This is a genomic window from Bdellovibrio sp. GT3 (assembly GCF_037996765.1).
GTDB lineage: Bacteria > Bdellovibrionota > Bdellovibrionia > Bdellovibrionales > Bdellovibrionaceae > Bdellovibrio.
Map to the genome: position 1 here is coordinate 1 of NZ_JBBNAD010000004.1, position 113,252 is coordinate 113,252.

Annotated in this window: 109 protein-coding genes, 1 tRNA gene and 1 pseudogene (1 of these 111 running past the window's edge); 56 read left to right on the forward strand and 55 right to left on the reverse strand. The window is 46.6% G+C overall.

Translation table 11 applies throughout. The features are described from left to right. Window positions 1-68: 68 nt before the first annotated feature. Window positions 69-656: a hypothetical protein gene (locus tag AAAA73_RS01645; protein ID WP_340596406.1), complete on the reverse strand. Its 588-nt coding sequence runs from the start codon at window positions 654-656 to the stop codon at window positions 69-71. 316 nt (window positions 657-972) lie between these two features. Between AAAA73_RS01645 and AAAA73_RS01650 the strand changes: the two genes are divergently transcribed. From AAAA73_RS01650 to AAAA73_RS01660, 3 genes are all read left to right on the forward strand, one after another. Beyond that, entirely contained in the window at window positions 973-2,118 is a 1,146-nt protein-coding gene (locus AAAA73_RS01650; protein ID WP_340596407.1) for a hypothetical protein, read from the forward strand. Between the two features lie 270 nt (window positions 2,119-2,388). Continuing rightward, window positions 2,389-3,084, forward strand: coding sequence for a FliG C-terminal domain-containing protein (locus AAAA73_RS01655; protein ID WP_340596408.1), 696 nt, complete (start codon window positions 2,389-2,391; stop codon window positions 3,082-3,084). Between the two features lie 151 nt (window positions 3,085-3,235). Then, window positions 3,236-4,963, forward strand: coding sequence for an alpha/beta hydrolase family protein (locus tag AAAA73_RS01660; protein WP_340596409.1), 1,728 nt, complete (start codon window positions 3,236-3,238; stop codon window positions 4,961-4,963). Window positions 4,964-5,020: 57 nt separating this feature from the next. Here the strand turns inward: AAAA73_RS01660 and AAAA73_RS01665 are convergent, their stop codons facing one another. The 4 genes from AAAA73_RS01665 to AAAA73_RS01680 form a co-directional block, all read right to left on the reverse strand. Further along, complete coding sequence (locus AAAA73_RS01665; RefSeq protein ID WP_340596410.1) at window positions 5,021-6,118, reverse strand: OmpA family protein; 1,098 nt, start codon at window positions 6,116-6,118, stop codon at window positions 5,021-5,023. Between the two features lie 139 nt (window positions 6,119-6,257). Then, complete coding sequence (locus AAAA73_RS01670) at window positions 6,258-7,154, reverse strand: hypothetical protein (RefSeq protein WP_340596411.1); 897 nt, start codon at window positions 7,152-7,154, stop codon at window positions 6,258-6,260. Window positions 7,155-7,269: 115 nt separating this feature from the next. Beyond that, window positions 7,270-7,863 (reverse strand): YceI family protein, encoded by a 594-nt coding sequence (locus AAAA73_RS01675; RefSeq protein WP_340596412.1) that lies wholly within the window; start codon window positions 7,861-7,863, stop codon window positions 7,270-7,272. A 181-nt stretch (window positions 7,864-8,044) separates the two neighbouring features. Then, complete coding sequence (locus AAAA73_RS01680) at window positions 8,045-10,102, reverse strand: S9 family peptidase (protein ID WP_340596414.1); 2,058 nt, start codon at window positions 10,100-10,102, stop codon at window positions 8,045-8,047. Between the two features lie 200 nt (window positions 10,103-10,302). Here AAAA73_RS01680 and AAAA73_RS01685 point away from each other — a divergent pair, with 200 nt between their 5' ends. After that, on the forward strand, window positions 10,303-11,136 hold the full coding sequence (locus AAAA73_RS01685; protein ID WP_340596415.1) for a flagellin N-terminal helical domain-containing protein: 834 nt from the start codon (window positions 10,303-10,305) through the stop codon (window positions 11,134-11,136). On the opposite strand, the gene AAAA73_RS01690 is transcribed toward AAAA73_RS01685, so the two are convergent. Beyond that, a complete protein-coding gene (locus AAAA73_RS01690; RefSeq protein ID WP_340596416.1) occupies window positions 11,133-11,567 on the reverse strand; it encodes an MAPEG family protein in 435 nt (144 codons plus the stop codon). The two genes, AAAA73_RS01685 and AAAA73_RS01690, sit on opposite strands and share 4 nt — an antisense overlap. A gap of 127 nt (window positions 11,568-11,694) precedes the next feature. On the opposite strand from AAAA73_RS01690, the gene AAAA73_RS01695 reads away from it, so the two are divergent. Beyond that, window positions 11,695-12,045, forward strand: a complete 351-nt coding sequence (locus AAAA73_RS01695; RefSeq protein WP_340596417.1) for a 4a-hydroxytetrahydrobiopterin dehydratase — start codon at window positions 11,695-11,697, stop codon at window positions 12,043-12,045. Window positions 12,046-12,054: 9 nt separating this feature from the next. Continuing rightward, window positions 12,055-12,612: a flavin reductase family protein gene (locus tag AAAA73_RS01700; RefSeq protein WP_340596418.1), complete on the forward strand. Its 558-nt coding sequence runs from the start codon at window positions 12,055-12,057 to the stop codon at window positions 12,610-12,612. Here the strand turns inward: AAAA73_RS01700 and AAAA73_RS01705 are convergent. The 4 genes from AAAA73_RS01705 to AAAA73_RS01720 form a co-directional block, all read right to left on the reverse strand. After that, window positions 12,607-13,497 (reverse strand): DUF72 domain-containing protein, encoded by an 891-nt coding sequence (locus AAAA73_RS01705; protein WP_340596419.1) that lies wholly within the window; start codon window positions 13,495-13,497, stop codon window positions 12,607-12,609. The two genes, AAAA73_RS01700 and AAAA73_RS01705, sit on opposite strands and share 6 nt — an antisense overlap. Further along, on the reverse strand, window positions 13,463-14,971 hold the full coding sequence (locus AAAA73_RS01710; protein WP_340596420.1) for an FAD-dependent oxidoreductase: 1,509 nt from the start codon (window positions 14,969-14,971) through the stop codon (window positions 13,463-13,465). The genes AAAA73_RS01705 and AAAA73_RS01710 overlap by 35 nt, the downstream gene beginning before the upstream one ends. A 147-nt stretch (window positions 14,972-15,118) precedes the next feature. Further along, window positions 15,119-16,330 (reverse strand): methyl-accepting chemotaxis protein, encoded by a 1,212-nt coding sequence (locus AAAA73_RS01715; protein WP_340596421.1) that lies wholly within the window; start codon window positions 16,328-16,330, stop codon window positions 15,119-15,121. 73 nt (window positions 16,331-16,403) lie between these two features. Then, window positions 16,404-16,985, reverse strand: coding sequence for a hypothetical protein (locus AAAA73_RS01720; protein ID WP_340596422.1), 582 nt, complete (start codon window positions 16,983-16,985; stop codon window positions 16,404-16,406). Window positions 16,986-17,163: 178 nt separating this feature from the next. On the opposite strand from AAAA73_RS01720, the gene AAAA73_RS01725 reads away from it, so the two are divergent. Further along, window positions 17,164-18,054, forward strand: a complete 891-nt coding sequence (locus tag AAAA73_RS01725; RefSeq protein ID WP_340596423.1) for a 2-oxo acid dehydrogenase subunit E2 — start codon at window positions 17,164-17,166, stop codon at window positions 18,052-18,054. On the opposite strand, the gene AAAA73_RS01730 is transcribed toward AAAA73_RS01725, so the two are convergent. Then, entirely contained in the window at window positions 18,051-20,252 is a 2,202-nt protein-coding gene (locus AAAA73_RS01730) for an ATP-binding protein (protein ID WP_340596424.1), read from the reverse strand. The genes AAAA73_RS01725 and AAAA73_RS01730 overlap by 4 nt on opposite strands. Before the next feature lie 111 nt (window positions 20,253-20,363). Here AAAA73_RS01730 and AAAA73_RS01735 point away from each other — a divergent pair, with 111 nt between their 5' ends. The 4 genes from AAAA73_RS01735 (at window position 20,364) to AAAA73_RS01750 (ending at window position 24,300) form a co-directional block, all read left to right on the forward strand. Beyond that, window positions 20,364-21,086 (forward strand): response regulator transcription factor, encoded by a 723-nt coding sequence (locus AAAA73_RS01735; protein WP_340596425.1) that lies wholly within the window; start codon window positions 20,364-20,366, stop codon window positions 21,084-21,086. A gap of 139 nt (window positions 21,087-21,225) precedes the next feature. Next, window positions 21,226-22,419 carry a hypothetical protein gene (locus AAAA73_RS01740; RefSeq protein WP_340596426.1) on the forward strand — a complete coding sequence of 398 codons (1,194 nt, stop codon included), beginning with the start codon at window positions 21,226-21,228 and terminating at the stop codon, window positions 22,417-22,419. Between the two features lie 184 nt (window positions 22,420-22,603). Further along, window positions 22,604-23,080 carry a hypothetical protein gene (locus tag AAAA73_RS01745; protein WP_340596427.1) on the forward strand — a complete coding sequence of 159 codons (477 nt, stop codon included), beginning with the start codon at window positions 22,604-22,606 and terminating at the stop codon, window positions 23,078-23,080. A 149-nt stretch (window positions 23,081-23,229) separates the two neighbouring features. Next, on the forward strand, window positions 23,230-24,300 hold the full coding sequence (locus AAAA73_RS01750) for a linear amide C-N hydrolase (RefSeq protein WP_340596428.1): 1,071 nt from the start codon (window positions 23,230-23,232) through the stop codon (window positions 24,298-24,300). Window positions 24,301-24,341: 41 nt separating this feature from the next. Here AAAA73_RS01750 and AAAA73_RS01755 read toward each other — a convergent pair whose 3' ends face one another. Next, complete coding sequence (locus AAAA73_RS01755) at window positions 24,342-26,054, reverse strand: ABC transporter ATP-binding protein (protein WP_340596429.1); 1,713 nt, start codon at window positions 26,052-26,054, stop codon at window positions 24,342-24,344. Continuing rightward, the gene (locus AAAA73_RS01760; protein WP_340596430.1) at window positions 26,051-26,332 is read right to left on the reverse strand and encodes a hypothetical protein; all 282 of its coding nucleotides are present in this window, start codon (window positions 26,330-26,332) and stop codon (window positions 26,051-26,053) included. Before AAAA73_RS01760 ends, AAAA73_RS01755 begins: the two co-directional genes overlap by 4 nt. Window positions 26,333-26,526: 194 nt before the next feature. Between AAAA73_RS01760 and AAAA73_RS01765 the strand changes: the two genes are divergently transcribed. The 4 genes from AAAA73_RS01765 to ydiK all read left to right on the forward strand — a co-directional run bounded on the left by AAAA73_RS01765 (window position 26,527) and on the right by ydiK (window position 31,834). Beyond that, window positions 26,527-27,384, forward strand: a complete 858-nt coding sequence (locus AAAA73_RS01765; RefSeq protein WP_340596431.1) for a class I SAM-dependent methyltransferase — start codon at window positions 26,527-26,529, stop codon at window positions 27,382-27,384. A 190-nt stretch (window positions 27,385-27,574) separates the two neighbouring features. Next, on the forward strand, window positions 27,575-28,456 hold the full coding sequence (locus AAAA73_RS01770) for a PAS domain-containing protein (RefSeq protein ID WP_340596432.1): 882 nt from the start codon (window positions 27,575-27,577) through the stop codon (window positions 28,454-28,456). Between the two features lie 71 nt (window positions 28,457-28,527). Then, entirely contained in the window at window positions 28,528-30,702 is a 2,175-nt protein-coding gene (locus AAAA73_RS01775) for a patatin-like phospholipase family protein (RefSeq protein WP_340596433.1), read from the forward strand. Between the two features lie 16 nt (window positions 30,703-30,718). Next, the gene (gene ydiK / locus AAAA73_RS01780; protein WP_340596434.1) at window positions 30,719-31,834 is read left to right on the forward strand and encodes an AI-2E family transporter YdiK; all 1,116 of its coding nucleotides are present in this window, start codon (window positions 30,719-30,721) and stop codon (window positions 31,832-31,834) included. Here the strand turns inward: ydiK and AAAA73_RS01785 are convergent. From AAAA73_RS01785 to AAAA73_RS01795, 3 genes are read right to left on the reverse strand one after another with little or no spacing between them, the layout of a single operon-like run. Further along, window positions 31,770-33,188 (reverse strand): efflux transporter outer membrane subunit, encoded by a 1,419-nt coding sequence (locus tag AAAA73_RS01785; RefSeq protein WP_340596435.1) that lies wholly within the window; start codon window positions 33,186-33,188, stop codon window positions 31,770-31,772. The two genes, ydiK and AAAA73_RS01785, sit on opposite strands and share 65 nt — an antisense overlap. Next, on the reverse strand, window positions 33,185-36,346 hold the full coding sequence (locus tag AAAA73_RS01790) for an efflux RND transporter permease subunit (protein WP_340596436.1): 3,162 nt from the start codon (window positions 36,344-36,346) through the stop codon (window positions 33,185-33,187). Before AAAA73_RS01790 ends, AAAA73_RS01785 begins: the two co-directional genes overlap by 4 nt. Window positions 36,347-36,354: 8 nt before the next feature. Beyond that, window positions 36,355-37,488: an efflux RND transporter periplasmic adaptor subunit gene (locus AAAA73_RS01795; protein WP_340596437.1), complete on the reverse strand. Its 1,134-nt coding sequence runs from the start codon at window positions 37,486-37,488 to the stop codon at window positions 36,355-36,357. Between the two features lie 209 nt (window positions 37,489-37,697). On the opposite strand from AAAA73_RS01795, the gene AAAA73_RS01800 reads away from it, so the two are divergent. The 3 genes from AAAA73_RS01800 to AAAA73_RS01810 all read left to right on the forward strand — a co-directional run bounded on the left by AAAA73_RS01800 (window position 37,698) and on the right by AAAA73_RS01810 (window position 40,185). Then, complete coding sequence (locus tag AAAA73_RS01800; RefSeq protein WP_340596438.1) at window positions 37,698-37,964, forward strand: TFIIB-type zinc ribbon-containing protein; 267 nt, start codon at window positions 37,698-37,700, stop codon at window positions 37,962-37,964. 172 nt (window positions 37,965-38,136) lie between these two features. Next, window positions 38,137-38,580, forward strand: a complete 444-nt coding sequence (locus AAAA73_RS01805) for a hypothetical protein (protein WP_340596439.1) — start codon at window positions 38,137-38,139, stop codon at window positions 38,578-38,580. 9 nt (window positions 38,581-38,589) lie between these two features. Further along, window positions 38,590-40,185, forward strand: coding sequence for a S8 family serine peptidase (locus AAAA73_RS01810; RefSeq protein ID WP_340596440.1), 1,596 nt, complete (start codon window positions 38,590-38,592; stop codon window positions 40,183-40,185). 80 nt (window positions 40,186-40,265) lie between these two features. Here the strand turns inward: AAAA73_RS01810 and AAAA73_RS01815 are convergent, their stop codons facing one another. After that, a complete protein-coding gene (locus tag AAAA73_RS01815) occupies window positions 40,266-41,273 on the reverse strand; it encodes a malate dehydrogenase (RefSeq protein ID WP_340596441.1) in 1,008 nt (335 codons plus the stop codon). A 210-nt stretch (window positions 41,274-41,483) separates the two neighbouring features. Between AAAA73_RS01815 and AAAA73_RS01820 the strand changes: the two genes are divergently transcribed. Next, window positions 41,484-42,299, forward strand: a complete 816-nt coding sequence (locus AAAA73_RS01820) for a class II glutamine amidotransferase (RefSeq protein ID WP_340596443.1) — start codon at window positions 41,484-41,486, stop codon at window positions 42,297-42,299. Between the two features lie 11 nt (window positions 42,300-42,310). Here AAAA73_RS01820 and AAAA73_RS01825 read toward each other — a convergent pair whose 3' ends face one another. After that, entirely contained in the window at window positions 42,311-43,174 is an 864-nt protein-coding gene (locus AAAA73_RS01825) for a hypothetical protein (RefSeq protein WP_340596444.1), read from the reverse strand. Between the two features lie 195 nt (window positions 43,175-43,369). Between AAAA73_RS01825 and AAAA73_RS01830 the strand changes: the two genes are divergently transcribed. After that, on the forward strand, window positions 43,370-43,912 hold the full coding sequence (locus AAAA73_RS01830) for a hypothetical protein (RefSeq protein WP_340596445.1): 543 nt from the start codon (window positions 43,370-43,372) through the stop codon (window positions 43,910-43,912). A gap of 107 nt (window positions 43,913-44,019) precedes the next feature. Here AAAA73_RS01830 and AAAA73_RS01835 read toward each other — a convergent pair whose 3' ends face one another. Together AAAA73_RS01835 and AAAA73_RS01840 are read right to left on the reverse strand one after the other, a co-directional pair. After that, window positions 44,020-44,211 (reverse strand): hypothetical protein, encoded by a 192-nt coding sequence (locus tag AAAA73_RS01835; protein ID WP_340596446.1) that lies wholly within the window; start codon window positions 44,209-44,211, stop codon window positions 44,020-44,022. A gap of 8 nt (window positions 44,212-44,219) precedes the next feature. After that, window positions 44,220-44,744, reverse strand: coding sequence for a hypothetical protein (locus AAAA73_RS01840; RefSeq protein ID WP_340596447.1), 525 nt, complete (start codon window positions 44,742-44,744; stop codon window positions 44,220-44,222). A 113-nt stretch (window positions 44,745-44,857) separates the two neighbouring features. On the opposite strand from AAAA73_RS01840, the gene AAAA73_RS01845 reads away from it, so the two are divergent. Next, window positions 44,858-45,505, forward strand: coding sequence for a helix-turn-helix domain-containing protein (locus AAAA73_RS01845; protein ID WP_340596448.1), 648 nt, complete (start codon window positions 44,858-44,860; stop codon window positions 45,503-45,505). A 248-nt stretch (window positions 45,506-45,753) separates the two neighbouring features. On the opposite strand, the pseudogene AAAA73_RS17395 reads toward AAAA73_RS01845, so the two are convergent. From AAAA73_RS17395 to AAAA73_RS01875, 7 genes and pseudogenes are all read right to left on the reverse strand, one after another. After that, a pseudogene (locus AAAA73_RS17395) lies at window positions 45,754-45,936 on the reverse strand (hypothetical protein); the annotation flags it as partial. A gap of 106 nt (window positions 45,937-46,042) precedes the next feature. Further along, a complete protein-coding gene (locus AAAA73_RS01850; RefSeq protein ID WP_340596449.1) occupies window positions 46,043-46,333 on the reverse strand; it encodes a hypothetical protein in 291 nt (96 codons plus the stop codon). A gap of 13 nt (window positions 46,334-46,346) precedes the next feature. After that, a complete protein-coding gene (locus tag AAAA73_RS01855) occupies window positions 46,347-47,612 on the reverse strand; it encodes a TolC family protein (protein WP_340596450.1) in 1,266 nt (421 codons plus the stop codon). Window positions 47,613-47,621: 9 nt separating this feature from the next. Next, a complete protein-coding gene (locus AAAA73_RS01860; protein WP_340596451.1) occupies window positions 47,622-48,074 on the reverse strand; it encodes a hypothetical protein in 453 nt (150 codons plus the stop codon). Then, window positions 48,071-51,205 carry an efflux RND transporter permease subunit gene (locus AAAA73_RS01865; RefSeq protein ID WP_340596452.1) on the reverse strand — a complete coding sequence of 1,045 codons (3,135 nt, stop codon included), beginning with the start codon at window positions 51,203-51,205 and terminating at the stop codon, window positions 48,071-48,073. Before AAAA73_RS01865 ends, AAAA73_RS01860 begins: the two co-directional genes overlap by 4 nt. A 90-nt stretch (window positions 51,206-51,295) precedes the next feature. Then, on the reverse strand, window positions 51,296-51,607 hold the full coding sequence (locus AAAA73_RS01870; RefSeq protein ID WP_340596453.1) for a hypothetical protein: 312 nt from the start codon (window positions 51,605-51,607) through the stop codon (window positions 51,296-51,298). A gap of 134 nt (window positions 51,608-51,741) precedes the next feature. Beyond that, window positions 51,742-52,002 (reverse strand): metal-sensing transcriptional repressor, encoded by a 261-nt coding sequence (locus AAAA73_RS01875; protein ID WP_340596454.1) that lies wholly within the window; start codon window positions 52,000-52,002, stop codon window positions 51,742-51,744. Window positions 52,003-52,031: 29 nt separating this feature from the next. Here AAAA73_RS01875 and AAAA73_RS01880 point away from each other — a divergent pair, with 29 nt between their 5' ends. Next, complete coding sequence (locus AAAA73_RS01880; RefSeq protein WP_340596455.1) at window positions 52,032-53,333, forward strand: ABC transporter substrate-binding protein; 1,302 nt, start codon at window positions 52,032-52,034, stop codon at window positions 53,331-53,333. Continuing rightward, the gene (locus AAAA73_RS01885) at window positions 53,333-53,572 is read left to right on the forward strand and encodes a metal-sensing transcriptional repressor (protein WP_340596456.1); all 240 of its coding nucleotides are present in this window, start codon (window positions 53,333-53,335) and stop codon (window positions 53,570-53,572) included. The genes AAAA73_RS01880 and AAAA73_RS01885 overlap by 1 nt, the downstream gene beginning before the upstream one ends. A gap of 421 nt (window positions 53,573-53,993) precedes the next feature. On the opposite strand, the gene AAAA73_RS01890 is transcribed toward AAAA73_RS01885, so the two are convergent. After that, window positions 53,994-54,070 (reverse strand) — tRNA-Pro (locus tag AAAA73_RS01890). A gap of 82 nt (window positions 54,071-54,152) precedes the next feature. On the opposite strand from AAAA73_RS01890, the gene AAAA73_RS01895 reads away from it, so the two are divergent. Together AAAA73_RS01895 and AAAA73_RS01900 are read left to right on the forward strand one after the other, a co-directional pair. Further along, on the forward strand, window positions 54,153-54,818 hold the full coding sequence (locus AAAA73_RS01895; RefSeq protein ID WP_340596457.1) for a hypothetical protein: 666 nt from the start codon (window positions 54,153-54,155) through the stop codon (window positions 54,816-54,818). Between the two features lie 344 nt (window positions 54,819-55,162). Next, window positions 55,163-55,555, forward strand: coding sequence for a hypothetical protein (locus AAAA73_RS01900; RefSeq protein WP_340596458.1), 393 nt, complete (start codon window positions 55,163-55,165; stop codon window positions 55,553-55,555). A gap of 80 nt (window positions 55,556-55,635) precedes the next feature. Here the strand turns inward: AAAA73_RS01900 and rpsR are convergent, their stop codons facing one another. Then, window positions 55,636-55,905: a 30S ribosomal protein S18 gene (rpsR, locus tag AAAA73_RS01905; protein ID WP_142701242.1), complete on the reverse strand. Its 270-nt coding sequence runs from the start codon at window positions 55,903-55,905 to the stop codon at window positions 55,636-55,638. A gap of 186 nt (window positions 55,906-56,091) precedes the next feature. Here rpsR and rpmB point away from each other — a divergent pair, with 186 nt between their 5' ends. The 8 genes from rpmB to AAAA73_RS01945 all read left to right on the forward strand — a co-directional run bounded on the left by rpmB (window position 56,092) and on the right by AAAA73_RS01945 (window position 61,884). Then, entirely contained in the window at window positions 56,092-56,379 is a 288-nt protein-coding gene (gene rpmB, locus AAAA73_RS01910; protein WP_340596459.1) for a 50S ribosomal protein L28, read from the forward strand. A 13-nt stretch (window positions 56,380-56,392) separates the two neighbouring features. Further along, window positions 56,393-56,650, forward strand: a complete 258-nt coding sequence (locus tag AAAA73_RS01915) for a KOW motif-containing protein (RefSeq protein WP_142701240.1) — start codon at window positions 56,393-56,395, stop codon at window positions 56,648-56,650. 263 nt (window positions 56,651-56,913) lie between these two features. Continuing rightward, window positions 56,914-57,150: a hypothetical protein gene (locus tag AAAA73_RS01920; protein ID WP_340596460.1), complete on the forward strand. Its 237-nt coding sequence runs from the start codon at window positions 56,914-56,916 to the stop codon at window positions 57,148-57,150. Window positions 57,151-57,191: 41 nt separating this feature from the next. Further along, the gene (locus tag AAAA73_RS01925) at window positions 57,192-58,022 is read left to right on the forward strand and encodes a carbon-nitrogen hydrolase family protein (protein WP_340596461.1); all 831 of its coding nucleotides are present in this window, start codon (window positions 57,192-57,194) and stop codon (window positions 58,020-58,022) included. 90 nt (window positions 58,023-58,112) lie between these two features. Next, window positions 58,113-58,361, forward strand: coding sequence for a hypothetical protein (locus AAAA73_RS01930; protein WP_340596462.1), 249 nt, complete (start codon window positions 58,113-58,115; stop codon window positions 58,359-58,361). A 146-nt stretch (window positions 58,362-58,507) separates the two neighbouring features. Beyond that, window positions 58,508-60,241, forward strand: a complete 1,734-nt coding sequence (locus AAAA73_RS01935) for an electron transfer flavoprotein-ubiquinone oxidoreductase (protein WP_340596463.1) — start codon at window positions 58,508-58,510, stop codon at window positions 60,239-60,241. Window positions 60,242-60,326: 85 nt separating this feature from the next. Continuing rightward, window positions 60,327-61,451 (forward strand): THUMP domain-containing class I SAM-dependent RNA methyltransferase, encoded by a 1,125-nt coding sequence (locus AAAA73_RS01940; protein ID WP_340596464.1) that lies wholly within the window; start codon window positions 60,327-60,329, stop codon window positions 61,449-61,451. Window positions 61,452-61,494: 43 nt separating this feature from the next. Next, window positions 61,495-61,884, forward strand: coding sequence for a hypothetical protein (locus AAAA73_RS01945; protein WP_340596465.1), 390 nt, complete (start codon window positions 61,495-61,497; stop codon window positions 61,882-61,884). Between the two features lie 2 nt (window positions 61,885-61,886). Here the strand turns inward: AAAA73_RS01945 and AAAA73_RS01950 are convergent, their stop codons facing one another. Beyond that, the gene (locus AAAA73_RS01950) at window positions 61,887-62,822 is read right to left on the reverse strand and encodes a hypothetical protein (RefSeq protein WP_340596466.1); all 936 of its coding nucleotides are present in this window, start codon (window positions 62,820-62,822) and stop codon (window positions 61,887-61,889) included. 192 nt (window positions 62,823-63,014) lie between these two features. Between AAAA73_RS01950 and AAAA73_RS01955 the strand changes: the two genes are divergently transcribed. Next, a complete protein-coding gene (locus AAAA73_RS01955) occupies window positions 63,015-65,573 on the forward strand; it encodes a PAS domain S-box protein (protein WP_340596468.1) in 2,559 nt (852 codons plus the stop codon). Between the two features lie 56 nt (window positions 65,574-65,629). Here AAAA73_RS01955 and AAAA73_RS01960 read toward each other — a convergent pair whose 3' ends face one another. Both AAAA73_RS01960 and lpxD read right to left on the reverse strand, forming a co-directional pair. Beyond that, complete coding sequence (locus tag AAAA73_RS01960) at window positions 65,630-65,995, reverse strand: hypothetical protein (protein ID WP_340596469.1); 366 nt, start codon at window positions 65,993-65,995, stop codon at window positions 65,630-65,632. Between the two features lie 24 nt (window positions 65,996-66,019). Then, window positions 66,020-67,066 carry a UDP-3-O-(3-hydroxymyristoyl)glucosamine N-acyltransferase gene (lpxD, locus tag AAAA73_RS01965; RefSeq protein ID WP_340596470.1) on the reverse strand — a complete coding sequence of 349 codons (1,047 nt, stop codon included), beginning with the start codon at window positions 67,064-67,066 and terminating at the stop codon, window positions 66,020-66,022. Between the two features lie 126 nt (window positions 67,067-67,192). Here lpxD and AAAA73_RS01970 point away from each other — a divergent pair, with 126 nt between their 5' ends. From AAAA73_RS01970 to AAAA73_RS01990, 5 genes are all read left to right on the forward strand, one after another. Further along, window positions 67,193-67,801 carry a hypothetical protein gene (locus AAAA73_RS01970; protein ID WP_340596471.1) on the forward strand — a complete coding sequence of 203 codons (609 nt, stop codon included), beginning with the start codon at window positions 67,193-67,195 and terminating at the stop codon, window positions 67,799-67,801. A 110-nt stretch (window positions 67,802-67,911) separates the two neighbouring features. Further along, window positions 67,912-68,130, forward strand: coding sequence for a translation initiation factor IF-1 (gene infA / locus AAAA73_RS01975; RefSeq protein ID WP_340596472.1), 219 nt, complete (start codon window positions 67,912-67,914; stop codon window positions 68,128-68,130). Window positions 68,131-68,172: 42 nt separating this feature from the next. Beyond that, entirely contained in the window at window positions 68,173-70,536 is a 2,364-nt protein-coding gene (locus AAAA73_RS01980) for a Tex family protein (RefSeq protein WP_340596473.1), read from the forward strand. 238 nt (window positions 70,537-70,774) lie between these two features. Beyond that, entirely contained in the window at window positions 70,775-71,656 is an 882-nt protein-coding gene (locus AAAA73_RS01985; RefSeq protein WP_340596474.1) for a YihY/virulence factor BrkB family protein, read from the forward strand. Continuing rightward, the gene (locus AAAA73_RS01990; protein WP_340596475.1) at window positions 71,619-72,704 is read left to right on the forward strand and encodes a DUF748 domain-containing protein; all 1,086 of its coding nucleotides are present in this window, start codon (window positions 71,619-71,621) and stop codon (window positions 72,702-72,704) included. Before AAAA73_RS01985 ends, AAAA73_RS01990 begins: the two co-directional genes overlap by 38 nt. On the opposite strand, the gene AAAA73_RS01995 is transcribed toward AAAA73_RS01990, so the two are convergent. The 4 genes from AAAA73_RS01995 to AAAA73_RS02010 all read right to left on the reverse strand — a co-directional run bounded on the left by AAAA73_RS01995 (window position 72,701) and on the right by AAAA73_RS02010 (window position 79,105). Continuing rightward, a complete protein-coding gene (locus AAAA73_RS01995) occupies window positions 72,701-73,306 on the reverse strand; it encodes a type 1 glutamine amidotransferase domain-containing protein (RefSeq protein WP_340596476.1) in 606 nt (201 codons plus the stop codon). The genes AAAA73_RS01990 and AAAA73_RS01995 overlap by 4 nt on opposite strands. A 92-nt stretch (window positions 73,307-73,398) precedes the next feature. Further along, the gene (locus AAAA73_RS02000) at window positions 73,399-74,709 is read right to left on the reverse strand and encodes a hypothetical protein (protein WP_340596477.1); all 1,311 of its coding nucleotides are present in this window, start codon (window positions 74,707-74,709) and stop codon (window positions 73,399-73,401) included. 23 nt (window positions 74,710-74,732) lie between these two features. After that, window positions 74,733-78,167, reverse strand: coding sequence for a zinc-dependent metalloprotease (locus tag AAAA73_RS02005; protein ID WP_340596478.1), 3,435 nt, complete (start codon window positions 78,165-78,167; stop codon window positions 74,733-74,735). 62 nt (window positions 78,168-78,229) lie between these two features. Beyond that, window positions 78,230-79,105, reverse strand: a complete 876-nt coding sequence (locus tag AAAA73_RS02010) for a hypothetical protein (protein ID WP_340596479.1) — start codon at window positions 79,103-79,105, stop codon at window positions 78,230-78,232. A gap of 295 nt (window positions 79,106-79,400) precedes the next feature. Between AAAA73_RS02010 and AAAA73_RS02015 the strand changes: the two genes are divergently transcribed. Together AAAA73_RS02015 and AAAA73_RS02020 are read left to right on the forward strand one after the other, a co-directional pair. Continuing rightward, the gene (locus AAAA73_RS02015) at window positions 79,401-80,789 is read left to right on the forward strand and encodes a TldD/PmbA family protein (RefSeq protein ID WP_340596480.1); all 1,389 of its coding nucleotides are present in this window, start codon (window positions 79,401-79,403) and stop codon (window positions 80,787-80,789) included. Beyond that, on the forward strand, window positions 80,789-82,132 hold the full coding sequence (locus AAAA73_RS02020; RefSeq protein WP_340596481.1) for a TldD/PmbA family protein: 1,344 nt from the start codon (window positions 80,789-80,791) through the stop codon (window positions 82,130-82,132). The genes AAAA73_RS02015 and AAAA73_RS02020 overlap by 1 nt, the downstream gene beginning before the upstream one ends. A gap of 15 nt (window positions 82,133-82,147) precedes the next feature. On the opposite strand, the gene AAAA73_RS02025 is transcribed toward AAAA73_RS02020, so the two are convergent. Next, window positions 82,148-82,507 carry a hypothetical protein gene (locus AAAA73_RS02025; RefSeq protein ID WP_340596482.1) on the reverse strand — a complete coding sequence of 120 codons (360 nt, stop codon included), beginning with the start codon at window positions 82,505-82,507 and terminating at the stop codon, window positions 82,148-82,150. Window positions 82,508-82,635: 128 nt separating this feature from the next. Next, window positions 82,636-83,412, reverse strand: coding sequence for an HAD family hydrolase (locus AAAA73_RS02030; RefSeq protein ID WP_340596483.1), 777 nt, complete (start codon window positions 83,410-83,412; stop codon window positions 82,636-82,638). Between the two features lie 123 nt (window positions 83,413-83,535). On the opposite strand from AAAA73_RS02030, the gene topA reads away from it, so the two are divergent. The 4 genes from topA (at window position 83,536) to AAAA73_RS02050 (ending at window position 90,059) form a co-directional block, all read left to right on the forward strand. Next, window positions 83,536-86,268, forward strand: a complete 2,733-nt coding sequence (gene topA, locus AAAA73_RS02035; RefSeq protein ID WP_340596484.1) for a type I DNA topoisomerase — start codon at window positions 83,536-83,538, stop codon at window positions 86,266-86,268. Between the two features lie 166 nt (window positions 86,269-86,434). Continuing rightward, window positions 86,435-86,866 carry a hypothetical protein gene (locus AAAA73_RS02040; RefSeq protein ID WP_340596485.1) on the forward strand — a complete coding sequence of 144 codons (432 nt, stop codon included), beginning with the start codon at window positions 86,435-86,437 and terminating at the stop codon, window positions 86,864-86,866. Window positions 86,867-87,018: 152 nt separating this feature from the next. Further along, window positions 87,019-87,921: a hypothetical protein gene (locus tag AAAA73_RS02045; RefSeq protein ID WP_340596486.1), complete on the forward strand. Its 903-nt coding sequence runs from the start codon at window positions 87,019-87,021 to the stop codon at window positions 87,919-87,921. Between the two features lie 116 nt (window positions 87,922-88,037). Beyond that, complete coding sequence (locus AAAA73_RS02050) at window positions 88,038-90,059, forward strand: S41 family peptidase (protein WP_340596487.1); 2,022 nt, start codon at window positions 88,038-88,040, stop codon at window positions 90,057-90,059. 59 nt (window positions 90,060-90,118) lie between these two features. On the opposite strand, the gene AAAA73_RS02055 is transcribed toward AAAA73_RS02050, so the two are convergent. Next, the gene (locus tag AAAA73_RS02055) at window positions 90,119-91,294 is read right to left on the reverse strand and encodes a hypothetical protein (RefSeq protein WP_340596488.1); all 1,176 of its coding nucleotides are present in this window, start codon (window positions 91,292-91,294) and stop codon (window positions 90,119-90,121) included. 129 nt (window positions 91,295-91,423) lie between these two features. Further along, complete coding sequence (locus tag AAAA73_RS02060; protein ID WP_340596489.1) at window positions 91,424-91,783, reverse strand: hypothetical protein; 360 nt, start codon at window positions 91,781-91,783, stop codon at window positions 91,424-91,426. Between the two features lie 213 nt (window positions 91,784-91,996). On the opposite strand from AAAA73_RS02060, the gene AAAA73_RS02065 reads away from it, so the two are divergent. After that, the gene (locus AAAA73_RS02065) at window positions 91,997-92,839 is read left to right on the forward strand and encodes a TIGR02147 family protein (RefSeq protein ID WP_340596490.1); all 843 of its coding nucleotides are present in this window, start codon (window positions 91,997-91,999) and stop codon (window positions 92,837-92,839) included. Here AAAA73_RS02065 and AAAA73_RS02070 read toward each other — a convergent pair whose 3' ends face one another. Further along, complete coding sequence (locus AAAA73_RS02070) at window positions 92,840-93,934, reverse strand: vWA domain-containing protein (RefSeq protein ID WP_340596491.1); 1,095 nt, start codon at window positions 93,932-93,934, stop codon at window positions 92,840-92,842. Window positions 93,935-94,132: 198 nt separating this feature from the next. Between AAAA73_RS02070 and AAAA73_RS02075 the strand changes: the two genes are divergently transcribed. Next, window positions 94,133-94,969: a hypothetical protein gene (locus AAAA73_RS02075; protein WP_340596492.1), complete on the forward strand. Its 837-nt coding sequence runs from the start codon at window positions 94,133-94,135 to the stop codon at window positions 94,967-94,969. On the opposite strand, the gene AAAA73_RS02080 is transcribed toward AAAA73_RS02075, so the two are convergent. The 4 genes from AAAA73_RS02080 to AAAA73_RS02095 form a co-directional block, all read right to left on the reverse strand. Further along, window positions 94,930-95,619: a class I SAM-dependent DNA methyltransferase gene (locus AAAA73_RS02080; protein ID WP_340596493.1), complete on the reverse strand. Its 690-nt coding sequence runs from the start codon at window positions 95,617-95,619 to the stop codon at window positions 94,930-94,932. The genes AAAA73_RS02075 and AAAA73_RS02080 overlap by 40 nt on opposite strands. Window positions 95,620-95,623: 4 nt before the next feature. After that, window positions 95,624-96,058 (reverse strand): pseudoazurin, encoded by a 435-nt coding sequence (locus tag AAAA73_RS02085; protein WP_340596494.1) that lies wholly within the window; start codon window positions 96,056-96,058, stop codon window positions 95,624-95,626. A gap of 133 nt (window positions 96,059-96,191) precedes the next feature. Continuing rightward, the gene (locus AAAA73_RS02090; protein ID WP_340596495.1) at window positions 96,192-96,818 is read right to left on the reverse strand and encodes a hypothetical protein; all 627 of its coding nucleotides are present in this window, start codon (window positions 96,816-96,818) and stop codon (window positions 96,192-96,194) included. A 4-nt stretch (window positions 96,819-96,822) separates the two neighbouring features. Continuing rightward, complete coding sequence (locus AAAA73_RS02095) at window positions 96,823-97,035, reverse strand: hypothetical protein (RefSeq protein ID WP_340596496.1); 213 nt, start codon at window positions 97,033-97,035, stop codon at window positions 96,823-96,825. A gap of 162 nt (window positions 97,036-97,197) precedes the next feature. Between AAAA73_RS02095 and AAAA73_RS02100 the strand changes: the two genes are divergently transcribed. From AAAA73_RS02100 to AAAA73_RS02110, 3 genes are read left to right on the forward strand one after another with little or no spacing between them, the layout of a single operon-like run. Beyond that, window positions 97,198-98,319, forward strand: coding sequence for a thiamine pyrophosphate-dependent dehydrogenase E1 component subunit alpha (locus tag AAAA73_RS02100; protein WP_340596497.1), 1,122 nt, complete (start codon window positions 97,198-97,200; stop codon window positions 98,317-98,319). Further along, the gene (locus AAAA73_RS02105) at window positions 98,319-99,374 is read left to right on the forward strand and encodes an alpha-ketoacid dehydrogenase subunit beta (RefSeq protein WP_340596498.1); all 1,056 of its coding nucleotides are present in this window, start codon (window positions 98,319-98,321) and stop codon (window positions 99,372-99,374) included. The genes AAAA73_RS02100 and AAAA73_RS02105 overlap by 1 nt, the downstream gene beginning before the upstream one ends. 2 nt (window positions 99,375-99,376) lie before the next feature. Continuing rightward, window positions 99,377-100,219 carry a class I SAM-dependent methyltransferase gene (locus AAAA73_RS02110; RefSeq protein WP_340596499.1) on the forward strand — a complete coding sequence of 281 codons (843 nt, stop codon included), beginning with the start codon at window positions 99,377-99,379 and terminating at the stop codon, window positions 100,217-100,219. A gap of 39 nt (window positions 100,220-100,258) precedes the next feature. Here the strand turns inward: AAAA73_RS02110 and AAAA73_RS02115 are convergent, their stop codons facing one another. Continuing rightward, window positions 100,259-101,452: a hypothetical protein gene (locus AAAA73_RS02115; RefSeq protein ID WP_340596500.1), complete on the reverse strand. Its 1,194-nt coding sequence runs from the start codon at window positions 101,450-101,452 to the stop codon at window positions 100,259-100,261. A 102-nt stretch (window positions 101,453-101,554) separates the two neighbouring features. Continuing rightward, window positions 101,555-101,968: a hypothetical protein gene (locus tag AAAA73_RS02120; RefSeq protein WP_340596501.1), complete on the reverse strand. Its 414-nt coding sequence runs from the start codon at window positions 101,966-101,968 to the stop codon at window positions 101,555-101,557. Window positions 101,969-102,200: 232 nt separating this feature from the next. Between AAAA73_RS02120 and AAAA73_RS02125 the strand changes: the two genes are divergently transcribed. Next, window positions 102,201-103,046 (forward strand): TIGR02147 family protein, encoded by an 846-nt coding sequence (locus tag AAAA73_RS02125; RefSeq protein WP_340596502.1) that lies wholly within the window; start codon window positions 102,201-102,203, stop codon window positions 103,044-103,046. A 12-nt stretch (window positions 103,047-103,058) separates the two neighbouring features. On the opposite strand, the gene AAAA73_RS02130 is transcribed toward AAAA73_RS02125, so the two are convergent. Then, window positions 103,059-103,556, reverse strand: coding sequence for a hypothetical protein (locus AAAA73_RS02130; protein ID WP_340596503.1), 498 nt, complete (start codon window positions 103,554-103,556; stop codon window positions 103,059-103,061). Between the two features lie 74 nt (window positions 103,557-103,630). Between AAAA73_RS02130 and AAAA73_RS02135 the strand changes: the two genes are divergently transcribed. Continuing rightward, window positions 103,631-104,086, forward strand: coding sequence for a hypothetical protein (locus tag AAAA73_RS02135; RefSeq protein WP_340596504.1), 456 nt, complete (start codon window positions 103,631-103,633; stop codon window positions 104,084-104,086). A gap of 5 nt (window positions 104,087-104,091) precedes the next feature. Here AAAA73_RS02135 and pyrE read toward each other — a convergent pair whose 3' ends face one another. From pyrE to AAAA73_RS02150, 3 genes are read right to left on the reverse strand one after another with little or no spacing between them, the layout of a single operon-like run. Continuing rightward, window positions 104,092-104,610 (reverse strand): orotate phosphoribosyltransferase, encoded by a 519-nt coding sequence (gene pyrE / locus AAAA73_RS02140; protein WP_340596505.1) that lies wholly within the window; start codon window positions 104,608-104,610, stop codon window positions 104,092-104,094. A gap of 41 nt (window positions 104,611-104,651) precedes the next feature. Next, window positions 104,652-104,966 (reverse strand): divalent-cation tolerance protein CutA, encoded by a 315-nt coding sequence (cutA, locus tag AAAA73_RS02145; protein WP_340596506.1) that lies wholly within the window; start codon window positions 104,964-104,966, stop codon window positions 104,652-104,654. 8 nt (window positions 104,967-104,974) lie between these two features. Further along, complete coding sequence (locus AAAA73_RS02150; RefSeq protein ID WP_340596507.1) at window positions 104,975-106,015, reverse strand: hemolysin family protein; 1,041 nt, start codon at window positions 106,013-106,015, stop codon at window positions 104,975-104,977. A gap of 213 nt (window positions 106,016-106,228) precedes the next feature. On the opposite strand from AAAA73_RS02150, the gene AAAA73_RS02155 reads away from it, so the two are divergent. Together AAAA73_RS02155 and AAAA73_RS02160 are read left to right on the forward strand one after the other, a co-directional pair. Further along, complete coding sequence (locus AAAA73_RS02155) at window positions 106,229-107,011, forward strand: dienelactone hydrolase family protein (RefSeq protein WP_340596508.1); 783 nt, start codon at window positions 106,229-106,231, stop codon at window positions 107,009-107,011. Between the two features lie 183 nt (window positions 107,012-107,194). Beyond that, the gene (locus AAAA73_RS02160; protein WP_340596509.1) at window positions 107,195-107,491 is read left to right on the forward strand and encodes a hypothetical protein; all 297 of its coding nucleotides are present in this window, start codon (window positions 107,195-107,197) and stop codon (window positions 107,489-107,491) included. Between the two features lie 53 nt (window positions 107,492-107,544). Here AAAA73_RS02160 and AAAA73_RS02165 read toward each other — a convergent pair whose 3' ends face one another. The 3 genes from AAAA73_RS02165 to AAAA73_RS02175 form a co-directional block, all read right to left on the reverse strand. Further along, window positions 107,545-107,994 carry a hypothetical protein gene (locus tag AAAA73_RS02165; RefSeq protein WP_340596510.1) on the reverse strand — a complete coding sequence of 150 codons (450 nt, stop codon included), beginning with the start codon at window positions 107,992-107,994 and terminating at the stop codon, window positions 107,545-107,547. A gap of 2 nt (window positions 107,995-107,996) precedes the next feature. Next, window positions 107,997-108,224: a DUF883 C-terminal domain-containing protein gene (locus AAAA73_RS02170; protein ID WP_340596511.1), complete on the reverse strand. Its 228-nt coding sequence runs from the start codon at window positions 108,222-108,224 to the stop codon at window positions 107,997-107,999. Window positions 108,225-108,298: 74 nt separating this feature from the next. Then, entirely contained in the window at window positions 108,299-111,583 is a 3,285-nt protein-coding gene (locus tag AAAA73_RS02175; protein WP_340596512.1) for a Kelch repeat-containing protein, read from the reverse strand. Window positions 111,584-111,840: 257 nt separating this feature from the next. Here AAAA73_RS02175 and AAAA73_RS02180 point away from each other — a divergent pair, with 257 nt between their 5' ends. Together AAAA73_RS02180 and AAAA73_RS02185 are read left to right on the forward strand one after the other, a co-directional pair. Then, entirely contained in the window at window positions 111,841-112,134 is a 294-nt protein-coding gene (locus tag AAAA73_RS02180) for a hypothetical protein (RefSeq protein ID WP_340596513.1), read from the forward strand. Between the two features lie 112 nt (window positions 112,135-112,246). Continuing rightward, entirely contained in the window at window positions 112,247-112,798 is a 552-nt protein-coding gene (locus AAAA73_RS02185; protein WP_340596514.1) for a CAP domain-containing protein, read from the forward strand. Here the strand turns inward: AAAA73_RS02185 and AAAA73_RS02190 are convergent. Continuing rightward, window positions 112,795-113,252: the 3' portion of a metal ABC transporter permease gene (locus tag AAAA73_RS02190; RefSeq protein WP_340596515.1), read on the reverse strand. 376 nt of this gene lie beyond the right edge of the window; only the last 458 of its 834 coding nucleotides appear in the window; the start codon falls outside the window, past its right edge; it ends in the stop codon at window positions 112,795-112,797. The two genes, AAAA73_RS02185 and AAAA73_RS02190, sit on opposite strands and share 4 nt — an antisense overlap.

Genomic DNA, 113,252 nt, shown 5'->3' on the forward strand with positions numbered 1-113,252 from the left:
TGAAAACAATAATTAGTTTATTTGGTGATGACTGCAGTTTTTGAGTGAACTGCAGTAGGCATTTGACGCTATTTTTTCTCAGCAGCAGTTGGTGTCGGAGCCGGAGTTTGAGGCTGAGCAGGTACTGTGTTTGCCGTTGGTGATGGCGTCGCTTGGTTTGTTTGCTGTTGCTGCTGCTTTGGGTTTTCTGCTGGAATTGTTTGTCTGTTGAGCGTGCTCATTAAGTACGTTCGACCAATTTCATAGATCTTATTCTTGCTCTTAATTTCCTTCAGGCTCATTTGCAGGATGATTCCGGGATCTTTTTCGTCAGGTAGATCCAGAACTTCGACTTCTAAATAGTAGTTTCCTTCTTTCACTCTTTGAAGAGAGAGTTTTTCGCTGCCTAGTAGGGTGCGCGCAAGATCAGATCTTACCAGGTATTCTATAGTTGCGATGGAGTTCCACTCTTTGGGCAATTGGTTGGTGCGCTTTAGACCGTCAATATCATCATTAATCAACTTTACTAACTGCTGTGCAGGAGTGAGTTGGATGCAGGCCTCTTGGGATTTGGATACTACTTTGATGAAATTTGCACTGGGGTTGTCTTGAACGATTAAAAATGCCAGAACGCCGGCTGCAAGTATCACTAGGGTGCCAATCAGTTTGTAGATCATAATGCTTCCTTCGCCAGGGATTCCTTCGATATTGGGAACTGCCTCTATATTATTGGAAAGAAATTGGATGGGCTCAAAGTCCTTTTGGCAAGGAGCCCAAAATCGCTCCTTCGGGCTAGGCTCCTTCGAGACGCTAAATTGCTGAAATTGCACGTGAAAGGGCGCCCTAATGGGGCTTCTGTCAAAGATATCGACGCTCTGGATGCTTTGAATGGAATCTGGTGAAACCTTAAATAGCGCATAATTTCATATATTTAGTGGTGATGCTCAATTCTGGCACTGAGATTGGATATATCCAGGTGAGAGAGGTGTGCCTATGAAAACACTTACTAAATTAACAGCGCTAGCATTTGTTGCTGGATTCTACGTGGGATGCTCCCCGGTTAAGTTCGGAGTGAGTAGTGCTGTATGTAATGCCGACACGGATTGTGTCGTTCAAAACAATAAATTGGCTTACACCTATCAAGTCACTGCGGGCTCTGGAAAAGTCGACATCCTGATTGTGAACGACAACTCAGCCTCAATGTCTTTCGAGCAAAAGAGACTGGCTCCGCGCTTTGCCAGCTTCATTCAAAATCTGGATTCTGCAAAAGTTGATTATCGTATTGCGATTACCACGACTGATATCAGTGGTGGTGCCCACTCTATGAGTGGTCAGTTGGTTTCGTTTGGTGATGGATCTAAATATGTAACTCCGACCAATGCCAACAGATTGTCTTTGTTCAATGCTGCTATTCAAAGAACTGAAACTAAAAACTGCGAAAACTTTGTAGCGAACTATCTTAGAAACAACGGATTTGGTTCCATCAATACTCAAGCCTATGTGAATGCCTATAACGCTAATTGCCCTTCGGGTGATGAGCGCGGTATTTACGCGGCGAATATGGTGGTTCAGAAAAATCCAAGCAGCTTCATTCGTTCCGATGCTCACTTGTCCATTATCTTTTTGTCTGATGAAGATGAAAGAAGTGGCAAGTACTCTGATGGCACATATCCATTGGCAAGCTTGGATCAACCGGCATCATTGCCGAAATCTGTTCAATCATATTTGGGCGACATCAAGTACAGCTCACTTTCCATTCACGCGATCGTTGTGAAGGATACAAGCTGCCTGGCTCAACAAAATGCGCAGGTATTAGGTGATACTCCAAACCAGGATACAAAAGGCTTATTCCCAGGCTCTATTGGTTCAGCTTATCTTTCATTCACGAATGTCAGCCGTCCATGGGGTGTTGCTGCGGATATTTGCTCTTCTGATTACACAGGTCAGCTGGGTACGATCCAAACGTCCATTCAAGCCAAAATTAAAAATATCCTGCTGAACTGTTCAAACCCTGAAGACTTGACGGCAAAAGTAGGTGGAACAAATGTGGCTCACTCTGTTTCGGGAAATATCCTGACCCTAAGTCAGACTCTTGCTTCGGGCACTTCAGTCAGCTTGTCTTACAAGTGCGGATTGTAGAACGACCCGTAATTCGAAACTAAAATTGGAATAAATTTTAAAGGCAAAGCTCAACAAGCTTTGCCTTTTTCATTTTGAAACGTTTTGTATGGAAAATTGAATTGTCATGAGACGCTCGCGAATAAAAGTTTAATTTAGCGAAAATGTTTTAGACAATAGAGGGGTTGCGGAAGGTGAGGACGCTTTCAAGATCCTGAAAATGTATGACCCTAGACCAAATTACGTGGTCTTAGTCCTTTAGTCTTGAAAGTGGTATCCGATATAACAAATATGGGAATGCTAGATAGATACAAAAAAAAGGGCGGCTTTTATCAATTGCTACAGTTGTTGGAAACATCACCAACAGCTAAAAGAGAGCAATTTCTAACTCTAATTGCAGGTGAGAACCCGGTTTGGGAAGAAGCACTTCGCAAAAGAATTCTGACAATTGCCAGAGTTTATAGTTGGGAAGGCCAGTACTTGGTCGAAATCTTCTCTCGCGTGCAGCCGACTACATTAGCATATGCTCTTCATGGCAATCCGCAGGAGCAAGTTGATACCTTGCTTAGCTGCTTGCCTCCGATCTCTAAAAGAAAGATCACGGATCTGATGGCCGAGGCAGCTCCAACGCCTGCAGAAAAGGGAACTTGTGTCTCTAAAATGCTGACTGAGGTGCGTGGTTTTATTGGCCAGGGGATCATTCGCCTTGAGAAAGTGGATCCGGAACTTCATATTCCAGAAAATATCGAAGAGATACTGAATATAACGTCATTCAATATTGGATCTGCTCCGCTGACTGATGCAGCAAAAAAAGATGCAAAGCCAAATATCGTTGGCGAATCAGATGGTGCACCTTCTGCAGGTGTGAATCAAGAAGCTGAGTTTTTGAAACGCAAGGTGAATCAATTATCTTCAGAGGTAAATGCCTTGAAGCATGAGAACACTGTTTTGAAAGACAAACTCGCGCAGATTAAAAAGATCGCTTAGTTGAACCAAGCCCGACGTTCGTCGGGCTTCAATTTGAGTATTAACTCCACAGGTTTCCTGTTTTCGTCAACCAATTAGACAAACAGGGAACTGCCATTAATCCAGTTGCCTTAAGTCCGATAAGCCATTTGAAGCACGTGAGGTGTACTAAATGGTTTTTCTTAGAACCGCAATTATCGCATTATCTTTCGTCGTGTTGGGCACTGAAGCCCTGGCGCAAGTCTCGATAATCAACGAGGAACAGAATGATTCTGATTTCTTGTTGGAACTGACAAAGGCCCTGGATCCGAATTCGGTTTCGGTCATGGGTGTTTTTGATAAGGTTCCGAAAGCAGAGAACAACAAGGACATTGCGCCTGGTTGTGATCCCAAGTTTTTTGAGGACAAGCTGCTGTCAGCACAACGCAGTCCTCATGAATACGCAAAGTTAGTTAAACAATATATTCAAACCTGTCAGAGTGAGTTGGCTCATAAATCCCCAAAGGGATTGTTGAGTCTGGCCAAAATGGCATTGGATGACTACAAGTTTCTAAAGCATCCACAGGTCAAAACGATCAAAATTCCATTATCGAATGGAGTCATTGTTCCTGCGATCGTGGGACTTAAGCAGGACCCTCGTCCGCGTCCTTTGGTGATAATGAAATGCGGAGTTTTCTGTGGGGCGGATCAAAACGCGTTCATGAAAACCTTCATGATCCAGCTGTTTGATCTCACTCCTTATAATGTGGTGTTGTTGGCGAACCAAACTGGTTTGGACTATTTGAAAATCAATGGGCACTTTTCCCTGGGTGGGTGGAGTGAAGGCTATGAGTCTCTTCTTGCCGGCAAGTGGTTGCGTGAGCAATGGGAGCACAAAGACCGTATCTCCAGCATGCACTTGATGGGGATGAGTCTTGGTGGAAATGCCGCGGTTTATGGGGCTGCATTCAACGATATTTACCCAACATTCAATGGTCATAAGGTATTTAACTCAGCGACAGCGATTTGTCCTGTAGTGTCTTTAAAGCCGACCCTTGAAAATCTATATAATGATAATTTGGTCGGACCGGTATTTAACATGATGTCTCGTGCCCAACTTCGTGCGGCAAGAAAGCATCTGACCGACATCCCGGATATGGTGGCGGAAGAGCGCTTGCCAGGCAGAAAGCACATGCCTTCCTATCTGGGGGAAATGGCAGTCACTTCCATGCAAAGACGTGGCGTCGCGAGCACGTCGCAAACGGAATTCTTTTTCAACAATAACTTTTGGAACATTCCGCATAAGTTGCAAACTCCGCTAATGGTTTTCGGTTCCAAGGATGACAACGTCGTTAGCAATAAATTGAACACCCAGGTGTTTGAATTTGACGAGCATTATGAAAAGGCTGCCAATGTCGGTGTCATTAATGTGAGTTATGGCAATCACTGTGCCTTCTCGGCGGCATATGGTTATCAGTTGGCGGCGATGGTCTTAAGAAGCTTTGTCATGATTCACAGCCCGGAGTTTTCGGATTTCTATAAAAGATCTGAGATGGCCTGGAAGTTTGGATTCAATAAGATTCCCAATGTCTATCAGCATATTGGGCAATCTTGGAAGTTTGAAGCAAACTCCGATCAGGTAGCAGTGACCTTTAAGATGTTCAATTCAGTGGCAAATAAAAGCTGCTATTACAAGAATCCATTCAGTGACTCATCCTCGGGATGTGTGACCTCTCGTAAAATAATGGTTCCAGTTTCAGGTCTGAAAGCATTAGGTGCCCGCATGCCAGTGAACGACGTGGAAGCTCAGGCCTTGACCAGACAGTTTAATTCGAAGGTTGAGTTTGTGAGTGGCGGTAAGCCCTTGAATGGCACGAGTAAATCCAGTTTCAATCTAAGCTGGCGTCCTTTGTTTGAATAAAAAAAGTGCAGCTCCTTTAAGAGCTGCACTGATTTTCAATCTCTATAATCTTAATACTTATTCTACTGAGGAAAGAGCTCTGCGAAGTGCGTCTTCATCTTTTACGCCGATGAAGTGCAATTCTGCGCGACGTTCTTCTCTGTTGCTGCCGCCAACGGAGCCTTCAGAGCCTCTGCCGACTGCTGCGACTTTGGAGGAATCAAGACCATATCTTTCCAATGCGCTTGCCACTGTGTCGGCGCGACGTTGGGAGATACGTTCATTGATGGCTGAAGATCCAGTGGAGTCAGTGTATCCACGAACTTCCACACGTTCGAACAACTCAGAGTTTTCATCAAGAACTTTCGCCAGTCTTTCCACTCTACGTTGATCCGTATTTGTCAGAGCAACTTGCGAAGAGTTGAAGTTGATTGATGAGTTGCCAGCGATAAGGCTGGACAGAGCCACGTCATTCAAGATTTGAGAAGGTTCCGCAGAAGCAACCGGACGTGCCGTTTCGACTGCTACGAACTCATCTTCAACCATAGTGTCTGCAGCTGTGGATCTGACGGACGTTCTGTAGGCGTTTGGATTCCAACCCATTTGCAAGTCCACCAGGTACATCATAACAACGTCACCTTGATTTGATGTTTCGCTCATGGCGCGAAGACCGATACGGCCCAGCCATGACTCTGACATATCAAATTCTTTCAAACCTTGCAGGCCTACGAACTGGGCATCACCTTGAGAGGATGCATAGTTCACACCTTGGTTAAAGAATTGATTTCCGACCACACCCCACTGCCAGCGACCCTCGGTGCGGTAGCGGGCTGCGATTTCCAGAGCACCATCGGTACTAGCAGTATCTCGAGCAGTATCATGTATGAACTGTTGATTGTTCACACCGTAACCCAGGTCAAAGACCCATGGACTTTCAAGGTACCAGGAACCAAGCAATTTGATGGTAGCTGGTGTTCCTTCCACATCTTGAATCTCAGCTGCATCGTAACCCGTGTAACCACCACCCAATCCAATAAAAGGTAATAAACCTCTTGGTGGGGCGGATGTGGCTTCACGTCCGAATTGCAGTGTGCTTGAAGTAGCTGACTGATCCGTTTCTTGGGCTTGCACCCAAGATCCTGTGCAGATTAGTGCTGCGATGATGAGTTTTTTCATAAAGAGTGTCTCCTTGTTTATGGCAGCTTCAGTATGAACGCTAATGCCCTTTCAGCAATTTTTTTTCGTATTCGAGGGGGATCTGTGTGATCAATCAGATGTGTGTTTGCCCATGAACAAACACATACTGGACGTCTCATTACCGGCGGTTCAATGAACTGCACAAAGAGCTGTAGTGACGGACCAGGGTGGCCTCAACCGGGTCTCGCTCTTTTTCATCCACTATATATACTCCAACCGGATCATTGGTGTCTTTGATCGGTACTATCCCGGTCACAATCCCCGGCGCATAGAACCGGGAGTCAGCTTGTCGATAAGTAAGTAAGGCATCGTGGCCAGGGCGGTTCGAATCGTAAACCCAAAACTTCACGTCACCATTGGATTCACGTGTGTACCTTTTTGCAAGGACCACATGTTGGGCCACGCGACTGGCTCTGACGACGACGAGACTGAATTTATTATTCTGCAGGTTTTGCACCAGAAGATTTCTGGATTCGAGATTGTTCTTTTTGCTGCGACTGCCATTGCCAATGATGAGTTTTAAGTTCTTGGCAAACTTGTGAAATCGCTCCGTTTCGTATTTTTCAATTTCGGATTTAAAATCACGGTCGCCGACCCCGCGGATGAGAGTTGACAAAATTCCGAAATCCATTCGGGGGTAGGCTTCCTGGTTTTGCATGACAGGATAAGTGGGATTTCCCCGCAGCATGTTAAGGACTTGAAGCGTTTGGGGGCGTGAGTATTCAGAAGGAGCATTCCATCGCCCCAGGTAAAAGAAAAGACGTTGTGCCCGTGAGAGGGACCAGCACACTCCAAGTTGATAAAGACCACTTTTAACATCATATTCCCAATTCGTAGTGGGAAGGTGGAAGTCCGACGAGAACTGACGGGGAGACATGCGTTTGTAAATTTCATTCATCGTCACCTTGTTGCAGGGGAGATCCGTCACCAATGAGTCAGTGATTGTTTGAACGGCCATTGTGTTTGCGGAAGCAAGGGTTGCGACTATGAGTGAAGAGATAAATAATTTTTTCATCGCCAAACGCTAGCAAAGAATATTTTTCGGTGCGAATGGAGAAGTATTAAGAGTTGGAAAAACAAAAGGGCGTGAATTACACGCCCTTTTGAGTTCATGCTATTTATGAAATGAACTATTTTTTAGCTACTAGTTTCAAAGTCATCTCGAATTCATCGTTGATGATTTTGTCTGCAGTAAGTTCTTTGAAGAAGTTACCGGAACCATATTTCAAGCCCCATTTTGTACGGTCAACTTTTACTGTTGCTTCGCCAGTCATTACGCCTTTGTCGGTAGTGATTTTTGCTGGGAACTCGATTGGGTTTGTTTTGCCAATCATTGTCAGTTCACCTTTAACAGTCACTTCATCTTTTGCTTTTGGAGTGATGCTAACGATTTTGAAAGTTGAAACTGGGAATTTTGTTACGTCAAAGAAGTCTGCATTGGAAAGGTGATCAACCAATTTCTTTTGGTAGTCAGGGCTGCTTTTCAAATCTTCATTGGAGATTGTTGCCATGTCGATGTTGAATTGACCGCCAGTGACAACACCTTTTTTATCCACGGTAACAGAACCGTCTTTTACATTAATGCCACCGTTGTGTGCTGAGCCGGCTTTTTTAGTCGCCTTCCAGGCCACTGTGCTCGCTTTAGTATCAACTTTGTAAACGTCTGCTGCGAATGCAGAAGAGCCAACCAATAGAACAAGAGCTGCGATCATAGATTTCATCATTTTTACTTCTCCTTGATGTAAATGAACGAACCCTTAAACTATTCAGTAATTTGTGTTGAATCGCAATGTTTTGAGCAGAAATTAGTACTTAAATCCGAAGATGAAACGGGAATAAGAAAAAGGAAATTATTTGCACCTCAAAGTACGGACTTACCCCTTGAGGTAAGTCCATACTTTAGGACTATTTTGCTTTAGCTAGACCGAAGGCGTTGAGGATGAATGCATATTCTTCGGCTTGTTCCCAAAGATGATCGAATCTCCCTGAAACTCCGAAGTGACCTGCTCCCATGTTTGTTTTGAATACCAAGGCATTGTCGTTGGTTTTCAGTTCTCTGAGTTTGGCAACCCACTTCGCCGGCTCCCAGTAAGTCACACGCGGATCATTCAGACCACAAGTGACGAAAAGGTGCGGATACGATTGCTTGGAAACGTTGTCATAGGGAGAGTAGCTCTTCATGTAGTTATAGTATTTTTTGTCAGCGGGATTTCCCCACTCTTTATATTCGATCTGTGTCAGGGGAAGATCTTTGTCCAACATGGTGTTGATCACATCAACAAACGGCACGTGGGCGGCGATCGCTGTATACAGTTCAGGACGCATGTTCATACAAGCCCCCATGAGCATTCCCCCGGCGCTTCCTCCGCAGGCAGCAAGCTTGTCCTTGGCGACCCATTTGTTTTTAATCAGGTAGTCTCCGCAGGCGTTGAAATCCAGGAAGGTGTTTTTCTTTTTTAAGAACTTTCCGTTCTCATACCAAGATCGCCCCATTTCCGAGCCACCACGGGGGTGGGCCAGCGCATAGACGAAGCCGCGGTCGATCAAACGGAAGACATCGCGTCGGGCAGGGAAGGCATCGGGGATGATGGCTCCGTAGGAACCGTAGCCATACAAATAACCCGGAGCTTTGCCATTTTGTTTAAAGCCTTTTTTATAAACCAGGGTCAGAGGCACTTTTGCGCCGTCATGGGATTTTACAAAGACTCTTTTGCAAACGTAGTTTGATTTTTTGTGACCTTTAACTTCACGGGTCTTCAGAGTCTTGGATCTTCTGGTGATCATATTGTATTCAATCACTGAATCAGGCGTGATGGGGGATGAATAGCTCAAGCGCACAACATCCGTTTTAAACTCACGATTCCCACCGCCGACACTGACTTCATAAGCAGCATCATCGAAGGAAATCAAATGGTCCTTTTTCTTTTCAATGTTATAGATGCGAATCTGTGGCAGACCATTTTGACGTTCCTCAAGAACCAGAAAGTCAGAAAATAGTGCCGCTGCGGATTTGTAGATCTTATCAGACACGGCTATAACTGTTTTCCAGTTCTTTCTGCCTGGTTTGTCCGCCGATGTTTTCATGATCTGATAGTTTTCAGCTTTATAGTCTGTGTGGATCCAGAACTCTCCGTCGCGATCCATAACTTCATAGCGCATTTTTTCCTTACGAGGCTCCACGCACTGGAACTTGCCGTGAGCATCGGAGGAACGCAGGAACCAGACTTCGTTTGTGACCTTGCCGCCGGTATGAATGTAAATGAAATCGTTGGTGTTGGTTGAGTAAACGTGAACAAAGAACTCGGAGTTCTTTTCCTCATACACAATCACATCTTTTTTTGCATCTTCGCCCAGGATGTGACGACGAACACGGAAGGGACGAAGATTTGCATCCAGCTCCACATAGAACAAGGTTTTATTGTCATTTGCCCAAACGCATTCCCCATGCGTGTTGGTGATGGCATCTGAAAGCGTTTTCCCGCTTTTCAGGTCTTTAAAGTGAATCGTGTATCTTTCCGAACCATCGAAGTCCACAGCATAAGCCAGAAGATTTTCGTTGGGGGCGATTTCAAGGCTGTTCAGCATGAAATACTTTTTGCCTTTGGCAATGACGTTGCCATCAAAATAAACTTCTTCGCGGCCGCCTTTGCGTGGCTTTCTGGCATGAATCGCATACTGCAAACCTTTTTTGTATTTGCTATAATACAGGTAGTTGCCCTCAGGAGCGGGTACGGTGGAATCATTTTCTTTGATCCGGGACTTCATTTCCTTGAAGAGTTTGTTCTTCAAGGTCGTCAAAGGCTTCATATGGGAATCAAAATGTTTATTCTCGGCATGCAAATAAGGCATGGTTTCTGGATGTTCGCGGTCTTTTAACCAAAAGTAGTCATCAATGCGGATGTCGTTATGGTTTTTAAACTTTTGGGGATGCTTCGAGGCTTTGGGTGCCGGGATGGATTTCATGGTTCTTTCCTTATGACGTTAAGCGAGTCTATTAAACTTGGATTCGTAGAGGAAGTCCACGTTTTGGTTCTTAATGAAACGAGATTGTGAATTTGCTTTTTTTCTTTAAGGTCCAGTTTGAAGATTCCGCAAAAACTCATTCTATGGTCTCGTGAAGTAAGTAGGATGTTTCCCGATCAGTTCCCTCGGAGAGAACGACAATGGGAATGAGAATAAACACAAATCTTGCTGCTATTAACGCTCAACGCAATCTGGTGGGAAGCCAAAGGATCATGAATGATTCCATGGCCAAGCTCGCTTCTGGAAGCCGTATCAATAAGGCTGCCGACGATGCCGCGGGCCTTGCGATCTCCGAGAACATGAAGGCGCAGATTCGTTCTGCTGCGCAAGCACAAAGAAATGCCAACGATGGCATCTCCATGATTCAAACGGCCGAGGGCGGTTTGAATGAAATCAGTAACATCATTATCCGTCTGCGTGAGCTGGGTATCCAGGCGGGTTCAGATACAATTGGCGATAAAGAGCGGGGAATGCTTAATAAAGAGGTCCTGCAACTGCGTGAAGAAATGCAGCGTATTGCCAAAACCACGACCTGGGGATCGACCAAGCTCCTGGACGGAAGCGCACCTTCTTTTGATTTTCAGGTGGGGATTGGCAACGATCCCAAATTGGATCGCATTACGTTTGAAGCCGGGCAGGGGGCAGCAACACTGGATGCCTTGGGTCTTGATGGTCTTTCATATGATACCAAAGAGGGCGCTCAAAACGCATTGGCCCGATTGGATGAAGCGCAGGTTTCCATCAACGGCACTCGAGCTTATATGGGTGCTTTGCAAAACAGACTTACTTCGTCGGCGGATAACTTGGGTGTTATGCAGGAAAATCTATCTGCAGCGAATAGTCGTATTCGTGATACTGATGTGGCAGCAGCTTCCAGCGAAATGACCCGCAATAATATTCTATTGCAGGCGGCAACTTCGGTGCTAGGGCAAGCTAACACTGCAAATCAACTTGCCCTTAAACTTATCGGCTAGGTTGTTGTCAGAATGATTGTGGCTTTGATTGCGATCAGAAGCCACATCGCTATCAGCATCAACCAACCAAATACATAAGCACGCATTCTTTTCAGGACATCGTTTTTTCCAAGATGAATGAATGCGTGCAAAGTTCTAGCGATCACATACATCCAAGCGCAAACCACAAAGGGCAATCCTTGGACCGGTAGTATCATTCCCAGCAAACAAGCTATGTAAAACAGAACAGGGGCCTCGAACAGGTTGGCAAAGTGACGTACAGCCTGAACGGACTCTTCCGGTTCTTGCCCTTGGAAGGTTTTAAAGAAGCTAAGTCTGGTGGTGCCCGAGCGGACTGCGCTGTATCGCCCAATCAGTACTTTTAGGAGTACACACACTGTAAGCAGAAACATCGCACACATGGGAAAAACTATTTGAATGTTCAATGACATAGTAACGTTCCTTTCGCTGACAGGTGAAAGCGTTGTTCGAGAAAAAGCTTGTGTCAAGACAAAGAGCGGAGCCATTTCTTTATTTATTACTCGTTCTTAATCTAAAATAGAAGTCAGGAGGTCTGAGATGATCGATTCTGCTGAGCTTCTAAAGAAGAAGAGTAAAAAGGTGAAGAGTGCCCTTTCTGGAACTGAAATTGACGCGTATATCGCAGCTCTTAAGGGGTGGGCGTATGAGGACAATCACATCGTTAAGTCCTACACCTTTCAAGACTACTATCAAACAATTGCGTTTGTGAATGCGGTGGCATTTGTTGCCAATTCAGAGAATCATCATCCGGATTTACTGGTTTCTTTCAATCGTTGTGTTGTCATGTTGAATACTCATTCCGTGGGCGGTGTCTCCGAGAATGACTTCATTTGTGCTGCTAAAATTGATGCAGTGGCAAGTCACAACTTCGTTCCGGTCTCACACTAGATTGATTCCATGAAGAAGTACCGAAAGCATGACTTTCCAGTGGATAAAATCCGTCGCTTTTTGGAGCCGGGTCCTATCGTTTTGGTCAGCTCCTGCTTTAAGGGTGAAACAAATATAATGACGATGGGATGGTATACTGTTCTGGAATTCTCGCCCTCCCTCGTTGGCTGCATGATCACGGCTGGCAATCACAGCTTTGATTTAATCAAGAAAAGCAAAGAATGCGTGATCAATATCCCCACTGTGGATCTTATGGACCAAGCCGTAGGAATCGGAAATTGTACTGGTGGAAAGATCGACAAATTTTCTGAATTCAAATTAACGGCAGTCCCTGCAGAGCGAGTTGCGGCACCCATGATTGCAGAATGCTATGCGAATCTTGAGTGCAAGTTGATAGATTCAAAAATGCTAAACAAGTATAATTTCTTTATCTTCAAAGTGGTCAAAGCACATGCTCCTAAATCACCTCGATATCCCAAGACGTTCCACTATACCGGAGATGGGGTGTTTATGATTTCCGGCTCCCATGTCGACAAACGCCGAAGGTTCAAGCTGGAAATGCTATAGCTGAATATGACTCTCTGATGAACCAGTACCGGAAATTATATTTTGCAGTTTTGCAGCATCAAAGGGTGCTTTGACCTTAAGGTCGTTATCAAAGTAAATGAAAATATCGCGGGGCCTGCGGGGCGGGTTCACGTCTGTCAACTTAAGGGCATCTTGGGGTTCTTTACCAAGGTGCCAGAGCTGAATTCTTGAGGACCACCACTTAAGGGAATCTTCGCCATAACCATTTTTATAAAAGGTCTCGTCACCATGCAGGCGAAGATAGATAAAGTCAGCTGTCACGTCTTCCATGTAGGGCCATTTTCCGGCTGTGTCAGCAAATACCAGTCCGCAATTATACTGCCTTAACAGGGAGATGAACTCCGGATTTTCGAAGCTGTGATGGCGAACTTCAAACGCGTGGTGCAATCCTGTAGTGTCGGTGCGAATCAGGTCCGAATAGTGTTTGCCATACCTTTCTGATTTGTCGGCGAGTGCAGTTGCCTGAGCGCGAGTCTTCGGAAGCAGCCTTAGGAATGATTCAAATTCATCGGGTGCAAATCTAAGAGTTGGCGGCAGCTGCCAAAGAATGGCTCCAAGCTTTTCATTTAAGTTTAAAATTCCAGAGCCGAAGAAGTTGATCAGTGCGCGTTCACAGTTCTTTAAACGCAACACATGCGTGATAAAACGGGATGCTTTGACGGAAAAGCAGAAGTCTTCGGGAGTTTCCGAGTGCCAGCGCAGATACGTGCTGGGCTTTTGATTGGCATAGAATGATCCATTTATTTCAATGGAGGATACTTTGCGACTGGCATAGTAAAGTTCCTTCCTGGCCGGCAAGTCTGCTGGATAGAACACGCCTCGCCAAGGCTCATAAACCCAACCGGATATTCCTATCTTTATCATTTGATTCTCCTGAGGAATCGCCAAGTGGCTGCAAATCATGGGTGGTTGGGGCATGAAGACAGCTTCCGAATCGGTCAAAGCGGGAGCCATGACAGGGACAGTCCCAGGTCTTTTCTGCAGAATTCCACTTTACGATTCCGGCTAAATGGGGGCAAACGGCTGACATTCTAAAGAGTTTACCATCTCTATCTTTGTAGACTGCAACTCGCTTTAATCCGTCATTTACAACACAGCCTTCATCGGGAAGTAGTGATGCGATGTCGTCGTGCGGAAGTATCCAGTCAGCATAATGTTGGATGGTGGTTGTGTTCTGAGTAACATAATCCTTGAGAGCCTTGGGGGTAAACCGGTTCGGATCGTAGATCCCGGAGTATTCATTGTGACTTCCTTCAATCTGATCAGCGATGACTTTTGATGCAATCGCCGAATGGGTAAAGCCATGGCCAGAGTCACCTGTGACTATATAAGTATGATTTCGTCCTGGTGACTTACCAATAAAAGCCATTCCGTCCACTGGTTCAAGAAGTTGACCAGACCACATTGTGGCTACATCGGAAATGTGTGTGCCCAATCTTTCTTGTGTCCACGTTAATAGGTTTTTAAATGCTTTTTCGGGATGCCCTTCGCCAACGCGATGATCTTCGCCACCAACTATAAGAATGTCGGTATTTGAATCTTTTGAAGATTGAGTGACTCGCATGTAGTGGTATGAATCCGATGTGTCCCAAAAGAGCGCATGGGGAATGCTGTCCCGACGTACTTTAAGCGCAATGCAGTAGGTGCGGTAAGCTGCTTGTTTTAGATATATTTTATTTGTTGTTGTAGGACCATTTGTGGCAAGAATGATAGAGTCGCATTCAATTTTAAATCCGCCTTCTGTCTCGACATAAGTTTCAGGGGTTTCGTGAAATGAAATGGCATTGGTGTTTTCGTAGATCAAACCACCTTTTTTGATGATGGCCTTTATCAATCCATTTATAAATTTCAGCGGATGAATTTGTGCTTGATTTTGAAATTGCAGAGCCGGACCCATCTCGAAGAAAGATTCTTTGAAATCCGTGGAAAATTTGACACCTTTCACGCCCGCTTTTGTGGCAGCTTCCAGCTCCTGATCTAAATAGGAGGCCTCTTTGTCAGGCGATGAAAAGAGATATCCATTCACACGCTGGAAATCACATTCTATATTTTCATTTTTGATAATTGATTCAAATAGTTCAATTCCTTCGCGATGGCTGCGGTAGAACAGACGCAGCTTATCCAAACCATGAATATCCAGCAGGTGTGAGAAACCGTCATCCAAAGCATCGGAGAGGTGGGCGGTGGTGTATCCCGTCTCATTTTTGGAGAGAGTGCCTCTTTCCAGTAGAATAACGCGTCTTCCACGCTGTAGCAGTTCATAGGCACACAAAAGGCCCGCGATTCCTCCTCCGACGACACAAATATCCGTTTGAAGTGAATTCTCCAAACGAGGCATCGGTGGAAGGTTGAATTCAGTCTGCCAAAGAGAATGTGTTTTTTGCTGGGGTAGGGGCATTGTCGCAACCTCGCAGGAAATAAAAATCCCCTTTATTTTTCCATTGTGGTGGTAAAGGGGATAGATGTTATTCTGCAGTTTTTTAGGTTACGCGGCTTTTGTTTCCACCGAAGAATCTTTAATGCTGCTTACGAGACCACTTAATGTCTGGGCATCGATAAGTAATTGGTTGGAAGTTGAGTTTAGATTCTGCGCATAGGTCGTGTTTTGGGATGTAAGTTCATCGACCTGGTGGATGGTCTTTGTCACCGCCTCCAGTTCGCGAATTTGCGCGCTGCTGGATGACGAAATCTCCGCATTCAAAGTTTGCACGCGATTGACGGCCGTCAAAATTTCACTCAAGGACTTTCCACTCAGGTCCGCACTGTGCTCGCCATTGCGGATAATCTCGACGTTGCCTTTAACCAGCACGGAGATATCTTTGGCAGAAGTGGCGCATCTTTGCGCCAGTGTTCTAACGGCCTCAGCGACAACCCCAAAACCCCGGCCATGCTCTCCAGCCCGGGCGGCTTCGACGGAGGCATTCAGTGCCAGCAGGTTCGTTTGAAAGGCGATGTCTTCGATGATTGTTACAATATTATTGATCTCATTGGCGCTGGTTGAAATTTTCTTGATGGTATCAATCAGATCAATAATATGTTTTGAGCCATCAGACGCAACCTTCTTGGATGTTGTTGACAGGGATTCGGCCTCGACGGCAGAGCGAGAATTGGTGGTAACTACTCCCAAAAGCTCATTCAGCTTTTGAATGGAGTCCTCAAGTCGGGAGCTGACTTCCATGGTGGAGTCATTGAGCTTTTTCCCGGTGTCTTCGATAACGGTGCAGCCATCGATGTTTTGACTGGAGATTTCAGTTAGCTGCGCGATCGTTGTGTCTTGCATACCGATAAATACGCTGTAGCGTTGTGCGATCAGCAGCAGCGGAATTGTTTCAAGAACGACAAAGGCGGCGTGAAGAGCCACAATGCCAAAGCTCGCATCATAGTTGAAAACACTTTTTGGGAACCACAGATAGAACGCCACGTGATGAATTGCAATGGTGGCGGCTGCCGTGATGATCGGAGTCAGCATACCAAAGCTTAAACAGACTGCCAGTGACACGAATACGTGAAAATGCATTTCAATCATGCCGTTACCAAGATGTATCAACAGTCCTGAAAAGCTCATCAAGGCCATTGCCAGCAAGTTTGGCAGCAGGGCTGAGGAGATTCCCAGCAAGTACACCAGTGTCGGAGCAGAGAGGATGAATAGGCCGACTCCCCAGGCAACCCACTGACTGTGGCCGTTTATATGAGCCAAGTATGAGAAAATCGGGAAGTGAGCAAAGAGGCTTATTAAGAACATTCTGGAGCGTGATCTTGTAAAGCTTTGTCTAAAGTTCATGGGTCACCTGGTTTGAGTATTTCATTGAAAAAGGATCTACTATTTTTTGAAGTTTACGACTGACGGCACAGCCGAAGATCGGGAAGTTTTTTACTGTCCCTTTACCTTGTAAGCTGTTTAGAATTTCCAGATCGCGAATGGGACTTCCATCCTTGATGGATTTTTCCGAGTAACCACCGGCATAAACCGTGTCCCCCTTAGGGGTGGAAATCAGAAGAAATGGCACGCCCAATTTGGATATGTCTTCTTGCAGCTCCTCAGGTTTCATATGTCTGACCGGAAATCCTTTGGCAACCAACGCTTGCGAATCCTTGAGAGATTTTCCTAGCAGTACAACCTCTTCATGGGTGTCAGGATGCGGGCCGCGCTTTAAAAGATTCGCCATGACAGCTTCGGAGCATTTGCAATCTTCACTGAGCACATGAGTGAGAGTCCATGCACCAGGTTGCTTGGACGACAACGAAGTGTTGGAGCTGAAAGACATAAGATGCCAGCCATAGAACTGAGACACCAATCCCAGTGTTCCCAATGCCCAGCATCCGATAATGAAATATAATAAGTACTTCTTCACACGTAACAGATCGGGGACTATTTGACAGATCTTTAACGTGAATACTGTGTTTAAGATAATTTTGGTAATCAATGGGGATAAAAGTCCGGGAGCCAGCTCGACTGTTCAATGGTCGAAAACATGTATCGGTGGACCTTTCGTATTTTACTGTGTGATCGATCAAACTTAGCATGAGGATATGAAAGCAAAACTAACATTATCTAAAGGTGGCTCGGCATTTCGCAAAATCGCGATGGGATCATGGCATAAAGCTGGTGATCCTTCGGTGTATGGCTTGTTGGAAATCGACATGACCAAAGCGCTGGAATATATGAAGTCCTACGAGACAGCCACCGGAACCAAACTTTCCATTTCTCATCTTGTCGGCAAGGCAGCTGCAACAGCAATGAAGGAGCGGCCTGAAATTAACGGCATGATTCGCTTCAATCGAATTTACCTGCGTGATCAGGTCGATGTTTTTTATCAGGTGAATATCCCTGGCAATCCTGAAGATCCAGTGGGCAAAGCAACTTTGACGGGCGTTGTGGTCAGGGCCGCAGAAAACATGACGGCAGGACAGATCGCTCAGGAGTTGGCTAATAAGTCCAAGGCAATCAAGGGCGGAGCTACAAGTGAACTGACTAAATCCCTTGATGCAATGAAGTTCATGCCCTGGGGACTGATGCGCATGATTCTGAATATCACATCATTCTTAAATTACGATTTGGGGATCAATCTTACCTGGGCCGGAATGCCACGAGACGCTTTCGGTTCAATTATGATCACGAATATCGGCGGGATGGGTGCTGACACCGCGTGGGCTCCACTGGTGGCATATTCAAAAGTGCCGATTTTGCTGACGGTGGGGCAGATTAAACAACGTGCCTGGGTCAGTGAAACAGGCGCTGTTGAAGCAAGACCGGTCGCACGTATTGGCGTGACTTTTGATCATCGTTTTATGGACGGGACGCATGCTGCAGCTTTGCAGAAGATATTTGAAAAATGCTTTGCTGAGCCTGAGAAATACTTTGGCCAAGTCGCAGAAAATTCATATCCAAAGCTTTCGGCGTTTCCTTTGAAGATGGCCTAAAGATTTTGTTCTGGGGGATACTGGGCGCGAACATGTTTGCCCAGGTATTCCTGCACCAGAATTAATTCATTTTCCAATGAATCCACGAGCAGAGTCATCTGCTGAATATTGGTCGATGCCAGATCAATCTTTTCAATACGCTCAGCAATTTCTTTCAGGCGGAGCGCTCCCAGTACTGCAGCTGACGACTTCAAGTTGTGTGCAAGTTTTGGCAAAAGTGCGAAATCACCTTTGGACAGGGCTTCGCGCATTTGTGCAATGTGTGCCGGGCTGTCCTGGTTGAAAATGTCCACGACTTCCTTAAGCAAGGTATGACCATTTCTTTTTTCTTCAGTATTAAGAAGGCTCAGGCTCTGAGGATTTGCAGCGTGCTGTCCCTGAATAATCCATTTGTTAATTTTGAACATGAGATCGTTATAAGAAATCGGCTTGCTGATATAGTCATTCATACCGGATTCCAGGCACTGCTCGATGTCGCCTTTGATGGCATTGGCCGTGGTTGCAAGAATGGGAATAGCCCGGTTGTCGTCACCAGCCTGACCTTTGCGTATTCTTCGGGTGGCCTCGTATCCGTCCAGCACCGGCATTTGAGCATCCATCAGAACAAGATCGAATTTTTCAGAAAGTAGAGCGGCTATCGCAGCATTGCCGTTTTCGGCAGTGCGACTGGTGCATCCCATTGTTGCCAGCATTTCGCTGACCACTTTCTGATTTATCAGATTGTCTTCAGCTATAAGGATGTGACCGCGAATCATCGAGGTTGGTTTAAGATTTGCCATTCTGCTGATAGTGGCATCGGTTGAGGGCACTCCCAGATTTACATCAAAGTAAAAGCGCGAACCAATGCCCTTGACGCTGTCTACGTCTATCTTGCCTCTCATCATTTCCACGATTTGTTTGGAAATAGCGAGTCCCAATCCAGTACCGCCGTATTTTCGAGTTGTGGAACTGTCCCCTTGAGTGAAGCTTTTAAATAGTTTTTTACGGGTGTCATCATCAAAGCCGACACCTTGATCAATGACTTCAAAGAGCAAATGCATTGATCCCTCGGCATCAGGGCCTTTGGGTGTGATGCGAACTTTAATGATGCCCTGCTCTGAAAATTTTATGGCGTTGTTTATCAGATTCAGCAAAACCTGGCGCAATCGCAAGGGATCGCCTGTCAGGAACTCGGGCACGGTTGGATCGATTTCGATTTTAATTTCAAGATTTTTCATTCGGGCAGAGTATTCGACAATGGACACGGCACTTCGCACCAAAGAGGATAGTTCGAAGTTGGTTTCTTCCAGTTGGAGTTTTCCCGACTCAATTTTTGATAAATCCAGAATCTCATTGATCAGTGACAGAAGTGCATTCGAGGAGGTTTTAATGGTTTCAAAGTAATCCTGCTGACGTGAATTAAGTGGTGTCTGTTCAAATAACTTCAACATGCCAATGATTCCATTTAACGGAGTGCGAATCTCGTGACTCATGTTTGCGAGGAATACGGACTTCATATTTGATGCTTCCAGAGCTTTGGTTCGAGCCACTTCAAGTTCCGCCTCAATCGATTCGCGCATACGAATCTGGTTGCTTAGCAGGCGGGTTGAGAGGAAGAAAAGTAGAAATGAAACCCCGATTCCCAGGGACACCAGGATACATGTATTGATAAATTGGGATTCCAATTTTCCTGAACGCTGGGTCAACAAAGTTTGCTCGTCGGTTTCAATATCAGAAATAAGGCGATGGATTTCAGAGGTTTCAGCAGAAGTCAGAAGGGATCTGTATTTCTCATCAGTGAGTATCTTGCCGTTGTGTTGAAGCTCGGCTGCGAAACGCTGCCATATTGCGGATTTTGTTGCGATTAAGGATTTTAAGCGCTGAATGCGACCTGCCTGTGTGGGGTTGTCACTTGCGAGTTTTGACAGTGTATCAAGATTTCTTTGCAGTGCCAGTTGCGCATTATTGAATGGTTCCTGGGATATCTTCGGATCAATAAACATCGCGGAAAGAGTGACCTTGCTTTCCTCCAGGTTCGCTTTGGTTTTCTGAACTTCAGTCAGGACTTCGTAGGTGTGTTTGCGCCACAAGGAAGCCAGGTGCAATTGGCGACCGCTATAGAAGATCGTGACGCCGATAATTACCAGAATGCAAAATCCGGCAAAAGCGAGGAAGAACGAGGTTTTTGAATGGTATTCGCGACCGTTTTTCTTTCCCATGCTTCCATTAAACCTCTCTCGAGGAAGGGGGCCAATCTTTCGGTCCTTGAATAATCAAAATACACATTATTAATAGTAGTCATGTGTCGTGTGGCTCTGGAGAATCAAAGAATGGACAAGAATCTGAAGAATGTGCTTCTAATTGAGGATTCCAGGGAGATGCAGGCAATAGTCCGTCATTCGATTTCGGATGTTTGCCTCTTGAAGCACGTGGGAACTGCGGCAGAGGGCCGGAACGAACTGGATCTGGGAATTTATTCGTTACTACTTTTGGATGTCTCTTTACCTGATGCAGATGGATTTGAGTTTTGTGCAAGTCTGCGCAAAGAAAAAAGATACCTGGATTTGCCAGTGATTTTTTTAACGGGAAAGACCGATTTGGCACAAAAGGTTCAAGGGTTTGAAGCGGGCGGTGATGACTACATTACCAAACCCTTTGAGCCCGAAGAACTAAGGGCACGGGTTAAAGGTAAACTTAGTCGGATCAAGGAATTCGGAAGTTCCTTCAGTTTGGCGGGATACCGTGTGGATTTTTCGATGCAAAAGATTTTTGAGATGAATGAGGAAGGTGTTGAACAAGCACTGCCGCTGACGCCGCTCGAGTTCAAAATTTTCAGTCACCTTTTGAAAAATTCCGGAAAAGTTTTCTCTCGCAAGAACCTGTTGGAGCTATTCTGGGCAGACAGTCTGCATATTTCCAATCATACCGTCGACACCCATATTTCCTCACTCAGAAAGAAGATGGGTGAGCGGGGAGGGTTGATTCGATCCGTCTTTAAACAGGGATATACATTTGAACCTCTGAATGAATCTCAAAGGGATGTCTCAGTCTGAGAATGCAAATCCTTAGGGAACTTCCCGGAGCGGGAAACGTCTACAACATTCTATACACAGTTATTAAATTAAACAGTTTAAACCAATAGAACCGACAAGTGAGTGGTCCGCGTATTGCTATTCATGTTAGGGGGATGGGGTGAAAATGCCTAAATATCAACTTTTCGGATTTATCACATTGGCAGCGATTTCAATCGTTTCGTTTCAAAACTGTTCACAGGCAAGCTTCTCTGAGGCGAAAAGTCAGTTGGCTTCCTCCATACCGGACGGTTCCAATACAACGGACTCGGCTTCACCGAATGATCCAAGCACTCCAGACAGTGCTTCGCCAGACACACTGTCTGCGGTGGATATCACGTGGGCAGTGAATAAAAATGTGGTTTTGAATATCACGCATGCGAGCATTATCGCCGCGAACAAGGGCAGCTTATTGAAAGTCGATTCCGTGGGCATGCCCAATTTGGGTTCGTTAACGGCGAAGGGCTCCAGCAGTTACGATTTCGTATCTTCTGTGACCGGCACGGCGACGATGTCCTATACTATTTCCAACAGCTCCAATGTTAAAGCCAGCGCTAAGATCATTATTAAGGTGGTTGAAAGCGACATTGCGACCGCTCCTTTCTATGGCTGTAACCTTGACGGCAAACTTTATAGTTTGGATCCGGCTAGCGGGACATTGTTGCAGGAAGTGAATCTGACCTATAATGGTTCCAAGTTGCCTTGCAGTGACATGGTTATCAGTAATTCCGGAGTGGTGTTTGCGAAGGATGCAGACGGAAGCAACAAGATCTATACGATCGACGTGAGCACAGGCAAGGGCACCCTTTATCAAGGTTCATTGGTGGCTTCCGGTAACCGTTCTGTAGGCTTGACCCTGAGTGCGGATGGCCAAAGCCTGATCACTTCAGAGGAAACAGATCCAGGTAAATCGTCTCAGACAAACAGTCTGATTCAAGTTTCTAAAGCGGGTGTGAAGACGGTTCTTATTCCAGCTTCAGACAAGTTTCAGATGTATGGTGGTGACATCAAGTTGCTTCCGGATAACAAGATGTATTGGACCATCACTAACGCGACGTCGACTTTGTGTCGCAATACCGCGAAGGCAGGCAACCAGGCCGTGCTAAGATACGACCCAGCAACTGGAGAGAAGAAAGAGATCGCATGTTTTGATAAGAAAAATATCTTCGGTCTGGGTTTCGCCTCTAAAGCACTTTACGGCTTCAGTGAGCAAGGAAATCTGGTGCGTGTCGACATCAACACGGGCAATACGACTCTGATCAAGAATACCGGTCTGACGTTCATTGGTGCCGCAGCCAATCCGATCCTTTGGTAGGATTTCACAAAAGTAATATTTCATGTAAAAAGCCCGCGGACAGCGGGCTTTTTCATTCACATGTATGGGTATCTTTTTCATTCCCAGTATAACAATCGTACAAGTTTCCGGGTGCCTATTGTGAATTCCTGAATCCTCGGGCAATTTCGCCTCATTCGTATCAAAAACATAAATGAGGTATTCGATGAAAAAAATCGTTCTTTCTGTTGTGACTCTTTTGTTGGCTCAAACGGCTTCCGCTGAAATCACAGCGAACTCCTCTTGGGAAGAAATCTTCGCAGCCAAGGGTCCATATCAAATCCACGCGCCAGTAGTTTATATGGGACGCGCAATTGACTACACATACGTGTGCCGTGATGGACAAAACCTACGCACAATGGGTCCTGTTGATATCGTGGTTAATGATCACAATGGTGACGGCCCAACGAAATTTGAAGTTGTTGGCAGTGAAGTTCTTTCCACTCCAATTAACTATGTTCAACACGAAGAATTCTGTGATGCTTCTTACAATAAAGTTCTTTGCACTCCTGTTACTTACACAGGTGTTTATCCAATGACTGTTCAAATCAGCGTGGGTCGCAAATTGAACAAAGGTCGTGAAGTTCATTTGTTCACGAAATCATACACAGTTCCGAACTGTGAAACAGTTGAAGTAAAATAGTTGATTAGCATCAAATTCTGAATGCTTTAAAAGGCTCCCAATAGGGGGCCTTTTTTTATTTTAACAATTGAAGATGCAATTTGTGCGGTTTGATTGTCGCTGATCCATCGTGAGCTTTAAAATGGGCCTTTAAACATGGGAGGCACATCATGAGTGTAAGGGCGTGGATATGTATATTATTGTCGGTGCTCATAGTTGAGCCTGGCAACGCTTGCACAAGATTTCTTTGGAAATCCAGCGATGAGAACACTGTGATCGGCAGAAATATGGATTGGGGAGAGGAGATCGGCTCCAATATGTGGTTGCTTCCGCGGGGAATGGAGCGCCAAGGAGGAGTCACTGACAACCCATTGAATTGGACGTCGAAATACGGCAGTGTGATTTTAACGGCGTACGATATTGGCACCGCCGATGGCATCAACGAAAAGGGACTTGTCGTAAATATTCTTTATCTGACCGAAAGTGATTTTGGGATTCGGAACACCCAGCTTCCGGGGATCTCGGTATCTTTGTGGGCTCAATATTTTTTGGATAACTTTGAAACTGTCAAAGAGGCCCTCAGTTCATTTGAAGCAAAGCCTTTTCAAATTCAAACATTTGGCGTTGAAACTTCCATGGGTAGAAAAGAGGGAGCTGTTCATTTGGCTATTTCCGATAAAGAAGGTGATACGGCTGTGATTGAGTATATCGGTGGCAAGGCCAAAATCTATCACGATAAAAGCCATAAGGTGATGACCAATTCTCCGCCCTTTGATCAACAGCTGGCGGCTTTGAAGCAGTATCAGGGTTTTGGCGGCGATAAGAAGCTCCCAGGCACCACGGAGGCCGCCGATCGCTTCGTGAGGGCAGCCTATTACGCTCAACACTTGCCTCCGCCACAGGACTATCGGGAGGCCGTTGCCGGCGTTTTCAGTGTCCTGCGCAATGTCTCCCAGCCATTTGGGGCGCCAGATCCTGCAAGACCGTACATTTCAACAACTCGGTGGAGAACCGTCGCTGATATGAAGCGGGGAATTTATTTTTATGAAAACACCCTAAGCCCCAATGTCGTGTGGGTGCAGTTGAATCGTTTGGATTTTCAAAAGGCAGCTCCGGTGCGAAAACTCTCACTAGTGAAAAACTATGACTTAGTGGGCGATGTTACAGGGGTCTTTAAACCGGAAAAAATGTTCCAGTTTCAAAAGGTGGAAAAAGAAAAGCAGTTGGGCAAGGCTCAGTGACAGGACGAAAAAAAAGGGGACTTGGAAGTCCCCTTTTTAGTTTAAACGATAAGTTCTTTTGGAACACCTTTTGGAATCGCACTCAAAAGTTTTTGAGTGTAATCATGCTGCGGATTTGAATAGATATTCTCCGCTGTGTTCATTTCAACGATTTTACCACCGTACATTACTGCCACGTCGTCAGAGATGTATTTAACCACTGACAAGTCATGGGAGATAAAGATGTAAGTCAGGTTCATTTCGTCCTGAAGATCCAATAGCAAGTTCAGGATCTGAGCCTGAATGGATACGTCAAGAGCGGATACGGACTCGTCACACACGATGAAATCAGGCTTAACCATCAACGCACGAGCAATACTGATACGTTGTCTTTGACCACCAGAGAACTCATGCGGGTAGCGATTCATCACACCCGGAGACAAGCCCACTTTTTTCATCATAACAGCAGCCATCTCTTTGCGTTGGCTGTCGTTGTCACCCAAGTTATGGATTTGCATTGGTTCCATCAGGATCGCACCGATAGTCATACGCGGATTCAGAGAAGCAAATGGATCCTGGAATACGATCTGCATTTTTTTACGTACCGGAAGCATCTGGCGAGCAGATAGCTTCGTGATGTCCTGACCTTCGAAAACGATTTGACCGGCAGTGGAGTCCACAAGGCGCATCAAAGTACGACCCAACGTGGTTTTTCCGCAACCAGACTCTCCCACAAGGCCCAGAGTTCTGCCTTTTTTAACTTGGAAGGAAACGCCATCAACTGCTTTTGTGTAGCCTTGAACGCGTCCTAGCAAGCCGCCAGTGTGTGCAAAATGTGTTTGCAGGTCTTTGACTTCCAGGATCACTGGAGCGTCAGAAGGATGAGAAGCTTTTTTGGCTTGTTGAGTGGATGCATCCGGGCCTGGAAGTTCTTCGCCATTAGGACCCATGAAGTCGCTTAGAACTGGCAAACGAGCCAAGTGGCTGGAAAGAGAAGGGCGGCAAGCCAGCAACCCTTTGGTGTAAGGATGTTGTGGGCTTGTGAAGATTTTATTGGAAACGTTGGTTTCCACAACCTCACCCTTGTTCATTACGATCACCTGGTCAGCGATATCAGCAACAACACCCAGGTCATGCGTGATGAACAGCATGCTCATGTTTGTTTGTTTTTGGATATCAGCCAATAGATCCAGAATTTGTTTTTGGATTGTTACGTCCAACGCAGTTGTCGGCTCGTCGCAGATCAAAACATCCGGATTACAAGCGATCGCCATTGCGATCATGATACGTTGGCGTTGACCACCGGAGAATTTGTGAGGGTAGAAGTAAAGTCTTTCTTCCGGATTTGGAATACCCACTTTTTTCAACAACTCCACACCACGAGACAAAGCTTGTTCTTTGGTCAGGTTTTGGTGAAGCATCAAAGTTTCAGTGATTTGGTCCGCGACAGTCAGAACCGGATTCAAGCTGGTCATTGGTTCTTGGAAAATCATGGAGATTTTAGCACCACGGATTTCGCGCATTTTGTCTTCTGGAAGTTTCAGAAGATCTTTGCCTTCAAACAGAATTTCACCGCTGGTGACTTTGCCCGGGTGACCGATAAGGCGCATGATTGCCAGGGAAGTAATACTTTTGCCGGAGCCGGATTCACCCACAAGGCCGACAGTTTTGCCTTTAGGGATTGAAAAGGAGATGTGCTTAACAGCTTTAACGATGCCGTCATCCGTTTTGAATTCTACAGCAAGGTTTTTTACTTCAATGACATTATTGCTCATTTTTCTCTCTTCCTGGGTAACATCAATACATTATCCGGTACGGTCACTTCCCGGCGAACCGGAGGTGTACTGTCCTTCAGCGCTGGGTGGGCCCCTTCGCCGCCGTCCAAGAGTAGCAGATATGCCGACAATCTGTAAGCAAGATCGTGTGCTGCGTAGTTACTTAACTGGATGCGCATGGGCCCAAAGTTTATCTGAATTAAGTCATTTTTGTCGTCTCGTCCAAAATAAAATTCATCCGTGGTATCGAAAAATGTTCTTTTTTCTGGATTGTCCATGAGAACCCCTCTGCTTAGGGCCTTGCTGTGCGCATTTCGAGGTAAACGGGTCAATAAATTGGCCCTTTTTCGTGATTTGGTTTTCAATGGGTCTTCAATTGGAATTCATTTGGTTGAACAACATTAAAGCGGGGACAAAAGATGCTGAAAAATTCGACTTTTCCCTCTGAAAAACTTCGTTTACTCTAAGCCCTATGGAAAAGAAAAATCCCGCAGTCGCACCCGAACATACCGCTGTCCGCGTGGCTCTTTGGAGAGCCCTTCACGTTCAAGTGGACCCGCTACCCCATGTCTTTGTGGACGATTTGGGGGCGCAGATTGTGGGCGAGGAAAATTGGCGCAGTCGCTCTGATATGGAGATAAATTTTTCAAAAAGCATGCGGGCGTCCATCGTCGTTCGTGCTCGATTTGTTGAGGAACTTGTTGCAGAAGCGATTGATCGCCGCGTTGCGCAATATGTAATCTTGGGTGCCGGCTTGGACACCTTTGCCCAAAGGCACTCTGAGCTTGTGTCAAAAGTGAGAATTTTTGAAGTCGATCAGCCGGGACCCCAGGCCTGGAAGCAGCAACGGCTTCAAGAGTTGGGTTGGGAAGTTCCCAAAAATCTTCATTTTGTGCCGGTGGATTTTGAAGCGGGAGAGTTCTGGTGGCAGAAGTTGCAAGATGCAGGATTTGATCCCGCTCAGCCGGCCATTGTGGTTTCGACTGGAGTATCTATGTATTTGTCCCGGGAGACAAACTTTGCAACTTTTCAGCAAATGTCTAAACTTGCACCGGGTTCGACCTATGCAACAACTTACATGTTGGCCTTGGATCTGCTTGAGGGGCAAGAACGCTCTGTCCTGGAGTTTGTGATGAATAAAGCCAGCCAATCCGGCACACCATTCCTGAGTTTGTTTCGACCGCAGGAAATTTTGGATTTGGCGATGGGGGCAGGTCTTAAAAAAGTGCAATCAATATCGGCGCAGGATTTGTATAAGAAGTACTTGGCGCAACGGACAGATGCCTTGAATGCAGGAACGGCGGAATGCTTTTTAGTCGCAATGACGTGATCAAGTCTCTTGATCGTGGAAAAAAGTAAATTAATTTGCTGACCGTAAGGTTATCAGTTTATAAAAAGGTATTAAACATTTGTGAGGGGTGAATTTGACTCTGGAAGAACAGAAAAGAACTTCGGGACTTTTTCATTTTTGGTTGCTCCAGAACCGGATCACTTTTTACTCCCTCATTGCAATTCTGCTGATGTCTGCGCTTTTTGCAGCCGGAATCATACTCTTTCCTGAATTTAGCACCTCCCAGTTTGTGGCATTCATTGTTCTGATTCCTGCGTTGTCTTGTCTGGCGATTGCAACCTGCCACGCCTCAAATCTGGAATCAGAGAAGGCCCTGAGAGAATATCAGCAACTGCACACACGCTTGTTGGAGGCCGAGGGCTCTCGAATCACCCTGGATCGTTTTTTTTCCATTTCCAGTGATCTGATGGCGGTGGCCGGTAAGGATGGGTTGCTTAAGAAAGTCAGCCGGTCCTTGGTGAAATCCCTGGGGCACAGCGAGAAAACTTTGTTAAGCACGCCATTTGTTGAATTCATTCATCCCGATGACAGGGAAGCAACCCGGAAAAATATTGAAACCCTGAACATGGGAGTTCGCTCGGTGGGCTTTGAGAATCGATATCGTACTGCAGCTGGGGATTACAGAACGCTGAGCTGGAGTGCTGCCGCGGATCTGGAGTTGGGGGTGCGTTTCGCATCAGCCAGAGATGTGACAGATGAGCGCAATTATCAATTGCGCGTGCAACAGATTTTGGATGTTGCACCTTTCTTGTTGGTGGTTTCTGAGGCTGGCGGCGTTGTCACGAATTGTAATGCGGCATTTGCGCGTATGGTTGAGGCTGAGCGCGAACGCATTGTGGGCCAACCTGGCAGTCATTTCAAAATGTCAGGATTATTTGTAACGCCAGAACAAGAGCGCGAAATCAGTGCGTCAGGTAAAGCGATGACTTTTTCTGAAGTACTGATGGTGCAAGGACGTGTTCATCACTATCATTCAACAGTATTCCCGATTCAGGATCAGGCGGGCAAAATTGCCTGGATTGGTAAAGTTTCCTTAAGTTCCGAACCATAAAAGTCATGTTTGTTTGCAGCTGAAATATTTTTTTAAGGCCTGCACAGAATCCAAATGTAAACCTAAGAGACATGCGATGCGTTTCAGTCATTCTTATGGTGATTTTAATTTTGCCATGGATCTCCTTGGCGGCAGAGGCCAAAAGGCCGCGTATTGGTTTGGTTTTGGGAGGCGGCGGAGCCCGTGGCTTGTCTCACGTTGGTGTTTTGGAAGTTCTGGAAAAAAATAGAATTCCAGTTGATTGTATTGTTGGCACCAGTATCGGCTCGCTGGTCGGGGCGGGATACGCCGTGGGTCGAACTCCTCAGGAAATGAAAGAGCATATCCAGGCCGCGGATTGGTCGCGAATGTTTTTGGCGCGACCACCGCGTAAAGCCTATCCATTTCGGCGCAAGCAGGATGATTCATTGTCCATGCTGGGAGTGGAAGTGGGGTTGAGCGACAAGGGACAGATTCTTTTGCCAAGATCAGCAATCAGCACTCAGGAAATTGAATACTTTCTGCGAACGTTAACTTACGGGTCCACTTACCCAAAGTTTGACAATCTGCCTACACCCTATCGGGCCATAGCAACGAATTTGGCTAATGGCGAAATGGTTGTCCTTGGAAATGGCGACCTGGTGACAGCAATGAGAGCCAGTATGGCAGTGCCCGGGGTTTTTCCGGCGGTTCCTTCTGAGGGACGACTTCTTGCTGATGGGGGACTTGTCAGAAATTTGCCGGTGGATATTGCCAGACAACTATGCGCGGATGTTGTCATTGTCGTGGATGTCAGTTCCGCACCTTTGCAGCAGGATGAAATTGGCAGCATATTTTCTGTGATGGATCAATACACCCGGTTGATGATGATTCAAAATGTGCATCCTCAGCTAAAAAGTCTGACTGGCAAAGATGTTTTGATCAGTCCGGTGTTTAAGGACTTAGGGTCCACGGATTTTGGCAAAAGTGAGCCGTTGATCCAAGCGGGGAGCGAGGCCGCATTGAAGGCCTTGCCGGGTCTTCAGCGGTATTCAATTCCTGAGTCAGAATATGCAAAGTGGAAGGTGGATCGGGAGAAGAAAAAATACACGGCAAAGTCACTTGCAAAAGTTTCGGTCGGGGAAAGTGGATGGGTGAATCCACAAACATTGGTGGGAGATTTGAAAGTCAAAACCGGCGAGGTTTTTCCGATTGAATCATTCCATGATCAGCTGATGTCCCTTTATGCGACCGGAGACTACAGTCAGTTGGACTATGAACTTCACGACGGACCTCTTGGGCAGGAATTGCTGGTTCTTCCCATTGAAAAAAGCTGGGGCCCGAATTACCTGAATTTCGGTCTGAGTCTGGGAACTGATTTTGAAAGCTCCTATCCATGGAATTTAACGGCGATGTATCGTCGCACCTGGGTGAACTCGTTGGGTGCTGAATGGAAAACGATTCTTCAGGCCGGGAACTCTTCCAGATTCAATACGGAATTTTATCAGCCGCTGGGCGTGGGTAAGAGCGGGTTTGTTGCTCCACATTTTAAATACTACCGGTTGCCACTTGCGATTTGGCAGGACGGTGAAGAGGTCGCCAAGTACCGATATTCAAAGCTCACCGCGGGCGTGGATATCGGTGCGGGCTCCAGATTCGGAGAGTTGCGTTTCGGTCCATCCTACAATGTCTATCGGGCTTCGCAATCCATCGGGCCCGCGCTTCTTCCGGATTCCAGAACCTATGATTATGGTCTGCGCTTGAACTTGTTCTATGATCAGTTGGATAACTATTTCTTTCCTACAGATGGTCAGTCTTTTGATTTGTATGGCTACTATTCCTTGGGGGCTTCTGAGGATATTAAAAATTACGGAGTCTATGGTTTGCAATTTCGCGATGCCTTCAGAGCAGGTAAAGGCGCAGTTCAAATCACGGTGAAAGGACAAACCTCAACGGGTGACAGCACGGTTCTTGCGGATGTGAGTTGGTTGGGGGGCTTTTTAAATCTTTCCAGCTTTCACTATCAGGAATTAATCGGGGATCAGTTGGCCTATGGTTCCGTGCAGTACTATCACCCGACAGGATTACTCTCAGGAAGCTATTGGGGAGTGGCGGCAGAAACAGGACGTGTCTTCAACTACTTTGATGAAAGACTCGCAGATGACTGGCACTACTCGGGCACCATGTATATTGCCTATGATAGTTTCTTGGGGCCGATGTATTTTGCAACTGCCTACGGTGACAACGAGGTGTGGAGTTTCTATTTCATGCTAGGTAAGCAGTTCTAATTCTGAAAGGAAATCTATGAGTACCGAATGGGGCCTGGCCAGAAGTTTATTTGCATCCATTTTTATTCTGCTGCTGATAGCAGGATGTTTCTGGATTATGACGCCATTTTTGCCTTCACTGATTTGGGCAACGATGATTGTGGTCGCGACGTGGCCTCTATTGGTTAAGGCCGAAAGAAAATTTGGCAGTCGCAAGCTCGCAGTGGTTGCTATGATGCTGGTGATGTCGGTGATTGTGATTTTGCCGTTGATGGTGACCGGTTATGTGCTACTTACCCATATTGATGAAGCTTACAACTGGCTTAAAGGTGTTAAAGACTATACTTTGCCGATGGCCCCCGCGGGCCTCGCTCAACTTCCCTTTGGTGATCGCATTGCCAGTGACTGGAACGCCATCGCAGAAAAAGGACCCGGCGCGCTGGCCGAACTTTTGCGTCCTCACCTGCGTCGGATTTTTGGTTTAATAACTGCGGCTGCTCAAAGCACGGGTCTCCTGTTTGTTCATCTTATCCTGACAACAATTCTAAGTGGAATTTTGTATGCGAAAGGTGAGTTTGCAGCAAAAGGTGTCATCATGTTCTTTAGACGCATTGATGGTGATCGAGGAGAGTCTGCAGTGGTTCTTGCCGGGCAGTCTGTGAAATCAGTGGCAATGGGAATTGTGGTTACCGCCCTTTTACAAACAACGTTGGGAACATTGGGTGTGTGGATTGCAGGTGTACCATATGTCGGCATCCTTGGGGCGACAATGTTGGTTCTGTGTATTGCGCAGATCGGCCCGATCCTTCCGATGCTGGGTGCTGTTGTTTGGCTTTTTCAAAATAATCAAAGTCTGGCCGGATCCATTTTGCTGGCTTGGACATTCGTTGTTGGCTTGATGGACAATGTGATTCGACCTTTGTTGATCAAACGTGGGGCTGATCTGCCGCTGCTATTGATTTTTGCCGGAGTCATCGGCGGACTTTTGGCATTCGGTGTCGTGGGGCTCTTTATCGGGCCAATGACTTTGGCGGTGGCATATCGATTGGTGGAAGCTTGGACCAAGGAAAATCCAAAAGCGAAATTAACTACTTCTTTTCAGGCTGCTCCCAACCACCACCGAGGGATTTATAAAGATCCACCACGGCTATAAGTTGGGATTGTTGTGATCTGACTAAATCCAGTTGCACATCAAACAGCTGGCGCTCGGCATCCAGGACTTCCAAATAAGGTGATTGTCCATTGGTGTAGCGCAGATTTGCCAAGTACAAGTTTCGTTCAACGGCGGTGACTTCCATTTTCTGCGCCACAATCACGTCGCGATAAGATTTGTATCGTTGTAGCGAGTCGCGAACCTCGACAAAGGCATTCTGAATGACCTGGCGGTATCGGGCCACAGCTTCCTTCTGTCTGGCTGTCGCAGCTTCGACCATATGACCGGTTTTGCCTCCGTTAAAAATCGGCATTGAAATTCCGGCACCGTAAGCCCATTTCTGCGAGTCACTGTTAAAAAGGTTTTTTAACTCAGCACTTTCAAATCCGAATGCACCGATCAGCGAAATACTTGGAAAGTAGTAAGCCTTGGCAACGCCAATGTAGGCATTTGCTGAAATAAGATTTTGTTCGGCAGCGGCGATATCAGGTCTTCGTTCAAGCACAGAAGAAGGCAATGACGCCGGCAATTGCGGGGGCACTGCAATTTCATCCAGACGTTGACCACGGACAATTGGTGACTCAATTACCTCACGAGGCTCCCGTCCAATCAGAACGGAAAGAAAGCTTTCAGCTCTGGAAACTTGCTCTTCCAGTTTGTAAACCGAAGTTTGGGCAGAATGCATTTCGGCTTCTGCTTGTCGGGCGTTGAGCTCATTACCCACGCCACCCTTGAAGCGCTTGTAGATTAGATCATAAGAGCCTTTGCGTGATTGAACAGTATTCATAGCGATACTGTGTTGCAGATCCAGCGATCTTAAAGCGAAGTAGGCGCTGACAACCTGACTGACTATCGTCAACTGCACATTCACGCGGTTAAAATCTTCGCGTAGCAGCTGGGCCCGGGCGGCTTCGTTACTGCGACGAACTTTTCCCCAGAAATCAATTTCATAACTAAGAATCAAACCCAGCGAAAAGAAATTTGTTGTGCTCTCTGCACCGGGGGTCAGCAAAGTGGGACCGGTCTCGCTGACCTTTTCACGACCCGCATCTCCGCGCAGGTCCAATGATGGCCAGAATTCCGACTTCGCAATTCCCAGCCTTGCACGGGCTTCATCGACTCGCGCCAAGGCTATTTGTAAATCGAGGTTGTGTTCCAGGGCTGCTTGAACAAGTTGGGAAAGAGTGGGATCACCGAACTGTTTCCACCAATTGGTATCGATTTTAGTAGTGGGTGCAGGGGTGGGTGGCAAGCTTGCAGGGAGTCTTGATTCGGGTCTTTTGTAGTCGGGACCCACTGCACAGGATGCCACGAGGCTGCAGGTGACAATAATCTCAACCAATCTGGATTTCACTTGGTTCCTCCCGCGGTGGCAGGTTTAACCGGCTCTGGATGAGCAGTTTTGGGCTTCTTGGATTTTTTGATTTTGAAAGATGTCAGAACCACAAAGAACATTGGAATAAAGAAGGTTGCCACAAAAGTACTGACCAGCATGCCGCCGATGATCCCTGTTCCGATGGAGTGACGGCTGGCAGAACCGGCACCGCTAGAGATAGCCAATGGCACCGCACCCAGAATGAACGCCAACGATGTCATCACGATCGGGCGGAAGCGCAAGCGAGAAGCCTCGATGGCGGCTTGTGTGGCGTCCAGTCCTTCGTGCATTTTCTCGACCGCGAACTCGACGATCAAAATTGCATTCTTGGCAGACAAACCGATCAGAGTGACGAGGGCAATCTGAAAGTACACATCGTTTTCAAGTCCACGAAGCCAGTTGGCGGCCAGGGCACCCAGGAGGGCATAGGGCACGGATAGCAAAACTGAAAGCGGCAAACCCCATTTTTCATATTGGGCGGCAAGAATCAAAAACACAAAGATCAAACCATATAGAAAAACAGTCGCTGAGGCACCACCGGTGAGTTTTTCTTGATATGCGGTTCCGGTCCACGCGATGCCATAGTCTGCGGAAAGATGTTGTGCCAAAGCCGCTTCAACGGCCTTGATAACCTGACCGGAGCTGTATCCCGGTGCGGGACTTGCGATGATACGACTTGCAGGAAAAATATTAAGGCGCTCAACGATTTCCGGTCCGGTGACTCTTTGAGCAGTCAGAATCGAAGTCAGGGGAACCATGTTGCCATTGTCGGATCGTACATAGATATTGCGGATGTCATCCGGACGGGATCGGTATTCCCCTTCAGACTGCAATTGGACTTTGAACGTTCGTCCGAATTTGTTGAAGTCGTTAACGTAGTAACTGCCGAAGGTGGCGGCCATGGCGTCAAAGACAGTGTTGATTGGAACCTGATAGGCCTTGGCTTTTTCGCGATCCAGATTCAAAAACAGCTGCGGAATATTGGCGCTGAAGTTGGAACTGATTGATCCCACGGCGGGATTTTGGCGAAGTTGATCGATAAACTTATTGGTGGTCATCGCCAGAGTTTTACTATCAGCGCCGCCTCGACTTTGCAGGTAGAATTCAAGACCCCCGGTGGTACTCATGCCGACGATCGCGGGAGGACTAAAGGCGATGATATTGCCATCACGAATAATCTGGTTCAGCCCAAAAAGACTTTTCACGATAGCGCTGGCGGATTGGTCTGGATCCGGACGGTCTTTCCAGTCTTTCAGAGTGATAAAACTGGTGCCGGTGTTGGTGCGGTTGGAACCAGTGATTAAATCAAATCCTGACAGAGAAAAGACGTCCTGAACATTGCTGTTGCCTGTGGTGAAAGTGTCCAGTTGATCGGTGACTTTGACGGTTCGGGATAAGGAGGCGCCGTCTTGCAGATTTGGCACACCAAAAACATAACCTTGATCTTCTTCGGGGACCAATCCGCTGGGTAGAATTTTAAAGAGCATGAAAATTCCAAAACAGCAGGCGACGAAGAGGGCACTGCTGATCATGAAACGTCTGTTGAAGAAAGTCACCCCACTGACATAGCCTGAGGTGATGCGGTCGAAAAACCTGTTAAACCCGCGGAAGAATCTGTTGGGTTCATGAATTTCATCTTTCAGAATCAGTGCACACAATGCGGGTGTCAAAGTCAGGGCGACAAGTCCCGAGATCGCAACGGAAACGGCGATGGTGATTGCAAACTGCTTGTACATTTGTCCTGCCATACCACCCACGAAGGCGACGGGAATGAATACTGCACACAGTACGAACACAATCGCAATGACGGGGCTGGTGACCTCTTCCATGGCTTTGATCGTGGCTTCCTTCGGCTTTAATTTTTCTGTGCGCATGATCCGCTCAACGTTTTCCAGCACGACGATGGCATCATCGACGACTAGCCCGATCGCCAGAACCAGACCGAAAAGAGTCAAAGTGTTAATCGAGAAACCCAGGGCATACATGCCGGCAAAAGTTCCGATGATGGAAACGGGGACGGCCAGGCACGGAATCAAAGTGGCGCGCCAGCTTTGCAGGAAAAGGTAAACCACCAAGAAAACCAGAATCATGGCTTCCATCAAAGTTTTAATAACTTCTGAGATGGATACTTCGATGAACTTTGTTGTGTCGAACGGAATATCGTAGGCCAAACCCGGCGGGAATTTTTGGGAGATGGTGTGCATGGTTTCTTTCACCAGCTCCGCTGTTTTAACCTGATTGGCGCCCGGAGCAAGGTAAACACCGATACCGATCGCAGGTTTGCCGTTCCATTTGGTGGCAACGTCGTAGCTGAGGGCGCCCAGTTCCACACGCGCCACATCTTTCAGACGAAGTTTTGAACCATCAGGGTTGGAACGAACGATGATGTCTTCAAATTGTTTTGGATTATCCAGGCGTCCTTGAGTGGTCACTGTAAATGTAAAGTCCACAGTATTGTTGAGCGGCTCCGCACCGACTTTGCCGGCGGCAAACTGGGCATTTTGTTCTTTGACGGCTTTGATTACATCCGTTGCGGTTACTTTTAATTGCGCCATGCGATCGGGACGCATCCACAAGCGGATGGAATAGTCCTGCGCTCCAAATATCGAGGCATCACCCACGCCCGGAATCCTTTTAATTTCATCCAGCACATTAATCAGGGCGTAGTTGCTGATATAGACAGAGTCATAGCGAAGGTCCGGTGCCCGCAGTCCGATGATTTGCAGAATTGCCGATGATTTTTTCTTAACAGTGACACCTTGACGGCGCACCTCTTCGGGAAGGGAAGGCATGGCAATTTGCACACGATTGTTTACGTTGATGGTGTTTTGATCGGGATCTGTACCAATCGCAAACGTCACAGTCAGAATCATGTCACCGTTACTGGAGTTGGTGGACTGCATGTATAGCATATTATCAACACCGTTGACCTGCTGTTCGATGGGGGCGGCAACAGTGGACGAGATGGTTTCTGCAGAGGCTCCCGGATATTTGGTCGTGACTGAAACCTGCGGGGGTACGATTTCAGGGTATTGCGAAATGGGCAGCGCTTTAATTGCGGCATAGCCAGCAATCATAAAGAGCAGTGAAATTACGGCGGAGAACACGGGTCTGTTAATAAAGAATTTTGAAAACATTTTTTTCCTTATTTCTTGGCGATGGCAGTTCCGCTGACGACTTTTACTTTTTGTCCATTACGAACTTTGGCAGCACCTTCAACAATCAGAAGCTCGCCTCCACGCAGACCCCGGTTGATCAGAATGTCGCTGGCAATTTCCTGCCCCAGCTCCACACCCACTTGACGCGCGACACTTTCCCGATCCACTGTGAAAACGACGGGACCGTTCTGAGTTTGCACGACGGACTTCAGTGGGATTGCGACGGCGTTCTTAATGATGAACCCCTTCATATAGACGCGAACAAATTGACCGGGGCGCAAGGAGGCATCCTCATTGTCGATGCTTGCTCGGGCTTTGACAGTTCCGGTGGAAGTATCCACAATTTGATCATTGAAGTTCACGAATCCCACTTTTGAATAGAACTCGCCATCGCCAAGCTTGATTTGAACTTCCATTTTCTCCACGCTTTCGGGGCGTCCCAATTTTCCTTCAGCTGCCAGACGACGAAGTTCCAACAACTCCGAGTCTGTGTAACTGAAATTCACATAGGCGGGGTTGGTTTGTGAAATGGTGGTGAGCAGTGACTTCTCAGAATTCGCGACAATCAGACTTCCTTCAGCCACAGTTTCTGCGCTGGCATATCCATCTATAGGTGCTGTTACGTCTGTGTAGCTAAGATTCAGCTTGGCTTCATCCAGTTTTGCTTTGGCAGCATCGAATGCAGATTTTGCACCATTGTAAAATGCCACAGCATCATCCCGGTCTTTTTGACTGACAGCATTTTCTTTATATAAAGGAACAATGCGATCCATGGATTGTTTGGCGTTGATCAAACGTGCCCGTTGAATTTCCACTTCACCTTTGGCCTGTGCGACGGCAGCAGCATAGGGAGCGGGATCAATTTTAAAAAGCAAACTGCCAGCTTTTATTTTATCGCCCTCTTTGTAATAGCGTTTCAAGAGAATGCCGCCCACCCGGGCACGAACCTGAATATCGCGAATACCAGAAATCTGACCGACGTATTCTCGAGTCAGAGGAATATCGCGTGGCGCGACCTTCATGGCAGTTACCTCGGGAACAAGCTGAACTGGGGTTTCCACTTTTTTGGAACAAGCCACAGTCAACAATAGCAAACCAGATATCAAGAGCCTTCGGGTCATAAGTACCTCTTTGCAGTTATGCCGGATCAGAATAAAGTCTGCAGAGGCAAAATAATTAATTACAGATTTACAAAAAAGACCTTAAGTCCGGATGTATTTTGAAAGTGTTTTCCAATTCATTCCTTTAAACAAAGATGTTCATCATAATTATCTATTATTTCGATGAACTGTTTCTTTGTTATCTTATGTCGAATGAAAGGTGGGTCGTTATGAAGTGTCCACATTGCAAAGATAAAGATCTGGTTATGAGCGAGCGCAAGGGTGTTGAGATTGATTACTGCCCTGAGTGCCGTGGGATTTGGCTTGATAAGGGTGAGTTGGATAAAATTTTGGATCGCTCACAAAAAGAAGAAGCTCAGGCTTCTGCGCAGAGTGCTCAACGTCCCCAACAGCAGACTCAGTACACGGCGCCTTCTTATGGTGATGGTTATAAGTACAAACGTAAGAAATCATTTTTTGAAGAGCTGTTTGACTAGTTCTCTTTAACCCAAAAGGATGCGATGTAGTCAGTGTGGCGCATCGAGTCGCGCGGGGTGAAGGCGCAGCGAATTGTGGCAGTAGAACGGCAATTCACGCCATTTGCGTGTCAATTCCATGAATTCCTCTGCAATTATTGACAACGTTTCGCCAAACCTTTAGTCCCTGCGCATGGTTAAAATTATTCTAAATCTGTTTATCGTTTCATTGGCTGTTCCTGCGTTTGCGTGTCCTGAGTTGCGAGGCAATTTTGATTGCGTATCTGATTCAGGTCCGGTGAATTCTTTTATCATTAGCAAGGGCGCTGAAAAGGGCCAGGTCACTTATCAGATTAATGGAACCAAGCTTGTCGCGAACGGTATTCCCGAAACTCGTCACAAAGGTGATGGCTTCCCAACGACCTACACGACTTCCTGTGAAGGCGAAAGTCTGCGCGCTCGTATGCAGACTCAAGTATCCTCCGCGATCTGTCCATCACTGCCATTGGAAATTGATTCCATCACGGTTTTCACACGTAAAGGTGATGACATCATCATGGATGACGTAACAATGACGTCCTGCCCGGACCGCGCACCAATGCATATTCGCCACATCTTCATCTGCAAAAGAAAGTAAGGAATTGAAATGAAATATTCTGCACTGATCACATTCGCTTTGTTGTTCGCGATTTCTTCGGCGAACGCAGCTACTTTCTTGATGTCATTTAAAGAACCGGCACGTGCGCAGGAATTCAAAACCACAATTCAAGCACTGCACTTGCCAGGCTTGGAGCTTCAGGATGATCTGGCTGAGATGAAAGTTTTGATTGTTAAAGCGGATAGCAAAGAACAAATTCTGCGTTTCGCTGACAGCGGAGATCTTCTGTTTATTGAAGCTCAAAAAACATTCGCAGCTCCACGCGTGCAGATTCTGCCAACTCCGGTGTCTGGTTTGACCAGAATGACATTGATGAGCAATGAAGCGCCAGTTTCCAAAGGCTTGAAAATGATCAAAGCCCCGGAAGCGTGGGGCATGACTCGTGGTAAAGGTGCGCGTGTGATGGTGATCGATTCAGGTATCGATAGAAATCATCCCGTATTCGCAGGTCGCATAGAACAGGTTCGTAACTTCACTGACGGTGATCCCCAGGACGTTACTGATACTGAAGCCCATGGAACTCACGTTGCAGGTATCATCGCAGGTAAATCTGCAGGCGAAGCTTTGGGCGTGGCTCCAGAGGCAACACTCTTGATTGCCAAAGTCTGTGGTGCCAAGGGTTGTTCATCGGATGCTGTGGCCAAAGCATTGTCATGGGCCTTGCGCGAAGATGTCGACGTGGTGAACATGTCTTTGGGTGGTTCTGGAAGTGTGGTTGAATCATTCATGGTTAAGCAATTGGACGGAAAACAAATTCCAGTCGTAGCAGCCATGGGAAATCACGGCCGCGAAGTGACGCCAATGCCAGCAGGATATCCGGGTGTATCCGGTGTCGGTGCGGTTGATTTTGAAAGTAAGCGTGCGGAGTTTTCAAACTGGAGTGTCGCTTTGGATTTGATGGCCCCGGGTGTGGGAATCCGTTCCTCTGTTCCGTTGGGCACTGGTCGCGTGGCAGTGGCAAGCTTTCAGAACTCCAATGGATCTTTCCAGGTGCTTCCGTCGGTTACATTTAGCGGAGTGCCAGTGGCTGCATTGAATCAGTCGTCTGTGTTTGCGGAATACGGTACCGTTCAGGATTTGGCGAAGGTTTCCGTTGCTGGTAAAATCCTGGTTGTGAAACGCGGTAATTTGCCATTGCTGGATAAAATTAAAAATGCCCAGACAGCAGGTGCCGCGGCTTTGATCATTTGCAATAATGAAGGAGCACTGGTGAGTGGTTCCTTGAGCGAAGATCCAAATGAAATCAAAATTCCAGTGATCATGGTCGAGAAATCTTCGGGTGAAGCTTTGCTTGCAGAGCTGGTGAAAGCTCCGGCTGCGATTGTGCGCCTTGAGATCCAAGGGGCTGATTACGCTGAATTCAGCGGTACATCCATGGCATCACCTTATGTCGCAGGAGTTGTGGCATTGATGAGATCTGTAGCTCCAGGTATTACTTCTTGGAAGACTCGTCAAATCATGGAGGGCACGGCCACTCCGCTTAAAACTGAAATTCCCAATCAGACCGGTAAAGGTCTTGTGAATGCAAAAGCTTCCGTTGATGGTGCCTACGCCGTTCGTAAGAAGTACAACAAGCGAAAATAGATTATTTGAGTTTTTAAAAACAAAAAGGCCGAAGTTAAAAACTTCGGCCTTTTTTATTTAATCGTTCTGACTAAATTGAATTACAGCATTGAAGCGACTGCGTCTTTTTCTTCAGTCAGCTCTTTCAATGTGTTGTTCATTTTCTCGCGAGAGAAAGCGTCGATCTCAAGACCTTTAACGATCTCGTATTCGCCGTTTTTGCAAGTCACTGGGAAACCGTACATGATGCCTTCTGGAATGTCGTAAGAACCGTCAGAAGGGATACCCATAGTAACCCACTCGCCATTAGTGCCCAACCACCAGTCATGGATGTGATCAACAGCTGCGGAAGCCGCAGAAGCTGCAGAAGACAAACCGCGAGCTTCGATGATCGCAGCGCCACGTTTACCAACAACAGGGATGAAAGTATCTTTGTTCCAAGCATCACCTTCAGTCGTGCCAAGTTTTAGCAACTCAGGAACTTTTGCACCGTCAGCTGTTGCAAAGCGAACGTCCGGGTACATAGTTGGACTGTGGTTACCCCAAACTGCAACTTTTTTGAAAGAAGCAACTGGTTTGCCAGTTTTAGTAGCCAACTGAGACAATGCGCGGTTGTGATCCAAACGAAGCATTGCTGTGAAGTTTTTCGCTTTTACGCGACCGTGCTTCATTGCAGATTTCATTGCGATGTAAGCGTTTGTGTTTGCCGGGTTACCAACAACCAAAACTTTTACATTTGGATTCGCGTGTTTACCGATAGCTTCACCTTGAACTGTGAAGATTTGACCGTTTGCAGTCAGAAGATCCTTACGTTCCATGCCTGGGCCGCGAGGACGTGCGCCAACCAGAAGAGCGATGTCAGCATCTTTGAATGCCACAGCTGGATCGCCAGTAGCGATCATGGAATGCAATAGAGGGAACGCGCAGTCATCAAGCTCCATCATCACGCCTTTAAGCGCTTTTTGAGCTTTCTCGTCTGGGATCTCTAGAAGTTGAAGAATAACTGGTTGGTCTGCACCCAACATCGCGCCACTTGCGATGCGGAATAGTAGGGCATAACCGATTTGGCCTGCAGCGCCTGTGACTGCAACACGTACTGGAGCTTTCATGATCTAAATCCTTTCGATTTTAGCTAATTCAAAGAATTTAGACCTCTAAACCCGCGTCGTCACGACTCATGGAGCTTAAATTGACTTTTGACTGGTGGCGAAAACCTGAAGTGCCCCCATAATTAGTCCAGAGAGTCCTGTAAGTGCATGATAATACTTAAAATATCAAAAAATACTTGGCACTATCAATAAGTTATCAGGGAGCATTTGATGTGCCAGTTATTAGGAATGAACTGCAACGTACCCACGGATATCTGCTTTTCGTTTTCGGGTTTTAAAGCTCGCGGCGGGCGCACGGACGTGCACCAGGACGGTTGGGGGATTGCCTTCTTTGAAGGCAAAGGCGTGCGCCAGTTTCTGGATCCTTTGCCGTCGGCTCATTCACCTGTGGCGGAACTGGTTCGCAACTATCCAATAAAATCCACGAACGTCATCGCGCACATTCGAAAAGCCACGCAAGGAGTGGTTTCCTTGGAAAACACCCACCCCTTCATGCGTGAACTGTGGGGGAGTTACTGGGTCTTTGCTCATAATGGAAATATTTTGAACTTCGATCCTGTATTGGATGGAACGTTCCGGCCGGTGGGAAACACCGACAGTGAAAAAGCATTCTGCTGGATCATGCAAGGTCTGCAAAAGAAATTCGGGGATGTGTTTCCGGATCAAGACAAACTATTTTCAACCATTCATGAACTGACTTTGCAAATTGGCCCCCACGGAGAGTTCAATTTTCTTTTGACGAATGGGGACTACCTCATTGCCCATGCTTCGACAAATCTGACGTACATCGTTCGCAAGGCGCCGTTCTTAACCGCGGAACTTAAGGATGAAGACCTGACGGTGGACTTTAATTCGGTGACGACCCCTTTGGATCGCGTCGCAATTATCGCGACAGCACCACTGACCAATAATGAGCAATGGACCAACATGAAGCCCGGCAGCCTATGGATCTTTCGTGATGGGCAGGTGCTGGACAGTCGAGACACTATTCCCGGTCCTGCGGAAAAAATAAAGGCATGTCCTTAGATATTTGTGAATTACTGAAACGGCAGAATACCTTGCTGCAGGGATTCCTTCATTAGAGGACGTAAAGTATCCATAGCCTTGAATCCAGCAAAGACAATCTCGAATTCCAGATCGATTTTACCGTGCCACATTTCCGTGTGAGAAGTGGCATTGTAGGTGTTGATCTCAACTTCTCCTCGCCGATAGGCTTCCAGCAGTTGCTGCCTTGAATACGGGATCATGTAAGGTTGCTGTCTATTGAACTTGAAATAGTTGACGGCAAAATGTGTTCTGGCACCAAAGCTACCAATTCGAAATGGTTGATCTTCGAGCCATTGCTCACGTTCTATTTGATTCATCACGCGGGATAGTTTGATTTGCTCGGGGAGGCTTGAAATGAAAACCTCTCCCTGATCGATGGTTTTCACCGAGTCGTTTTCCAAATAAGATGCCTTGTAGCGTTTCACGACAGGCTCTGCGCTTTTCATATCCTGACGATACTGAAAACTCAGATCAATAAATGCCGCATGTCCATTGGAGCGAATTCTTTCGAATTCAATGTCACCATCGATTTTGCTGCGAAGTTTGACGATAAACAGGCCATAGCCATCGACATAGTCCCCTGGGATCAGCTTAACTTCCTCAACCAAAAAGTCAGTCATACGCAGGCGATTGTAAGCGCGGCCCAATTCGATTTCTTTGGAGTTGGCATGCAGAACGGTTTCCGCCAATTTGGCGATATTGGCTTTGGTCGTATCCGAGGCGGTTGATTGTTCCAGCAAGCTTTTGCTAATGAGGCGTTTATAGAAGCCACGGGGTACAGACGGGATTTCCTCGGCAAAAACATGTTCGCAGCTATGGGCACCATGGGAGTGAATTGGCAATACAGCTGTCAAGAATATGAACAGCCAATAAGCTGTCTTCAGTATTAGGCAAGATAGGTGCGATTTGAATTTCATGCTTTTAGCGATTGCAACTTCAGGGCCTTAAACATGACATACCAATGCCAATATACACAATGGTGGTGATAGGCTTTCAAGGAGAACCTAGGCAGTATTTCATTACAGATTTTAACAACAAAGGAGTACGTAATGAATTTCAAGTCTATGTTCGGTTCTTTGGTTATTGTTGCAGGCTTCACGACAAGTACGGCATTCGCACTGGATACTGAGACGGAGTCTGCTAGCAAGGCGCTCGGTGCGAAAATGGTTTCAGAGGTCTCATTTGAGGAAGGTAAATCCACATTGACTGAAACAGCAAAAACCGACATCCGCAATATGGTGAGCGAAGCAAGCAAGAAGGGCAAAATTGACGAACTGAAAGTGGCTGTATGGGCGGACCGCGAATATCCGACCGAAGGCACGAAGGCCTCCAAGCAGGATGTGAAGTTAGCCAACGACCGTGCTCGTGTGATGAAAGACTTTATCAAAGATGAGTTAAAAGTGAGCTCGGTGGAAACATACAATATGACAGAGCGTCCAAATGCTCTTCAAAAGTTTATTAAAACCGATACTGCAAAAACAAAAACCGCAATGGAAGCCTCAGGGGCAGCTCCGCGCACGACGGATGAAACCGGTTTCATGGGCAGAAAAGCCAAATCATCCAATGCTGTTATTATGGTTTACATGAAGTAAGTGAGTTCCAAATAAAAAAATCCCCGGCGATGAACCGGGGATTTTCAGATTTAGTACTTACGATGCTTCACGTGTGGCATTCGTATCCAACGATGAAGTCTTTATTGCTATTTATTCTGCTTAAAAATCTCATCAATGTTCGCATGAAGCTTCGAAGTCAGACTTTCCATCAAAACCTTCGTGAAGTCCTCCAGCGTATCAACTGATTCAAAAGTTTCTTCAAGCAATTCAGCCTCAGTCGTCAGCTGTTCAGGAATATCAGTCAGAACCTTATTTTTAGGGTCTTGAGAATTAGCCATTGTGCCTCCTACTGAAGCGTTTCTGTTTGTTTTTGTTCTGCACGAGCTCTTGCACTGTTGATGCTGGCAGCGCCGTAGCGTAGGAATTCTTCACGTGTCAGTTTTTTTGCGATGGCCGTGATTTCAGGTGTTAGCCCCGCAACCTCGGTTTTTGCCAAGTCAGGGAATCTCATCACGACTCCTGCATTGAAAGAATGCATGGCCGCCGTCTGCTTGCCACCCAACGCTTCATAAAATTGAATCGCCCAAAAGATCGTCATGTCGTTTAGATCTTGCCGAATGCCAGAGAAGGTTTTTAATGAATCGAAGGAAATATCTGCGATTTCCAAGTTTTGCACCTGTGGCAGGTCTTTATCTGCCGCCAGCTCGCGTACGATTTGTAAGCCGGATTCAGCAACTGTATGGATCGCAATCGGGTGATGACCTTGAAAGAGCATTTCAATGGCGCTTTCAATTTGGATTTTAGCAACTTCCAGGGGGGTAGCACCAATAGCGACAACGTCATCACCGATTTCAAATTTTTTACTGATCATAAGCGCTCACTTTTCTCATTGATTCGACTTAAATAGCTGAGCTGGGCCGTTTTTTGAAGTGAATTTGCAGGGCTATTGGGTGAGGTGAAGCCTTTACAGAGGAACTTTAAAATGTGCTAAAGCAAAATGGAGGAAGCTATTTTGGAAATAAAAAACCCAGTGATTCCACTGGGTTTAAATATAAAGATAATAAATTGTTACTTCTGCGAAGCAGAAGTGTAGACAGCCATTTTTCCCAGCCAAAGGCTGGAGAGAAAAATGGTCGCCCGAACCCACCCTTATGCGAACCTTTCCAACTATTTGATATTGTTAAGATAAACTTCCATACAAAAGAAGATAATTCGAAGGAAATAGCCGTTCTCTATCGAAAAGGGCTGTCACTGCGCGATATAGGCAAAGAGCTAAATATCTCCAAAACAATGGTTAGAAGTAATTTACTTAAAGATGGCGTAGAACTCCGTCCCAAGGACCCAACCCCTGCCCAGGTCAGCCAATGGCGAATTCGAAAAACGAAATCACCGCCGCCCTTTGGATATTGTTACTTCCAAGGGGAGCTAGTTAAGAACCCGATTGAGTACGACGTATTACTTAAGATTCATCGTCAGTGGAAAGAGGGGCGGGATGCCAATGAAATCACTCGCTACCTCAATACGAAGAAGCTCAAGCCTCGGAAGGCCAAAGCTTGGCACAATAAAGCAGTCAAAAAGATCTTGGCGAGATTTGAATCAAAAAAAATTGTTATCAAAGGAGAAAAAATATGAACTTATCAGATTTAATTTTTTGGAGCGCCACAATCATTACCGGACTCACAGGGGCATACAACATTGACGATATTCAAAGAGTCGTTTTGAAAGCTCAGGCAAAGATCTTATATGAATCGAGAACCTCTACGTGGGGAAGTCCCAGAGTATTTTCTGATAAAGATTAGCTTTTTGTTGAGCCTTGAAATTCAAAGATAGAATTGATGTCCGATTTAGAGGGATTTTTTATTCTGAATCGGACATAGAACCTACTTTGCCAACCATTGAGCATAAGCTTGAATGTCGATCATGGGAACAGTTCCGCTAAATTGAAGTTGGTAAATCAATTTAAACAAAAAAGCTGTGGCAGGCTTTCCACCTTCGTGCACAACATACTTTTTATCCGCATCGAGATGAAAGTATCCGTGAGCAGCAACACAACCGATGTCTATGCTTTGGATGAAAAGTGGTCCCTTAATCCGAAACTGAATCTTTGCCTCGGAAAACCCAGTTCGAAACGGAAAAAGAAAGTCGAAAAAAGGTAATATTTAGGATCGGCTATTTCTTTTCGACGGAACAAATTTCTGTAAGCTCAATATGGTCTTCGAACTCAACCTCGTAATGTTGGTTGTCGCGAGTCTTAGTAACAGCCCCTTCTCCGGCCAAGGCACTTTTACAGAGTTTTACTTTCGCTCCAGTGCATGTTTTTTTATAGGCAAGAACGCGATCACCTTCCTTAAGTTGGTGAGAGGTATAGAGAATGAGCGCGCGATGGTTATCAATTTTCGATTCAATGACTCCGGCGAAAGCCGCATGAAATAGAGTGGAAATTAAAATAAAATTTATCATAAAAGCTCCGTTCTTATTTTGAACCAATTAGGTAGTTAAGATCAGCTTCAGCTTCATAAAACAGTCTATAAAGTTCAGTTCTTCTGTTTTTAAATTCGTAGAACTTTGAAAATGCATCTTGTAGATCGGGGCCATTTTTTACGCCGCGACTATATTCAGTTTTAGTCAGCTTTAGAAAATTTGCAGCACGTTCAACATCGTTATCAGCAGCATGAATTAGCTCGTGGATTAGCTTTAGGTCATGTGTCAGGTCATGTTCGGTGGCGTCGGCAAATCTTTTCGCATAAGCCAGCTTCTGGGAGGTTGACTGAATTTCTAACTCTTGCGCTCGTTTCGTAGCATAATCTTCTAAACCTTGACCGATACTCATACTGAGTTGAATTCCACTGACCCACTCATTCTCCTTCGCTAGCGCCCGCGTGTCGCTTTCTAGGAAGGAAGGGCGGCGATATGTTGTATAAATATCCAAAGAGGGTATCCACCATCTTCCGGTTTGGTCTTTTTTAAGAGAGTGAGATTGATGTTCCTGCTCTAAAATTTTGATGTCAGGATTTTGTGTATCCGAATTTGATGTAACAGGTAGTGACTCTGGAGGATGAGCAAATGAATCATTTAGTTCCATGTTTTCATGATCGTCATATGCAATAGCAATGGCTAGACGATTGCTAAGGGCATCTTGTTCTACCCTTAGTTTTTTGATTTGTTGAATAATTAGCGTCTTTTCAAGTTCGAATTGAACGGCATCCGCATTAGTTGCGACGCCGGCACCAGATCGACGTTTCGCCGATTGGATGTTCTGCTCGTTGTCCTTGAGCGCGGTTTCTAGCTCTACAAGGTTGTTTTTATTTGCGACCAGACGCCAATAAGTCTTTCTGGCATCTCTCAGTTCCGTGTGATAGTCACGGTCCGATTCCGCCTGTAACTGGGTTGTTTTGGACTCGCGAATTTTCTCTTCGAGTTTGTCACGGCCACCACGATAAATATTCATTGTAGCTTCTGCTCCCCAAAAATTACGCTGTTCTGCGGAAGCTGATCCCAATGTTGCTGATTCGGATCCGGCTTTGAGATTTAGTCCCGGCAGAAAAGAACGGTGCAGATAGCCCGTTCTCATCTGTGCCGCAGAAACTGCAATCTCTGAGGCGCGAACCTTCTCATTTTTTTCGCGTACCAGTGTTGGTAAGTCGCTAAAGGTTATCTTTTTAGGCGCGATGTTTGATTGTCCATGTGCCCAAGAACCAAATTGAAAAATAAAAAGTAGTGTCAGTGATTGCAGTTTCATTTCCTGTCCTTAGTCCAAATTATCGAAAGCGCTTAGGAGCTCTTTGCCGTTTTCTTTGATCGTCACGTCAATGTTATAAGGTTTGCCTTCTGGTTTTGGCATTTTTCCTTCAAATGATTTGTCTTTTGCCGCTAGATCAAATGTTGTTGTTTTCCATTTGCCTTTTACTTTCGCAGCAAGAGATGCGCTTCCTTTAGCATCAAAAGATTTAATATCCAGAGGCTTCATATCTTGATCGTAAATATAGACGCTCACGTTGCCATCCGCAGAGCGTACAAGTTCTGCTTTATGAACAAGCGTCGCTTTCGTGCCTTTGCTTGCATCCACTTTTGCAACTACAGCAGATACCAGGCCACCGTATTTCCCGGTGTCTGCCAATTTAGGCCCGTGACCTTCATCGTGTGCTGCTGCATTGAAGGACACCAAAAGTGTCATAGCAGATAGTGCTAAAAATTGTTTCATTTCCATTCTCCTTCTTCCTTGGTTGTTGTTTCGTTCAGATACTTCTGAACTGCCTTTTGTCCAAATTTAAAAAATACAGTTGGCGTCACAATCAGATCAAGAAGAGTGGACGAGATAAGTCCACCTACGATCACGACCGCAACAGGATGCAAGATTTCTTTCCCGGGATCGCCCTTAGAAAGAACGAGCGGGACTAGAGCAAGCGCTGCTGTAGATGCAGTCATTAGAACGGGAACTAACCGCTCCAAAGATCCGCGAATGACCATTTCTTTCGTGAATTTTTCTCCTTCTTCCTTCATCAGATGCAAATAGTGGCTGACCAACAGAATCCCGTTCCTGGTCGCAATGCCGCACAAAGTGACGAAGGCAACTAGCGTTGCAACAGAAAGAGTTCTTTCGGTGAGATAAATCGCCACAATGCTGCCAATCAAAGCTAATGGAACATTGAGCATGACTTGAAGGCTCAGCATCACAGATCGGAAGTGCATGTAGAGAACTAAGAATGTTCCAGCAAGGGCTAGCAAAGCAAGCCACGCAATACGCTGCGATGCCTCTTGCTGGCTTTCAAATTGACCACCTAGCTTAATGAAATATCCCTCTGGAAGTTTGATATTATCTTTGAGTCGGTTTTGAATGTCGTTCACGATGCTACCCAGGTCGCGCCCTGAAGAGTTTGCAGAGACTACAATACGTCTTTGCATATTTTCGCGGTTCACCATATTGGGGCCTGTGCCTTGATAAACGTTAGCGACTTCTGCAAGCTTAACTTTTTGTCCTGTCGGAAGCGTTTTTACTAATGTCTCGCCAATCTTTTCCGGTGTTTCTTTTGAGGCGTCGTCAAGTTTGATGAAAACATCATAACGTCTTTGTGTGTCTAGGAACTGTGTGACAGTTTCGCCATTCAAGGCGATTTCTAGATCTTCAGCAAGCGCCCCTGAGCTGAGCCCCACCTGACGACTTGCATCTCTATCGATGGCAATTTTAAGTTGTGGAATTAGAACTAACGGTTCGGTTTGCAGATCTACGATTCCGGGGACACTACCTAAGGTGTCATAAATTTGTCCACCGAGTTTACGTAATTCACTAAGGTCAGGGCCGAATACTTTCACTGCAATTTGCGCACGAACCCCGGAAAGCAAGTGATCAAGGCGATGACTGATCGGTTGCCCAAGGTTGACATAGACGTCTCCGACTTTTTCGGCACGCTCACGTATTTCATTTAGAACAATTTCTTTTGGCCTGCCGCCTGGCTTGAAGTCGACATCAATCTCGTGCCAGTGTACGCCTTCGGCGTGTTCGTCCATTTCTGCGCGCCCAGTACGACGTACGGTAGATTTAACTTCCGGAACACTGAGCATGGCCTCTTCGATTTTCGTTCCAAGCTTATCAGACGCGGCTAGGGAGATTCCCGGTGCTCCAGCAATGCCGATAGTTGCGGTTCCTTCGTTAAAGTTCGGAAGGAAGTTCCGACCCATTAGCGGCAGAAGAGCTAAAGATGCCAATAGCAGAGCTGCGCAGCCGCCTAATATCGTTAATGGACGTGGCAGCGTAAGGTCTAGAACTTTTAGCGCGAAACTCTTTAGTTTTCTTACAACCCATCCGTCTTTTTCTTCATGAACAGCTTTTGAAGAAGGCAATAGATATGAACAAAGAACGGGGGTGACTGTTAGCGAAACGACTAGAGATGCAATAATGGAGACTATATACGCAACCCCGAGTGGCAAGAACAAGCGTCCCTCGATTCCTCCAAGCGCAAACAATGGAAGGAACACGAGCACGACAATAATAGTGGAAAGAACAATGGAGTTTCTCACCTCGCTTGACGCTTCATAAATTACGCGTAGATAGCCTTTGGGAGAGCCTGCTTTCTTATTTTCGCGGAGTCTGCGGAATACGTTTTCAACATCAACGATGGCATCATCGACAAGCTCGCCGATGGCAATCGCCAAGCCTCCTAAAGTCATTGTATTGATCGTAAGTCCCATTATCTTAAACACAATTGCCGTCATTAATAGACTAAGAGGAATTGCGACTAGCGTGATCGAGGTTGTGCGGAAGTTTAAAAGGAACAGGAATAAAATGACTGCCACCATGAAAATACCATCTCGAAGTGCCTCTTCGACATTTCCGATAGCAGATTCAATAAAGTGGGATTGCTTAAAAAGATCTGTTTCAAGCTTAACTCCTTCAGGTAGTGTCTTCGCTAGTTCTTCCAATTCTTTGTCAATTGCACGAGTTAATTGAATAGTGCTGGCCGTCGGTTGCTTTTGTACGGTCATGATTACTGAGTGGCGGGCATTAATGCTCCCTTCGCCACGCTTAAACTTTGGACCTACCTTAACTTGCGCGACGTCTTTTACTCGAACAGGTTGTCCAAAGTGCATTGCAATGAGGGAATCTTCAATTTCTTCAATGGAAGAAACTCGTCCTATTGGGCGGATTAGATATTCTTTCTCGTTGATATCAATAAACCCACCTGTTGTGTTTTCACTGATGCGAGAAAGAGCTTCCTTTAAATCTTCAAGAGATAGACCTTTTTTCTGAAGCTTTTCGCTCGAAATTAGTATGTGATACTGCTTCACTTCGCCACCCATGACGACGATTTGGCTCACTCCGGGAACTGTCATCAGGCGAGGTCGCAGCGTCCAATCAGCAAGTGTGCGTAAGTCCATTGGGGAGACTTTATTCTCGGGGCTTGTAAGGCCGACGAACTGGATTTCGCCCATGATGGAGGTTACGGGGCCCATTGTAGGTTTGATTCCGGGTGGGAGTTGCCCTTCTAGGAGCTGCAGTCGTTCGGCGATAAGTTGTCGGTTTTTAAAGATCTCAGTATCCCAATCAAATTCGACATAAATAATTGCAATGCCAATGCCGCTACTAGAGCGAACTCTTAAGACTCCAGGTGTTCCATTGAGAACGGCTTCAATCGGAAGCGCAACCAGAGTTTCAACTTCCTCTGGCGCGAGACCATGGGCTTCTGCTAGCACCGTTACGGTAGGGCGATTGAGGTTTGGAAACACGTCCACCGGAAGATTTGGAAGTAGCCACGCTCCATAGGCTGAAATCGCGGCTGTAAGCAACAGTATTAAGAAACGGTGGCGTAAAGAGAACTGAATAAAGAAGTTGAGCATGGCTCTCCTCTAAGCGAAGTGGTAATTAAATTGGCAGCACTAGGCAGTGCCAAAGTTAAAGCTTTTAAGTTGTTGCGAGGCGATGGCTTATTAAGCTATCGGAGGGCGGAAAATAGAGCCAAGGCCGGGATCGAGTGGTGGTGTGGCATTCCGAGAGACACTAAAGGATGTGCTGGAAAGAATCAGGCCTACAAATTCACCGTATGCTGGCGACGTATAGGCAGCAGGTGAGCTACCAATTAGAATCGTATGGGAGTGAGCATCTGATTCATCATGATGGTCTTGTGGACCATGTGAATCAGGTTGATCGTGCTCTGTAGCTTCGTGATGATCATCTTCGTGGTCATGATCATCGGCGTGGGAATGAGAGTGTGTGACAGTGACCTTCGTGGTAATTGTCAAAGGACTTATTGCGGAAGCTTGAGAAGCGCTGAGGAAGTAAATGGACAGGGTCAGGAGCAAAAAAGAGCCGCGTAGAGCTTTCAGAAGAAGGCTCGCTGATTTCGTCTTGAAGAGGGCGGCGTAAATTCTTTTCATCAAATGTACTTTGTAATCTCTTTGATATCATCTAGATCGATATCTTTGTGGTTTCCATCTAAACAATGCTCAATATGATCGTGGATGTAAACGCTTTTTGCTGCGGAAATTGCTTTGGCCACAGCGTGAAGTTGCCTAGCAACGTCAATACATTCGCGTTCGTCTGCAATCATTGCAATAACTGTTTCGAGGTGGCCTTTGGCTCTTTTCAGTCTTTTAGAGACATCCTCATGACTTGCGTGTTGCTTTTTGTGTGCCATAGTCCTAGCATCCCTTCCCGGGGGATGGGATGTCAAGAAGTATGAGCCAAGTTTTAAAAATTGAGACACAGTTGTTGTTAGGACGGTTGCTAACCCGTTCTGGAGATCAGGCTTGGGACTTTATTGTGCCATTCGCATTACTTCATGTCTTTCCAGGAAAGTTACAAATTGCAGCGCTCTATTATTTGATCATCAAGATCGGAACATTTCTACTAACACCCTGGGTTGGTAAGTGGATTGACTCAAATCAACGCGGTAAGGTCGTTAAAATTGGAGTGTGGGTCCAATTCTTCGCGATCTTAGGCGGTATTCTTTGTTTTTATCTTTTAGATGGCTCAGTTCATAACAAATTCATTTATGTTGAAGATGGATTAGTAAAACCTCTTTTTGCATTGCTTTCGTTTTTTGGCATTATGGCTTCCCTAGGTTCTCTTATTACAGATATCTCTGTTGGAAATGATTTGGCACCGTCGCTTATACCTGCAGAGAAGTTGACTAAGTTTAATAGCTGGTTGCGCCGAATAGATTTGGCAACGGAAGTTGGAGCGCCAATCGTTGCGGGTATCTTATTCGCATTGGAGTCTCCACATATCCATCTGTTGGGGCTTTTAATTGTGGCTATCTGGAATTTAACTTCGTTTGTCCCAGAATATTTTCTCCTGTTAAATGTGATACGAAAATCGGGTCTTCATATAAAGGAAACCAATGCCACTAAAAGTTGGAAAGAACTTTTCCATTTTAATTATAAAGAAGCGGTTTCTAATCCTATCTTTTGGTTGATCTTTAGTTACGCACTTCTTTGGCTTTCCGTACTGAGTCCGCATGGGGTGTTGTTGGCTGGCTATCTAAAAGATAAGATGGAGTTGCCGGAAGGCGAAATCGGTCTATTCCGTGGCCTTGGAGCTGTATTTGGTCTCATTTCGACGGTGTCGTTTCCATATCTTGTTAAAAAGACTGGTCTCATAGAAAGCGCTAAACTCCATCTTGCGTTTCAAGGTTTTACGTTGACTGTCGGAATTACTGCTTTTGCTGTTAGGGTGCAGGGTGGTGTTTATATTTTTCTAACCTGTGTTCTTTTGTCGCGAATTGGACTTTACGGATTTTCCAACGGTGAGTTTGAACTTCGACAAAGACTCATCCCAGAAAAAAAGCGTGGTGAGTTGAATTCATTGAGTTACTTAACAACTACGATGGCAACTTTAGTGCTATTCAGTGCAGGAAGTTTGTTGCCTAGTACGGAAGATTTTAAATACTTGGTATTTGCCTCACTTGCAGCAGTCGTGCTTGCAAACGTCGTTTTCTTTAAATGGGCGAAAGGAAAAGAATTATAATGGCCGAACATACACATACGAGAGCAGAAGAAGTTCAAATGCATTTGCGGGCCGCCGAACAAGGGCTACAAGCTATTCAAAATATGATTGAAAAAGGTCAGTCCTGCGTGAGCATAGTTCAGCAACTAACAGGGATTATGAATCGTCTTGCTGATTGTAGAGCTATGGTCGCACGGGATCATATTGCCTCGTGCATTCGCACAGCGGTGATTGGCAAATTCAGTCGAGAGGTAAGCTAACTCAAGAGGCATTGCAGGTTATTTCCGACGACTTGAATAAATTGGCGCAAGAGAAAAAGGTTCTGAAGGACTATCTGGATGGTCTTAATGAAATGAAAGTGGATCAAGAGGATATTGAGGTTAGAGGAGAATTACTTTTTGAAAGACTAGAAGAGTTTGAAAAGGGATGGGCGAAGGCTCCGCAATCACAGCAAAAGATCCTTTTAAAAAGAGTTATCAGAAATGTTGTAACTCTGATTGATGGAATTAAAATTAATTATCGGTTGCGTGATGGAATAGATGAAAAAAGAAATCAGGGTATTGCCCCGGGATCTGATTTAAAAAATGAAAATGTCATTGAACTTGCGTCTGGATTCCGCGAAAAAGGGTCTTTAGGGAACTCTAGGGACTTGAAGGTCCTAGGTTCGCTTAAAGTAAGAAATGGTCGGGGAGATAGGATTCGAACCTACGACCCTCTGGTCCCAAACCAGATGCGCTACCAGACTGCGCTACTCCCCGACAGAGACAGCAACCTAACGAAAAACAGCCCCACTTGTCAAACTGCTAGATTCTAACGCGTAATATAAGTATCATTTTTTCCATGGAAAAGTTTTTGAACTCACTACCGAAGCCGGTCCTTGTTGTAGGCGCGATTTTAATCGCCGTCATCGTATTTATGGTCATGGAGCCGCCGCACACAGTCTGTGATACCCAGGAAGAGGGCTTGCGCGAAAGCCTGAAGGGGCAGCTTTTCTCTACTCAGGTTAAGAAAAACACCATCCCACCGTCTATTGTGCGCGAAAAAGAGGCATGTCAGCTGGGGAACAGCGCAGGCTCCTGCTACGAGTACTTTTCAACTTTAAAGAATGTGGCAGCCGCCGTGACCAAGGGGTCTTCGCAGTGTGCGGGGCAGCTTTATGAAGTGAAGGAAGTCGGTTCAGCGTTGAATGACGGTATCGAACTGATGGCGCGTCTGGCGTGGGGGATAAAGCCACCAGAGCCGGGGACATTTGAAAGATTCGGTTGGTTGACGGAGGCTGAGATCGCGACCTTCTGTCGCCTGAAGAATACTTATGTCAGAGCCAATGGAGAAGAAGCCTGGACAGCACTTCGTCAAAAAGTTTCTGCCAAGCTTCCGGGGGAGGAGGTCCCTCTGACACCCGAGGGGACAGTTTCAACTGTCGAGCCGCGTAAGGCATCAGAGGTCCTGACTGAGGAAGATATCTGGAATCGCAGCTTGTTTTCTGTTCGCTGCGATAATTATTAAAGAGCCACTAGAGCAATGGACTTCCAGGCGGGAGTTCTGTTTTTGAATTGAAGCGTGCCGCTAAGGGCGAAACTTTTGTCTAATTTATTTCGGATCAAATAGGAGAGGGCTTGGACTTTTTCGAGAGTCCATTCCGTCGGGTTTAAGCCAAATTGGCTAAGGTCAGTTTGCAGCTTAAGCAGGTTGTTTTGTTGTTGAGTCATGATTTGTATCCTTCGTTTAAAGTTTAAAAGTTAACGAAGGGACGATATTGCAACGGGGTGGCCAAGCCTTCCGGATGCCAAATCAAAATAAGCGGGCGCTGAGCCTTGTGTTGTCTGCGATGCTGGTCTAACTTCTTGGATATGAGACGAAACAGATTTTTAGAATACCTGGTGATTCAAGCGTTGGTGATCGTGGCCGTGATCGTGATTTTTGCCTCGATTTCAGAAAAGCAAATTGCAGCCACGGTCGCAGGGGTGCTGTTCGTGGTTATGCCGCTGGGATTGATGGCCTGGGAGCATAAGCATGCTCAATTCAAGGAAGCCGTCTGGTATGCCGGGGTTTTGCAGTTTTGGGTGATCTTTGCGCTGCCGATATTAGGGATTCGTCTGCTGAATTGGGGAGTGCCCTTCGATCAGCTCACTTTTTGGGGAGTTCCGGGACCGTTTTTACACAGCTGGTCGAGCAAATCTTACATGGTGATGATGCTTATCACCGCAATCCGTTGGTATAGGCTGGGCAAAAAGGCCGTTTAAGGATCTGAAAAATAAAAAAGCCGGGTTTTGCCCGGCTTTTTTAATTCCAAAAGGAAAGCTCTATTCAAATTTCGATCTAATTAGATCTCGAAAGGAACTGGAGAGATAGCTTCAGCTCTGTGGAATGTATCGTAAGCATCAGTACCAGATGGCAATAGAGCCAAGTTACGAGCTTTTTTAACTGCTGCAGCTACGCGTTTTTGCTGAGCTACTGACAATTTAGAGATGCGAGACGGAGTGATTTTGCCACCATCGCCGATAAAACGAGTCAAAGATGCTGGATCTTTGTAATCGAAAACGTGGTCGCCAGAGAATTCTTGTCTATATTTGCTACGAGTTGTCTTTTTCATGAGTACCCTCTTTTTGAGTTCCTTTTGGTTTGCGAGTTAATGGGTGTACAAGAAAAAACAGTTGCCATCAAGTGTCTTTTTACTTTATATCCTTGTTTCTTGTTTGCGGCGTCCCTATTGAATTTCAGGAAAGAATCCTGGGGTCGGGCGGCGCTGACCTCGACTTGTAGCTAGTAGGAGCACGTAATGAGCAAATGTGAAATCACTGGAAAAGGCCCAGTTGTAAAAAACTTGGTATCTCACTCCAACATCAAAACTAAAACAACTGCACAACCAAATGTTCAGAAAAAACGCATCTTTAGCCGTTCTTTGAACGCTATGGTTCGCTTGAACATCGCAACTTCTGCGCTTCGTGACATGGAGCACGTTGGTGGATTTGATTCTTATATCTTGGGTGCTAACGACGCGACTCTTTCTAAAAGAGCAATGGCCGTTAAGATGAGAATCAAAAAGAAAATCTCTTCTAAAAAATAATTGAGGCTACAAAATGAAATTGAAAATCAAAAAAGGCGCAACTGTACAAGTTATCTCTGGCTCTGACAAAGGTAAGAAGGGCACAGTTTTGGCTGTAGACGCTAACGCGATGAAAATCTCTGTTCAAGGTGTGAAAGTACAAACACACTATGACAAAAAAGATGGTCTTTTGAAAAAAGAAGGCTTCATCGATTACTCTAACGTTAAATTGGTTGAAGCAGCTGCTGCTAAAAAACCAGCTAAGAAATCAGCTAAACAAAAGTCCACATAGGCAATTCCTTCCCGGGATAAAGCCTAAATTTGGTCTCAAAGGTGATCTCTTCGTTTTAGTCTCCTACATAGCTGCGTAAAATTAAGTTGGATTCAGGAAACATTTGTTCCTGGAACAGACCTGGATCCCAACTTGTTAAGACAGGAGAGCAGCTTGATTAAACGAGACCAAATCACAGTGGAAAAATACAAGAAAGCACTGGTCGCTATGGCGATGCCAGTGCTTTTTTTTCGTCCCTAGCCTACGCTGATATCGGCGACGCTATGGTTCTTTGCAAGCACAACAAAACAGTACGCACGCTGCGTGTGGAACAAGGCTCTGACGAAAAGTGCAAAGCTATTTACACGAAGCAAGGTGTGGATCAGACTATTGGTTCTGCAACCAATGTGGGTTCCTGCGAGGAAATCGTCGCTGGAGTTCGTAAGACATTGGAAGAAGCCAAGTGGAATTGCCGCGACGTAAAAGAAGCGCGTTCCTCGACGGTTATTTCTGTTGAGTAGTCTGCCAGTCTGATTGTTCGGAAGGCGCTGAAGGAGAACCTATGAGTTCGGAGTTGGTGATTGCGGTAGCGCAAATGACCTCCATCGATGATGTCGATGCGAACCTGATGCAAATTGAAGCCCTCTTGGAAGATATCTTTAAATCCCACAAGCCTCGTCTGGTGGGATTCCCGGAAAACTGTCTCTACATGCGAACGAAAGAAGGGGAGAAAATCCTGGGCTTTGCGCTGACAGACGCCGTGTTTTCTAAACTTTCTGAACTCGCAAAAAAATATGATACCTATCTGCATCTGGGCTCGGTGCCATTGCAGCTGGAAGGCCATCTGTACAATTCGTCGATGTTGGTCACTCCGGCTGGAGAGGTAAAGCCGACTTATCAAAAATTGCATTTATTCGACATCCATCTGGAAGGGCAAAAGCCCATCCGAGAATCCGATGTCTTCCGTCACGGTCAGCGTCCCAGCATTATCGAAGTGGATGGCTGGCGTATTGGTGAAACGATTTGCTATGACATTCGTTTTGCCGAGTTGTTTTCTCAGTATGCCCGCAAGGAAGTGGACTTGTTGCTAGTCCCTGCGGCCTTTTTGGTGAAAACCGGAGAGGCGCACTGGGAGATCTTGCTGCGTGCTCGTGCGATTGAGAGTCAGTCTTATTTAATTGCCAGTGCCCAAGGTGGGACTCATATGGGAGTGAATGGTGGCGTGAGGGAAACTTACGGCCATAGCCTTGTTGTAGACCCTTGGGGGGCTGTGGTGGGACAGGTTGAGAGCCGCAATGTGGGTTACGCGATAGCCACTCTTACCAAAGAACGAATTGACGGCGTTCGTCGACAAATTCCAATGAAGTTTCATCGTCGGCTTCCGGTTGCCTAAAGCGATAAAATTCTGCATCATTTCTGGTGACATCTTTCTCAATTAGTTTTTAAATGCGCGGTGAACACAAGCGCAGGAAACGGGGTAATTATGATCCGTCTTTTCTTGGTTTCTGTTTTGATGACTTCTTTCATGGGCCAATCAGTTTTGGCTCAGGAAGTATTAGCCGGTGCTGTACGCGACGAGGGCCGTGAGGCTGAGTTGGCGCAAAAAGCAAAGAAACGCCTGTATCCAGGCGGCCGCGATGAGGGTGACTTGAAGGTTCAAGCTCAAGTGACGAATCCTCCACGCAAACTGGCTCCTCAAGCAGAACTTCCAGAAGAACCTAGCGAAGAATAAAGTAGAATTGAGGTCGATCAAAAAGCCACAGATGCAAGGCGGAGGGTTTTCCCACAGCGCAGGCGTACCTTAAGGTACGTCGGAGCGAGGACAAAGCCCGACAACGCAGTAGATGGGGTTTTTTCAGCGGCCGTGTAGGAGAGAATATGGTATACGATCATTTGCCTGAAGGCGTAACGCGCGAAACGATGGACTGTGATGTTCTGATCGTGGGTGGTGGATCTGCAGGTTTGTCCTGTGCACTTCGTTTGCAGGATCAAATCAACAAGCACAATGAAGACGTGGCTTCTGGAGCAAAACAGGGTCAGCCTATTCCAGATCAAATGATCGTGGTTATCGAAAAAGCGTCTGAAGTCGGAGCGCACAGCTTCTCGGGCGCCGTTTTGAATCCAGCAGCACTTCGCGAATTGGTTCCAAACTTCAAAGACGAAGGTTGCCCAATTGATTCGGAAGTTAAAAAAGACGCCGTCTATTACCTAGGCTCTGACTACTCCTTCAAAATGCCAATAACACCTCCTCCGTTTCACAACGAAGGCAACTACATTATCTCTGCCAGCAAATTGAACCGCTGGTTGGCGACAAAGTGTGAAGAAAAAGGCATCAACATCTTCCCGGGCTTCGCAGCTGTGGAAGCGTTGTACGAAGGTAACAAAATCGTTGGCGTGCGCACGGGCGACAAGGGTCGTGATAAAAACGGCAACCCTAAAGGCAACTTCGAGCCAGGTTTGATTTTGAAATCCAAAGTGACTGTGTTTGCTGAAGGCACACGCGGTTCATTGTTCAAAAAAGTTTCTGAAAAACTAAATCTTCGTGAAGGCAAACATCCGGAAGTATTTGAAGAGGGTGTAAAAGAAATCGTACAAATGCCAAAAGGAACTGTTGAGGCGGGTCAAGTGATCCACACAATGGGTTTCCCTTTGAGCAAATCCATCGGTGGTACTTTCATCTACACTTTGCCTGAAGATAAAATCATCGTGGGCTTGGTTGCCTACCTTGATACGAACGATCCTCTTTTGGATCCACATCGTGAACTGCAAAAATTGAAAACTCATCCGTTCATGCAGAACATGCTTAAGGGCGGAAAAGTTATCGCTTACGGCGGTAAAACATTGCCTGCGGGTGGCTGGTACTCCATGCCTAAGCTTTACGGCGACGGCTGGATGGTTATCGGGGACTCCGCTTCCATGGTCGATGTTAAGAAGCTAAAAGGCATCCACTTGGCGATGAAAGCCGGTATGTCGGCAGCGGATACGATCGTGGATGGTTTGATCGCGGGCGCCGAATTCAATGAATCCGTTACCAAAGCCTACGAAGCGCGTATTGAGAACAGCTTCGTTAAAAAAGACCTATGGGCTGTCCGTAACTTCCATCAGGCCCTTTCCAAAGGGATGCTGGAGGGGATGCCTCTTATCGCGGTTCAGGAGATCACAGGGGGCCGTGGCCTTCAGGATCCAATGCCTTTGGATCATACAGATGCTCAAACGACCAATAAAGTCGTTGAAGTCTGGGGTCCTAATGGATTTGACGAGCAATTGGGCGAACTTCCCAAACCAGATGGTCAGCTGTTCTTTGATAAGCTATCCAGCGTTTATTTGACGGGGACCATGCATGACGAGGACTCTCCTAACCATTTGATCCTTAAAGATGGGGATATCTGCCGTTCCGTATGTGAGCCTCAGTACAAATCCCCATGTAATCATTTCTGCCCGGCCTCTGTATACGAGATGGTTCCGTCTACAAAAGAGGCAGGTAAGAAAGACCTACAAATCAATTATACCAACTGTATTCACTGTAAGACTTGTGATATTAAGTGCCCATTCGAAAACATCGAGTGGACGGTGCCAGAAGGTGGCGGCGGACCACAATATCGCGAGGTCTAACCAGATAAGTGGGTGGGACCTGGCGGTGTAGGAAGTCGGACGACGAGGGATCCGACTTCTTTAACCAAAGAAAGGACCCATCCCCATGGCAGAATTTTTTGCGTCAACAGCACGCGGTCTCGTAGATCCATTAGAACAAGAACTTAAAGACTTAGGCCTTAAAGTAACCGGCAAAACCGCTGGTGGCGTATACTTTGAGAGCAACTGGGAAGGTTGCTATAAAGCGAACCTTCACTCCCGCATGGCCAGCCGCATTTTGAAACCAATCCTGGATTTCACGGCTTACCAACCAGAAGAATTGTACAATATGATTCTTCGCCATGATTTTACCAAATACATCAAACCAAATCAGACTTTGAGCATCGACGTTTCCGTGGGTGATTCAAAAATGCGCGATCAACGTTTCATCGCGATGAAAATCAAAGATGCTGTTGTGGACCAGTTCCGTGACAAATTTGGTGTTCGCCCTGACGTTGATAACTACAATCCGGCACTTCGTATTGTGGTTCGCTCTGTGAAAAATCAGTTCAACGTTTCCATAGACACTTCTGGTGATTCTTTGTTCATGCGTGGTTACCGCAAAGACGTGGGCGAAGCTCCGTTGAAGGAAAACCTGGCAGCGGGTTTGATCAAATTGTCTGATTGGGATGGTAAATCCGCATTGGTGGATTTCATGTGCGGATCCGGAACATTCATGATCGAGGCGGCAATGATGGCTAAAAACATCGCGCCGGGCATCAACCGCAAACGTTTTGGTTTCATGAACCTTTTGAACTTCGAACAAGACACTTGGGATAACGTGGTGGACGCTGCGATCGCAGGTGAAAAAGAAGAAATCGAAACCAAGTTCTACGCTTATGATATCGACAACAAAGTTTTGAAAGCGGCAAAAGAAAATGCGAAAGCTGCTGGCGTTGACGACGTGATCGAATTCAGAAAAGAATCCGTCGCGACTGTAGAACCCCCGGTTGAAAAAGGTCTTATCATCGTGAATCCTCCATATGGTGCGCGTATCGGTGACGAGGACAATCTTCGTGACGTTTACCGTGACCTGAGCTTCACATTGAAGCACAGATTCAAAGGCTGGGATGCTTGGATTCTTTCTGGAAACAAAGAGTTGATTGCAGACTTAAAATTAAAATCTACGCGCAAGCACTTCGTATTCAATGGTAATATCGAGTGCCGTTTCTTGAAGTACTCAATGTTCTAGTAGTTATGTGCCCTCTCCGGAGGGCTTTCTAAGGGGGAGTGTTATGATGAAAATTCTAATGGCTTTTATTATGACTCTCCCGGTATTTGCAGCGGCTGCGGTCACAAACATTTACGACTACAAATCCTATGATTGTAAGATTCGTACGGGCAGTGGTCAGGTTGTGAATGTCGTTGGTAATCTGATGACATTGTCGATTGATGAACATTACGGCCGATTTTTTCAGATTCATCTGTCCGTCGAAAAATCAATTATCCAATTGCAGGTTCTTCTTGAAGAGACTGCAGGTACGGCTCAGACTGGTGAAGTCATTTTACTGCAAAACTTGAAAGTCGATGAAAAAGAAACTTCGGTCGAAGTCATCACTCACGATGTGTCCACGACCGAAACAGTAAATCAGGATGTTTCAGCGATCTGCTCCATCCTGCGTTGATCTTAACGTGGCGGAAGCGCCACGGTTCCTGAACGATACTTCTCAATTTTAGTCCACATCGGGGCTCCGCCCGATGCCAACGGGTTAAACGGTCCCGCTTCAAGATTATCGATTGAATCCAAACGACGCATGCTGTGCGCTTCAATAACCTGTCCGTAAGTTCCTGGGAACACGTGATAGCCCGCATGAGCAACGCCGACAAAGAAAGGTGAAGATGTGAATTCCTGTGGGGGATTCAGGTCGAAGTTCACCAGTGTTTTTTTGTCGTCGATTTTCACGGTATAATACAGATCCTTTTTAATAACCGTCTGATAGCGCATCTCGTGCATGCCCCAAGCCGGGTTGTAGATAAACTCACCTGCGGAATTCCTAACGCCCGAGTCCCAGCTGACGACTTTGCCTTTGGTCAGGGTAGGATCTTCTGCGTCCCATTCTTTGTTCAAGTCAGGGCGAGCATTCCAGTAAAGCACTTTCCATCCCAGTTTTTGCAGATGCTGAGTCAGGACCACTCCGCTGGTGCCGTTGGCGATAACATTTTGATCAATGCGCGCCCACAGGGCTGCAAGCGCAGGTTCTTGGGTGGCGTCGATTCCTTGCTTTAGACATTTACGGGTCAGACCAATACAGCTGATGCCCTCCATTTGATCCACCACTGAGTCTGGAGCACCCACTTGGCGCACGATCTGCAATCGTTTTTCACGCGTGTTCAAGGATGGGTTGCGGTCGCCATAGTACTTGGAGACTTTGTGTTTTTTGAAGAAATCCAGGTGTGTTTTATAAGTGTCTTCGATGCACTGACTTGCAGTTTTTACGATCGCATCGTTGTGCTGCAGATACAGGGCTTTTTCGGCTGGGCTGACGACCAAGTCTGTGGGCTTGGCCTGAGCAAAGGTGGTCAGGGGAGCTAGGGCGATCAGCAAAGTGACTGCGAATGACATAAAAACTCCTGGAGTTAGGTATTGCGAATTTATATCAAAATATGGGCCGCCTTCATTTGAAACCAATGGATTATGGCGAATGTCACACTGTCAAAGCCTTCGACAGAGACCTCAAATTGACTTCGAACAAGCCCCGCGCTTTGACCCATGACTCTGTACGGGGAGGGCCTAAAATAAAGCCGAGAGGTATGGATGGCCGCGGAATCGAACCCACAAATCGATCCTCAAAAGCGCTATGAGACGCTGTTTAATTCGCGTATCGTGGGTATTCTTATCAGCAACCTCAAAGGGGAAATCCTCGAAGCGAATGATTATTTTTTAGAGATGCTGGGCTACAATCGCGACCTCTTTAAAAACAACAAATTCAATTGGCACGAGATGACTCCTCCTGAGTACATAGAAATGAGTATCGAGGCCCGGCAGCGTCTTTCTAAAAGTGGCGACTATGTCACTTTGGAAAAAGCCTATTATCACCGGGATGGGCATCTTGTTTATGTACGTTTGGGGTCCACTATTTTAGAGGGTGATGTCGTCATCACTTTGATTCAGGACGTAACTACAAGAAAAGCAGTCGAAAAAAAACTGGAAGAAATTCTGGGAAATCTGGAGGAGCGTGTCGAGGCGCGCACTCATCAACTGGCAGAGTCTGAATCATTTCTTTCGACCATTATCGAAAACATGCCCTCAATGGTATTCGTAAAGTCCGCTGAAGATTTGCGCTTTGTTCGTTTGAATCGTGCCGGAGAAAAACTTTTGGGGATTTCCCGTGAGGAGTTTGTCGGAAAAACGGATTTTGATTTTTTTAGCAAAGAGGTGGCTGAAGGATTTCGAGCTATAGATCGAAAAGTTTTAAACGGAGAGTTGCCTTTCGCGCTGACCGAGGACACGTTGCCCACTCGAAGCGGCATTCGATTTATCAGTACTATCAAGCTGGTGATTGTGGATAAGAGCGGCAAGCCACAATACCTGCTTGGAGTGACCGAAGACATCACGGAACGAAAAGAGCTGGAAAGACAGCGCGAAGAGCTGGTACGGGCTCAGGCGGAAAAAGAGCTGGCGGAAGCCCAGGCGCGCCAGGCAAGTTTCATTTCCGATTTGACCTTTGCGATTTCACATACCTTTGATTTGTCCGAGATGTTGAAGGCGTTTACTGAAAAAATGGTGCCGGTGTTCTGTGATCTTTGTGTCGTTGAATTGATAGATGAAGAGGGCATGGATTTTAGTCATACCGTTGTTCACGGCTTGAGCCAGGAAGAGGAAGATTTTATTTGGCGCTGGCGCAAACTGAATCCACCCAAATGGGATCCGGAATCGGGAGGTCCTCTTTTTATTAAAGACCGAAAAGCTAGGGTCTTTAATTCCCGACAACATCATGAGCAGCATGTGGAGAAAAATTTCAGCGTTGATATGGAATTCGAAGATTCAGATCAGGAATTTTCGGAGTCTTCGATGGTTGTACCATTATTGGTGCGAGATCAGAAACCCTTGGGTTATGCGTCCTTCGTGTCTACTAAATCTCGTCGGAGCTTTTCTGCAGCAGACCTGGCTTTGTCGGAGGAGATGTGCCAAAGGCTCTCGGTGCTTATTGAAAACTCCCGGTTGTACTATCGTTCTTTGGATGCCAGTCGCGCTAAATCTGACTTCTTAGCGAACGTCAGTCACGAGATCAGGACTCCTTTGGGGGCGATGTTGGGGTTTGCGGAGATTCTAAAGGAAGATGAAAGTCTGTCTATGGATCAGCAAAGCGCTCTGGATACCATCTTGCGTAATGGTCAGCAGTTGCTGAAAATCGTGAATGAGATTTTGGACATCTCGAAGGTCGAATCCGATAAGATTCAAATTGAGCAGGTGAAATTCAATCTGCCAGAACTGGTCGGCGACATCGTTCATTTGTTGCGAGGCAAGGCCGAGGAAAAAGGTCTTGAGATGCACCTGGAGATGAAGAACTTACCGGATTACGTTGTGACGGATTCCGGAAGATTGCGGCAGATTCTTATCAACATCATCAGCAATGCTATTAAATTCACCGACGAGGGATCAATTGCTATTACGGCCAGTGGTGTCTTGTTAGGGGCGAAGGCGCAATTGATTTTTATAGTAAAAGACACGGGGATTGGAATCAGCAAAGAGGGGCGGGTGAAATTATTCCAACCCTTCACGCAGGCGGATACGTCGACGACTCGGCGATATGGTGGAACTGGTTTGGGATTGTTTTTGTCCCGAAGGCTGGCGCGTCTTTTGGGCGGAGATATCTCGTTTTCCAGTATTGAGGGCGAAGGCAGTGAATTCACCGTGACCGTAATGGCGTTGCTGCCGGTGCATAATGAAGTGGTGGATTCGACTTTGGCTGGCGAGTCATCGGATGATGATAATTTGGAAAATAAAAAAGGTCGGGTGTTGGTCGTCGATGATGCCTCGGACAATCGCGAACTCTTTAAACGATATTTGATCAGGTCTGGGGTGAGCGAGGCGCAGATTGAGATGGCTGAGAATGGTGCAGAGGCCTTGGAGAAGGCTTTTGCTGGTGGCTATCAACTTATCTTAATGGATATTCAAATGCCGAAGATGGATGGTTTCCAGGCAATTCAAAGTTTGCGAAGTCGGGGGTATCAGGGGCGTGTGGTCGCACTCACGGCTCATGCCATGAAAGGGGATCGGGAAAAATGCCTGGAAGCAGGATTTGATGGGTACTTGCAAAAACCTTTGAAGAAGGAAGAGTTGCGAGAAGTTTTAAATAAGGAGCTTTTTTAAGATAAAAAAAGGGAGATTAAAATCTCCCTTTTTGATTCTAAAATTTTTAAAGAATATTAGAATGGTTTAGTGATCGCTAGCATCGCTGCCGTCGTGCCGAAACCAAAAAGAAGAATCGCGACTGGCCAGCCGATTTTGCCTTTGCGTTTAACCACAGAAATAGCGGCACCCATCAATACCCAGATACCAAGCTTAGCCAAAGCCCAACCCGGAAGTTCTTTCATGATGCCAAGCTTAGCCAACATTCCAAAACCACCAATCAGCAGGAACATAAGACCCAGACCGTGAGTTGCATAGGACATCATGCGGGCTTTCGCATTCAATGCAACACCAGCGTAAGTTGAAACCAAAAGACCACCAAAGCCGAAGAACAATGTGATAATTCCCAGAATGTGGATGATTTTATAAAATTGATAGCTCATAGGGCCCTCTGACTTTCTTTTACTTTATTCTTCTTTAAGGCCCAGGTGTTTCACCACTCGAGCCAGCTCTTTTCGGATTCGGGTCAGTTGTGACAGATTTGCCAGCGTTTTCAATGATTCACGCAGCGGTTCAATTGGATATCCGCCATAAGCCCCTGGTTGCAGGAGGTCGCTGGTTACCCCGGAGCGACCTGCGACGATAACTTTATCACAGATGTTAACGTGATCAGAAATAGCGGCGTCTCCGCCGAACATACAATTGCTGCCGATGGTACTGGAACCGGCAATTTTAAAGCCGGCAGCCATCACATTGTTTTCGCCGATAATAACGTTATGGGCGACATGGCAGAAGTTATCCATTTTGGTGCCGCTGCCGATGCGGGTTTCAGTCAGGGCGGCGCGGTCCACGGCACAGTTGGCTCCTAACTCGACATTGTCACCCAGGATGACCTTGCCGATTTGCGGGATTTTCTTGTGCAGGCCTTCTTTGGTTTGCGCGAAAGCGAATCCGTCAGCTCCGATCGTGGTATGCGGATGAATTTCGCAGTGGGCTCCCAGTTCGCAGTAGGCTCCGATGAAAACCTGGGGATGCAGAATCGTGTGCGCGCCGATCTGGGCGTAGCACTCAATCACCACATGGGCTCCGATTGTGCAGCCGTCGCCGATGCGGGCGTGTTCACCAATGACAGCAAAAGGCCCTACGGAAACATTTTGTCCCAGGTGAGCTGATGGGTGAACGAAGGCGCTAGGGTGGATTTTCGTTTCTTGGTTAAAGCGGTTCATTTTGCCATCAAAAAGAGGCAGAATTGCCGCCATCGCCAATTGCACATGGTGAGTGCTGAAGAAAGTCGATTTGGAGTCTGTCGGGAGCGCCAGAGACTTATGGGCGACGATGATCGTAGCCTGAGCCTTGAGGGCTTGTTCCAACTGATGAGGTTTGGATACGAATACCAAACTTTCGGAGTCAGCCTGTTCCGGCGGTAAAACTTTTTGAGCGATTGCTTCGGTGGAGCCGGATACGAAGACTGCATCCGAGGACTGAAGAGATTTAATAACGTCTGCTGTAATCATAGTGATGCCTCGCGCTAACATTTTCGCAATATTTTTTTGATGTCAAGTCACTGGGTGATAGTATAAGTCTCGTATATAAACACGTTTCGATCATTTCTCACCTTTAAATATTAGAGAGGAATTGAGATGGCAAAAAAGGCAGCAAAAAAGGAAGCACCTGCGGCAAAAGCAAAGAAAACTGCTAAGCCGGCAGCGAAGCCTGCCACTAAAGCAGCTAAACCTGCTCCGAAGGCCACAAAACCTGCGGCAAAACCTGCTGCGAAGGCTGCAAAGCCCGTAGCAAAACCAGCTCCAGCTCCAGCTAAAGCAGCGAAGCCTGCGGCCAAACCAGTCGCTCCGGCAAAACCCGCTAAAGCGGCGCCAGCACCAGCACCAGCCCCGGCTCCAGCAAAACCTGCGAAAGCAGCGAAAGCTCCTGCGGAAAAGCCTGAGAAAAAGGCAGCAAAAGTGGAAGCTCCGGTTGAAGCGGTAGTAGAGGCTCCTAAAAAAGAAAAGAAAGTCAAAATTGATAAGACAGGTTTGTCTGAAGATCAGGTCAAATGGCATGAGCTTCACGAGAAATATAAAGCGATGAAAGCTCAGTCTTACAACATTGGCTCTCAATACGAGGCTAAAACGCCAATTCAGCATAAACTTTTCGGCTGGGGTTTCATTATGAGCAATGAATACGACCGCCTAGAGGTTCTATTTGAAGATGGTAAGCGTATGCTAATCAGCAACAGGAAGCTTTCTTAAGAAAATCCTGAAAAAGGCCCCCCAAAGGGGCCTTTTGCTTGTTGCACATTGATATAAATGGGCAGAAATCTATTGCAAGGCCCCGCAATCTGACCTAGAAATTTACCTACATGGCAAAAGACGATTTAGTACAAATTGACGGAAAAGTGATCGACGCCCTAGCGGGTGGTCTTTACAAGATCGAACTTGAAAACAAAGTTATCATCAACGCAAAGCTTTGCGGTAAGATGAGACGCTTTAATATTCGTGTGGTTGTTGGTGACCGCGTGAGTGTAGGTGTATCTCCATACGATCCTACTCACGGTCTGATCCAATTCCGTCATAAATAATTAGATTTAGCTCAAACTCATTCCAATAAATCTAGAGGTTCTATGGATCAGGCTCTTCAGAGTTATTTGGCTCGTATTGTCCCAACTGTCCCAGCAAAATCAGCACAAGCTGTGATTGAACTTGCTGCGGAAGGGGCTACAGTCCCGTTCATCGCACGTTACCGTAAAGAGAAAACCGGCAATTTGGACGAGGTTCAAATTCGCGGTGTTATCGAAGGTCACGAAACTTACAACGAAATCGTGAAGCGTAAAGCATTCTTGATCAAAGAGATCGGGGAGCAGAACAATCTCACGGCCGAAGTCCAAAAGCGCATCGAGCTTTCCTGGGACCTGGGCGAGTTGGAAGAAATCTACAAACCATTCAAAAAGAAAAAGAAAACCAAAGCGACTGTTGCACGCGAAGCGGGCTTGGAGCCTTTGGCGAACTGGATCTGGGACATGGGCCACGGCAAGTTGAAAGACTCCGAGACTATGGAAATGAAAGCGAAAGCTTTCTTGAACCCAACTGCCAAAATCGTGACATACGAAGAAGCGCTTAAAGGTGCTCAAGACATCATCGTGGATAAAATCGCCAATGATGCTGAACTTCGTACGATGGTTACTAAAAACTATAACGACCACGGTCGTATCGTTTCTAAGGCAGCTAAAGGCTATAAAGCGAATTCCAAGTACGAAATGTATAAAGAATTTGAAGAGCCAGTTAAACCTTTGATGGATGCCAAGAACAATCACCGCTATCTGGCGATGAGACGTGGCTGGCAAGAAGAAGAGCTTACTCTTGACGTTAAAGCTGATGACGAAGCGAACTTGAAGTCTTACGAAAATTTCGCGACTTCAACTCCAGACAACGCCATTGGCGAATACTTGAAACAATCAGCTCGTTTGGCATTGAACGTTTATGTTCTTCCGTCTGTGGTGAATGAAGTTCACCGTCAGTTGAAAGACAAAGCAGATCAAGACGCGATCACTGTATTCGCGGAAAACGTTCGTAAACTGTTGTTGGCTTCCCCATACGGTTCAAAATGCGTATTGGGTGTCGATCCAGGTCTTCGTACGGGTTGTAAAGTGGCTTTGATCGACAAGACAGGCGCTTTCATCTCTCACACTGTTCTTTACACTTTGGGCGACGATGCTGAACGCAAAGCTAAAACTTTGTTTGGCGAAGTGATGAAGCAAGTTCAAATCGAAGCGATCGCAGTCGGTAACGGTACTGCAGGTCGTGAGACTGAAACTTTCTTGCGCAAAGTTTTGAAAGATCTTGGTAAAAACATTCCGGTGGTGATGGTTTCTGAATCTGGTGCCTCTGTGTACTCGGCTTCTGACATCGCTCGTGAAGAGTTCCCGGATCTGGATTTGACTGTAAAAGGTGCGATCTCTATCGCGCGTCGTTTGCAAGATCCTTTGGCGGAGCTTGTGAAGGTAGATCCTAAGTCTATCGGTGTTGGTCAATACCAACATGACGTGAATCAGTCTCAGTTGAAAAAATCATTGGAAGCCGTCGTTGAGTCTTGCGTGAATAACGTGGGTGTAGACGTAAATACAGCTTCTGCTCCGTTGCTTTCTCATGTTGCAGGCATTGGCCCGGCACTTGCGAAAGGTATCGTTGAGGCTCGTAAGAAAACTTTGTTCTCGGATCGTTCAGAGCTTTTGAAAATTCCTAAGTTTTCGGCAAAAGTGTACGAACAAGCTGCAGGTTTCTTGCGCATCCCAGGTGGTAAGCAAGTTTTGGATTCCACAGGAATCCATCCAGAGCGTTACCAAGCTGTGACGGATATGGCAAAAGACCTTGGTGTTTCTTTGTCTGAAGTTATCGGTGAAGGTGCTAAGAAATTGGTAGCCCAAAGAACTAAATGGGCTCAGCTAGTGGGCGAGTTCACTTTTGATGACATCGTTAAAGAGCTTGAAAAACCAGGACGTGACCCTCGTGATCCGTTCAAAGTTTTCCAATACCGCGATGACATCATGGAAGTGAAAGACCTTAAAGAAGGTATGATCTGCCCAGGTATCGTGACTAACGTAACGAATTTCGGTGCGTTCGTGGATATCGGTGTTCACCAGGATGGTTTGGTTCATATTTCCGCACTTTCTCACAAGTTCGTCGATGACCCTCGTAAAGTGGTAAATCCAGGCGATCATGTTTCTGTGAAAGTATTGAAAGTGGACACGGTTAAGAATCAGATTTCTTTGACCATGAAAATGGACGATGCTCCAGAAATGGCTTCGGCTCCTCGTGGTGAAAGACGTCCTGAACAACGTGGCGCAACTGCTGCGAAAGGTTCTGGTCAGTCCAAAGTTGGTCAAGGTGGTGGTATGCGCCCAATGGGTGGAAGTGCTCCAGCGAAACCGGCAAATCCGTTCAACAATCCGTTCGCGGCTTTGATGAACACTCCAACAAATAAAAAATAACCGGTTGAACCGGAAAAGGGGATTAACATGGCTGCAAAAGGCAAATCTAAAAAAGGTATCCGTCACAGAAAAAAACGCATTTTGACTAAAAAGCGTATGTACAAAGCAAAAATCCGTAAGTAATCGGATTTGCGAAAAAGCCGGGCATTGTCCCGGCTTTTTTTTTGCCTAGTTTGTCGTGCCAATAAACAAACCCTGCGTCCGAGTCTGTCGGGGTATTTCGTGATAACTTTTCCCTATGAAATGGGCAAAGTCGCTTCGGCGAGTCACCAGAAAAAGCTTCCTGAATAAACTAGCGTCAGACGACATTTTGGAAATGTCGGCCTCATTGTCGTTTTATACGGCGTTGTCCTTGGCGCCTTTATTGGTATTGCTTCTGACGTTTGTTGCTTTGATCAATGACAGTTTTCGCGAGGAGATCCTGACCCAGATTCATCTGCTCTTTGGCGGTCACTCTTCAGATATATTAAGAGCCATTGCTAAAAATGTCGATCAGCAGCCTGAGGTTCGTGACATGGCTGGAATTATCGGATTGGTGACCTTGGTGTTTTCAGCTGGGGCGATATTTGGTGAGATGAGGATGTCACTGAATAAAATTTTTGAGGTGGGAACCGACGCCACTCAAAACCAGGAAGAGACGGCGCTGCAAACTGTCTGGACATTTATGAAAACCAAACTCTTCAACATGGGGATGGTTTTAACCTTTGTTTTTATTTCCATAGTTTCTTTGGTTGTCTCGTCGGTGTTGTCGATGTTTTTAAAAGGCACCGATGCGGTATGGGGGCAGATTTTAAACTTCGTGATCTCTTTGGGAATCTTTGGAGTTCTGTTTAGCGCCATTTACTACTTTTTACCGCAAACTCAAATTCGCCCGAAAGTAGCGGTGACCTCCGGCTTCCTCACAGCATTTATGTTTTCAATTGGTAAAGGATTTATAGGCATTTACATGGGGCAAAGTGCGGTGGCGTCGTTGTATGGAGCCGCAGGTTCCCTGATAGTTCTTTTGCTATGGGTTTACTATTCCTCAGCGGTGATCTTTGTGAGTGCTGAAGTGGCCAATGAGATTAACAAGGTGGAGCAACATGAAGAGAATATTAAAAACTCTGGGTCGAGTAAATAAAGTCGTCTGGATCGTGTTGATTTTTTTGGTTGTGGTGCGGGTGTTTATGCCCGAGGGAATCAAGTACGGCATTAATTGGTATATGGGCAATAAAATGGAAAGCTACAAAGGGAAGATCGAGGACTTTGATCTCGCTCTTTACCGTGGGGCCTATCAGATCGAAGGTTTGAAAGTCTGGGAAAAAGTTAAAAACGAAAAAGCCCCTTTGATTGCGATTAAACGTCTGGATGTTTCTCTGGCCTGGAGAGGGATCTTTAAAGGCAAGCTTTTAGGTGATTTAAAAGTGGATGGAATGAAGCTGGATCTGGTTGACAGTAAAGATAACAAGAAAAAACAGATGGGCAAAGGGCAGGATTGGAAGGCTGTCGTGGGCAAGTTGATTCCGATTGAATTGGAATCATTTCGAATGGCCAACAGTGAAGTTCATTGGCTCAATAACGACTTTAAAGTTCCTGTGGATGTGGTTATTGATCGTATCACGGCATCTGCCACCAATATAAAGAACACAGATAACTCCAAAGAGCTTTTGCCCAGCAAAGTTGAAATCACGGCGCGAGTGCAGAAAGATGCCAGCCTTACAGGTGGTGCGAAGATGAATATCCTGGCCAAGACGCCGACGTTTGATTCCAAAATAACCATGGATCGTCTGAATGTGACGAAGCTGAATGATTTTTTTATGGCCTATGGGCCTATTTCATTTTCTTCGGGCCATGTGAGCTTGTTGGCTGAAGTGAGTGCGAAAGATGACAAGATCGTGGGCTATGTTAAGCCCTTCATTGAAAAACTGGATGTGGTGAGTTCCGAAGAGAAATTCGATTCACCCAAAAGATTCTTCAATGAGATTTCCCTGGCGAGCGTGAATCTGATTTTAAGAAATCCCAATAATAAAACCATGGCAGCAAAATTGGAATTTGAAGGTGCCATGAAAGGCCCCGAGTTTGATACTTGGGGCGCAGTCTGGTCTTCGTTAAGAAATGGCTTCGTCGAAGCCATGAAAAAGAAATTGGACAACGACGTCTCGATCAAAGACGTGCCTAAGAAAAACTAGTGCGCGTGTTTCGGATGCTCGCGACGTTGTTCCCCGAGGCCTAAGACAGAAGTATCCTGTGGCCCTTTGGCGAACTCTTCGATCATCTTACGGCAGAAGGCCGGGATGTCGGCAGGTTTACGGCTGGTGACCAGGCCGTTGTCGACGACAACTTCATTGTCCTCCCATTCACCACCCGCATTGATGATGTCAGTGCGAATCGATGGATACGAGGTCACGCGTTTTCCGCGCAGGACTCCGGTTTCGATCAGCGTCTGAGGGCCGTGGCAGATCGCTGCGATAGGTTTGCCCGTATCCACGAATTCCTGAACGAATTGGACAGCACCTTCCTCGGAGCGCAGCTTGTCAGGGTTGATGACTCCACCTGGAAGCATCAAGGCATCATAGTCATCGGCACTGGCAACTTGAATTGCGACATCGACCGTCAGAGGCTTAGCCCAATTGCCTTTTTCCCAACCTTTGATTTCACCGGTGGTTAAAGAGACAACTTCGACTTTGGCGCCAGCATCCTCCAGCGCTTTTTTAGGTAGTAGTAATTCGGATTGTTCGAAGCCGTCGGCTGCCAGGATTGCAACGTTCTTTCCTTCTAGGGCTTTGCTCATTAAACTTCCTCCTTGAGTAAGCTTTAATGATAAAGCCGGGTCCGGAGGAAGCAATTTACACAGGGTAATCGTGTCGAATAACAGCGATGTTTTTACTTAGCTTGGCATTCAACAGTGATTGGGGAGGATTCTGATCCGATGACCATCTTCAATGGAGCCGACCCCGGAGCCATGTTAGCAACAGTGGCCACAAATCCTTCGCCCGCATTGACAGGGGTGGAATTGCCCAGGTTTAAAACATTGGTTTTAGATGACATATAAACCAAAGTTACCCCACGCTGGCCTTGCATTTTGCGCAGCTTGAATGGCTTTTCACCGGCAAGTTCAAAATCCACCTCTGCCGTTGAGGATTCAGCATCAGAGCTTTGAACTATCGTTCCGTAAACTTTATCGCCAACGCGACAAACGATGCCATTGGCAGCGATATCGCCAGTCAAAGATTGGTTGCGCGCTTCCAGGACTTCTTTGGTTTCATCCAGCTTCCAACGATCCATGATTTCCAGGGACAGAGGAAGGGAGCTGCTGGTTGCCGGGTCTACGTACAATTCAACCAATTGCAACGAGCGATCCACTTCTTTGATCACGCCTGGCAATTGAGACCCCATATTTTTGCGGGCTTGGGTGATGTCCGCTTTACAGGATTCAATGGTTTTTTGCAGAACCGAGGTGACTGCCGCTCTGTTGGCGATCAGGGAAGGCAATTCTATTTTGGATTTAAACGTCATGTAGTTACTGTAGTTGTTGGCGAATATGGCCAAAGCACCGCAAAGTTGATTGTCATTGCCTTCCTTAAAATCATTGATAAGCGCCACAGTTTTCTTTTTGATATTTTCAGAAAGGTCGTGAATGAACTGGATTTGATCGTCTGACAAATTCAACAGGTGTTCGCGTTTCTCGATGGCAGCCACAATCAGCTTCGTTTGATCTTTGTCGAAACCATAGGCCGTTGCGATTTTTTCAAAGGAACGCTGGATTGCTAATTTAGGCATTTCTTTATCTGTGAATTCACCCTGAAGGTCTTCAATTTTTACAGCCGCATCCAAAGTGCCATTAAAAAGTGCGTCGGTGATATCCAGCTGTTTTGCGCCAGCTTTGCGACTGGTGAAATCTTTTAGAAGCTGAGCCGTTTCGTCTGTTTCCGTGGTGCCCATGGCATCCATTTTTAGACGGGCGGCTATTTTGAAAACCTTGGATTGAAGGTCCTTCATAGCGTCCTGACGGGCTACAGAGTCCCTGATCTTGTCGTCGGGTGAAGGCACATTGCCAGTTTCAGAAGTCCGGTGACCTGAGTTCAAAAGTTCTTTTTGAATCTCAGGCTGACCAGCTGAACCCGGGGACTTACTGCCAGGTTGACAACCGGCAGTAACCATAACAAGTGCGCTTGCGATCAAGATTTTCTTCATAGTCGTATCCTGTCTAATTCAGATTACTTTGTTTCTTCAGCACCTGGCAAAATCGTCAGAAGGTAACGCAATTTCTCTTTGGACGCCATCGCACCAGCTTTGAACAATTTGATATCGTTCGCAGTGATGTCAGTGTACTCAGGGGCCGTTTCCAATTCTGAAACCGGAGTTTCAGGAGTGCGTGGCAAGTTGGAAGGGCGGCTGCGGGCAACCAACAATCCTTCAAGATCTTTCGCTTCCAGTTTTGCCAGACGCTCGGACTTATTCATCACCACCATGGCATTTTGAGCCACTGCATTTTCTGGCAATGCCAGGGCTTTGAACGTGCCGGCATCTACAGCCAGTGTGTTTGCATCAGAGTTCACCACAGCGACCTTCGCGATACGGTTCACACGGAACTGGTCAACGAAAGCTTTGTCTGCCACCGCGTGAGACTGGGAAGTACTCATGCGGGCCGTGATGATCTTAAGCATTTGCTCCTGGAAGCTGACTTTATGATTTGGCAAGCCCATACGGCGAGCTGCGGAATCAAGAAGTGGAACTTCGAACCAGTGAGTGTTTGTGCCTTTATTCACCTGGTCTGGTGTCGGGAACATTTCATAACTCCAGTCGATATCGAACGCTGGTTGGCTCATGGCATCGCGGAAAGTCAGTTTGTTTGAAGTTTGGTCAAACAACAGAGCTGTTACCGTTGATGCGATTTCCGGAGCCAGATCTTTGATGTCCAGGTAGTTGTCCTCGTTTTGGCGAGTTCCTGTGTTTGTTCTTGCAAACAAAGCCTGTGCTGCAGCCAACTTATCCGGACCAATACCGCGAACGTCGATTTGATCCGCGTACTGAGTTGGTGTTTTGCTGTCGCGAACATCGTTAAAGAACTTACCCGTTTGACCGACCAGGATGAACTCTGACTTCAACTGGATGTCTGAGCATTTTGTCGCCTCAGCACTCATGCTGGTAAGAGGGGCGATTTCGATGATTGTGTTTGGGTTGTCCGCTTTCGCAAAGGCACACATAACTTCCGGTGTTTTTAGAACATCCATGAAGAAGCGGCCAGAAATCAAAGCAGCCTGCTTAAGGTCCTTCAACCAAGCGATCTCAGTGAATTCCTTAGAATCATCAGTCAGAGCATAACGGTTTTTGATATCTGAGTATGACTCCATGAAGTTACGGATATATTGGAAGCGTGACATTGTACCGCTGTAGTAACCGCCTTGCTGAATTTTTGAGAAATTCTCGCGGCCGTTACGGTAATTGCGGGTCAAGTAAGCATCGTTGTAGGCTTTGATCAGGTACTGCACGATTTCAGTGTAGTTAGTACCTTTGTCAAAGCGTTTGCAACCAGGATTCATGTCCACAGACTCATCAGAGCAGTATGTGAAGTCACGCAATGCCAGGTCTGATTTCTCTTTCGTCAGTTTTTCCAAAGTTTCAGGAACTGCAACTGCTGTCCCTTTGTCAGATTCAACCACACGGCTGTAACCGAAGCGCAATGCCGCGATATCGTATTTGCCCAAAGTTGGAAGCAGGTTCAACTCGCTGTAACCGTAGTCCATCACAGAGCTGTATGGGATTTCATGTTTAACGCCCATTTTAGCCAGTTCACCTTGAGTGTAAAAGTTCGCGCGGTCTTCAGAACCACCAAAGTTGTGGCGTAGACCCAGGTTATGACCCAGCTCATGCACCAAAGTTGGAACCCATACTTCCGGCATTACGATCGCAATCACTTGCTCGCGCTCTGTATCGGACAGGTCATTCCATAGTTTCAATTTCTGACCCAGTTTTGCCTGCAACGCGTTCTTGATGTGTTCGCTGAATGGGAACAACTCAGAAGGGTAGTTGCAGTATTTGGACATAACTGACAAAGCATCGATGGCTTTTGTCGCATCAGACTTGGTCAAGCCTTCATCAGCATCAGCGATCGCCATCAATGTCGATTTGTTGCTGAAGCGGGCGTGACCTTTTGCTGAGTTAGCCACAGTTTCACGCACCTGTTTAGGTGAAAGGGTATTCAGTGAGTTGCCATCATTGATCGCTTGTTTAAGAATTGATGGCGCCAATGCCGGTGTATTCTTCAACTGAGTGGATCCGTAGGAGTTGGCAATTTTATAACCCGTTTTCGTGGACAAAGTGTATGCAGAATACTTCGCTGCCTGGTGCTGGGCTTTTAGAGCCTCGGAAGGAGCGGCTTTGTTGGCTGATTGAGTCGTCGCACCGGAATCTTGCGATTCAGTGTCCTGAGATTTGGAAAGTTCGCGCACCACTTCATCATAAGTGTAGCGGATACCTTGAACGAAGTTACCGTAGTACATCGCCACGCGGCCGCTCATGATTTCACCTGTGCGTGGATTTGCCACTGTTGGGCCGTAACCCAATGGGCCACCCGCGATCGGATCTTCAACCATTACGATCATGCTGTTGCGAGTGTCGCCGACTTTCTTGCCGGCTGGATCGTTAAGTACCAGACGTGTTTTCATGCCCGCAGCTTTAAGACCTTCGTTCACGCGGTCGAATGCCACTTGAGTCGCTTTTTTGATGGAAGCGAATTCAGGTTTGTTGAAGTTGTCAGAAAGGTAGTAAGTGATTTCTTTTCTTTCAGGATTCCAGCGGTTCATCCACTCTTTTTGATTTTTCAGAGTGCGGGTCATATCAACATCGTACTTGCGGTTTTCAGATGTGAAGAAGCCGAAAGTACCCTGGTCTTTCAAAGGGTATTCGATGGCTTTATAGCCTGGAGTTGCCATTTTGCTAAGTTTCGTGAACGAGTAGTGGTAAACGATCTGTGTTTGCAGGTCATCAATGCTGTTGATGCTGTAAAGAGCACTGCCCAGGCAACCAGCGTTACCGCGGAAGCCTTTTTCAATTTGAATATTCAGGGCGCCGTCTTTAAGTTCATAGTTCAATAGGCGAGAAGAAGTCTCAGTGTAGCAGGAAGAGCCGTACAACTGCTCCATCTCTACCGGCAACATGTTGAAACCAGTCGTTCTCATGCTATTGAAATCTGGAACAAAGTTGGCCTTTTTAGACCAGTTCTTTTCAGAGTTTTCTTCTTCACGGTTTGTACATTTGCCATAGCGGTCTTCAGCACAGCGGTATTCGACGTTTCTGATTGGGATTTCCATCAGGATTTTGTCGTTCAAAGTATTATCCTTAGCCAGACGGCCTTCGTCGTTAACTTGCATCACCTGCAAGGTGTTTTCCGTGAAGCGGAATTTAACGATTTTTTCCTGGCCTTGCCAGAAAGGATTTGCCGAGGCGATTCCCGTGTCGTCATTGTTTGTGATGTCAGAGGAAGCTACGAAAAGGTATTCGTCTTCCGGGGAAAGAGTGGCTTTGGTTTCAACGTTTTCTTTAAAGACTTCTTTGTACGGAACGGTCTTCGTACAGGAAATCATTAATGTTGAAATGGTCAGCAGCAAAGCACCAGTTACTGGAAGTTTGCGTTTCATGTTGCTGTTCATATTCTCTCTCCTCTTCAAAACTCTCAAAAAACTTAAAATCTAAAAAACTTTAAAAATCTAAATTAAATGCTTATCGTAAATCCGGCTTTAACGATCGAAGTGGTGTCGTTAAAGAACTCGATGTTTGAATCAATTCCGTTTGCCTTTAGTGCATTTCCTTGATTGGAAGTGCCGATCCAAGCTGAAACCGATGGAGTGAAATCCCAACCAAGATCAGCACCCACGCTGAATTTGTTGCGGGTATCATCCTGGTAAGTCCAACCCACGGTATAGCTGTAGGAAGTTTGCAGTGCCAGTTTCGAAAAAAGCGGCAAGGTGTAGGTCAATGCCAGTTGCGCATTGTTGCGCATATTGTAGGACCCATCCGCTGTCATTTCATATTCATGGAAGCTGCGGGTTAGTTGTACGCCTGTGCTCGCAGAACTGCCCCAGATCAAGTTGTTGAAAGCGATCTTAGTGCCAATGCGGGCAGCACCTTGATAAGACATTTCGTCCTGCATTTGGCGATTCGTTGGCAAGATACCAGCCAGGGTATTGATCCACGCGATATCCTGCGCAAGCTGTGTTTTAAAACTCAATGAAGCACTGGTATTGTCAAAGTAAGTGTTCTCTGGGCCGACGTGTTCTTTGATTACTCCCGTGCCTATGCGCATGGAGGTGATTTTATTAAAGCGGTAGCCAGCCGATAAATCGACGGACGTTTGAGCATCACGCTCGTAAGAGTCTTCTTTCATCATGTTGCTGTATGATTCTACGCTCAAATCCAGAGACCAGGCTTTGGCTTCTGGAGTGGGAGCTGGAGCCGCAGGGCGTTTTGCCTTGGTCGTGGAAGTCGAAACATTGGCTGCCAATGCCGGTGTGCCTACAGAAAGCGCCGCCAGGACCGTTAAACCCTGAATGATGCTCTTAATATATGTAAGACCCGTAAACTTGTTCACAATAGACTCCACGATGGGCTTTAAAACAAGAGACCCATCTCTAAGTTCTATATGAGCAAGGGGTGGGCCATGAAATCTGAGTCAGGGGGCCGTTTATTTCGAGCTGGTAGCTGGGGAAGCCATTCGTGACATTCCACGCAACGAGCCGTTTAAGGTTTGGTCAGACCACAAAACGTGTCTCAAAAAGAGACGAGTCGTGAATATCAGTACCTTCGGACTTATTCCAAAGTGCTGCGGTGTTTTTAATTGGGACTGATTTCTCTCTGGGATATGCTTTTTCGAATAGGGGGCAATCATGATCGTTCAACCTCATATTCTGACCAAAGCTCTGGATGCAGCACTTTCAACCGGTGCCACTTTCGCAGATATCTTTGTTGAGGATACTTATTCTTCCAACTTGTCTATTCTAAGTTCCAAGGCCGATCAGGCCATCGTGGGCCAGCTTTATGGCGCAGGCATCCGTTTGTTCTTTGGTCACGAGATCGTGTACGTAACAACAAATGATTTGTCGGAACAGGGCTTGGTGAAAGCCGCGTTGAATGCTGCGAAAAGCCGCGGTACTGGCGCACCAAGTAAATCCATGCCGCTATTGCAAGTGCCATTCGATTCGGTTCACACTTACGGCGAAAAGCCATGGGAAATGAATCGCGATCGTAAGTTCGCGTGGATGAACTCCCTTGATCAGCATGCGCGCAATCGCAACTCTGCGGTCACTCAAGTTGAAGCGGCATTGAATGAAAAATTCCAAAAAGTACAGATCGCAAATTCCCGCGGTTTGATGGCCTATGATGAACGTGCTTACAGCCGTTTGAATATGGAAGTCTTTGTTGAGCATATGGGTGTGAAGGAAAGCTCCAGTGAGCGTTACGGTCACATGGGAACTTCCGAACTTTATGACAATATGAACCTGGCTGATTTCGCAAATGAAAACGTGGACCGCGCGATGGGCCTGACCACGGCAAAGTTTGCACCAGCAGGCGAGATGCCAGTGGTGATTGATAATTCCTTTGGTGGAGTCTTATTCCACGAAGCCTGCGGACATGGTCTGGAGACAACTTCTGTAGCCAAAGATGCTTCTGTGTTCTGCGGCAAGATGGGCCAAAAGATCGCCAATGAGTGTGTCACTGCGATCGACGATGGTACGATCAAGAACGGTTGGGGCTCGCTGAATATCGATGACGAAGGCAATAAAACAAAACGCACAACGTTGATTGAGAACGGTGTTCTTAAATCTTATATTGTCGACGAAATGGGCTCGCGCCAAACGGGTTATGAAGTGACCGGCAGTGGACGCCGTCAATCCTACAAGTATGCACCAGCATCCCGTATGAGAAATACCTTCATCGATGCCGGTAAGGATTCCTTTGAAGAGATGATTCGTGATGTGGATTATGGCTTGTATGCGAAAAACATGGGTGGTGGCTCCGTGAACCCGGGAACTGGAGATTACAACTTCCAGGTTCGTGAAGCTTACATCATCAGAAATGGTCGCATCGAGGAAATGGTGAAGGGTGCCTGCCTGATCGGTCGTGGCATCGATACACTTGGCAAAATCACGAAAGTTTCAAATGAACTGAAATTGGCGACGGGAATGTGCGGCTCGGTGAGTGGTTCTATTCCTGCAGCTGTTGGTCAGCCGCAAATCTTGGTATCAAGTTTGATGGTTGGTGGGAGAGCAGGCTAATGGACACTATTAAAGACAACTTCGAAAAGATCGTAACACAAGCCAAACAAGACGGCGTCAAAGTGGAGATGTTGATTTCAGGCGGGGAAAGCCTGGAATTGGGATTTCAAAAGAATACGCTGAAGGATTTTGAGTCGACCCAAACTCAAATGGCCGGACTTCGTGTGGTCAAAGGTGCAAGCCAGGGTTACGCTTACACCGAGAACCTGTCCTTGGAAGCACTGCTGCGTACTTATGCGGAAGCTTTGAATAATGCCAAGACCGTACAAAGCACGGAGAGTTTCGAAATTCCGATGATGAAGCCACAGACTTTTAAAGCTTTGAATCTTTTTAATCCCGAAGAAATCGACATGGAAAAAAAGATGGAAGTCGCAAGGGATCTGGAAGCCAAGTGTCTGGCGTTGGACGCGCGCGTTCAAACGGTACCTTATTCCGGGTTTTCACAAGGGTCCTCTTTTTCGCGCATTTTGAATTCAGAAGGCATCGATCAGGAGTTCAAACAGAACTATTATACTGGCAGTGCTGCACCTTTGGTTAAAGAGGGTGAGATTTCAAAAATGGGTGGCGAAGGATTTTTCGTCCGTTCTTTTTCAGAGATCAATATCGATGAAGTGGCTCGCGAAGGCGTTAACAACGCCGTTAAATATCTGGGGGCCACTAAGCTGAAAACGGGGAACTATCCCGTAGTTTTGGATCGCAAAGTTTTCCCGACAGTGCTGGCAATGCTTTTGTCCTATCTTTCGGCCAAGGAAGTTCACGAGAACAAATCTTTGCTAAAAGGAAAGATCGGCCAGAAAGTTGCGAGTGATAAATTCACCTTGCTTGACGATCCTTTTGAGCTTCACGGTTCAGCAGTCCGACCTTTCGATGCTGAAGGTGCGCCGTCGCAAAAGACGGTCCTGTTCGAAAATGGAGTTCTAAAAAACTTCTTAACGAATCTGGAATATGCAAAGCGTATGAATTTGCCGCACACGGCTCACGCAGCCCGTGGGCCCAGCTCGCCTATGGGAATTGGTCCCACGAATCTGGTGGTGGCAAAGGGTGGTAAATCCCAAGCGCAGTTGTTGGGGCAATTCCCGGGTCAAACAGTTCACATCACCAAGTTCACAGGCGGTTTGCACGCGGGCTTTAAGGATTCCACCGGGGATCTTTCAATGCCGGCTGAAGGTTTCTTGTATGAGAATGGCAGATGCCTGGGGCCAGTGGATCAGTTTGTGGTCTCTGGCAATGTCCTGGATGTTTTACGTGATATCATCGAAGTCGGAGATACCTACAGCAAGCCAGGTCGCAGCCTGATCGCGCCAGATGTCCTGATCAAGTCCATGAGCTTTGCCGGCGGTTGATGCCGGCACTCAATCTTAAGAAGCAAAGCGTTCTATGATTCGAACCAAGAGACCCTTCTTGGCCCAGAATTCAGGTTCGCTTTGTATTCTTTGAAAGTTCTGATCCACATACCGTAGCTGATCTGCCAGCAGATTCATGCACTCCTGCACGGAAGTGTAACTGTCGGCAGAAATGAAGTTGCGATAATTTGTGCCTTCAATCCATAGATCCCCAGTGGTCTGCAGGCTGATTTTGATTTCTCCAAATGAGAAAATGCGCTGGGGTTTCTTGGCGCTGACCTCGCCGGCATAATGAAGATTATCAAAGTGCCAGATCAGTTTTGCCTGTTCATCCAGTTTGTTGGCGATGTATTGACGTACCTGTGCTCCAACCATAAGACGCTCCTGTTTTTCACAGGTCTTTTATCGGGATAAGAATGGAGTCACTTTAGCCGTTGGCCGGGAACGCGATCTCTATTCAGATAAATTTTGTGCACAGGAGTGCAAACAATTAGGCACCGGAACTATTTGTATTTCAGAATGGCACTGGCGATCTCGGTAAATCCCATTCCGCCACGTTTTTTAGCCACAAATGTGGGTTGATGTTTAATTTGATCAACAAAGTTTTGGATGTTTGCCACCGCAAAGCTGTTTGGAAAATACTGAAACATCGGCTCGTCATTCGGGGAGTCACCACTAAAGCCGCACACTTTTTTGGCGGCTTCGGCGTCGATACCAAACTCAGTTGCCAAAAATTTAAGCGACATCGAGAGTTTGTCGTAAGAACCAAACCAACCATTCACGTGAATGGAGCTGACTTTGGCTTGCGCTCCATGGGACTTGAAAATATCCACGATATTCTGAACTTCTGATTTTGGCAGGGCCGGGACGTCTTCGCAAAAATCAATTGCCAGATCCATCAAGCGGCAAAACTGATCACTCGCCAGATCACAGCCCGGAACCTTTTGTAGAATTTCTTTTTCCAGTTGGTTTAGTTTCGCGCGGTTGTTTTTCTGAGTTTGCTCATCAAAGAAAAAATGGCGGTGCATTTTTTTGTCGTGATAGCGGAAGTAGAAGCCACCGTTCTCGCCAACAATCCCACTGACAGGCCACACACGTGCGATCATCTCGCACCATCCCGCCGGACGACCGGTGACGGGGATTACTTTGATTCCCGCATTGTGCAATTCCCACATGGCGGCATAGGCCTCTGCTCCCAAAAGTCCTTCATCTGTCAGTGTGTCATCGATGTCGGTAAGTAAGAACTGAAGCGAATTTGTGAATGTGGAAATTGGTTTCATCCTCACAAGGTATCCGCTTTTGGTACTGGTTGTCAAAATTCAGACTTGCAAAGTCAGGATTCAGCCTTCATGTTTTGTCTATATATTATATCCCGGTTACAAGCCGGATGAAGGGCTGGGTACATGGCCAAAAAAACCGAAGCGGCATCTGATGGCATCAAGTTGGTCATCGTGGAGTCCCCGACAAAAGCAAAAACCATTCGCAAGTTCCTGGGCAGGGACTATGTGGTGGAGTCTTGTATGGGTCATATCCGCGATTTGCCGCAATCCGCAAAAGACATCCCTGAAAAAGTAAAAAAAGAAAAATGGGCGCAGCTGGGCGTGAACGTCGATAAAAACTTCGAGCCTTTGTACTGTGTTCCTAAAGACAAACTCAAAGTCGTAAAGAACCTGAAAGACAAACTTGACGAAGCCTCAGAGCTTTACCTCGCGACGGACGAAGACCGCGAAGGGGAGTCTATCAGCTGGCATTTGCTTGAAGTTCTAAAACCTAAAGTTCCAACCAAGCGAATGGTGTTCCATGAGATCACCAAGGATGCGATCCAAAAGGCGCTTAAAGACACGCGTGAGATCGACTTCAACCTGGTACGTGCACAGGAAGCACGTCGCGTATTGGACCGTTTGGTGGGTTATACGATCTCTCCACTTCTTTGGAAGAAAGTGGCCTACGGTTTATCAGCGGGTCGCGTGCAATCCGTGGCCGTGCGTTTGATCGTTGAACGTGAGCTTGAGCGCATTCGCTTTAAAAAGTCCTCTTACTGGGGTGTTTTGGCGGAACTATCCAAAGACGGAATCAACTTTGAATCCCGCTTGCAGCAATACAACAGCCAGCGTGTGGCAACCGGTAAGGACTTTGATGGTCTTACAGGTCAGTTGACCGCTGGAAAAGACGTTTTGGTTCTGGGTGAAAAGGAAGCTTCAAAACTTTCCTCTGATCTGAAAAACGGCGGCTGGATTGTTTCTGATGTCGAGGAAAAACCAACATTCAGAAAACCGGCGGCTCCTTTTATTACTTCAAGCTTGCAACAGGAAGCCAATCGTAAGTTGGGCTTGTCGGCGCGTGAGACCATGCAGGTCGCACAAAAACTGTACGAACAAGGTTTTATCACCTATATGCGTACGGACTCTACGTTCTTGTCTAACGAGGCTATCAACGCTTCTCGTGACTGCATTACGACGAAGTACGGTAAAGAGTATCTGACTCCGCAACCGCGCACGTATGCTGCTAAAAAAGTAAAGGGCGCCCAAGAGGCCCATGAAGCGATTCGTCCCGCGGGGACTCAGTTCCAGGATCCCGATGAGACGGGTCTAACGGGTCATCAATTTAAACTTTACGATTTGATCTGGAAACGTACGATTGCATCGCAAATGGTGGATGCTCGTCAAAAGCAAGTCAGTGCAAAAATCACGGTGGGTGATGCGATCTTCGGCGCCTCTGGTATGACGATCGAGTTCCCGGGGTTCTTGCGTGCTTACGTGGAAGGGTCGGATGATCCTGAAGCTGATTTGGCCGAGCGCGAAGTGCGCTTGCCGGCACTAAAAGCCAAAGACTCTGTAAAGTGTATGAAATTGGATCCGACATCCCATGAAACCAAACCTCCAGCACGTTATACCGAGGCAAGCCTTGTACAAACGATGGAGAAAGAGGGGATCGGTCGTCCGTCCACTTACGCATCTGTTATCGGTACAATCATCGACCGTGGTTACGTTCGTAAGGGCGGCACAGCTTTGATCCCGACCTTCACTGCGATGATCGTTTCAAAACTTTTAAGCAGCTATCTGACTCAGTATGTGGACTTGGGCTTTACCTCTGAAATGGAGCAAAGCCTGGATCATATCGCCGATGGCGACCTTGACTGGGAAAGCTATCTGGCTTCCATCTACAAAGGCCCTAAAGGTCTGCGCGCGATGGTTGATAATCAGGAAGCGAAAATTGATCCGGATGAAGCGCGTACGATGTCGTTGGAAGGCATGGATAAATATAAATTCCACGTCGGCCGTTATGGCGCTTACCTGACAACGAAACGTGATGGCGAAGACGTGAGTGCTTCCGTACCGGACAACGAATCTCCAGCGGACATCACTCCGGAGATCGCAGAGAAATTGATTGATCAAAAAATCAATGGTGCGGATGCCTTGGGTAAAGACCCTAAAACCGACGAGCCTATTTACGTGCTAAGTGGTCGCTATGGACCTTATGTTCAATTGGGAGATGTGTCGCCTGAAAATGACAAACCAAAACGTGCGTCGCTTCCGCCGAACATGCAACCAGAACAGGTTGATTTGCAGACGGCGTTGGATCTGTTGTCATTGCCAAGAAGCTTGGGTGATCACCCGGGCACAGGTAAAGACATCAAGGCGGGCTTGGGTCGTTTTGGTCCATTCATCGTTCATGACGGGGACTATCGTTCGATTCCAAAAGGCGAAAGCGTGTTGAACATCACGTTTGAACGCGCGATGGAAATGTTGAGCCAACCTAAAAAAGGCCGCGGTAAAGCCGCAGCTCTTCGTGATTTGGGTGCGCATCCTGAAACGGGTGAAGTGATTCAGGTTTTCAACGGTCCATACGGTCCGTATTTCAAGAGTGGTAAGGTCAACGCTTCGTTGCCAGAGGGAGCGACTGTCGAGTCGGTCACACTGGAGCAAGCCGTAGCAGCCATCAACGAAAAGGGGCCTGCGAAGGGCTCTAAAGGAAAAGGCAAAGCGAAAGCTGCCGCAAAACCTAAAGCTGCGAAAGCCGCCAAAGGTGAAGCAAAAGCCGCCGCTCCGAAAAAGAACCTGAAGAGTGCGGAGTCAGCGAAAGAAAAAGCCCAGGCATTGGGTGTTAAGAAAGTCGTGACCCGTAAAAAGAAGTAGAAGGTAAAAGGTACGCCGTACTTTTTTAAATATTCAAAATCAAAAACCCACATCTTGAACGAGGTGTGGGTTTTTTTATTCCGCATTGAGGTCAAAGTTGACAGTTTGGCTGGTGCTGGGCTTTACACTTAAACAGGTCGTGGTACCATGAATTTCACGAGGGAATATGAAGACCTTATTTCATTCAATGCTGATTTTAACGTCTCTGGGGGTATCGGTCATGGCCGGGGCCCAATCCCAATCCCAGTCCAAAGCTCAAAAAGAATGTGTGACGACGGTTCGGGTGCGATCCATGTCCATCTCGTCATCCGAGGCTGAAAAGCTTTGCACCGGGGATTATCAGGAAGTGGTGAACTGTGCTGTGACGGCCAAGCAGACATCCATGGGTTCCATGGATGATGCCTTGAAAAAGTGCCGGGGCGAGATGGGTCTAAAGGCAAAAGAACAGCCGGAGGCTAAAGCCGTGACCGATACCCCTAAGGCGGGACAAGGGCCGGTGCAGGTTCCGGTGGAGTCCATGGCTCCGGACGTGGAGAAAGCTCAGGATTCGACCACTGAAGGCTCCAAGAAATCCACTGAAGGGTTTGAAGAGCTCTAGACAAAGCCCCCTAACCAAATGCTGACTGGACAGGAGGGGAGAGCCTGTCTAACTAGTAGTCAGCATCATTGAAAAAAAGAAATTAGTGCAGGGCTCTTTCGTGCCGGTCGAATTTTTGTTAGATTCTAAATCCCGTACGAGGATAGTGTTCCATGAGTGAAGATCAAAAAACCAAAGGCCAGCTCGATTTAGGAATAAATCGCACTCCAGAGAAAGATAGAAACTTTCATCTGGGCGGCCGTAGTTTTTATTTCTTCGACTTCGATGACAACATCGCCTTTTTGACGACTCCCTTAATTCTATTTCACAAAGAAAACCGTGCAGAGCAGATGATCTCCAGTGGGGACTTTGCCCAGTTCAATTCCACAATCGGAAAAAGTGGTGTCTACGCGGATTTTGAAATCGATTTTTGTGACGTGACAGGTACCTTCAGAAATTTCCGCGATCACTCTATCAGCGATGTGGAAAAAATTGCGGGTAAGCGGCAGGTCTTCGTTCAGGATGTGGCGGAAGCATTGGGCTTTCCGGATTTTCAGTGGAAGGGGCCTTCTTGGGAATGCTTCTATCACGCGACTTTCAATCAACGTCCTTTGTCTGTTATCACAGCGCGCGGTCATCATCCTGATACTTTAAAAGACGGCATCAAAGTTTTCGTTCAAAACAAGGTTTTACCTTTAGAGCCAAACTACCTAAGCCTGTATCCGGTCAGCCACAAGCCAACGCGCTTATTGTTGGGTGACACTGAATATTCAGAAGGTACGGCAGAGTTAAAACAACGCGCGATCCGTGCGAGTGTTGAAAAAGCCATTGAGACTTATGGATATAATGCGCATCACCGTTTTGGTATGTCTGATGATGATCCAAAGAACATCGAGTTGATCGTTCAAGAAATGACTCGACTAAAGGCTAGGTTCCCGGAGATGTCTTTCTTTATGATCGAAACCCAACACGGTAGCTTCATTAAACATGAAGTAAAAGTGGGCGGACTTCAGGGACAAAAAGTTGAAGACCTCTCTCAACTGTCCTTTTTTGAAGACGACCGACGTAAGTCTTAAATAATCTGACAGTCCTAAATTGCTCCCTCCAATAACAAATAGAATGCTCTGGGAAAAATTCCTGCTAATCTTAAGTGATTAGAACGCTCTCGCCGGGGAGTTAAGGAAGGACCATCATGAGTTCAATCTCTAAGGGAATTAAGGGTTTAATTGTTGCGGGTTCACTCGCAGTTTCATCTGTTGCTGCCGCACAATTAAAAGACGGCTTGGAATGCCGCTACATTTCAGTTATCGAACAGGGTTTCCTGGCAAATCACGTGAAGTATTCAGATCGCAATGCAGAGCTTGCGAATCGTGTTACTGAACAATATCTAAAAAGACTGGATCCATCAAAAATCTATCTCACTCAGGCAGATGTGGATGCCATCAAAAAAGACATGTCCAATGTTTTTGAAAAAACCAAAAACAGAGACTGTACGTTCCTGGATAAGGCGCAAAAAATGGTTCTGGAAAGAGTTCAGGATCGCGCGAACTTCGCAAAAAAATACCTGGGCAAGGATTTCAAGTTTGAATCAAACACAGAGTTTGCATTTGATCCGGATAAAAAGCCTTGGCCAAAGAATGGCGATGAAGCCAATGAATACTTGAAGAAATACATCCAGTTCCAGATCGGTAACTATCTTGCAACTGATATGAAGATTGATGAAGCCAAGAAGAACGTAGAGAAAAACTATGAGCGCGCAGTAAAACGTACTCAAGAGACAACTCAGGACGATCTTCTTTCCGGTTATTTGGATTCTTTCGCAAGAGCGTTGGATCCACACTCCAGCTTCTTCTCTCGTGATGTGCTTGAGGATTTTGAAATTCAAATGCGTTTGTCTTTGGAAGGTATCGGGGCGACTCTTTCCTCTCAAGACGGTTTCACTGTGGTTGAGGCATTGGTTCCAGGTGGAGCTGCTGCGAAGTCTGGTTTGATCGAACCTCAGGATAAAATCATCGCGGTCGGCCAGGATAAAGGCGCGATGGAAAACGTGATTGATCAGGATTTGAAAGACGTAGTTAAGAAAATCCGCGGTAAAAAAGGAACTAAAGTTCGTTTGACGATCCTGCGTAAAGCGGGTGAAGGCAAAAAACGTTTCGATGTCACTTTGACTCGTGAAAAAGTGAATCTTGAAGACGAGGCGGCTTCCATCACGTATGTTGATAAAGAAGTCGGCGGCCAAAAGAAGAAAATCGGTATCCTGAACTTCCCAAGCTTCTATGCTGACTCTCGTCGTGGTGGCAGATCTTCTGCAACTGACATGAAAGTTTTGATCAAAGAAGCAGTGGCTAAGAAAGTGGATGGCCTGGTGTTGGATCTTTCCAACAACGGTGGTGGTTCTCTTGAAGACGCTGTTAAAATCGCAGGTTTGTTCTTCCAAACAGGTAACGTGGTAAAACAATCCTCTAAAAACGAAGGTCGTGCTGAAGCCGCTCTTCGTGACACAGACGCAGCAGTTGATTGGAATGGACCACTGGTTGTTTTGACCAGCCGTATTTCTGCATCTGCTTCCGAGATCGTATCCGGAACTTTGCAGGATTATAAACGTGCCGTGGTAGTTGGTGGAGATCACACTTACGGTAAAGGTTCTGTTCAATCTGTATTGCCGATTCCAAATGACCTGGGTGCGATCAAAGTAACTGTGGGCATGTTCTTCGTGCCATCAGGTAAATCCACTCAACACAGAGGTGTGGATGCCGACATCGTATTGCCGGGTCCATTCAGCACTGATGACATTGGCGAGAAATATATGGACTACTCATTGCCGCCAAAAACGATTGAGGCCTTCATTTCTCCGGATGCATTCGTAAAAGAAGGTTCCGGGGCTTGGAAAGAAATCAAACCGGAATGGTTGAAGCAAATGTCCGAAAGATCAGCGGACCGTGTGGCTAAATCTGATGATTTCAAAAAAATCGTGGATGAGCTGAACAAAGCCAAAGCGCGCGGTAAAGTGATCCGTGTCAGCGAAGTGCTAAAAGATAAAAACGAAAAAGAGAAAAAAGAGAAAGCCAAAAAAGTAGCAAGCAAAGCGAAGAAGACTGAAGAGTACCTGAAACGCCCGGATATCCAAGAGGCGACGAATGTACTTCTTGATCTGATTCAGCTTGAAGACGGCAAAGCCCTTCCGGCAATGCCTAAGCAAGCGAACGCTAAATAGTTTGCCGCTAGATTTGACATGTTAGTTGTTGTTGAAAGCCCGGGAAACCGGGCTTTTTTTTATTTGCACTCTGTGGGCAGTAACTTGATGTGAGCTTTGATGACGTCATCGATGTACATTTGATTTAGTTCAGAAAGGCCTTTGCGCCATTTCAAATTGTTCTCGTTCATATGACCAAATAATTTGACGTAGCACTCCTGCTCGACAAGGACTTGATATATGCGGTCCTGTCTAAGTGCTTGGCGACTTGTTTTTATGTCGGAAATGATTTTATTAGCGTGGGCTTCGTAGTGAGGATCAGTGACTTTCACTTTTCCGCTTATGATGTCTTTGACTAGCTGATCTCTTTTGTAAACTGCATCGCTCCAGGCCATCGCAATTTTAATCCAACTTACTTTTTTTAACTTCTGACTTTTTACTTTTGCAGACACCAATAGCTTGTCGTCCCCCTGGAATGGCATCTGAACGTAAAAGCGAGTCAGTGCTTCAATCTCTGAAGTCGTTAAGCCCACTTCCAATACCTGATTGTTCATATTTCTTAGGCATTCATGAATGCCCAAGGCCTGAATATTTCTACTGTCCATTCCTTCCAGCATTCGCGCTGAAAGAATAATGGAATTGCCGAAATAGTATGCCGCAGGCTCTTGGATTTCTTTGGGGAAGCGCTCTGAATAGAAGTTGCGAACATTGGCTTCGGCCGTGCGAATTTTAATTCGAGGTAAATACAGGAATGATGTCACGGTCAGATTCTCACATCGTGTCCCTGCCAGCGCTGCAAACACCGGGAACTGCGCATAGTTGTCCACCATGGCTTGCAGGCCACCTTGGAATAGGTCTCCATAGAGTATGTATTTACCCAGCTTGGTAACCGGCTGTCGTTCCTTATAAAGACTGTTTTCAATGAAGCGATTGTATTCTGCAGGAGGCATGGCTTTGATGCGATCCAGGAATCTTTCGCTAGGGTGGATCAGGTCCACCAATTTAACCATGCCGTCAGCAACAACGACCATGCCGCCGCCGCCGCCAGAGATGCCGCCTTCGAATGAAGCGGATGGCTTCACAGACTCTTTGCGGACCTTGTCTTGGTATTCTTTTTCCGAGGTATTATCGTCGACCTTTCTGACTTCAGTATCAGGATCAAGGGCAACGGTGGTTTTCGCGGTGGCAAAGAGACTTAGGCATGTCATCAAAGACACGATCAATACTGGCATCAGTTTGGTAGTTGATCTTTGCATAGGGCCTCCAACTCAGAATTGGTGCAATATGAAGGCCCCGCCAATTTAACTGTGGGGCCAGGGCAGCGTCTCAATTCGAGACACTGCCAATTTGCGTTTGGGTACTGACGAAAAGCTCAACAAACAATCTTATTTCGTTATCTTTTCGCAGCTAAGAAGAACAAGATTCGAGCCACCAGATGACAATAGAATTTTTGAGCCATCGACATTGGCACCAGGACCTTTTTTTCCGTCAACGCGTTGGATATCAACTGTCCAGCTGCTTTTAAATTGAGCGATCGTGATGTCGCCCATATCTACTGGAGTTTGTGGTTTGATAGTGTAAAACGTGGCACCTTGAATTGAGTTGTCTGCAAGATCTGCAGTGTAATTTAATTCGTAGTTTTTGCCTTGAACCATAAGATTGCACTTATAAAGCACATTTGAATCAGTTGCTTGTGCAAATTGGGAAGCCAAAAGAGTTGCCGCGATTACTAGGGACTTTTTCATAAAAACCTCCTTTAGGTTTGTTTTGTGTTTTCGTTGAGCCGGTTCTACTCCGAAATGACGCAGCGCCACTAGGTGGAGTTTCTGAAATAGCTGGCGAGATGTTTAAGTGACTCACCATAAGTCATGTATCTATTAAGAATTACTTGGTATTTGTGGTCTTGTGTTTTTCCGGCCTAGCCTTGTGGGGATGGCATTTTATGCCGAAATAGGGGTATGAGCGAAATTATCACACCCAGTATCTATTCGTTTAAAGACTATAAAAAGTATCTGCAAAAGTGGATCGAGTCCCATCCGATGAAGGGGCGTGGGATTTCGTCTGCCATCGCAAAATCTTTGCGAACCCAAACGTCGTTTATTTCCCAGGTCTTATCTGGCGATCTGAATTTCAGCAGCGAGCAGGCGTTGGATCTTGCGCTCTTTTTGAAACTGAACGAAGCGGAAACCGAGTATTTGTTAGTGATGGTCTCCTATGCGCGAGCAGGCTCTGCCAATCTTCGCGCGCGTCTTAAGAAGCAGGTAGAGACACTGAAAGAGCTTGGTATGAAGGAACGGGTGGCAAATTATGCAAAACATGAGCTGTCACCAGAGGACCAATATGTCTATTACAGTGCCTGGTATTACGCGGTCATACACATTGCCGTTACCCTGCCCGGGTTGAGCAATAGCAAGGCCATCGCACATCGTTTGGGATTGTCGGAATCTTTGGTAAAAAAGGTTCTGGAATTTCTTCTGGCGAAAGATCTGGTTCGAAAGAACAAGGATGGTACATACGTGAACGGCAATATGCACCTGCATTTGCAGTGGGATTCTCCGCTACAGGCTCGGCATCACTCCAACTTTCGCATGTTGGCTATGAACAGTGTGGTGAAGGGATCTTTATTGGAGGACCTGCATTTTTCTTCGGTCGTGTCCCTGGCGAATGAAGACTATCAAAGCATTCGCGATGTAATAAGCAAGATGATTAAAGAAGCTCTTCAGAAAATTGCCGCTTCGGAACCTGCGGAAGAGCTGGTTTGCTTCAACTTGGATTTCCTTCGAATCGGGAAAGACGACTAGCTATTTACAGTCGTAACTCATGTCCAGTTTCGTGCCCTCAGTTAGTGGAGCCGCGAAGTGAAGGACATTCCCACTCACAGAGTAATTCTTGATGATTTGGCCATCCACGGCCACCGTCAACGTTTGCAGATCAGGGTCACATTCCAGGCTGATCTGTGAGAGGGAGTTGATAATTTTGTCTTTAAAAGTATTTAAGCTTGTCGCGAAGTTTGCATCGCAAATGCTGCCGACGCCACCTTGAGTCAGGTTCGAGAGATCATTGTATACATAGCCCGCGTGACTTGGGGACGTATCCTGATCTTGAGTCATCTCGCAGACAGAATCACCGGGTTTCACGATGATTGAGTTGAAGGTAAAACGCACATCTTCACCAAAAACAGTTTTGGTTAAGGCGACCAGGTTAGCCGGCTGGTCTTCAGCTTCGAGTGGTTGATAGGCAGTAGCACTGTCCTTGGCTTTTACATTGGATTGATCTCCACCGACAGAACGTTCGTCTTCGTCTGAGATCAGGATCACCGATTTGGCAGCGCCATCTCGGTAGCAGCCATTACCGACATTTAGAAAATTCGCATAAGTCGCTTTGATCCCACGTTCATCACCCGAAGCGCCGCCACCTATTTGCAGAGTGTCCACGGTGGATGTGAAGATCGAATTCATGTTGGTGGTGCCCTTTTTCAAGACCCACGGAGAAACCCCGCTGAGCGGAGAGTACTGCGCCCAAGTGAGCGGCATACCCCAATGGTAAGTGCCAGCTGAGTCAGGCAAAGCCTTGGTAGTGGTTAAGCACATCTGCCAGTCGATCTGACTGGCTTCCAGTGAACCCATAAAGTCATTCATGGAGGCCGCAAGCTTTTTCAGATCTGCAAGCATCGAGTTGGAATCATCCATCACCAATAAGAAGTCGACTTGTTTGTTGCCGGCTTTTACCACATCGGAATAAGTATAATCCGGAAGTTTTTGTGGGGGAGTCGGGCTTGGGTTTGGTGTCACCAAAGAAGCGTTATCAGGAATTTTAACAAACTCCATCTTCGCGCAACCCGCGCTGGCAACGGAAACTAAGGCGATAAGGTTCAAGATCTGGGATGATGTTTTCATATCCACCTTAACGACACATGGATTTTTAACTTGATGAAAAAACGGGCAATCAAGGATGAATGCGAGTGTGATTTTCGGTTTTACTGGATCATGGTCAGTCCGCAAAAACCGTCTCTGTCCAAGGGTTTGACGGTTTTTACGACTTCAAAGCCTCAGTATCCCAGATGGGGAGGAGCGATTTTTGAAGGTTCGTGATGCATGATCAGATTGTGGGCCGCATTAGTATGTTTAGTCCTTTCCTTGAGTGCAGCCAATGCCAGTGCCTTGTCGGCCTTGGATATCATGACTTTTGCGGATTCATTTCAGTGTCAGGATAAATTTCCCCATCACAGCTTTTGCGAGGCTGTTGAATTCAAGCCATGGACGGAGCAGGAAAAAGCCGTGGTGGGTGCTTATCTGGCTAAAATCAATGACCCGCGTTTGCAAGGAATTCTAAAAACCATCCAAACCGGTGGTATCACCAAAATTCATCGGGTGTCTCATTCCGCCCGCTGGTTTAACAATCCACAGTTTCGTCGTGTGGAGTTTGTTCGCTCGGCTGAAAAAGCTTTTCTGTGGGTGAATCCGGTGACCAACGTGATTGGTGTGACCGATTCATTTTTCACAGGAACTCCATTTATGGATCCCTATGCACAGGTGGATCGCAAGCAGATCAACATACTTCATGAGTTACTGCATGACTTTGACATTGCCACCAACCATGCATTTTCGATGGAAGTTTTTGAGCAAGCGGCTGGGTGGGGCTATAACGGCAAAGAGGCTGCGATTGTTGGCGTGGACTACGAACAGGTGAAGGCGGAATTCAAACAGGTGATGAGTCTGATGAAAGAAAAGCGCGTGGCCGAAGCCTATGCCCTGGATCGTGAAATGGGCCGAAAATATGGCTTCCCGACTTTGTATGCAATGACCAATCAGTTTGAAGGATTCGCGGAAGTGATTGCCTATGCGATCTTTGATCCAACTGCAGAGCAGTACTACTCCAAGGGACTGCAAAATTATTTGGAGACTGTTTTTCGCGCGACGTATCCGCTATAACCCAGGCTTTGGGCAAAGCGGCCTTCTATTTTGAAACCCACTTCAGTAAAAATCTCCCGCATGCGGTTTTCATCCATAGGGTGGAATAAGTTGCGAAGCCTTCCAGGAAGGTCGCGGAGCTGTGGCATTTCCAGGCCCTGTGTTTTTGCCCAGTAGTAATTACTGGCGATAAATATTTCACCGACACTATCCGACTGTTTCATCATGTCAGCAAAAACGAAAAGAGCGCCCGGTTTTAGATGCGTCGCCACTTTTTTAAAGAACTGAAGCTTGCTGCCGTCGTCCGGCAAAAAATGCGAGACAAAGACTGACAACGCCACATCATACCCCTCCGTCGATGTGAAATCCTCAATCTTTGCCTCGTGCAGGTGAATTTGATTCTGAGATTTATAGATGCCAGTTTTCTGTGCGGCGATTCTATTCATCTCGGCCGATGGCTCGATGCCATCGATTCTCCACCCGGAATAGCGGCTGGCGACACGGACAATTTCCTCTCCAGTGCCAGAGCCCACCACCAGCATCCGGGCTGATGTTGGCACCTCGACATCCAGGACCGCGCTAATTAGTTCCTGTATTAGATTGTAACCCGGTATTCGCAGGCGAATATCGTGATCATATTGATTGGCGGTGTTTTGATCGAAGTGCTTCATCTGTTTATTTCACTTGGCTTAGATATTTATCCAAACGCTCTTTGTTCATCGCGAACTTTGGCAGCAATGCCTGACCGGCTTTTTTAACTTCGTCCAGGTTGGTTGGTTTACCCACTTGGATCACACCGATCATCGCCATTGGCAGGTGAGAGGTGCATTCATATAGATAAACGCCTTCCTCAGTAACTTTTGTGGTTACTTCCTTACCGATGGCACCCTTCCAGGATTTTGCACCCTTTGGAATTGAAACCGAAGTCACGTCGTGAGCGGCGTCCGTCGGCACGAATTTAATTGTATCGCCTTTCGCCGCTTTCAGATAAGCCGGTTCAAAGACCATGATTCCGTCTTTGCCATTGTTTAACATTTTAATAGTGTGAGTTGCGGCGAAACCTGTGTTCGCGGCAAGAGTCAGAGCTGCAGTTAACAGAAGTGATTTCATTGTTGAGTTCTCCTTTTGTGAGAGCAACCTAACACTTGAAATCACCAGAGACAAAAACTCAGACAACTGGCTTTCATCGCACTTTCAATTGATTTTCCAAAAATTAAAATTTGTAAAAAGTGCGAGTGAGAAATCAGAAATTACGAATTTTATAATAGATAAGTGCACTCCCAAAAGTGCAAAATGCTATCCACAGGTAACCTTTCCAAGTTCCCTTAAGATCGGCATCGCTCAGTTCCATTTGCGAAAACACGGCAATCACCAGATACCACCAAGCTATCAAGCCCCAGGAAAAATTCGGAAAATTCACAAAGCGGGGATTGTTGATAAATAGTTTTCCACCCGGGATCCAAAAGTAAAACACGACAGCACAGATAAGCGGGCCCACTATCAGCGGGGCGATACCAATAAAAAGCTCACCCATTTTAATCCAGATCTTAAAAAACCACGGCAGGGATCGCGGGCGGCTGACGACGTGGCCGTGGGAGCCATCTTTGGCTTTCCAGTCAAAAAGTTTGATGTCTTCGATCTGGTGTAAAAATAGAAAGGCCATGGCAGCGTGGCTGATTTCATGAATCATGATTCCCGGTGCAAAGATCAAATTAAATGCGTGCTGACCAAAAGTTTCAGAAAGTTTGATGCGCAGAAATCCTGAGAAATGATGCAATACAAATCCCGCTCCCAGTAGAATTCCGGAAATCTTTAATAGTTCCCAAAGTACATTGATGGAAAGTGCCAGCGTCGGATAGGTGTATTGCATAGAACTATTCTAGCGGTGGCGACTGCTTTGAAAAGACCTGTTTTGCTCTGAGTGCGGCTGCGAACGCTTTTTCTGCCCATTGGCGGCTGGCGCAGGCATGTCGTTCTGCCTTTGCACCAAGCTCAATGATGGCTTGGTTGATCTCTTGAATGCTCTTCTTTTGAGCAGATTTTTCAGTGAGCTCGGAAGCCTGACTGGATTCATATCGGTAAACCATAATGTCCTCCAATAGGTTCATTCTCGCGGGGGAATGTTGCGCGAATGTTGAGGATATCAATGTGATGCGTCAATTAACGGGAAAAAGGCAGACAATTTCGCCTGTTCTCGCTTAGATAGGGGCCTTGATTTATGTGACTAAAAACCGTGGAGAACTGAGTACATGTCTAAAAAGACCACTGTAAAACCAGCTGCCAAAAAAGTGACTGCTGCAAAAGCAAAAGCTCCGGCAAAAGCTGCTACCAAATCCGCTGCGAAGTCTTCTAAAAAAGCTACACCAAAGAAATCTGATTTCGGTGGCTTGTCTGAAGAACTTTTGTTGAGCATGCACGACCTTATGGTCAAATCCCGCGTTCTTGAAGAACGTGTTATCAAACTTTACAAAGCCGGTGAAGGTTACTTCTGGATCGGTGGTCCGGGCGAGGAAGCTTTCGGCGTACCATTGGGTCTATTGGCTCGCAAAGGTAAAGGTCTTGAACACGACTGGTTCCATCTTCACTACCGTTGTACTCCAACGATGGTGGCGCTGGGTATGCCAATGATTGAAGCGGTTCGTTTGATGATGAACCGTGTGACAGATCCATCAACAGGTGGTCGTAACTTCGCAGGTCACTATTGCTTCCCTCAGTGGAACGTAGCTCCTGTTACTTCTCCTATCGAAGTTCAATACCCAATTGCTTGCGGAACTGCTCACGCACAAAAACGTGCGGGTCACAAAGCGATCTCTATCGTAACTGGCGGTGACGCTGGTACGGCAGAGGGCGAATTCGCAACATGCTTGGTATGGTCTTCCCGCAAAGGCCAGGAGTTGCCAGTGTTGATCACTGTGCAAAACAATGGCTTCGGTATTTCCACTCCTTACGATGGCCAACACGGTGAAACGCATATCGCGGACCGTGCAAAAGCTTTCAACATCCGTTCACGCGTGATCGACGGAACTAATCCAGTTGAGACATACATCGCTTTGAAAGAAGAAATGGACTACATCCGCAAAACGGGTAAGCCATCTTTCCTGGAAGTAAAAACAACTCGTTTGTATGGTCACTCCTCTGCAGACGGTGCGAACCGTAAGACAGATCTTTTCGATCCGGTTTACAAGTTCCAGGAAAAATTGATCGCGGCGGGTATCTTGACTGAAAAAGCAGCGGCAAAAATCTGGGAAATCTACGAAGAAGAGGGCATCAAAGCCCAAGAACAAGTTCGTGGTGAGCCAGGTCCTACTTCTGAATCAGTTTGGGATCATGTCTTCGTAAATAATGAAAATGCTGATTGGAGAAAATTCTAATGGCAAGCGTAGCTCAAGCAATCAGAATGGCCCTTCACTACGGTGAAAAAAACATGGGCGTTAAAGACATCTTCGGTCAAGACGTGGGTGCTCCACTAGGTGGTGTATTCACGGCGACTCAAGGTTTGAAAACTGCATGGAACACTCCACTGGACGAGCGTGGTATTATCAGCATGGCGATGGGTATCGCGATGACCGGTGATAAGTGCGTGGCTGAAATCCAGTTCGCAGATTATATCTTCAATACGATCGACCTTTTGAAAATTGCCGGTAACACTTTGTGGTGCACCAACGGTCAGGTTCAATTGCCAATGGTTGTGATGACTCCAGTGGGCGCGGGGATCTTTGGATCCGTTTACCACTCTCACTCTTTCGACGCTTGGGCATCTCGTTTGCCAGGTTGGAAGATCGTGATGCCATCAAATCCACTGGACGCTTACGGCTTGATGCTGGCAGCGATTGAAGATCCAAATCCGGTTCTTTACCTAAAATCAAAAGCATTGATGCGCCATAAAGGTGATGAGTTGATTCCGGGTGAACCAGCGGACGAAAAAACTTTGAAATCCATGATCGATAAGCCAGTTCAAAATTCCCAAGGTTGGAAAGCGAAATGGCCTGAACTTGAAAAGTACATCGTACCAATCGGTAAAGGTAAGATCACTCACGAGGGTGAGCACATCACTGTAGTTACATACAGCCGCATGGTGCACCTGTGTGATGAAGTGGCTAAGAAGTTGGCTGACGAAGGTATTTCTGTCGAAGTAATCGATCTTCGTTCCATCTACCCATACGACTGGCAGATGATTAAATCTTCCGTCGAAAAAACAGGCCGTGTGTTATTCGTGAACGAAGACACTGAAGTGACGAACTTCGGTGAGCACTTGGCTTACAGAACAACTCAAGAGTGCTTCTACAGCTTGATGGCGCGTCCGCGAGTACTAGCAGGTAAAAATCTGCCAGGTATCGGTTTGCATCCAAACTTGGAAAAGAACTCTGTTCCTCAACATCATGACATTGAAACTGCGATCCGCGAGATCGTGGCTGAGGTTCCATAGATATGGCAAAAAGAGCAGGGACTCACACCAAGAAGGTTCGCCGTCGCGTTGCCAAGAAGAGCGGTAAAACGCAATTCGACAAGTACGAGCTGTATCACAAGGCTGTACAGTCGGCTGAAAACGACGTCGTGTTCATCACGAACACTTATAAGGAGCTTAAGAAAAAAGCTCCACGAATCTTCCGTGAGGACTTCTGCGGGACTTTTGCTCTGTCTACGGAGTGGATCAAATTGGATCCAAAAAATCAGGCAATCGGTGTGGATTTGGATCCAGAACCAATTGCTTATGGTAAATCCCACTACCTAAGCAAGATGCGCCCAGATCAGCAAAAGCGCATGAAAGTCATCGAAGGCAACGTGATGGACCCAAGCCTTGAAAAGGCCGACATCATCGCCGCGATGAATTTCTCGTACTTCTGCTTTAAGCAAAGATTCTTGCTGAAGAACTACTTCGCCAATGCTTATAAGACGCTAAATAAAGACGGCATCTTCCTGGTGGACGTATTCGGTGGCAGTCAGTGCTATGACGCTATCGAGGACCGTATTAAGCACAAGGATTTCACTTACTATTGGGATCAGACCAACTTTGATCCGATCTCTAACGAAGCTTTGTTCCACATTCACTTCCGAGTGGGTGGCAAGAAGATCGAGCGCGTATTCACTTATGACTGGCGCTTGTGGAGTATCTCTGAGATCCGCGAAATCATGCACGAAGTGGGCTTTTCAAAAAGCCACGTTTACTGGGAAGGAACTGCGAAAGACGGTTCCGGAGACGGTAACTTCACCCGTGTCGATCATGGGGAAGCCTGTGAGTCCTGGATTGCTTACGTGGTTGCTGAAAAATAGTTTAAATGAAAAACCCCACCGCGAGTGGGGTTTTGTTTTTTAGTGAATAAGATCTCGTAAATCAAAATACTCGCCCAGTTCCATTTTTTCCTGTGAATACCAAACAGTTTTTAGAGCGGGATGGTTTGTTGCAAACTGCATGAGGTATTCCTCGTAGGCCTCTTGGGTTTTGATTGCATCCTCCATCTGATAATAGAGAGATTCTGCCTTCCTGGCCGTAACCCGGGAATCGTCAATTGGATCGTATAAGTTTACTGCAATTTGTTGAATAGCTCCCGGTGCAAATTTATCGGAGCCATTCACAGCAAGATATTTAAAGAAGTTTGTTGCCGGAATATCCCCGACGTAGACCGGTCTTTCAGCCATTATCCTGCGGGTAAGGTGTTCTATATATGAAGTTCTCAGCGGAGTCTTTAGTAGTAAAGGGACGCTGTTTCCTGCGTTACTGATGAATCTCAGCAGCTCATGAATCTGTAGAGCGCATTGATCCTGGTCGGACAGGGCTTGATACATCTGCGAACTTACCAACAGCGTCTGGCGCGGGACACTGCCTTTGATGGTTGGCTGAATCGCATAGGAAGCAATAGGGCGTTGATAATCCACAGGGAGGGTCGTGCTCATTAGGTTGCTTGATGGTAGTTGAGTCACTTCCCAAACGCTTCCGACTCCTGAAGGGGAGGGAAAAACAACCTTGGTAAGATGCAGGCTGCTCAGGTTCAGAGGCAGATCTGTCATAACAACGACAAGTTTTATGTTTTCAGGCTTTAGATATTGCAAAAAGATGTTGTCCTGGCGACTCAATTTCTTGACGGCGCAGGCGAAGAATTCTTTGTTGGAAACAAAGGTGCCTTTATTTGAAACCAACGGGCCCTTGCTGGTCATGATGTCGCGGTAACTGTCTTTGTGAAAACGGACAATGCGAGCTGAGTCAGCCACCGCAAGATCCAAAAGGCGCAGTTGTCCGTTGCTGTTTATTACTCCCACGCCACCGCCGCCATCAAGGCCCGGTCCGCCAAGGGAGGTCAAAGCCTGTTTTGGTGGCGTCTGTTTCGGGTTTACGGTAGAGATGCGCTTTTTCTCGGCGACCACACTGATGGCCTCCTGACGACGCCAGTTGGCCAACGCCTGGGAAATATCGACCTTGGATTTCGTTTGCGCGAATGAAGACAGAGGCGCGGCAATCGTCACAAGGGCGCATAAAAGTTCGACAGTCTTTGTTCTTAGATTGGCCATAGTTTCACTCTCAAATTGGGCTAAGTTCCTGTCCTTTGAAAATGCAAATCCGGGACCATTTTCAGTCCCGGATCCTTATGGCTTAATTTCGTAAATTAATGATTATTTTACGCGTAAAAAACGCATGTCAGCCGCTCTAACGTTTATTGTTTTGCAAAGTACTGGTGATTGAAAGTATCCGAAGTTCGTTACTTGGCTCAGGTCGATCGCCATTGCGAAGTTTGAAAGACGTTGAGGGTAGTGGCTGCATGTGCCGGTTGCATTTAGAATGTTGTTGCGTACCTCGAATGCACCTTTGCATCTTGTGGTTGTGCCACCCGATTTTTGAAGTAAATAAACCTCGCCTTCATTCGTGAAAGTAACAAGGTTTTCGTCGCCCGGTTCATTGGTAGGGCCTTCAATTTTGAATGTACCGACAAGGTTTTCCAAAGTGTCAACGCCACCGTTAGCGAAGCTTTGAGAAGCCAATAGAGTGACCAAAACGGTAAGTCCAAATTTCGTGATAGATGATTTCATAATCTTTCCTTTGTTATAGTTTTTAAATCGTTCAATTTTGTTCAATTTCAAAAGTTCAATCAGTCTTGCATTGAAATAGTTCTGATCGCGTCGTCGTTCCTGTCTTGATCTGATGTGAGGATGATAATGCTTTGCGTTAGCGAGTTCGATATTGTAGTTATAATCAAGTAACCTATAAAATAGCCGATAAGGTAATATATATTCATAACCTATTGATATTAATGGATTATAAATGTCTAAAAACTTTGACATATTCACCCAAAATGACACCTCAAAGCTATTGAGAAGCTTTATAGCCTCGCAACCCCAAAAGGGCCGCGGCCTGGTCAAGAAGCTGGCCGAGCATCTGGGGGTGGCATCACCCCAGGTAAGTCAGTTTTTGTCGGGTGTGAAGACGATTACGATGGATCAGGCCTATCTTATTGGTCGCTACTTCTCGTGGTCCGAGATTGAAATGGAGTACTGGCTGACACTGGTGGATTGGGAGAGGGCTTCTCACCACGAAGTGAAAAAGCATTTCAAAAAGAAACTGGAATCGTTGAAACAGGAATCACTAAAGGTGAGTAAGGCCGTCGCGGCAACCACTGAACTGAGTGATTCTGACAAAGGGCAGTTTTACTCTTCTTGGATCTATTCGGGAATTCGCTTGTTCTGTTCTATGGGAAATGGAAAGCGCATTGAAGAAATTCACCAGGCTTTTTCCGAGTTCCCGGTGGGTGACCTTAATATCGTGGTCGAATTTCTGTTGCAGCGGCAGCTGTTGAAAAAAACTGGATTGCTTTATGAAATGGGCACACAGCGAACGTTTGTACCGAAAGGCTCACCATTCTTAAAGCAGCATCAAACCAACTGGCGTCTGCGCGCGGTCGATCGCTCTAATTTCATATCTGACGAAGAGTTGATGTTCACGGCCCCCATGTCAATTTCAGAAGCGGGTTTTAAAAAAGTACGTCGGGAGCTGCAGGATTGGATCAAGCATATCTCTGACAACTTGGTCAGCTATGGAGATGCTGAACAAGTTGCGTGTTTAAATATTGATTTTTTTAGAGTCGATCATCCTGATAAAGGCAAAAAATAAGTAAGTTGAAATCTATTGGTTGTCCTTGGTGCCGAGTGCTTGTTTGATGTCCTTCATAACCACACTGGCCTTGCGGCCGAATTGGCGGCAGGCCGGCGAGGCGTCAACCAGGCGATAGGTGATTTTCAGATCCCAGGTGTCCTGGCGCTCCCAATAGACGCGGTCGTATTTGCAAATAGCACCATTGATATAAACTGAAGCGTTTTCTGCGAACTCAAGCCCTGTGCGGTTGGTGGTGAACACACGGCAAGCAGTCAGTTCACACATACGAATGTGGTCTTTGTCCGTATAGAATACCTTGGGCTCATTTTCATCTGAGACCGCACTGGTTTGTTGATCCAATTGGAAGGATCCCACGGCAACGGCCTTACAATCATTTTGTTCAAGCACCAACACATGGTATTTGCCAGCCACCGGGCGAAGTGTGGAGTAAGAACCTGTAAAGCCAACGCAGGCCTGTGAAATGCCAGCGGCACACATCATAAATGAAAATACCAAAATCGCTTTCACCCGGACCTCCTGCTTATACAATTCATGTAGCCACGAGAATTCTGCTGTGTCAGGCTTAAATAGAGGATTATCCGATGCAAAAAACATTATTCCTACTAAGTCTGCTTGCTGCTTCCGTTACTTCTGCTGCTAACTGCCCGCAGCTGACGGGGTTGTATCAGATGGCCGAGGGAGCCGTGGTAAAATATGAAAACGACAGTTGTGATCGATTGATTCGCTGGTCAGGATTTACGACCAAAAAAGGCGAGATCGTGATTTCGCCGGAAAAAGCGGTTTATGTGCTGGATGGAACTCCGCTATGCACGCACCAAAGATGCCAAAGCCCGGTGATTGCCGACAATGGAATTCGGTTTTCATTAAACTATGATGGTTACGTGAAATCCAAAGAGCACGGTCTGTGCGTGCACCGGGAATATACGATCTCGATCAATGCTGATGGAAATCTGCAAACTGCTTATCTTGTTCGCGACTGCGATGATGGATTCAGCGGGAAGACCACCAAGGTTTTCCCCCGATTGCCGAATCAATAATAAAACTATTTAAAATCAGCTTTCATAAACAGCGGAGTCAGCGTCACGCCGATTTCCTGAAGCTTCGGCTCTGGGAACGCAGGGCCGCGATGGATCACGCAAAGCACGTGAGAGATCTCGGCACCGATCGAACGAAGATCCGCAGTGGAGAGTACCACTTGACCACCGGTGGTGACGACGTCTTCAATCACCAAAACTTTTTTGCCCTTGATCTCAAGTCCTTCAGCAAATTTGCAAGTGCCGTACTCTTTCGCTTCCTTGCGCACGAACACACAGGGGATGCCGGTTTCCAATGACAAAGCCGTCGCAATTGGAATGCCGCCCATTTCCAGTCCCGCCAGTACTTCGGTCCCTGGAGGAATCAAGGAGACCATTTGTTTGGCGATTTCACGAAGCAAGTGGGGCTGAGCTTCGAAGCGGTATTTATCAAAGTATTCGTTTGAGATTTGGCCAGAGCGAAGTTTGAATTCACCGGTCAGGTGAGCAATGTCATAGATTTTTTTTGCGAGTTCTGCGCGAGTCATGAAACCTCCGAGGGCAATACCTTCGGAAGAATACTTTGGAATTATTTAAGACTTTGTTCAAGCCAGTTTTTAAAAGAATCGTTGATTGATGCAACATTCAAAGCCATCACGCACGGAACGTCGTAGGGATGAAGCTCCAGCACGCGGGATTGCAGATTTTTGCCTGCGTCACGGCCTTCAATAGTTTTTAAGATAAGGATAAACTCGTTTGCAGTTTCTATTTTCCCTTCCCACCAGTACATCGAACTCATTCCGGGAATGATGTTCGCACAACTGATCAGTTTTTCCTGCAATAGAGTGCGCGCGATGTTTTCGGCGCTCTCTTTATTGGGACAGGGGATGTAATAGATTTGCATAAATAGGATTAGCTCTTACGAAGCTTTTGTTTGCGCAGCTGCCATTGTTCCAAAGCGAACTTACGCATGTCTTCCACGGAATCAAGCTCGTCGACGATTTCCACGCCCAACAATGTTTCCACGGCGTCTTCCAGACTCACCAGGCCGGCTACGATGCCGTATTCATCAACAGCAAGGGCAATGTGCTCTTTTTCTTTGATGAAATAATCCAACACCTGAGACACGGTCATGCGCTCGGGGATTGAGGAGATCGGAGTCACCAATTCGCCAACCAATTTTTCATGCAGATCGTTAGAAAGTGCTTCGTGAATTTTATAACGGAAAGTCATGCCGACCACATTATCCAAGCTGCCAGAGTAAACTGGAATACGGGAAAAACGCAGGGGCTTGTACTTAGTGAAAACTTCCTCAACTGTCAGGTCCTTATCCAATGCAAAGAACACCGATCGGGGAGTCATGATATCGGAAACATAGATCTTATCCAGCATCAGAAGATTCTTGATGATGTTGGATTCTTTGCCTTTCAGAGTGCCTTCTTCTGCACCCATTTCGGCTGTCATCAGGATCTCTTCACGAGTGACTTCCGGGTCTTCGCTGCGACGTTGGAAAATACGGCCCAGGTATTCAGACATGATCACCAATGGATACAAGCAGAGGATCATCAATTGAATTGTGTAAGCCGTGAACGGAATCAAAGCTTTCCAGTGAGCAGCACCGATGGATTTTGGAATGATTTCGGAAAGTACAAGGATCGCAAACGTCAGGATGAAGGAAGCAGCAGTCACTGCGCTTTCACCGTAGATTTGCTGCACTTGATAAGCGATCGCCGAAGAACCCAAGGTATGGGAAAGAGTGTTCAAAGTCAGGATCGCAGAGATCGGGCGATCCAGGTTTTCTTTTAAGTGTTCAAGAAGCTTGGCGCTGCGACGGTTTTCACGAACCAGGACTGCGATGTAAGCCGAAGTCGAAGTAAGCAGGGCTGCTTCCAGCATTGAGCAAATAAACGAAACAGTTAATGTAACGATAAAGAGGACTATAAGTAATGTCATAGGTGATTGATCAGATTTCTATAGATAGGAGACAATGTAGATGGCCTAGGCCTGTGGTATTCCATTGGGGTTATAATAGCATACCCCTCGAGGAGGCTGTCTATAACGCGCAGGGCCAGATTGCTCAGGTGTACTTTATCACAGCTGAGGGCGGACTTTTGACCTTTGGGACCGGTCTACTTAGACTTTTGTCGTACATCAAAGGGGACTGAAATGTTTAATTCGATCTTATCTAGTGTGGTGGTCTTTATGGCTATGACGTCAGCAAATGCGGCAATTAAAACAGAAAGCGTGGATTACAAAGAAGGTAAAACGGCTCTGGAGGGATTCATGGCTTACGATGATTCCATTAAAACTCCAAGACCGGCGGTATTGATCATCCATCAATGGATGGGTGTTACTGACAACGAAAAAATGCGTGCGCAAATGCTGGCTGAAAAAGGTTACGTGGTTTTGGCGGCAGATATTTACGGTAAGGGCGTTCGTGCAACTTCTCCCGAAGAGGCAGGCAAGCTTGCAGGTCAGTATAAAAATGATCGCAAGTTGTTCCGCGCTCGTGGACAGGCGGCTTTTGATTTGTTGAAGAAAAACAAAATGGTTGATCCAAAACATATCGTCGTTGTTGGTTACTGCTTCGGTGGAACAGGCGCCCTGGAGATGGGGCGTGCAGGAGTGCCAGCCGCTGGTTTTGTGAGCTTCCACGGTGGACTTTCAAACCCAACTCCGGCTGATGCGAAAAACTTTAAAGCACCAGTCCTCGTTGCTCACGGAGCTTTAGATAAAGGTGTAAATCCTGAGGTGATGCCCTTCATGAAAGAAATGGACGACAATAAAGTCGACTATCAATTCATCTCTTATTCAGGTGCCGTTCACGCCTTCACGCAAAAAAGTTCCGGCAATGACCCTAGCAAAGGTGTCGCCTACAACGAAAAAGCCGACAAGCGCTCCTGGGCCCACTTCATGGACTTCCTAGCTGAAGTCGCCCCCATCAAATAACCCAAAAGGTACGGACTTACCTGCAGCGGTAAGTCCGTACCTCAATCTGTCATATCAAAAGTTAATTTCCAGCCGGTAATAACGCGTAATTGCTACCAAAGGTGTGTCCGTACCTTTGCCGATCTTGCCAAATGAGTCTTGTGTGATATGTAGGAGCCTTCAATAAATCTTTGGAGGTTCCGAATGAAAAATCTTGGTTTGGCTTTGGTTGCGGCAGCTTTCTTGGCACCGTTCACAGCATCGGCATTCTATCAATCTCAAGCGTCTTTGGTTTCTGCAGTTCCGGCAGAAGGTTGCGATCCTCGTGAAGAATCTTACGAGTGCAGCGGTAATGGCGGTTCGTTTGATGGTGGCGGTTACGGTAACGGTGGTTACGAAGATGGCAGCCGTCAGGATAACGACGGTGGACACTACGATGGTGGTGGCTATGGAAGCGATACCGATGAAGACGGTGGCTACTACGGTGGTAACGGATACTAATTCAATTTTGAAAAGTTGAAATAAGAAAAGGCAGCTCTAGGGCTGCCTTTTTTTTATGGTCTGCGCTCGTCACGACGCTCTTTGCGTTCCTCGATGAAGTCCATCACGAGCAATGCAACAGCACTTTCCAGGGTTCCGGTGGCGCGCTTTTGATTTTGTTGCGTAGCTGGCTTTTGCTCAAACCCCAGACTCTTCATCCAAGTCTTGCTGCTCAGGGAATAAATCAAAACTCCCACGGCAACGACGGTCAGTACAAGGTAAACCATCATGCCACCAGAGACATGGAACTCTTCATTCTTATCCAGCTGAGAAGCGATCGATGCGATAAACAATGACAGCCCTACGCAACCCAGCGCCAGCGAACCAATCACCGCCACCAACAAAGTGGTGAGTGAACGCACGCGCATGGCCAGTTGTTGTGAGAAAGCCTCCGCTGGTTCTTTAATCAAACCTTTGGCGTTGCCCAACAAAAATGAAAGTAGAGGCAAAAGAAATTTCATCATGATTAATCATCCCTGCGATAAAAAAGACGAGCCAGCATAAATCCCGCAAGAGCTGCCACACCCACGGCCATCCACGGATGCTCCTTCACGGAACTTTCCATTGAGTTTTTCAGCTCCGTTATTTCAGCTTTTTGTTCATCGGAAATTTTGTCAGTCAAAGGGGACGCGGCTCCTTTGAGTTCTTCCAGAATTTGCTTTTTGATTTCGGCGATAAGTTGATCACGGTCCATGGTGTTTTCTCCATGAACCTTATCGGCATAAAACGAGACAGGATTAACTTTTCCAGACTATCGACCAGTGGCGGCTATTCGCTAACGGTTTCCCAGAATGGCAGCATTCCAAAGGTTAGGTTCGCACCACTAAAAACAACCATGGCTCCGTCAGCCATTATAACGGAAGAGGGAGCTTGGCAGGCTTCGGTAAGTGGAGTTCCAAAACTCCATTGATCTGTGTTTGGCTCGTAAAATCTGACACCCGAAACGGGTTCATTGCCAGAAGCACTTTCATTGCCACCAGTAATGGCCACTTTTCCGCTAGGAAGCAGTTGTCCCGACATACTTGTTAAAGTCGTGTCCAAACTTGCAGCCGGCGACCAGGTGTCGTCAGCAGGATTGTATATCTCAGTAGATGCAAGGGCGGTGTTCGTGTTTATATCCGTTCCGCCGATCACAAAGATTTTTCCCGAAGGCAGCTTAACCACGACCGAATTCATTCGAGCATAGGCGGGATTGGCCAAGGTGGACCAAGTTCCGCTGGAAATATCGTATTTTGAATTTCCATAGGGTCCAATAAAGATGACTTCGGTTTCACTGATTGTAAATGCAGTATCAAGAAGGGCAGGTGCAGAGCGCGGTGTTAGTGTGCTCCAACTGCCGTCAGCGGGATCATATACGTCGTTTTGCAGGACTGGGCTGCTGCCAGAATCTAGGCCGCCTGAAATCAGCAGTTTTCCATTTGGCAGAACCAAAGTGGTATGGGCATAGCGACCTACAGGCATTGTTACGGGAGAGAAGGTGTTTAAATCTGGATCATAAATTTCAGCACTCGAAGAAGCGACGCCTCCAAGGGTGAAACTCATTCCTCCTGCGATAAAGACTTTACCGGAAGGTAGCAGCGTGGCGGTATGATAGACACGGTCATTCGCCATGTTCGGGCCCGCTGTCATGGTGTTCGTGTTTGAGTCGTAGATGGCAGTCGACTCTGTCACGGCAGCGGCCTCTGCCAGAGGTTGTCCCCCGGTGAAAAGAATTTTTCCATTCTTCATTAATGTGGTGGTGTTGCCCACGCGTCCACCGAGTAATGGTGTGCTGCCAATCCACGCAACGCCTGTCAGTTGTCCTTCGATATAAGTTTCAGTAACGGCGCCCGTATAATCGGGATCTCCGCCCCCCGCGATCAGGATTCTGCCATCAGGAAGCTTCAGCAACGTTCCAAGGGAATGACCCGCTTCAATTGCAATTGGATCCACTGACCAGCTGTTGGTTGCCGGGTCATAAATTTCGCTGGCTTTTGCCGCAATAGAAGGGACAGTTAAATTGCTGACTCCACTGGTAACAAGAATTTTGCCACTTGGTAAACCGATGGCGCCATGGGCGCGTCTATTACCACTTAGCGATGGCCCCGCCGACCATGTGTTGGCACTGACATTGTAAATTTCCGTGGTCGCAGTCATACTTCCAGTCGAAGCCCAGCCACCAGTCAGTAAGACATTTCCCGAAGGTAAAACAGCCGCTGCTGCTTGATAGCGGCCCAATGCCATAGGGGCTTTGGTTGAAAAGGAGTTCGTGGATGGGTCATATGCCTGAACAGTGGTAATGGATGTTACCGCGGCTGTAGTTAGTCCTCCAAGGATCAAAATCGTATTGTCTGACAAGGTAACCGACGGGAACTCTGAAACTGCTGTTGGCATATCCGGTCCATAGGTCCATTGATCAGTTGCCGGATCGAATATCTCAGTTTTTTCAGTTGGTGCGGAGGTCGTTGGGTGTGCAGCGCCGCCGATTATTATAACTTTTCCGTTAGGTAGCAGGTGGGAAGAGTGACCCGCGCGTGGGACCGCAATCGAGGGACCCGCAGACCAGGAATTGGATGCAGGATTATAAATTGCTGTCGTTGCCGTTCTTGCAAAAGTTCCGTCGAGCCCACCAGCAACCAAAACTCGTCCATCATTTAGAACGGTGGCTTGGGAAAATAAACGAGGTGTGGGTAGCGCGGGGCCCGCCGACCACAACCCAGTGGCTGGATCAAAAATTTCTGTGGAATCCAAAGCCGTATTCGTTGAAGACGTTTGAGAGAGTCCTCCGGCTACAAGTACCTTCCCATTCTTCAGAAGTGCGGTGGCGTGCAGGGCTCGATCTTTTATTAAGTTGCCTTGGCGTCTCCAGGTGAACTTACTCATGTCAATTTTTTCAGCCATAGTGACCGGAGAGCTGGTGCCGGTCGCACCATTTAGCAACACTAGATAATCACCGGAAACATTGGCGGTATGTAAACCGCGGACTCCGTTTTTTAAAGTTCCCAGCGTCGACCATGAACCCAGAGTTGCGTCAGGAGTATAAATTAAGGAATCATCGAGCGCCGTGTTGCCACTGCTATCGGCGAAGCCGCCTGTGACCACCAGAACTCCATTTACTAAAGTTGCCGTGTGTCCCCATCTTGCCGTCGGCAGTAAAGTAGCGAAATATAACGCCGCTGGATCAGCGGGATTGATGATGTTAACAATATCTGTAGGTCCCGCACTTCCTATGCCTCCCACTATGGCAACGCGCCCATTTTTCAACAATGTCGCAGTCAGATCATTGCGACCCACTGAAAGAATGGGTGTCGCTATTCCCATTTCCAGTGATGGAATTGCCGGAGGGGTGCTTGGATTAAAAATCTCACTCGCCGTCAGATAACCTGATTGTGATGATCCACCTATAATTAATACTTTGCCGTTTGGCATAAGTACGGCTGCATGTCGTGTACGCTCCGCTGGTAAATTGACACCCGCAGGACTCCAGGAGTTTGTCGTCGGATCATAGATCTCCAGCGAAGCAGTATAAGTCGTATTGCCAATTTCCCCGCCCGCGACCAGCACTCGACCGTCCGGTAGAAGGGTGGCCGTGTGATTCGCGCGAGCCACCGACATCGAGTTAGCTGAACTCCATGAGTTTGTTGTGGGATCATACAATTCTGCAGACGCACGGTAGGCGGTATCATTCATGCCACCCACAACCAGTACTTTGCCGCTGGAAAGCAGGGTGGATGTGTGGCGGGATCGTGCCTCTGTCAATGCTGGAGCTTCCGACCAGCGTGAAGTCACGGGATTAAAAACTTCTACGCCATTCAGTGCGGGACGAGGTCCGTTCAAAACCGTACCTCCAACCACAAGGATGCGCCCATCAGTTAATGTGGTTGCGGTATTTCGTACTCTACGAACATTGGGGTAAAGAGAGCGAGATGCTTGGGAGGAATAAATACCTGGGCTTCCCAGTGAAGGCAGTTGGTCTATCTCATAAAATGAGAGATCAAGAGTACATCCTGTGAGTGTCCCCACAAATGCTATGAAAGCAAAAATGTTCCGAATCCAATGTGCCCACACGTTCATATGAATACTTATCGGCTAATTTGAAGAAATTTTTGAATCCAAAGTTTGCTTTCGTGTTCTGTGAGCACAGTGAAGTTTGTCTCATATTGAGTCAGCAGTCGTTCCGGATTTAGGTCCAGCGATGCTTTATTCGTTTCAATAAAAACAAATATAAATTTATTTATAGGAATCAGGAGAAGACATGAAATTGATTTTCGCGTTCGCGGTATTTTTGACGAGTTTCCTCGACGAGTATTCAAGCCAGTTCCAAATACCAGGTGCAAAACTTTTATGCGGGCACTGCATACCGTTGGGAAATCTTTTATATTCCATTGGCCTTGAACTACAACATTGTTTATTTCCAGCCAGCGCCACTTACTTTCGGAAGTATTGAAGCAAAGAATGGAATTGGTGCGCATCTTGGCGTCGGATGGTTTATCAATGATCATTTTGCTTTGGAGTTTATTGGGCGTTCAGCAATGACGGAACTGAACCTGACCAACTCCACAGGCACCTCCAAAAACAAAGGAACAATCGCCTCGACATCACTTTTGTTGAGATACGACTATTAGAAGTTTCATAAAGCGATCACCTTCTGGTCACCCATTTTGGGAATCAGAACCAGGGTGAGAATGCGAGCGGAATCTTTCACGTAAAAGAGGATTCCGCAGCTATGCTTAAAGAATGAAGCTGCAAATCACGTTGCTAATTATAGCTTTGATAAGTCTTACAGCCTGCGGGAATGGTGGTCTCAGTGCCGCCAGTTCAGCGGGTGTCAATGAAGGCAGTTCCAACCAAGGCAGTGGAAGTGGTGGAACCGTCATCGGGGAAACTCCGCCGGCTGGCAGCGATGGCTGCTATGGGATGGATGCCAATACCTGCCTGGTTTTTAAAGCCACCAACACTCAGCGTGTCGCCAATGGACTGGCCGCCCTGGCATATTGTCAGGCGTGCACACAAATGGCCTATGAGCAAAGCAAGGACATGAGTGATAGGGGTTATTTTGATCACACACGACCGGATGAGGCATTTTATAGTCGCTGCACGCGATTTGGACTGGCTTCGGGGTGCGGTGAAAACATCGCGCAGGGCTACTCTGCTTCACAGGTCGTGCAAGGCTGGATGGAAAGCCCTGGTCACCGCGCCAATATCTTAAATCAATCCTATCGCTCATTCGGAGTAGGTTTATATAGCGGATTCTCGACGCAGGTATTCTATACGGGAACGAATCGCTAAGCCCAATTAAGCCGTTTGCTGAAATTGGATATGAATGCAAAGACGATAAAGAATAATGTCTGGATAATCACGATGAATGGGGCAGTGTCAGCATCGAAATGATAGCTCAGCAAAGTCCCCAGCAAGCACGAAACCACCGAGACCATCACGGCAACGATCATCATTCGATCCAGGGTGCGGCAAACCAAAAATGCCGAAGCCCCCGGAGCAATTAGCATCGCTACTACCAGAATGATGCCTGCGGTTTTTAGCGCGGAAACAATTGTCAGCGACAGGAGTGCCAGCAGGCCAAAGTGAATCCATTTCACTCGCAATCCGGAAGTCTGTGCATGAGTGGGATCAAAACAGTAAAGTTCGAACTCACGACGTTTAATAATCAAAATCAAAGCACTGCTAAGGCCAATTATACAAGACTCCATCAGCTCGGAATAACTCGTGCCTAAGACATTTCCAA

What these genes read in the sequence shown, in the direction of transcription:
- AAAA73_RS02015 (WP_340596480.1), top strand. Translation starts at nt 79,401, where the DNA reads ATGATCGTTCAACCTCATATTCTGACCAAAGCTCTGGATGCAGCACTT.
- AAAA73_RS01990 (WP_340596475.1), top strand. Translation starts at nt 71,619, where the DNA reads ATGAAGAGAATATTAAAAACTCTGGGTCGAGTAAATAAAGTCGTCTGG.
- AAAA73_RS01770 (WP_340596432.1), top strand. Translation starts at nt 27,575, where the DNA reads ATGTCTGCGCTTTTTGCAGCCGGAATCATACTCTTTCCTGAATTTAGC.
- AAAA73_RS01655 (WP_340596408.1), top strand. Translation starts at nt 2,389, where the DNA reads ATGGGAATGCTAGATAGATACAAAAAAAAGGGCGGCTTTTATCAATTG.
- AAAA73_RS01645 (WP_340596406.1), bottom strand. Translation starts at nt 656, where the DNA reads ATGATCTACAAACTGATTGGCACCCTAGTGATACTTGCAGCCGGCGTT.
- AAAA73_RS02125 (WP_340596502.1), top strand. Translation starts at nt 102,201, where the DNA reads ATGTCTAAAAACTTTGACATATTCACCCAAAATGACACCTCAAAGCTA.
- AAAA73_RS01750 (WP_340596428.1), top strand. Translation starts at nt 23,230, where the DNA reads ATGAGTGTAAGGGCGTGGATATGTATATTATTGTCGGTGCTCATAGTT.
- AAAA73_RS01705 (WP_340596419.1), bottom strand. Translation starts at nt 13,497, where the DNA reads ATGATAAAGATAGGAATATCCGGTTGGGTTTATGAGCCTTGGCGAGGC.
- AAAA73_RS01670 (WP_340596411.1), bottom strand. Translation starts at nt 7,154, where the DNA reads ATGAAAAAATTATTTATCTCTTCACTCATAGTCGCAACCCTTGCTTCC.
- AAAA73_RS02040 (WP_340596485.1), top strand. Translation starts at nt 86,435, where the DNA reads ATGAAGACCTTATTTCATTCAATGCTGATTTTAACGTCTCTGGGGGTA.
- AAAA73_RS02165 (WP_340596510.1), bottom strand. Translation starts at nt 107,994, where the DNA reads ATGATGAAATTTCTTTTGCCTCTACTTTCATTTTTGTTGGGCAACGCC.
- AAAA73_RS01765 (WP_340596431.1), top strand. Translation starts at nt 26,527, where the DNA reads ATGGAAAAGAAAAATCCCGCAGTCGCACCCGAACATACCGCTGTCCGC.
- AAAA73_RS02050 (WP_340596487.1), top strand. Translation starts at nt 88,038, where the DNA reads ATGAGTTCAATCTCTAAGGGAATTAAGGGTTTAATTGTTGCGGGTTCA.
- AAAA73_RS01660 (WP_340596409.1), top strand. Translation starts at nt 3,236, where the DNA reads ATGGTTTTTCTTAGAACCGCAATTATCGCATTATCTTTCGTCGTGTTG.
- lpxD (WP_340596470.1), bottom strand. Translation starts at nt 67,066, where the DNA reads ATGATTACAGCAGACGTTATTAAATCTCTTCAGTCCTCGGATGCAGTC.
- AAAA73_RS02155 (WP_340596508.1), top strand. Translation starts at nt 106,229, where the DNA reads ATGTTTAATTCGATCTTATCTAGTGTGGTGGTCTTTATGGCTATGACG.
- AAAA73_RS02025 (WP_340596482.1), bottom strand. Translation starts at nt 82,507, where the DNA reads ATGGTTGGAGCACAGGTACGTCAATACATCGCCAACAAACTGGATGAA.
- AAAA73_RS02030 (WP_340596483.1), bottom strand. Translation starts at nt 83,412, where the DNA reads ATGAAACCAATTTCCACATTCACAAATTCGCTTCAGTTCTTACTTACC.
- AAAA73_RS02065 (WP_340596490.1), top strand. Translation starts at nt 91,997, where the DNA reads ATGAGCGAAATTATCACACCCAGTATCTATTCGTTTAAAGACTATAAA.
- AAAA73_RS01945 (WP_340596465.1), top strand. Translation starts at nt 61,495, where the DNA reads ATGATGAAAATTCTAATGGCTTTTATTATGACTCTCCCGGTATTTGCA.
- AAAA73_RS02045 (WP_340596486.1), top strand. Translation starts at nt 87,019, where the DNA reads ATGAGTGAAGATCAAAAAACCAAAGGCCAGCTCGATTTAGGAATAAAT.
- AAAA73_RS01685 (WP_340596415.1), top strand. Translation starts at nt 10,303, where the DNA reads ATGGGAATGAGAATAAACACAAATCTTGCTGCTATTAACGCTCAACGC.
- infA (WP_340596472.1), top strand. Translation starts at nt 67,912, where the DNA reads ATGGCAAAAGACGATTTAGTACAAATTGACGGAAAAGTGATCGACGCC.
- AAAA73_RS01950 (WP_340596466.1), bottom strand. Translation starts at nt 62,822, where the DNA reads ATGTCATTCGCAGTCACTTTGCTGATCGCCCTAGCTCCCCTGACCACC.
- AAAA73_RS01805 (WP_340596439.1), top strand. Translation starts at nt 38,137, where the DNA reads ATGGTTAAAATTATTCTAAATCTGTTTATCGTTTCATTGGCTGTTCCT.
- AAAA73_RS01700 (WP_340596418.1), top strand. Translation starts at nt 12,055, where the DNA reads ATGAAGAAGTACCGAAAGCATGACTTTCCAGTGGATAAAATCCGTCGC.
- AAAA73_RS01800 (WP_340596438.1), top strand. Translation starts at nt 37,698, where the DNA reads ATGAAGTGTCCACATTGCAAAGATAAAGATCTGGTTATGAGCGAGCGC.
- AAAA73_RS01840 (WP_340596447.1), bottom strand. Translation starts at nt 44,744, where the DNA reads ATGATCAGTAAAAAATTTGAAATCGGTGATGACGTTGTCGCTATTGGT.
- AAAA73_RS01795 (WP_340596437.1), bottom strand. Translation starts at nt 37,488, where the DNA reads ATGACCCGAAGGCTCTTGATATCTGGTTTGCTATTGTTGACTGTGGCT.
- AAAA73_RS02175 (WP_340596512.1), bottom strand. Translation starts at nt 111,583, where the DNA reads ATGAACGTGTGGGCACATTGGATTCGGAACATTTTTGCTTTCATAGCA.
- AAAA73_RS02120 (WP_340596501.1), bottom strand. Translation starts at nt 101,968, where the DNA reads ATGAAATCATCTATCACGAAATTTGGACTTACCGTTTTGGTCACTCTA.
- AAAA73_RS02090 (WP_340596495.1), bottom strand. Translation starts at nt 96,818, where the DNA reads ATGCAATACACCTATCCGACGCTGGCACTTTCCATCAATGTACTTTGG.
- AAAA73_RS01850 (WP_340596449.1), bottom strand. Translation starts at nt 46,333, where the DNA reads ATGATAAATTTTATTTTAATTTCCACTCTATTTCATGCGGCTTTCGCC.
- AAAA73_RS01725 (WP_340596423.1), top strand. Translation starts at nt 17,164, where the DNA reads ATGAAAGCAAAACTAACATTATCTAAAGGTGGCTCGGCATTTCGCAAA.
- AAAA73_RS01690 (WP_340596416.1), bottom strand. Translation starts at nt 11,567, where the DNA reads ATGTCATTGAACATTCAAATAGTTTTTCCCATGTGTGCGATGTTTCTG.
- AAAA73_RS02060 (WP_340596489.1), bottom strand. Translation starts at nt 91,783, where the DNA reads ATGAAAAAGTCCCTAGTAATCGCGGCAACTCTTTTGGCTTCCCAATTT.
- AAAA73_RS01915 (WP_142701240.1), top strand. Translation starts at nt 56,393, where the DNA reads ATGAAATTGAAAATCAAAAAAGGCGCAACTGTACAAGTTATCTCTGGC.
- AAAA73_RS01680 (WP_340596414.1), bottom strand. Translation starts at nt 10,102, where the DNA reads ATGAAATCCATCCCGGCACCCAAAGCCTCGAAGCATCCCCAAAAGTTT.
- AAAA73_RS01755 (WP_340596429.1), bottom strand. Translation starts at nt 26,054, where the DNA reads ATGAGCAATAATGTCATTGAAGTAAAAAACCTTGCTGTAGAATTCAAA.
- topA (WP_340596484.1), top strand. Translation starts at nt 83,536, where the DNA reads ATGGCCAAAAAAACCGAAGCGGCATCTGATGGCATCAAGTTGGTCATC.
- AAAA73_RS02105 (WP_340596498.1), top strand. Translation starts at nt 98,319, where the DNA reads ATGGCAAGCGTAGCTCAAGCAATCAGAATGGCCCTTCACTACGGTGAA.
- AAAA73_RS01730 (WP_340596424.1), bottom strand. Translation starts at nt 20,252, where the DNA reads ATGGGAAAGAAAAACGGTCGCGAATACCATTCAAAAACCTCGTTCTTC.
- AAAA73_RS01760 (WP_340596430.1), bottom strand. Translation starts at nt 26,332, where the DNA reads ATGGACAATCCAGAAAAAAGAACATTTTTCGATACCACGGATGAATTT.
- AAAA73_RS02185 (WP_340596514.1), top strand. Translation starts at nt 112,247, where the DNA reads ATGAAGCTGCAAATCACGTTGCTAATTATAGCTTTGATAAGTCTTACA.
- AAAA73_RS02080 (WP_340596493.1), bottom strand. Translation starts at nt 95,619, where the DNA reads ATGAAGCACTTCGATCAAAACACCGCCAATCAATATGATCACGATATT.
- AAAA73_RS02075 (WP_340596492.1), top strand. Translation starts at nt 94,133, where the DNA reads ATGATCAGATTGTGGGCCGCATTAGTATGTTTAGTCCTTTCCTTGAGT.
- AAAA73_RS01985 (WP_340596474.1), top strand. Translation starts at nt 70,775, where the DNA reads ATGAAATGGGCAAAGTCGCTTCGGCGAGTCACCAGAAAAAGCTTCCTG.
- AAAA73_RS02005 (WP_340596478.1), bottom strand. Translation starts at nt 78,167, where the DNA reads ATGAACAGCAACATGAAACGCAAACTTCCAGTAACTGGTGCTTTGCTG.
- AAAA73_RS01940 (WP_340596464.1), top strand. Translation starts at nt 60,327, where the DNA reads ATGGCAGAATTTTTTGCGTCAACAGCACGCGGTCTCGTAGATCCATTA.
- AAAA73_RS01650 (WP_340596407.1), top strand. Translation starts at nt 973, where the DNA reads ATGAAAACACTTACTAAATTAACAGCGCTAGCATTTGTTGCTGGATTC.
- AAAA73_RS01775 (WP_340596433.1), top strand. Translation starts at nt 28,528, where the DNA reads ATGCGATGCGTTTCAGTCATTCTTATGGTGATTTTAATTTTGCCATGG.
- AAAA73_RS02100 (WP_340596497.1), top strand. Translation starts at nt 97,198, where the DNA reads ATGTCTAAAAAGACCACTGTAAAACCAGCTGCCAAAAAAGTGACTGCT.
- AAAA73_RS01955 (WP_340596468.1), top strand. Translation starts at nt 63,015, where the DNA reads ATGGCCGCGGAATCGAACCCACAAATCGATCCTCAAAAGCGCTATGAG.
- AAAA73_RS02020 (WP_340596481.1), top strand. Translation starts at nt 80,789, where the DNA reads ATGGACACTATTAAAGACAACTTCGAAAAGATCGTAACACAAGCCAAA.
- AAAA73_RS01695 (WP_340596417.1), top strand. Translation starts at nt 11,695, where the DNA reads ATGATCGATTCTGCTGAGCTTCTAAAGAAGAAGAGTAAAAAGGTGAAG.
- rpsR (WP_142701242.1), bottom strand. Translation starts at nt 55,905, where the DNA reads ATGAAAAAGACAACTCGTAGCAAATATAGACAAGAATTCTCTGGCGAC.
- AAAA73_RS02170 (WP_340596511.1), bottom strand. Translation starts at nt 108,224, where the DNA reads ATGGACCGTGATCAACTTATCGCCGAAATCAAAAAGCAAATTCTGGAA.
- AAAA73_RS01885 (WP_340596456.1), top strand. Translation starts at nt 53,333, where the DNA reads ATGGCCGAACATACACATACGAGAGCAGAAGAAGTTCAAATGCATTTG.
- AAAA73_RS01875 (WP_340596454.1), bottom strand. Translation starts at nt 52,002, where the DNA reads ATGGCACACAAAAAGCAACACGCAAGTCATGAGGATGTCTCTAAAAGA.
- AAAA73_RS01925 (WP_340596461.1), top strand. Translation starts at nt 57,192, where the DNA reads ATGAGTTCGGAGTTGGTGATTGCGGTAGCGCAAATGACCTCCATCGAT.
- AAAA73_RS01960 (WP_340596469.1), bottom strand. Translation starts at nt 65,995, where the DNA reads ATGAGCTATCAATTTTATAAAATCATCCACATTCTGGGAATTATCACA.
- cutA (WP_340596506.1), bottom strand. Translation starts at nt 104,966, where the DNA reads ATGCAAATCTATTACATCCCCTGTCCCAATAAAGAGAGCGCCGAAAAC.
- AAAA73_RS01790 (WP_340596436.1), bottom strand. Translation starts at nt 36,346, where the DNA reads ATGTTTTCAAAATTCTTTATTAACAGACCCGTGTTCTCCGCCGTAATT.
- AAAA73_RS02095 (WP_340596496.1), bottom strand. Translation starts at nt 97,035, where the DNA reads ATGGTTTACCGATATGAATCCAGTCAGGCTTCCGAGCTCACTGAAAAA.
- AAAA73_RS01860 (WP_340596451.1), bottom strand. Translation starts at nt 48,074, where the DNA reads ATGAAACAATTTTTAGCACTATCTGCTATGACACTTTTGGTGTCCTTC.
- AAAA73_RS02110 (WP_340596499.1), top strand. Translation starts at nt 99,377, where the DNA reads ATGGCAAAAAGAGCAGGGACTCACACCAAGAAGGTTCGCCGTCGCGTT.
- AAAA73_RS02055 (WP_340596488.1), bottom strand. Translation starts at nt 91,294, where the DNA reads ATGCAAAGATCAACTACCAAACTGATGCCAGTATTGATCGTGTCTTTG.
- AAAA73_RS01865 (WP_340596452.1), bottom strand. Translation starts at nt 51,205, where the DNA reads ATGCTCAACTTCTTTATTCAGTTCTCTTTACGCCACCGTTTCTTAATA.
- AAAA73_RS01665 (WP_340596410.1), bottom strand. Translation starts at nt 6,118, where the DNA reads ATGAAAAAACTCATCATCGCAGCACTAATCTGCACAGGATCTTGGGTG.
- AAAA73_RS01895 (WP_340596457.1), top strand. Translation starts at nt 54,153, where the DNA reads ATGGAAAAGTTTTTGAACTCACTACCGAAGCCGGTCCTTGTTGTAGGC.
- AAAA73_RS01995 (WP_340596476.1), bottom strand. Translation starts at nt 73,306, where the DNA reads ATGAGCAAAGCCCTAGAAGGAAAGAACGTTGCAATCCTGGCAGCCGAC.
- AAAA73_RS01830 (WP_340596445.1), top strand. Translation starts at nt 43,370, where the DNA reads ATGAATTTCAAGTCTATGTTCGGTTCTTTGGTTATTGTTGCAGGCTTC.
- AAAA73_RS02085 (WP_340596494.1), bottom strand. Translation starts at nt 96,058, where the DNA reads ATGAAATCACTTCTGTTAACTGCAGCTCTGACTCTTGCCGCGAACACA.
- pyrE (WP_340596505.1), bottom strand. Translation starts at nt 104,610, where the DNA reads ATGACTCGCGCAGAACTCGCAAAAAAAATCTATGACATTGCTCACCTG.
- AAAA73_RS02000 (WP_340596477.1), bottom strand. Translation starts at nt 74,709, where the DNA reads ATGAAGAAAATCTTGATCGCAAGCGCACTTGTTATGGTTACTGCCGGT.
- AAAA73_RS02115 (WP_340596500.1), bottom strand. Translation starts at nt 101,452, where the DNA reads ATGGCCAATCTAAGAACAAAGACTGTCGAACTTTTATGCGCCCTTGTG.
- AAAA73_RS01815 (WP_340596441.1), bottom strand. Translation starts at nt 41,273, where the DNA reads ATGAAAGCTCCAGTACGTGTTGCAGTCACAGGCGCTGCAGGCCAAATC.
- AAAA73_RS01820 (WP_340596443.1), top strand. Translation starts at nt 41,484, where the DNA reads ATGTGCCAGTTATTAGGAATGAACTGCAACGTACCCACGGATATCTGC.
- AAAA73_RS01855 (WP_340596450.1), bottom strand. Translation starts at nt 47,612, where the DNA reads ATGAAACTGCAATCACTGACACTACTTTTTATTTTTCAATTTGGTTCT.
- AAAA73_RS02135 (WP_340596504.1), top strand. Translation starts at nt 103,631, where the DNA reads ATGCAAAAAACATTATTCCTACTAAGTCTGCTTGCTGCTTCCGTTACT.
- AAAA73_RS01675 (WP_340596412.1), bottom strand. Translation starts at nt 7,863, where the DNA reads ATGATGAAATCTATGATCGCAGCTCTTGTTCTATTGGTTGGCTCTTCT.
- AAAA73_RS01900 (WP_340596458.1), top strand. Translation starts at nt 55,163, where the DNA reads ATGAGACGAAACAGATTTTTAGAATACCTGGTGATTCAAGCGTTGGTG.
- AAAA73_RS01710 (WP_340596420.1), bottom strand. Translation starts at nt 14,971, where the DNA reads ATGCCTCGTTTGGAGAATTCACTTCAAACGGATATTTGTGTCGTCGGA.
- AAAA73_RS01970 (WP_340596471.1), top strand. Translation starts at nt 67,193, where the DNA reads ATGGCAAAAAAGGCAGCAAAAAAGGAAGCACCTGCGGCAAAAGCAAAG.
- AAAA73_RS01835 (WP_340596446.1), bottom strand. Translation starts at nt 44,211, where the DNA reads ATGGCTAATTCTCAAGACCCTAAAAATAAGGTTCTGACTGATATTCCT.
- AAAA73_RS01920 (WP_340596460.1), top strand. Translation starts at nt 56,914, where the DNA reads ATGGTTCTTTGCAAGCACAACAAAACAGTACGCACGCTGCGTGTGGAA.
- AAAA73_RS01930 (WP_340596462.1), top strand. Translation starts at nt 58,113, where the DNA reads ATGATCCGTCTTTTCTTGGTTTCTGTTTTGATGACTTCTTTCATGGGC.
- AAAA73_RS02070 (WP_340596491.1), bottom strand. Translation starts at nt 93,934, where the DNA reads ATGAAAACATCATCCCAGATCTTGAACCTTATCGCCTTAGTTTCCGTT.
- AAAA73_RS02150 (WP_340596507.1), bottom strand. Translation starts at nt 106,015, where the DNA reads ATGACATTACTTATAGTCCTCTTTATCGTTACATTAACTGTTTCGTTT.
- AAAA73_RS01735 (WP_340596425.1), top strand. Translation starts at nt 20,364, where the DNA reads ATGGACAAGAATCTGAAGAATGTGCTTCTAATTGAGGATTCCAGGGAG.
- AAAA73_RS02160 (WP_340596509.1), top strand. Translation starts at nt 107,195, where the DNA reads ATGAAAAATCTTGGTTTGGCTTTGGTTGCGGCAGCTTTCTTGGCACCG.
- AAAA73_RS01880 (WP_340596455.1), top strand. Translation starts at nt 52,032, where the DNA reads ATGTCAAGAAGTATGAGCCAAGTTTTAAAAATTGAGACACAGTTGTTG.
- AAAA73_RS01810 (WP_340596440.1), top strand. Translation starts at nt 38,590, where the DNA reads ATGAAATATTCTGCACTGATCACATTCGCTTTGTTGTTCGCGATTTCT.
- AAAA73_RS01980 (WP_340596473.1), top strand. Translation starts at nt 68,173, where the DNA reads ATGGATCAGGCTCTTCAGAGTTATTTGGCTCGTATTGTCCCAACTGTC.
- ydiK (WP_340596434.1), top strand. Translation starts at nt 30,719, where the DNA reads ATGAGTACCGAATGGGGCCTGGCCAGAAGTTTATTTGCATCCATTTTT.
- AAAA73_RS01935 (WP_340596463.1), top strand. Translation starts at nt 58,508, where the DNA reads ATGGTATACGATCATTTGCCTGAAGGCGTAACGCGCGAAACGATGGAC.
- rpmB (WP_340596459.1), top strand. Translation starts at nt 56,092, where the DNA reads ATGAGCAAATGTGAAATCACTGGAAAAGGCCCAGTTGTAAAAAACTTG.
- AAAA73_RS01745 (WP_340596427.1), top strand. Translation starts at nt 22,604, where the DNA reads ATGAAAAAAATCGTTCTTTCTGTTGTGACTCTTTTGTTGGCTCAAACG.